The organism is Arthrobacter sp. MDB1-55, from assembly GCF_059092925.1.
Genome location: NZ_JBNHID010000003.1, coordinates 455254 through 564660, shown reverse-complemented (window position 1 = coordinate 564660; position 109407 = coordinate 455254). Strand labels below are relative to the sequence as shown.

The window sequence follows — 109407 nt, the reverse complement described above, 5'->3', positions numbered from 1 at the left end:
TGATGAAGGCCGCGCGCCGCTTCGACCCGGAGCTTGGCATCGAGTTCGCCGCGTACGCCGTCCCCACCATTCGAGGCGAAGTGAAGCGCTACCTGCGGGACTGCTGTTGGATGATACGGCCGCCGCGCGAGCTCCAGGACCTGAAGTCGGCGGCCGTCAAGGCGGGTTCCGAACTGGCTCAGCGACTCGGTCGGGAGCCCTCCCTCGACGAGCTCTCCGAACACCTCCAGAAGGATTCGGCAACGGTCGCGGAAGCTTTGAACTGCGGCGGAAGCCAGCGGCCCGAATCGCTCGATACAACGACGGAGGGCCCGGGTTGGGCCGAGGTCCTGACAGCCGGCGACGACCAGTACGCCCGGAGCGATGAAGTGCTCGCCCTGCGCGCCGCAGTGCGTGAGCTGTCAGAACGCGAGCGGGAACTGCTGTATCGGCGCTACTTCCACGAGGAGACCCAGGACCGCATCGCCCGACGGCTCGGCATGACCCAGATGCAGGTTTCGCGACTCCTCGCGCGGACACTCGTGAAACTCCAGAAACGCTTACTGGGCACCGAAACAATCGGCCTGGCAGCAACGGGTGCGGCAGCGCGCATCGCCTGAAGGGGTCAGCGCGAGATACCCAGTTCCGCAGCCGCGCGCAGCACATCCTCGGGCGTTACTGCGAGAATCGCTGGATCCGGTTCACTGGCGAAGGTTTCGCCACGGCGTACCGATTCGTCCGTCAGCACAAGATGCGGTCCGGGCGGCGGCCCCCATTCCGCCACGGGGGCCGGCCCGAACAGCACCACTGACGGCCGGGAGTATGCCGAGGCCAGATGGGCGGCGCCGGTATCAGCCGAGATGACCAGCGACGCCGAAGAGATCAGGGCCGCGAACTCCAGCAACCCAAGGCGTCCCGCCACGACATGGGTCTCATCGAGCCCGGCGGCCTGGGCAACTGCTTCCGCACGGGGACGCTCGCCGGTGCTGCCGGTAAGCAGCACCTGCTGGCCGGCGTCGGAAAGCGCCCGGGCGACTTCGGCGAACCGCTTCACCGGCCAGAGCCTGCTTCCGTAGGCGGCGCCCACGTGAATAACGACGGCGCCGGGCGCGGGGCTTTGAACCGGCGGCGGCAGCAGGTGGTAGTCCAACGGATCGGCGTCGATGCCGTGGGATTGGACGAGGTGCGCCCAGCGGTACCTCTCGTGGACTCCGTCTTCCCACTCCGGGCCGGACCAGCCCGGCGCATGGTGCCCAATCCGCCGGGAGGCATCCAAAGCTTCAAGCCGCCCGCGGCTCTCGGGCCCGTTGCCGTGCAGGTTCACGGCAACGTCCACCCTGCCCGGACGGAGGGCGAGCGGTACATCGAGCCCGTGGGTGGGCAGCAAGTCGTCCACGGCGCCGGTCAGCTGCACGATCGGTTCGAGCCAGGACTGCGCGGCGTACAGGATGCGGTGTTCAGGGAAGGCGCGGCGCAGGCCCCTCAGGGCTGGGACCGCGACCAGGAGATCTCCGAGCTTGAGGGCACGCAATGCCAGTACTTCAGGGCGTCCGTCCGGCTCGAGGGCTTCCACGGCAGTGTCAGGCAGCATGAAAGTATCCTGCCAGAAAGGAGCGCCTGCGCGGTGCGGCCGTCCACCTCCGGCGGGCCTGAGGAGAACTTCTCCGCGAAGAAGTGTTTAGGTTCCCACTTCTCAGGGAACAGTGCCTGTATGAGAAGCGAGCCGAAAGCTGTTCTCCTCGATCGGGACGGCACCATTGTGGTCGACGTGCCGTACAACGGCGACCCGGACCGCGTGGTCGCCATGCCCGGTGCTCTCGAAACGCTGAACATCCTGCGCGCGGACGGAGTGCCGCTGGGTGTGCTCACCAACCAGTCCGGGATCGCGCGCGGACTGATCACCGAGCATCAGGTTGCAGCAGTGAACCAGCGCGTTGACGCCGTGCTGGGTCCCTTCGACGTGTGGGAGATCTGCCCCCACGGGCCCGACGACGGCTGCACCTGCCGCAAACCGGCGCCGGGCATGATTCTGCGCGCCTGCGAGAAGCTGGGGCTGCATCCCTCCGAGGTCGCCTTCATCGGGGACATCGGAGCGGACGTCGAGGCCGCCGCCGCTGCAGGGGCGACGGGCGTACTTGTTCCCACCCCGATCACCCGCCAGGAGGAGATCGATGCCGCGCCGTTGAAGGCAGACACGCTCGCAGAAGCAGTCGCGTTGCTGCGGGGCGCCGCCTGATGGGCCGGGTGCTGGTGGCGCGCCTGGACAGCGTCGGTGACGTTCTCCTGTGCGGTCCCGCGGTCCGGGCCGTCGCCGCAAGCGATCCTGCCGGCGTCGTCATGTTGTGCGGTCCGCAAGGGGCACCGGGGGCGGAACTGCTTCCCGGGGTGTCGGAGGTCATCGTCTGGAACTCTCCGTGGATCGCGTCGCCGGCACCCGAGGTGACCGCTGGGCACCTGGATACCCTGCGGGATGCCGTGGCGGACGCCGGTATCACGGAAGCCGTTATCCTCACTTCCTTCCACCAGTCCCCGCTGCCCTTGGCGCTGGTACTGCGGCTGGCCGGCGTCGGGCGCATCACCGGTGCATCGGTGGACTACGCCGGGAGTCTCCTTGACGTACGGCTCAAACCCGGCGAGGACTTCCCGGAGGATCAGCCGGAGCCGGAGCGCGCACTGCAGATTGCCGCCGCCGGAGGTTACCTCCTGCCGGACGACGACGACGGACGGCTTCGCGTGCACGGCATCCCCGACGTGACGCACCTGGTGGGCGAAGGTCCCTACATCGTCCTGCACCCGGGCGCAGCTGTCCCCGCCCGCGCCTGGCCGGCTTTGCATCACGCCGCGCTCGCGGAACTGCTGACCGGTGCGGGCTACCGCGTGGTGGTGACCGGCGGAAACGGCGAGCCGGAACTGACAGCCACGGTCGCGGGCCCTGACGGCATCGACCTCGGCGGCCAGACCGATCTGCGCACGATGGCCGGGGTGCTGGCGGGGGCGGACGCTGTCGTCGTCGGCAATACCGGTCCAGCGCACCTCGCTGCTGCGGTGGGCACGCCCGTCGTCAGTCTGTTCTCACCGGTGGTGCCGGCCGTCCGGTGGGCACCATACCGCGTGCCGGTTGAGTTGCTCGGGGATCAGAACGCGCCCTGCAAGCTCACCCGGGCCCGTGACTGTCCGGTGGCCGGTCACCCCTGTCTCGCAGATGTCAGCCCGGAAGATGCCTACGCCGCTGTGCAGCGGCTGATCTCCGGAATCCCGTCCCTGGCCAGCAGAAGAGAAACGAGGAACGCATGAGGATACTGCTCTGGCACGTGCACGGCGGATGGACCGATGCGTTTGTCCGTGGTGCGCACGAGTACCTGCTGCCCACCACGCCCGAAGGGGGTCCGTGGGGCCTCGGCCGTGCCGGCCGGGACTGGCCGGCTTCGGTGCGCGAGGTGCCGCCGGTGCAGCTGCGCGAGGAGAATCCCGACGTCGTCGTCCTGCAGCGGCTGGAGGAACTGGAGGAGGTTGAGCGTCTGCTGGGACGCCGCCCCGGGCGCGATATTCCCGCAGTCTTCCTCGAACACAACACCCCCAAGGGCGACATCCCGACGACGCTGCATCCGCTTGGCGGCCAGAGCGAGATTCCGATCGTCCACGTCACCCACTTCAACCGGCTCTTCTGGGACAACGGCATGGCGCCCACGGCCGTGGTCGAGCACGGCATCGTGGACCCCGGTCCGCTCTACACCGGGGAGCTGCCGCATGCCGCCGTCGTCGTGAATGAGCCGGTGCGGCGGGGACGGGTCACCGGCACCGACCTGCTTCCGCTGTTCAGCCGGGAAGCTCATCTCGATGTCTTCGGCATGGGAACCGCCGAGCTGCCGAACGCGCTCGGTCTGGGCGCGGAGGAGCTGACGGTCTGCGGTGACCTGCCGACGCCGAAGCTCCACGCGGAACTCGCCCGCCGCCGGGTCTATGTCCACCCGCTGCGCTGGACGTCGCTTGGCCTTGCGCTGCTGGAATCGATGCACCTCGGAATGCCGGTGGTCGCCCTGGCGACGACCGAGGCGGCCCGCGCGGTGCCGCCGGAAGCGGGTGCCATTTCGACCAACACCGATGAACTGCGCGCCGCAGTACGCCTGCTCATCGATGACCCTGCAGAAGCACAATCACGTGGCCAGGTGGCGCGGCAGGTGGCGCTGGAGCGCTATGGCCTGCAGGCGTTCCTGGAAGCGTGGGACGAAGTCCTGGGGGATACCACTGAGCGTTCGCGCGTCCTGGCAGTTTCGGAAAGGAGACCACAATGAGGATTTCCATGGTGTCCGAGCACGCGAGTCCACTCGCTGCGCTCGGCGGGGTGGACGCCGGGGGCCAGAATGTGCACGTCGCTGCGCTGTCACTGGCGCTCGCACGGCGCGGGCACAGCATCACGGTCTACACCCGCAGGGACAGCACGGACCTTCCCGAACGGGTCCAGGCTGCGCCAGGAGTCGAAGTGGTTCACGTCGACGCCGGTCCGCCGACCACCATCCCCAAGGATGACCTCCTGCCGTTCATGGGCCAGCTCGCCGACGGCATCGCTGCTGACTGGGGTTCCTGCCCGCCGGACCTGGTGCACGGGCACTTCTGGATGTCCGGGATCGCGGCACTCGACGCCGCCCGGAGGGACGACGCCGGTTACGCCGTCCCCGTGGTGCAGACCTTCCACGCGCTGGGAACAGTGAAGCGGCGGCACCAGGGCAAGGAGGACACCAGTCCGCTGGAACGTGCCTGGCTGGAACCTTCCGTGGGCCGGCAAGCGGACCGGGTGATCGCAACCTGCTCCGACGAGGTGTTCGAGCTGAAGGCCATGGGCGTGGAGGGCACACGGGTGTCGGTGGCGCCCTGCGGAGTGGACCTGACACTGTTCGGGGCCGAGGGGCCGGCCGCTCCCCGACGGCGCGCACACCGGATCATGACCGTGGGACGCCTGGTGCCGCGTAAGGGCGTCGACCTGGTGATCCGTGCACTGCGGAGGTTGGCAGACAGCGGGATTGACGACGTCGAACTCGTGATCGCGGGCGGCAGCGGAGACGCCAAGCGCCTCGAAGAAGATCCAGAAGCCCGGCGCCTGATGAATCTTGCCACGGATTTGGGCGTCGCAGACCGCGTTGTGCTTGAGGGGCAGGTGCCCCGTGAGCGGATGCCCGAGCTGCTGCGCAGCGCCGACGCCGTGGTGTGCGCACCCTGGTATGAACCGTTCGGGATAGTCCCGCTCGAGGCGATGGCCTGCGGAGTCCCGGTCATCGCTGCCGCCGTGGGCGGGCTGATCGACACGGTCGTGGACGGCCAGACCGGGCTGCACGTACCCCCGCGCGATGTCGAGGCGCTCGCCGAAGCCATCCGCCAGGTCATCGAGAATCCCGAGGCAGCGAAGGAACTCGGCAGCGCAGGACTGGCCAGGGTGCATGCGCGCTATTCCTGGGACCGCATCGCCGCCGACACCGAGAAGGCGTACCAGCTGACGCTGAACCAGGCCAGTGGGCGGACACCGGCCCGACGCAGGACATCGCGGTTGGCGCCGGCGTCACCCCTTGCCTCCAACTCACATCTGCAGAGCACCGGAAGGAGCGCCCGATGAGCGCCGAATACCTAGCCACTGTCCGGCCCGGGCGGAGGCAACCGCTGATCGCCGTTCCGCCGCGTCCTGAGCCGGCGCCGCTCAGCGCTCCCGGATCCGGTGCTTACGACGCCGTCATGGGTCATCTTCAGCACGTACTGCCGGCGGTCGAATCCCTGATGGCCTCCGCCGCCCATCTTGCAGACTGGGGGGTCGATCTCGCCGGACGCCTCATGGCCGGCCAGCGCCTGCTCGCCGCAGGCAACGGGGGGTCAGCGGCCGAAGCTCAACACCTGACGGCGGAGTTGGTGGGCAGGTTCGACGGCGAGAGAGAGGCGTTCTCCGCCATCTCCCTGCACGCTGAGTCCTCCTCAGTGACAGCAATCGCGAATGACTACGGCTACGACAACGTCTTCGCCCGCCAGGTGCAGGGCCACGGCCGCGAGGGAGACGTACTGCTGCTCCTTAGCACGAGCGGCAAGAGCCCCAACCTCCTGCGCGCGGCTGAAGCGGCCCGGAAGATCGGAATCACAAGCTGGGCTCTCACCGGCCCTGGCCCCAACCCGTTGACGGCGGCCTGCGATGACCATGTGGCCGTGGACGCCCGGTCGGCCAATGCGCAGGAGGGGCACCTCATAGCGCTGCACGCCATCTGCCGGGCGTTCGATGCAGAAGTGGCGCGCTGCCGGACTATGGAGGCGGGATCATGAGGATCGTCGTAGTCGGGGATGTCCTCCTCGATGTGGATTTGTCCGGAGACGCCGGCCGGTTGAGCCCGGACGCTCCGGTGCCCGTGGTGGATGTGGCTGCCGTCAGGCGGCGTGCCGGCGGCGCCGGCCTGACCGCGCGGATGCTCCAGCAGGATGCGCAGGACAACAGGTCCGGTGTCAGTCTCGAGCTCGTCACGGTGCTCTCCGACGACGACGCCGCCTCCGCCCTCCGCGCGGAACTCGCCGGCATCCGGCTCGTCACTGGCCCGTCCGGTGCACCTACCCCGGTGAAGACGCGGGTGCGCGCGGGGAACCACGCCGTCGTGCGTTTCGATGAAGGCTGCGGCGCCGCACCGGTGCCGTCCGTCACCGAGGAAATGCTGCAGGCAGTGGAAGGGGCCGACGTCATACTGGTTTCCGACTACGGGCGCGGGCTTGCAGCGAACGAACAGCTGCGGGAAGTGCTGGAGCGGGTCGCGGGACGTGTCCCGGTTGTTTGGGACCCGCATCCGTCGGGGCCGGAACCGGTGCCCGGAGTTGCCGCCGTTACCCCGAACTTCAGTGAAGCACTGAAGGCATCGGGTACAACGCAGGGGAGCGCCTCCGACGTCATTCGCGCTGCTGCTGACGCTGCAGCAGCGCTGGAACGGACGTGGAAGAGCAAGGCCGTCGTCGTGACGCTGGGGGAGCGGGGCGCGCTGATCCACCATCAGGGAACAAGCGCGGAACTGCCGCATCTGGTGCCGGCGCCCGCGATTGGTGCCAATGATCCGTGTGGAGCCGGTGACAGGTTCTGCTCCGCCCTCGCGCTTGCACTCGGCGGCGGGACGACGCTCGGCGAGGCTGTCGAGACCGCGGTCCAGCGGGCGGCGGAGTTCCTCGGCCGGGGCGGTGTGTCAGCGCTCGGGGAGGACCCTGAACCGACACAGCTGCACGGACCGGCGGTCGACGCGCTCCGGGTTGCCCGTGAAACCCGCGAGGCGGGCGGCACCGTCGTGGCCACCGGCGGATGCTTCGATCTGCTGCACGCCGGCCACGCCCGAACCCTGTCCGCGGCGCGAAGGCTCGGAGAATGCCTGATCGTCTGCCTCAACTCGGATGAGTCGGTCCGCAGGCTCAAGGGCCCGCAGCGCCCGATCATGGGCGAGGACGACCGCGCGGAACTCCTCTCCGCGCTCGAGTGCGTCGATGCCGTATTCGTCTTTGGAGAGGACACACCCGAGGAGGCCCTGGCTGCCCTGCGTCCCGACATCTGGGTCAAGGGCGGCGACTACTCCGCAACCGAGCTTCCAGAGTCCGCACTCCTGCGATCGTGGGGCGGGCAGACCGTGACCGTCCCCTACATCCCAGCCCGTTCAACCACCTCCCTGGCCGCGGCGCTCGCCGAGGTCGGGTAACCAGCAAGAGACACCGAGAGGATCACATGTCTGTTTCTACTGACAACAGCACCTTCAACCCCGGCCGCGTACTGGTCACAGGCGGCGCGTCCGGACTGGGGGCAGCGGTCGTGGCCCGCGTGCTCGACGCCGGCGGCACCCCTGTGGTGCTCGACCGGGACATCAGCGGGGCGTCGGGCGTGAAAGCCCTGGAAGTCGACGTCGCGGACCGGGAGGCTGTGACACAAGCCGTACAACAGGCGGCCGAAACGCTGGGCGGGCTCGACGCCGTCGTGACTGCAGCCGGCATCGACCGCTGCGGCCGGCTCGAAGACGTAGCGGCAGCTGAGTGGGAGAAGGTTCTGGCCGTCAACCTCACCGGCACCGTTTCCACCGTGCGCGCCGCGCTGCCGTATCTGAAGACGAGCCATGGCCGGGTGATTACCATCGCCTCGACCCTGGGCATCCGGGCAGTCGCCGACGCCACCGCCTACTGCGCCTCCAAGTTCGGCGTCGTGGGCTTCAGTCATGCGCTGGCAGCCGAGATGGCCGGTGAAGTGGGCGTGACCACCATGATTCCCGGCGGCATGGAGACGAAGTTCTTCGATGACCGGGACGAGAAGTACAAGCCCCAGGACAACTCGCGGCTCAATGACCCCAGGCGAGTGGCTGACGCGATCCTTTTCGCGCTGTCACAACCACGCGGCTGTGAGATCCGGCAGATGCTTATCTGCCACGAAGAAGAGGGGTCGTGGCCGTAAGGTCCCGAACGTCGTCGTACACCGCATCGGGCTGGATCTGCTGAACGTGTGAATCATCGTGTTCGCACCGTTCAGCGGTCCAGCCCACCTGCGTTACATCCACGCCGCACGTGGCGCACTGAGTGGTCCACGCCAGGTGCACGCGGTGGAATGTCCGGCCCAGGGCACCAGCGTTGATGACATTGCCCACCCAGTAGACACCCACCGTGGGGGTGCCGACCGCCTGCGCCAGGTGGCGGGGTCCGCTGTCATTACCGACGACGACGGTCGCCACCGACAGCACTCCCGTCAGCTCGCTGAGCGACAGCCGGCCGGCAAGAGAGCGGATGCGCGCCCCCTCTGATGCTGCTTCCGCCTGCGCCATCCGGACGATTTTCGCGGCCAGCGGTGCGTCGCCGTCGTCCCCGACCAGCACCACGTCGCTGCCGTCCCGTGCCGCCCGCGCCGCGACCACAGCAAACGACGACGCCGGCCAGCGCCTGCGGGGATCCGTTGCGCCGGGATGGATCACCAGAAGAGGGCGCGTTCCCGCGCCGGTGAGGTGAAGCCCGGCCGCCGTCTCCTCCGGGGTGACGATCAACCGGGGTTCGAGCGACACCGGTGCAGCGCCGGCAAGGCCCACCACCTCAAGCGAACGCAGGAATTCATTTTGGTAGTAGATGTAGGGAAGGGTGCGTTCCAACGCCACCGCATCCGGGGTCCTCGTGCCGACAGTGTGTCTCGCCCCGAGTTTGAGGAGGAAGGGGTTGGAATTGCGCCCGCCGCCGTGGATCTGCACTGCAAGATCAAAGTGCCGGGACCGCATGTCAGCGAAGAAGTTTGCCGTCGCCGTTCCGTCCTCCGGGCCCGGGCGCACTCCGGAGGCGAACGGCAGCACTTCCACTTCCGCCACAGGCCCGGGCCGGTCGCGGAGGAGTTCGGCGTGCAACGGGAGCCCGAGCAGGGTGATGGATGCGTCGGGATACGCCGCTGCGAGTGCGCTCAGCGCCGGGTAGGCGAAGAGCAGATCGCCGAGACCGCCACCGCGGAGGATCGCAATGCGCTCGACGTCCTGGAACCTTTCCAGGACCGGGCCAATGCCCGTTCCCATCGCTGCGGCCTGCAGGTTGGCTGTGGGGCTGTTGGACATCGTCACCTCGCGCTCACTCGTAGTTATTCGGTGTCTTGGCCGTCAGTCAGGTCCTTGATCAGCGCAGTGGAGGCGCAGTCGCGGATGCCGTTGATTCCGGAGACGGCGGTGGGCTTGTCATCGTACGACTCGCTGGTCATCAGGGTGGCGCCGTCGTCGCCGGTCAACCGGAAGCGGTAGCGCTTGTCGTCGTCGAAATAGAGCTCGAATTTGCCCGCCATGTCAGGACTCCTTCGTCACGGTTGTCTGGATTTGTACTCATCGTAGATTATCAGCGTGCTTATAAAATCGCGTGCTCTAATCGTCGACAAGACGAAGATAGTAAGCATACTGTTTATTGATAAGGGTGGAACCGCCCGAAGGTGTGAGCAGAAAGGGACTGATCATGGCGAAGCACAAATTGTGGGCAATGGCAGCTGCTGCGGGCATCAGCGCCGTGCTGCTGACCGGGTGTGACGATCCAGGTGGCGGAGAGTCACCTGATGAAGTCGAACAGTTCGACGACAACAACGGCATTGACACCGATCTGGAGGACAACTCCCGAGGTGAAGACGAGCTCGAGGACGACACGAGCGGAGAAGAAGGACCAACCGACGTAGCGACCGAACCATCGGAGTGATATCTCATGGCACAGAATGAATCACCACGACACGACGACCTTCCCCTACCGGACTATGACCACCTTCCGCTGGGAACCTTGCCGACCCGCATCAACGGCCTTGATGAAACCGGAGTGGGACAGCTTTTGGCCTATGAACGGGCGCACGGCGACCGGCTCCCTGTTGTGCAGGTGCTCGAGCAGAGGCTGGAGGCGCTACGCAATGGTGCCGAACCCAGCGGATCCACCAATCCAGCGACACCGGAGAAATCCCAGAGCCAGGGCGGATCACCGGTAAGTCCGGCAACGTCAGGCCCACCCGTGAACCCGCCATCGCAGGGTGATCCCACCAACCCGGCCCAGCCCCGCTGAACAAGAAGGGAGATCCTGCCATGGCACAACAACCGGGAAATCAGACCCCCAACACACCGGGCGTCAACGAAAGTGACCTCCGGGAGATGAAGGTCGATGAATTGCGTGAGGAAGCAAAGGCCGCTGGCGTCGATGCTGTCTCTGGGTTGAAGAAAGAGGAGCTTGTCGAGGCCATCGTGGAGGCACGCAGCGGCGACGGCTCCGGCGGTGCTGACTCCGATGCCGATTCTGACGGTGACCTCGGCGCAGGGCCTGACGGTGGGAAGATACGCCGCGGGCCTGAGTCGTCGAAATCGTTGAAGTACTCCCAGGAAGTGACTTCGCCCGACGAAGAGCCCGAGCGGGAGGGGCGAAGCCTCGTCACCACCCATCACGAGGTGATCAAGGAGTGGGCAGAGGAACGCGGAGGGGTACCCGCGACTGTCGACGGCACCGAACACGGTGACCACCTTGGTGTTCTCCGGTTCGACTTCGGCGGAGATGACGACAACCTTCGCCATGTCAGCTGGGAAGAGTGGTTCAAGACGTTTGACGAGCGCCAGCTGAACTTCATCTACCAGGAGAACCGAAGCGACGGGAACCAGTCGACGTTCTTCCGGCTCGAGAATCCGGGGAGGGAGGACGCATGACCGCCGACGCCAACCAGGAACCGCTGAGCATAGACCCTGAGGCTCAGGAGGAACTGGTCGAGGAAATTGCTGAGGACGTTCGGTCCGAAATACGGCTCGGCCATGTGGAGGATGATGTCACGCACGTCCTCGAGGAGCGACTCGACGAAGCTGGAGTGCACCTGCGCCCGGAGAAGGTGGACGATCTTGCCGAAGACATTGAGAATGACGTCTCCACGTAGGTCCTGCGACCGGCTTGGCATGGGAGGGCACGGCACATGAAGCTGGAAGACCATTACGACGTCGTCGTCATCGGGGGCGGCGCAGCCGGCCTAAGTGCCGCCCTCCTTCTGGGGCGGGCACGGCGGCGCGTCGCCGTCGTCGACGCCGGGGAACCGCGCAACATTCGCGCGGGCCACATCCACGGGTACCTCACGCGTGACGGAATCCCGCCGGCGAAGTTCGTGGAGCTGGCACGCGAAGAAGTCCAGAGTTACGGCGTAGAAATTATTAGTGCCACCGCAGAGGAAGTTCATCCGGATCGTCGGGTCTGTCTGGAGGGCGGACGTACTCTCACCGCCAGGCAGGTGATTCTGGCAACGGGCTTGCGGGACGTCCTGCCCGATGTAGAGGGGGCAGAAGCACGGTGGGGCAGAGGGTTGTTCCAGTGTCCGTACTGCCATGGATGGGAGCACCAGGACCAGACGCTTGCCGTGCTGGGGACAGGCGAGTGCTCGGTCCAGCAAGCCCTCCTGCTTCGGCAGTTCTCCAGCGATGTCACGCTCTTCACACACGAGATGAGCTCTGTTGGTGTCGAAGCGCAAGCATCGCTGGGCTCCCGTGGGGTGCGCGTCGTTAACGAGCGGGTGCAGGCGCTGGTTGCCGGTCCAGAATCCCTGACCGGCGTCCGGTTGGAAAGTGGAGAGCTATATCCGTGCGATGCCCTGTTCTATGAACCGGGAGCAACGGTCGATACCTCGATCGTGAAGGCGCCGGACTGCCAGACGTTGGAGAACGGCTGTGTCAGCACGGATGAGTTCGGACGCACCAGTGTCGAGGGAGTGTGGGCGGTGGGAAATGCAGCGGATCCGGCGGCCCAGGTGATCGTTGCCGCCGGGGATGCGTACCGCTTGGCAGTGGCGGTAAACGCGGAACTGATCGATGACGACGTTGACGAGGCACGGAAGGTGCCGGCAGGGAGCGCGGGAGATTAGGAAGCCGCTCGCCGGGAGGCGGCACGTCTGCGTCAACCGACCTTCAGGTATCCGTCCGTGACCCCGTATAGGAATTAAGGATTGAGGGGCTCAAAGTCAAGCTCATGAACGTGCTGTGCGGGTCTGGCGCGTAGGTACCGAAGGGTGCGCACTCCTCGAAGCCATGTCGCTGGTATAGGCCGCGTGCGGCGGCGAAGTAGTCCTCCGTACCCGTTTCCAGCGACAGGCGCTCATAGCCCTTGGCCCCGGCTTCGGCGATGATCCGGGTGAGAAGGAGATTGGCCACACCACGTCGTCGTGCCGGCGTAGCAGTGCGCATCGACTTGATTTCCGCCTCGTGGCGGGAGAGGTGCTTCAGCGCACCGCATCCGAGCAGGAGCCCGTGTTCTCTGGCGGTGTAGAAGGCGATTCCCGCGGCGGCCAGCGCGGAGTGATCAAGGGCGTGCACGCTGTCGGCAGGCGAAGTCGCGTACATGTCGCTCAGATGTTCGGCTAGAAGCAGTTGGACGTCGGCCCGCATTGGACTGTCTGTCTGTACGGAGATCATTTGCAGGTTTCCTCACTCAGTTTCTGCACGAGATCCTAAGATGCCGGTGTTTCGATCATGTGAAGCGACCTCGAAGTGAACGGGCAGCAATTCGTTGGGCACCTGGTCGGGGCCGCATCCGCGAAGTGCATCGCAGAAGATTCGGCTTATGCGGCCTTTTGGCGGCGTGTTGTTGTCATGACCGGCGAAGTCACTTTCTGGACTCAGTCACTGAAGAGTGCCTCGAGAGGGGCAAGGGGGACGACACCCTCCGCCCCAACCAGCAATTCCGGACTGACGGTCACGAGGGCGTCGGCCTGCAGTTTTGCTACAGCCAGACATTCGGCGTCATAGGTTGATTCCCAGCGCTGCTCGCGGGTGATCCTCCAAGCCGTACGGCGGGATACTCTGTCGCCTAGCAATCGCATCTTCATTTCAGTCATTTGCTTCGCAGCCGTCCCAGCACAAGACCTTGGAGTAAGTTGCATGGAAGGGGCTGCGGGCGGTCACCCAGATTAGATCCTCGATGCGTCAGACCAGGAGAAGTTACTCTCGATAATCCTTCCGTAGCTGGCTCTCGCTGGCTTGATGGATTGCCGTACTCACAGTAGCCTCGTGGGCATTGCACGCGTCAGCTTGCACGAGGAGTTCAACGTTGAGGATCTCCCTCGCCCGTTACAGCCGCCCAAGAGATGGCACGGTGTAGGATCCCTCACCGCATCACAGCAGGATTGGCCGTCGGCAGTTGGCTATCTCGGATTGGGTTAGGGTGTCGTGCATGGGGGCTGGTTCGTAGTGGCGCAGGTTGTGTTGCCACTCTTTGTTAGGGCCGCGGTGGCGGGCGCATTGCTGGGTGCCTTTGTAGGCGCCGCAATAACTCTGTTAAGCCTCGTCACTCAACCCCACGGCTCCATATGGCGGGGCTTCACGCAAATGGTCGTCCTCGGCATGATCGGCCTCTTCGTCGGGGCGTTGGCAGGTTTAGTTACGTGTGTCGGCGCACTGATCGGATTGCGCCTGAACCCTCGTATATCGTCCCCTGGAAAGTCTCCCGGTACTCGCGCGGGGGCTCTAGGTGCAGGCATCATGACCACCATTTATGTCGGGTTCGGACTTACCCTCGTCGGAAACCTGCCATTACCCTCGTTCGTCATAGCGACCGGATTTGGTATGGTTGCCGCTTCACTCGCAGCGTTTCAGATTCGGCGGCTGACGGATCAGAGAACGCTGGCGTAGCTTGCCTTCTGCAGTTCCTGGTCGATCGGTAACTGGACCCAGCGAGCTGCCCGTGGCGCCCGCGCTGAGCCGGGCCTGGCCCGCGGCTGTCCGATTCATGGCACGGGTATGCTGGCAGGCATGGGAATGGTCCCGATGAAGCTCTGGTGTGCCACCTCGGTGGTCCCACGGCAGGCGTCTCGGTGAGGGCCCTCGTGCGGGCTGGTCTTCTTGCCGTACTGCTGCTGATGACCGGCTGCACCGACAACGGCGAAGTGACCGGTCCGACGCAACAGACTCCTTCCGCGTCCGCGCGCGCGTCAAGCACCCCTAGCCCGTCGAGCACACCCAGCCCGTCGCCGCTGGCCTTGGAGTCTGCTCCAGTTGTGTCGCCGAGCAGCCCACCAGCTACTTCTAAGTCGCTCGCCCCCGGTGAACTAATCGCGCTGAATAGGAACCTGATCGCGGCGGCCTGGGGAAACAATGTCGCCGAAGCTCGCCGGCTCATCGACGCCGGTGCTGACGTGAACTACGAGGACGAGACCCAACAAAGCGCTTTCCTCATCGCGGCGAGTGAGGGCTACATCGAGCTGCTGGATCTGACCCTGCGCAGGGGTGCGGACGTTCACGCGCGCGACAGTTACAACGGCACCGCCCTGATCCGCGCCGCGGAGCGTGGCCACGCGGAGGTGGTGCGAAGGCTGCTGGAGACGGACGTGGACGTTAATCACGTCAACAACCCGGGCTGGACCGCACTGCACGAGGCGATCATCTTTGGCGATGGTTCGCCCCGGTACGTTGAGACGGTGCAGCTGCTCGTCGACGGCGGGGCCGACGTGATGCTCTCCTCCCAAAGCGATGGTCTGACGCCATTGCAGCAGGCCACGTCCCTGGGCTTCCCGGAGATCGCTACTATCCTGCGCAAAGCGACGGAACAGTAGACGGTGACAGCGAGGCGACCCAGTTGTTCTCAAAACATCCAGGACTATCTCGACTCGGTGACTAGCAACGGCTCTATTCGAGCGGCGCACGATCTGTGTCGTCGCACCAATCAACGTCGTGTGGATACGCTTCCACGGCCGCCTTCCCCAGGAGTGGTGTTGGTTGGTAGTTGAAATGAGTACTTGAAACCGCCGGCATCGTTCATCGGTGCGGTTGTACTGATGATCTTCTTACCGGCCGCATCTGTGACCGTCACATTGACTTCAGCGTTCTCGCCATAACGGAGACCGCAATCGGAGTCCTGCGCTTCGATGATTACGGTGTCCCCGACTGCAGCACTCGAAGGACTGACGGAATAGGGCGGCGGCATGCACGGTGGCGCTCCAAAGATGGACGTACTGCAGCCAGCAAGTACAACAATTCCTCCGAGTGCACCAAGTGTGGTGGGCTAAGCTGGGCGCAAGGTTAAGCAGACGGCCGAAAATTAGCTACGCCATCATGGATGCTTGTTTTTGTTCCTCGCGTAGCTGGTGATGCTCCGGGCACGGAACAACTTTCTGATGCCGTTCTGCATGGACAGACCCGGAGCCCACTGCGATGAGCAGCGATCTCACCGATCCGCATACCAACGACAATCACCACCTTCACGACGCCGTCCTTAATTCTTCCGATGTACGTCAGTTCCTCGACGAGCTCTGTCAGCATGCGGTGCGCTCGCTGAGCTTCGGAGAGCGAATGCTCTGCGGCATCACACTGCTACGCGATCGTAAAGCCGCAACCGTTGGAAGTAGCAGCGAATACGCCCAGAACATGGATGAGATTCGATACAGCTTCAATGATGGTCCGTGCCTGAGGGCCGCCCGTGAGCAAGTCATTGTCAAAGTCCCGGACGTACGCCGGGAAGAGCGCTGGCCGCAGTATACCGAGATCATCTCGAAGCACGGCCTGCGCTCAATTCTCGCAGTCCCTTTCGATCTGGCAGGGGAAGCGAGAGCCGCGCTGAACCTGTACTCGGATGCGGTGAACAAGTTCACTGACGAAGCAATAGAAAGCGCAAGGACGTACGCGAATGAAGCCTCCCGCTCGCTACGCCTTGCCGTGCGCATCGCCCAACACAGCGAGCATGCCGGAAACTTGGAAGCGGCACTGGAATCACGCACGGCGATCGATATTGCGGTGGGAATCATCATGAGTCAGAGCCAGTGCAGCCAAACCGAGGCGTTCACTTTCCTGGTCAAAGCGTCCTCACACCGCAACATCAAACTACGAGACCTTGCCGGGCAAATCGTCGGCGGCGCCAACGCGAACTCGAAACCCGCAACACACTTCGATTACTGACGGCATTCATGGGTCAAGCCTGAAGTGCCGAGGAAAATATGAGCAATATAAGGTTCTCAGCCAGTCTGTCCGAATGACGGACGCGGTTCGTCCTGCGGTATGGGACCTCAGAAACGGGTGAACCGCCGTTAAACGAGTAGCATGGCCGGACTGGCCTTATATCAGCAAGAGATCGAGTTGGAACCCGAAGGGTTCTCCGACTGACGTTCGGGCATCTGGAACGCGAGGTGATGCCATGTCCGGCCGGATTCTTCACGTGAGCCGGCGGGTTGGCGCCGTCCTGGGGCATGTGTGTGTCTACGCCCTGATCTGGGCGGGGCTCACGCTGCTCATCGCCGCTGTCGGCATCCGCTTCTACTGGGGCAAGATCTCGGTGGGTCAGATGGTCCTGAACCTCGTCTCCGTAGAAACCAACGGCGGAGGCGGAGCCATCGTCTGGACCGGCATCCTCGGGATCGGCGTACTGCCTCTGCTCATCACCGCGGGTGTTGCCCTCTGGCAATACTTCCGACGCCGCAAGCGTCGGAAGTACGGCGTGGTCCTTCCGCAGCGACTGCAATGGATCACGCACACCGCCTTCATCGCTCTGGTGGCCGCGTTGGTGATCGCCGGCACCACTTCCTTCGCCAGCACAGTCAGCCTGTGGGACTACATCAAGGCGGCAAATTCCTCGTATGACATCGGCAACTACTATGTGGAGCCGACCATCACCAGCGATGTGCACAAGCGGAACCTGGTGTTGATCTATCTCGAGTCAGGTGAGGGAACCATCGCGGATGATCAACTCTTTGAAAAAGACGCCTTTGCTTCACTCAAGGAGGCCACCCGGGCTTCAGATGGTTGGCAATCCGTCGAGAGCCTGCGCGAGTACAAAGGTGGTGGCTGGACAATGGCCGGGCTCGTTTCCACCCAATGCGGCATCCCCTTGAAAGGCACAAGTTCCGCTATGGGAACCGGCGCGTTCAACAGTCTCGGCGGCGAAGTCGATACCTATTTGGGTGGAGTCACTTGCCTGGGCGACGTTCTGGACGCGCACGGCTACACCAACGTCTTTCTGGGCGGTGCGAATGCCTCCTTCGCAGCGAAGGATGTCTTCCTGAGCAGTCACGGCTACTCCGAGATCAGGGACCTCTCCGATTGGCGCGCAGCCGGTGAAACGGCGGAGAGCTTTCGCAGCGACTGGGGCCTGAGCGATGAACGCCTCATGGCGAACGCCAAGGAAGAGGTCGACGTGCTGCACGCCGAGGCGGAAAAGTCCGGTGAGCCGTTCAACCTCACATTGTTGACCCTGGACACACACGCGCCGCTGCACATTTTCGACTACTGCGACGTGGACACGGAGGACGCGACCACCTCGGTGTTCTCCTGCTCCATGACCCAAGTGGCTGGATTTGTGAACCACATGAAGGAAAAGGGCTACCTTGACGACACCGCGGTCGTGATTATGGGCGACCACCTCAAGCAGTTGAGCACCGGCGACCCCTTCGAAGAACAGTTGAGCGGCAACCACAACCGCACCATCTTCAACCGAATCTGGACTCCAGGCGCGGACAGCAGCGCCACATGGCTCGCTGACGTGGATCAACTGAACATGTATCCGTCCATATTGGAGGTGGCCGGCCTGACCCTCCAGGACCAGGAGGCAGGCCTGGGTGTGTCCGGTCTCGCCTCGACTGTTCCCACTGACTCCGCGCAGGCTATGAACCCTGATTCCTATGCTGAGCTGTTGAACTCGGCTTCGCCGCGGTTCTATGAGGAGGCCTGGGACGGCGAGAGTGCCATCGAGTAGCGCTGTCCGTTGGTGCGCGCCTGCCGCAGCCTTAATCTGATCCAGATAGCTCGGCGCCGGACCCCTCACCGCGAGGCTTTAAGCGCACTGCGCCTTTATTCCCCGACCTGAAATCGATTGCCGGAAGTTCCTCGAAAGCGGGCTTGGCAAACCAATAACTCTGGAACAAGCGGATGCCGCCAGCCTGCAGGAACAGGAACTCGGCTTCGGTTTCGATGCCCTCCGCGAGAACCGTGATGCCGAGCTTGTCAGCGATACCGGCGACGCCGGTTGCGACCGCCTGGCCGCAGGGCTGCTATCAATCCCTCGAACGAGCTTCATATCAATCTTGATAAGGTCTGGTTGGAACGCAACCAAAAGCCCCAGTCCCGCCATGGCCGGCACCGAAGTCATCGATGGCCGTGTAGAAACCATGTCTTCGATACTCGTTAATGATGTTGCTGAGGTGTTCTGTGTTAGCAACCTCCTCATTCTCCGTGAACTCGAACATGATTGAGAATGTCGGAAGGTTGCATCGCCTGGCTGCAACTAGTGTCGCCCGGAGACAGGCGGCCGGTTCGTAGACTGAACTTTCCAGTGAATACGAGGCGTTGGTCAAGCAATGTTTGGACAACATCAGACAGCTAATCTCCGCCCTCTCGATGACATCGCTAAGGCTTACGGAGAGATGACGAAGGCAGCAATGAGGTCATCGCTGAAGGGTGAACAGTTACCTGAGAAATACCATCCTGAGAACTTCAAGCCCAGGTCGAAGAAGTGGAAGCTGGAACCGCCAATGCTGAAACTGCCAAGTAGTAGTTTCCAAGTCCGGCGAACCTTGAGGCATGGCTTGCCCTCATGGGATGGAATGTGCAGAGCTTGCGGGAGTGTTCAACGAATGTGGCGTCGTGCTTGCCTCCACAGTTAAGCCCACTCCGTCACCTACAACACCCACACAGGGTGAGGAAGATAGCTCATATAAGACTGGGGAGTTATCCTCGGTGCCATCCTTGGCATTGCTGGAACACTGATCTCTCAAGTCGCTTCAGGACGCAATGAGGCTAAAAGACTGGAAGTTCAACACAAGCGAGAAGATGAGAGCAGGCAACGCGAAGTACGTAAGCTCCTCTACTCCGAGCTACTGAAGTATCTAGACGAGTACGTGTTATTTATCAGCAGGTACAAGCACAGTAAGACCGTCGTCAAAGTCCTCAAGAGCGTAGGGATGGTAGGTGTCAGCAATAACGATGTTGCGAAGACAGAAGCACAATCTGAGAGAGGAGCCGCTCTAACAGGCAGTAAGACTTCGGCTATTGGTGTCATTGATCTTGTGGGCGACAAGGAAGTGTGCGAGTCCGCCAACGCCTCCTGCGAAGAGATTCTGGACATTGACCCAAACGATAAGGAAGCCACGGACAGAGCCCACCAACTCGATACCCAGGTGAAACCGCAATGAGAGCTTCACTTCAGGGAGAACCCATTCCAGCGGTCATTGACTCCCAGAGCATGAAGACACAAAAGCACGTTAAGGACACCCTGGCTCGTTGGGCTAATCCTGAGCAGGATAAGAAGCAGTAGATCGCACTTCCCTCACTAATCATGACGGCATGGCTTACTGTCAGGTATGGAAGTTCTCCAGCTTCTCGATGATGCGATGTATTCATGGGTTTCGTATGTAGCGGTGATAACGCCCGAGCCCGAACCGGAAGCTTCGACCAGCACGTTTAACTGGGTTCCACTCTTCACTGCGTTCCTTGGAGCGTTGGCTGGTATTAGCGGTGTCGTCGTCGGTCAAATAATCTCAGCACGCAATGAAGCGAGACGCCTCATGCTTCAGCATGAGAGAGAAGACAAGCTTCGGAGGCGTGAAGAACTTAGAACCTCTTTCGCTGACTTCTTACGAGAACTGAACTCCCTCAGCATCGCCCATACAATCGTCGTGACCACAAAGGATGAGCTCGACTCCGTTCCTTCGGATTCTCCAGAAGAGCCAGTGTTATCAGCTAAGTACGAGGTGGATGTTCGGAAGTATGGAGACCACATTTCTCGGACAGAATCATCCCTCGCCGTTATTGAGCTCCTCGGTGTGGAAGAGGTTTCCGACCTCGGGCAAGCATGCATCGACTGGTTAACACGGAACACCACCACAAGGGAGAGGTGGGAGGCCCTTCGAAAGGTGCTAGTGCTGTCAATGAGAGTGATGATTGATGGCACTCCAGAGGACAAGGAATACCTACGACCCAATATCAACGAGCTGATTCACGAACCGCACGAACCCAGCAACGGTGCTGAGAGCGGTGAGCAGCCCTCCACCGCCGATTCCACCCCTCAGCATTCAGGTGAAGCGGGCACGGAGAAATCTAGTGAACCCACGAAGCGGTGATTCGTTGACTATCCCGCCCGAGCCGTTCCTAATCCCTAGGATGGCGAAGTCAAGGCAGTCCTACAGCGGTTCCTATGGCTTGAATCCCCTGGCTGAACGTCCTTGCTGTCATCGCCCTTACTGATGTGGTAATGAGCTGCCGACGTACTGTACAGGGAGTTATGGAGCAGTGATCACGTGTGTGTGTTCCCCTAATCGGAGAGTCTGGCGAGGACGATCGTTCACGCCTTGGTGATGCTCAATGTCACCTTGGCGCACTTATCGGCCCACTTGATCAGGGCGGCCTTCTCGGCCTTATCGACTGTCATTCCCCACCGAGCCTTCACAACTGTCCACTGAGCGATGTAGGCGCATTGGTTCGCCGGAGGCATCCACTGCTCAGGCCCGGACGCCTGCTTGGAGGCGTTCAGGCTACTGGTCTGGGCGTTGAGTGATCCGGCGTACCCAAGGTCGTTGTAGAACGCCACCCTTCGTGCCTGGGTCCAGCTCCGGGCTCCTGAACCCCAGGCCTCGTGGACGGGCACCATGTGGTCGATCTGGACGGTGCCGGCCGACGTATGAGTCTTGTTATCGAACGTGGTCACCCATTTGCCGGTTGCAACAGTGCAAGGCTTGACGGTTGTGTATTTCGGGGCAACCTTGCTCTCCGATATAAGGACCTCGTGACGGGTGTTCTGGCAATCCTTATTCTGGTCAATCCACTGCCCGAAGTAGCGGTTCCGGTCGTACCCAACGTTATTCTCCACGGCAACGGGGAGGGCACGGACGGCGGTCCTTAGATCGGTTGTATAGGTCGTCGCGGCCTGGGCCGGAGCGGAGAGGCCGGTGAGCAGCAGCCCTGCCGTGAGCGCAGCAACGAGCGCAGATTTCATTCGCATGGTGTTCCCCCAAAATCGAAGCACCCACCGTGGGCGCTGAGCTGATCTTGGCACCCGGAATCGGCCATTCAGCTCAACTTGAGGGAAAACTCGGCAAGACTTTAGGTTCACGTGGTCGACGGAGGTCCGCGGTTGCTGCCTCAGCGCGGGCTCAAGGAACCGCCGTGCTTGGATAGGGGCATGAGTAGTGATCCGGTAGTTGCCGTCTGTGGCCCTGCTTCATGGAACCACCTGATACTCCTCGACCGCCTTCCGGAGCCTGTTCCCCACATGCAGTTCGCACGGCGTTCCTGGCAGACGGTCGGCGGAACCTCTGCGGGGAAAGCCCTGCACCTGGCGGGTCTCAGCATTGACGTACGTCTGTGCTCACCTCTTGCCGCGGACGACGACGGCGAGCTTGTCTGTGATCTGCTCACCGCGGCCGGCGTCACGGTGCAGCCGATAGCGTCCGATCGCACTGAGCGCCACGTCAACCTCATGGATGATCACGGCGGGCGGGTTTCGCTCTATGTTTCAGTCCCGTCCACGCCATCTCCGAGTGCGCTTCAATCCACTGGCGCCACGGTCGCGGCAGCTGATGTTGCTGTGATTGACCTGAGCGAACTTGGCGTTCTACTGCTGGAAAGCGGGATTGTCGGACAAACTCCGCTGTGGGTGGATCTGCATGATTACGACGGCTCGTCTGCTTTCCATGAGCCATTCGTGCGTGCCTCCGATGTGCTGTTCATGAACGATGATCGAACCGACGATCCTTGGGAGCTGATGCGCTCCTGCATCGAACGGGGTCCTCGCTTGGCGGTGTGCACACGGGGAGCGGATGGTGCGATCGCCTTGGAGGCGAATGGCGCCAGGCATGAGATCTCCGCGCTTCCGGCCGACGTCGTCGACACGAACGGTGCAGGAGATGCTTTCATGGCCGGTTTCCTCGCTGCCACCGTCGGTGGTGCAGCGGTGGCTGATGCTCTCGAGGCGGCGGCCGCGCAGGCCCGTATCGCCATTGAGACTGAGCACCTACACCCGGTGCTCTTGGAACACCGATGTCAGGGGTGATCCAGACATCGTGAGTTCGCTGGGTGGACTATCAATTAATCCCTGGTAGGCCGCCTAGCGCCTGGTCAGGTACCTGCTCAGGAGTACGCCGTGGGGGAACGTCCGGGTCTCCACGAGCTTTAGGTTCACCCAGTTGTCGAGGGCTGTGAAGAACGGGGTGCCACCGCCCACCAGGACCGGATGGGAAACAATCACGTACTCGTCGATCAGCCCCGCCCGCATCGCCGCCGCGGCGAGTGTGGCACCGCCGATGTCCATAGGGCCGCCGTCGTCGGCTTTCAGCCGGGTGATCTCGGCAACCGCGTCACCGGTGGCAAGCCGGGCGTTCCAGTCGACCGTGCTGGTTGTGGAGGAGAACACCACCTTCGGCATGTCGCGCCAGCGCTGGGCGAACTTGATCCGGGCAGGGGTGGCGTCGGGCTGCTGGTCGGCGGTCGGCCAATCGGAGCTCATCATCTCCCATAGTTTGCGCCCGTACAACGCAAGGCCCGTTGCAGCGACCCGGTCTGACCACCATTGGAACAGCTCCTCGCTCGTTGCGCTCCAGCCGAGGTCGTTCCCAGGCGCGGCAATATAGCCGTCCAGGCTCGCGTTCATGGCGAAAGTCAGGTTGCGCATGCGTCACTACCGGCTAGGGCGCGCATACTTTTCCAGCCTCTGCGGGTCGACCAACAGGCCGCTGTCCCAGGCGCCCAGGTCTGCCGCTGCCTGGTAGGTGGCCCGTAGGAACTGGAGCAGTGCGGCGTCCGGATCCTCAGCAGTTCGAACGGCCTCATACGGCAACAGGAACTGCCGGAATTCTGCGCTGTAGTACGCGCCCTCGACGTCGATCAGTACGTCGCGGTAACCCTCGGGTTCCGGATAGGCGTAGGAGTAGAAAGCGCCCTCCTCGCCGCCGCCGGGCCAAAACCCACAGCTGGAGAGTTCATGCGAATAACCCTCCTCCATGACCCAGTCGGCACAGTTTGGTGCGCCTCCGGGATGAGTCGGGGCGGTGCGCCCCGAGAAGCGCGTGCAAGCCAAATCCATGGCTCCCCAAAAGAAGTGGACAGGGCTCACCTTGCCGAGGAACTCTGAGCGGAAACGGGTGATGACACGATCGGCCTGGAGCAGCTGCCGCCAGAAGGCAGTGACCGAAGCCGCATCGTAGGACGCGTGATGATGGTCTTCCGCGAAGGGAACAGCAGGGTCCACCTCGGTTGGCACCGGCCGGATTGGTGCTTCGATCCCGAGTTCGGCCAGCGCCTCCATCGTCCGGGCGTGGAATTGGGCCACAGACTGCGGCTCAAGTGCGACGCTCCGTTCCCCACCAGCACTGCTGCGCACCTGAAGGCGGTGGTTAACGACGTCGAACTCCATGTCGAAGACCCCGTTACCGTATGGGATCGAGGACGTACCCAAACCGCGTGGTGTTACATAAAAGGGGATCTGCCACCAGTGATTAATCAGAGGCGCGTGCGCCATCCGGACCTTACCCACCACCTGGAACCACATGTGCAGGGTGGCTTGCGTGTCCTGCCAGTCGTCAACCCTTAGCTCGGGCCACATATTCGCCGTCGCGTTTACTTGCTTCGTCGCCTGCTCGTTCACTGCTACCTCCGTCGCAATCATGGCCACCTCCAACAAGGCGCCGGGTCTCCCATCCGCAATCAAGCACACCGGTCACAGCCCGTAGAGAAGGAAGGATGCTCACATCCTATGAAGATGCGGGCGATATAGGGCACAGGGCGCCCTTTTGCTGGTCAGGGAGGAGCGCCGCAGGGGTCCCCTTGATGTGACCGACACGGAGTCGAAAATTGCGCAGCAAGCCGTGTCGCAGTCGCACTATAGGAACATGAGCGCGTGGAAATCGTACCGGCGCCAGCCGCCGGTTATCGCAGCGGGGGCGGCCCTGCTGGCCTGCGTTGTGTTCTGGGTCATCGGGCTGTCCGGTGGGCTCGCCTTTCTTCAACGTTCGACGGATCCGATGATTGCGCTTCTTGGCCTCTACGGCATGCTGGGCGCGGTAGCCGTGTCGATCATCGTGGCCGGAGGCGCGGCCTCCTACATCGCCAGAACCATGCCACGGCGGATCAGAAGGTAAGCAAAGGGAGACTCACCAGGGTGATTAGTTCATTCCTCCGGTGAGGAGTCGTCGTCGTCTTCGTGCTGGTTGGCTATCTGGCCGTCATGGATCCTTTTCAGTGAGACCCCCTCAAGGTAAGACGGTACGGGCGGGTCCTTCTCTTCATCAGCTGTCATGGGCAAAGTCTAGGGGCCTGGGTCCACCAAGTCGGCGCACGCAGGCCACAAACTCACACGCCACTGACGATCACAATCTCGTTGCCTTCAGGGTCGGCGACCCGCCATCGATCCTCCGACTCGCCAAGGACGCGGCCACCGGCTGAAACGGCCTCAGCGATGCGCTGTTGCGCGAGGTCCACCGGCACAGCGAGCTCGAAGTGGATACGGTTGCGCTGCCGACGCCGGTCCGTCTCAGAAGCGTCCAGCTCCTGGAAGACCATCACCGGATTCAGTCGACGCGGATCGTAGATGTCGCTGACCCCGACCCGTGTATCGGGGGTGTATCCGAGTGCAGCGGCCCAGAACGCGCGGACCGCCCCGACATCGGCTGCGTCCAGAAAGAGCTGAGTGAAGCGCGGGAGCGCGGGATCCGCTGACGCCCCGAGTTCGCGTGCAGCCGTCTGAAGATCCGCGGCGAGATCGGTGAAGTTGAGGCCGAGCCCGTGGGCGTCGTCTTCCCATTGATCCTTACCGCTGTCGAGGATGACCAGCCCTGGCCGCAGGTCGACCAACAGTGGGAAGCCCGTGCCGTCGGCTAACGCCGAGGCTGCGGTGGCCAGGGCATGCTGCTGTGCGGGCGAGGTGACGCGGTAGCACGCCATCGCGCTGAATACCGCCTGCCAATCAGCTGTCTCCGTTTCCTCGTCGAGCTCCGCGCCCGGTACAAGGTCAACCTCGTTGCCGTCGGGGTCGCTGTGGCGGACTCCGAACGGTCCCGACGCCTCACCAAGATTCGCTTGCTGCACTGCCCTGGCCGGACGCACCACGTCGACATGGATGCGATTGCGCAGGGGCCGCAGCTCGGTCGACTGCCGGATCCGCAGGCCGGGGTCGCGCCAGAGAGGATCCGCCAATGCGCCGTCCTCAGCAGGCGCATAGTCGAGCACGCCCTGCCAGAACCGGCTCAGGGCAGAGGGGTTCGCCGATGCGAATACGACACTGACCTGCTGCAGGCCGACGGGGTTCGCGGCAAGCCCGAGCTCTCCTGCGGCTGCCGATACCGCCTCGGCGTCCCCGCTCGTTGAAAGCCGCACGCGCACACCTGTCGGGCGTAAGTCGACCGAAATGTCAGGCGACACCTCGAGAATCCGCCCTGCCAGCGCAGCGCCCTCGGTCAGCGAACGTGCATCGAACCACGCCATTGCGATTCCGTCGAGGAAACGCCAATCCGATCCGACCTCGCTCATACCCGGCACTGTACCGCCGATTACGGCCGATCTGCTCCGCAAGTACTACCGATTCCCAGTACTACCGATTCGTAGGCTCAGCGGAGGACCAACGCAAGGGCAAGCGTGGCGGCTGCGAGTAGAGGGAACAACCAGTTCGTGACGTGAATCATCGCTTGGGCGCCTGGTCCGTTGCCTTCCCCCGCTGTGGAGAGTGGATCGGTGATCCGCTCGTCGTCCCTCGAGCGGGATGACCTGATGGTGTTCAGGATCGAAAGTGCCACCATGGCAAGGGTGCTGCCGATAAGCCAGGGCAGCGGTTGAAGCGCCAGCCATGCGTCCACCCGGTCTGTCGGAGCTGCAAACGCAGAGAGCAGGCCGGCCAGTGCGCAGATCGCGCTGATCCCCACGCAGACCCAGATGCGTCGGATGACAGCTTCAAGGTAGAGCGGCAGCAATGCTATGAGCAGGACCGGCGTGGCGAGGAGTGCTAGCTGTGCAGGTGAGACAAGCAGCACTTCGGATCGAGTCCAGGAAACCACCGCCAGGTTGAAGACAAGAAAGGCCAGGAGCGCTAGTAGCGATGGCCAGAGTGCCTTCTTGATCCAGTCATTCCTCGGCGCAGACGGGAGGTCGAGCGCGGCAGCGTAATCCCGGGCTGAACCGAACGCTTCTTCGGCGTCTTGCCCAGTGTCACTGAGGAGCTCGCGGGCGCTCGCAATGGTGTCACCGATGGCACTCCCATGCACTTGGCGCATACGAAGCTCCATGACGAGCTCGTCGAACCATTTCTTGTCGCTGGTGTGCTGCATCATGCGGGGGTCTCCTTTGTGAGGCGCTGGTGGTCGAGGTAGCGGGTACTGGTCTCGGTAAAACGGAGCCAGTCGGCACTCAGGCGAGCGAGTTCCGCGCGCCCCCGCTCCGTCAGTGCGAAGTATTTGCGGCCGGGGCCGGCGTCGCCGGCACGCCATTCCGTAGTGAGTAAGCCGGCAGATTCGTACCGGGAAAGAAGGGGATACAGAGTCCCGCCTTTGATGGTGCCGAACCCATTGCGCTCAAGATCGCTGATGATGGCGTAGCCATACGAGGGCCCGGCGGCGAGCGCCCTGAGGGCAAGGAGGCCCAGGGTGGCACGCAGCCAGTCGCTTGGCCAGTCCACGCTTTCCTGGGATTGGGAATCAACGCTCGGAACGTTCATGACTAAATTGTCTGTCTAAGTAGTAAGCGTGTAAAGCTGCTGCCCCCGGAGACAGCACTCCCTTCCCCTTCCGGGCCGCCTGGGCTAGCGTCGAAGTCATCTGCTGACCCGCCGTCCGGAAGGAGTGGTAGTCATGGACATGGCCACCATCAATGCTGCGCTCGAGAACGTCATAGGCCGTGTAGAACGGGCGGAGGTGCTCGATGCACCGGCCAATGCAGTCGCCGACATTGTGGGCAAATACTTGAAGCCCGGGCTCATCAAGGACGTGCTGAGCGGGACGGGAACCGGACACCCGGCCCATCCGATCCTCATCCTCCTTCCCCTGGGCTCGTGGGCGTCCGCGTTCTTCCTCGACCTCGTTGGCTCGAAGGATGAGGGAACCGCGGTCGCTGCACGTCGGCTGATCGTCATCGGGAATCTCGCCGCGCTGCCGACCGCACTGACCGGCCTCAGCGACTGGGCTGACACCCAGGGCGCAGAACGCCGGGTCGGGCTCGTTCATGCGGGTCTCAACGTCACGGCCCTCGGCCTCTTCACCGCAAGTGCTGTTGCGCGTCAAACGCATGCCCGCCGGGTGGGCGTTCTCACCGCAGCCCTTGGGATGGGACTGGTGTCGGTGTCCGGTTGGCTAGGCGGACACCTCGCCTACGCCCGAGGCGTGGGAACCGACACCACCGCCTTTGAGGTGGCGCCATCGAACTGGACCGATGTGGCGGCCGTGGAGGACGTCACTGACAAGCCCATGCGCGTCGACGCCGGGGGAGTGGCAGTGCTACTCGTCCGCCATGCCGGTGAATTGCGTGCAATGTCGGATCGCTGCACCCACCGCGGAGGGCCCCTGCACGAAGGAACCATTGAGGATGGCTGCGTAGAGTGCCCCTGGCACGGCAGCCGTTTCCGCCTGACCGACGGACAAATCGCCCGCGGTCCCGCCACGCGGCCCCAGCGCGCCTTCGAAGTGCGCATTCTCGATGGAAGGGTGGAGGTTCGCCCAGCGCCCGATCCCGGGTCCCTCCGGACCGAGCCAGTTACCGCAGGTGGGGGAGCTTTCTAAAACGACACCAGACAACTGTGTCAAACGCCGTCGTAATGGGTACTCCTCTGGCACGAAGCAACAGCTGCGAGACAGAAGGAGCGCAATGACGAGCGAGCCCCAAACGATGACCCGTGGAAGCGCTGCCGAGCAGGGCGCAACCCTGACCATCCATGACCCCCGGGACGGCACTGAAGTGGGAACGGTTGAGTCCGCGGGCAGGGAACAGGTGGCGCTCGCCGTCCAGTTGGCTAGGGCGGTTCAACCCGAATGGGCTGCGGTGGCGCCCGCCGAGCGGGCGGGGATGCTGAGGTCGGCCGCCGGTGCCCTGCGCGACGGCGCCGATCACCTCGCAGACCTGAACAGCCGTGAGACCGGCCGCCCCCGGGATGAGGCGCTCGCCGGGATTGAGGCCGGAGCCGCAACGCTCGAGCAGTATGCCGAGCTGGGCCCGCTGCACCGCGGACACAGCCTCCGCGGTTCAGCTCTGGCTTCCGACTACACGGTGACCGTGCCGCGTGGAGTCGCTGCGCTCCTGACGCCGTGGAACGACCCGGTAGCCGTCGCCGCCGGTTTGATCGGTGCCGCGTTGGTGACCGGCAACACGGTTGTGCACAAGCCCAGTGAACGTTGTCCCCACGTCGGTCAGCGGCTGGGGGAACTGCTCTCGCCCTGCTTTCCTGCAGGAGTGCTGACCACTCTCTCCGGCGGACCCGACGTCGGGGCTATGCTCACCGCCGAGGACGGCATCGACGTCTACGCACATGTGGGATCGAGCGCCACCGGTGCCCGGATCGCCCGCGCTGCAGTGCTCACCGGGGCCCACGTGATCCGCGAGAACGGCGGGAATGACCCGCTCCTGATTGACGACGACGTCGACCCCGCCTGGGCAGCCGAACAAGCCGCTATCGGAGCGTTCAGCAACCGCGGACAGATTTGCACCGCCGTCGAGCGGATCTACGTCCACGACGCCATCGCCGATGAGTTCTGCGCCGCCCTCGCCGCTGAAGCACGCCGTCGGAACGAGCCCGGTGTCCTTGCGCCGCTCGTCGATCGCCGCATGCGGGAAGCGGTGGACAGCCAGGTACAGGCCGCTCGTGAGATGGGCGCCGAAGTGCTCGAAGGCGGGGAACTCCCGGAAGGACCGGGAGCCCACTACCCGGCAACCGTCCTGCTCAACTGCACGGAGCAGATGGACATCATGGCTGAGGAGACCTTCGGCCCCGTCGCCCCGGTAACACGCGTGGGCAGCTTCGACGAGGGGCTCAAACTCGCGGCAGCCGGGCGGTATGGGCTGGCAGCCAACGTCCTGACCGGGCGCATCGCCAACGCGCAGAAAGCAATCGCAGCGTTCACGGTAGGAACGGTCAAAGTCAATGCCGTCTTCGGCGGTGCTCCCGGCGGTTCTGCGCAGCCCCGCGGTGAAAGCGGTGAGGGCTTCGGCTACGGACCCGAACTGCTGAATGAGTTCTGCACCGTCAAGGTGGTGCACATTGAGGCACCAGGGAAGGTCTCCGGATCATGACCGCGCTGTCTGAAACGCGCGGGCTCGCCGAATGGGTGCCCGTCGAGTTGGCCCGCGTCGCCCCGCTGATCACTGTGGTCGGAGATGTGATTCTGGATGGCTGGTGGACCGGGAGCATTGACCGGTTCTGCAGGGAAGCCCCCGCGCCGGTGGTCGACGTGCAGCGCCGCGAGTACGCACCGGGCGGGGCAGCGAACACAGCCATGAACCTCGCCGCGCTCGGTGCGCGGGTGCGCCTGGTCGGCCTCGTGGGCACAGACGACGCCGGTATCCGCCTGAGTGCCCTGCTCGACGACGCCGGCGTGGACACTTCCGGCCTCGTCGCCGTTCCCGGGATCAGGACCACGACGAAGAACCGGATCATCGGCGGTGACCAGGTGATGCTGCGCCTGGACGACCAGGACGGGGAACCACCGGCGGAAGCCGTAGCAGCCCTCGCCGAAGCGGTTCCGGCCTCCGTGAGCGGGAGTGCCGCCGTCGTGGTCTGTGACTACGGCACAGGAGCGCTCGGCTCGGCCGTACGGGCGGCGCTGCGGGGAAGCATCGGAGAGGCCCTGACTGTGGTCGACGCACATGATCCGCGTCCCTGGGCGGAGCTGGCCCCTGCCATCGTGACGCCGAATGCGCTGGAAGCGGCACGCCTGCTTGATACGGGTTTCCCGCCCAAACCCGCCGAGGACCGCGCGGCGCTGGTGACCGACCGCCGCGCCGAACTGTTCGCAGCGACGGGAGCGAGCGCCGTCGTCGTCACCCTGGACCGGGACGGTACCGTGCTTCTCACCGCGGAAGGGCAGGCTCACCGGACGTGGGCCCGCCCGGCGTCGGAGAAGCAGGCGTCCGGGGCGGGGGACACCTTTGTTGCGTGCCTGACCGCAGCGCGGGCGGCGGGAATGCCCATGACAGCGTCACTGGACCTGGCACAGGCGGCAGCTGATGTGGTCGTCAATCGACCGGGTACATCGGTGTGCTCGACGGCTGATCTTGCGCACTACTTGGGCGGGCTGTCCTCGGCGGTCCTTCCGCTCGACGAGCTGCTCGAGCGCGTCGCGGGTGAACGTGAGCAGGGTCGCCGGATCGTGCTTACGAACGGGTGCTTCGACGTGCTGCACCGCGGCCACACCCGCTACCTCACCCAGGCGAAACAGTTGGGAGACGTGCTGGTCGTGGCCCTGAACGGTGATGACTCAGTGCGGCGTCTGAAAGGACCGGACCGGCCGATCAACGGCGTAGCTGACCGCGCAGGCGTCATTGCGGCGCTGAGCTGCGTCGACTACGTCGCCGTCTTCGATACTGACACCCCGGTGCCCCTGATTGAGGCGCTGCGCCCGGACATCTACGCGAAGGGCGGTGACTACTCGTCGCAGATGCTTGAGGAAGCACCGGTCGTGGAGCGCTGCGGCGGAGTTGTGCGCATTCTTGACTACGTCCCCGAGCAGTCGACGACGGCGATGGTCGAGAAGATCCGGACGCCTCCATGGGCCCCTCCCGCTGCTTCGACTCCTATGCCGTGAACCGACGCGGGCCGGGGGAGTGGCCGCCATGGGCCCTCTACCGCCGGCGTCGTGCCGTGTGCGCCTGCGCTCATCGCTGCCCTCTGAACACCATGTGAGGCTTTCTGCTGTACCGTGAGAGGGGAGGGGGTCCGAGTTGCCCCCAGTTCTGCTTCCACAAAGACCGTCTGACCGCATGGCGAAACCCGCAAAGGCGCCCCGTGATGTTCCGACCACATGATTCAGCGAATCTTCAGCCAACAGGATCCGCTGCATGCGCACTCCACTGACAACGGTGAACTGCCCACCCGATCCAGCTCAGGACGCCGCCCGGCGACTGATTCTCCTGAATCATCCCGTCACTTTTGATGCCTTCCGTCCGGGACGGTGCTGTGCACCGCTCCAGATGAGCAGACAAGGAATAAGATATGAATTTCGACAGCACTATGAACCCCACCGCGCAGTTCCCGGAGGACTTGCGCAAACTGGATGACTCCACGCTGCATGTACTCAACAGCAAGGTGCTCCGCGAGCTGAACGTCGAATATCTGAACGGTGGTCCCGAACCGGAAACCGAGTTCAGGCGGGAAGAGCTCACCGAAGAGCTGAATCGTCGGGATGGCACCGGACGCATTCCCGCATCCTCCTACATCTCCACCGTGACTCACATCGTGTGACTGCCGGTCATTGCCGTCGGCACCGGCCGACTCTATGTCCGTTCACACTGAAAGCACAATGAATTACCCACAGATTCCGCAACAGCGTCCGAATATCGATGATGGTCCTCACGACGGCCTGTCGTGTCGGGTGTACCGATCCCCGCAATCCATCGAGCCAGGGACGGAAACACCAGTTTTTGTCATGGTTCACGGGATCGGGATGTCCCACCGCTACTTCGACAGGCTGCAGCTGGCGCTGATTGAGCACGGCGACACACTCGTCCTCGATCTGCCGGGCTTCGGGGGGACACCCAAGCCTGATCGTCAACTCAGCGTTGAGGATTACGCAGTCCTCATCGCACGCACGCTCGATGAGGAAGGTGTGCAGGAGTGCGTTCTCATCGGTCACTCGATGGGTGCTCAATTCGTGACCGAGCTTGCCATCATCCGCCCCAACCTGGTGTCTCACGTGGTGTTGATCGGTCCTGTCACTGATGTCGCGCACCGTTCCCCGGTCAAACACGCCCTCATGCTTGCTGCGGACACGTTCATCGAAAGACCCATCACGAACATCATGGTTGCCACGGCGTACGCCCAGTGCGGGCTCTCCTGGTACTCGAAGGAACTGCCCGTCATGCTGAGTTACCGACTCGATGAGCGGCTGCCTCTGGCTGCATGCCCGGTTCTGGTTATCCGTGGAACGCGCGACATCATTGCTCGGCACGAGTGGTGCGAGTTGCTCAGCAGCCGGGCGCAGCACGGGAGCCTGGCTGAGGTACCGAATCAACCGCATGCCGCGCACCGGGGAGGTGCCGCTTCGATCACGACAGCAGTTCTTGAGTTCATGCGCGGCTCTCGGGCCCCCCTCGCGGATCACCTCCACCCCAGCGACGCTTAAGCCGGCAGCCTCAGTGCGTCCCGGCGCCATGACCGAGGAATAATAAGCCTGCTTTGCTTTTGATCCCGTGTGCGGGTAGTGTCGAGACTGCAGAGGTTACCCGCGGAGCAAACCGCGGCCGATCTGAACCTCCCCGCCGGAGCGCATCTCTAGCGCCGGCTCTCGGCATCAAGCCAACCCCATCACAGGAGACACATGTCTACGAATACTTCCACTAACGCTGCAACCACCGAAGACCACTCTGTCAGGCGCAGCACCGAAACCAAGCTCTCCACGAAGACCACAGAGTTCTTCGTCTACATCGCCGCTGTCCTGGCTGTCATCATCACGGCTGCTGTCGTCGGCGACGGCACCGAGGGTTCCGATGCGGGCGATCTGTTCGACGCCAATCAGGCCATGCAGTACATCACCTACCTGACCATTGGTTACATGATCGCCCGCGGTTTGGCGAAGTCCGGAAGTCGTGAGCACTACAACGCTTCAAACTAGAACTACGCGTACCGTACACATGGTGCAGGAGCAATGCTCCTGCGCCATGTGGTTTTAAGGCGGCCGGACAATCAGTGCTCCGGAGCTACAAGGCTCGGGAGCCAAGGATCGGCCTGCTCATCGTGGCGAAGTAAGCTAGCTTCAATCACCTTTGAGGTAGCAGCGTGACACTGCACCTGATCCGGGGAGCGGGCATGATCGCTCGCGCGCCGCTCCTTACCCGCGACTCCTCCACGAGAACCCTGAGCAGCCAGTAGACACGAGTAGCGATCCTGAAAGGTCCAGCCCATGAATTCACCGCGGCGGTTTGACGCGATAACCATCATCTACAACCCCAACAGCACCGGCGACGCCCCGGCGCTGGCTGAGGCCCTCAAGGACGAACTCCTCGGACTCCTGCCGGACTCTCCTGATGTGCGCCTGCAACCGACGCAACGAGCAGGACATGCGGTGGAGCTTGCCCGCGAAGCTGCCTCGGACGGTCATGCGCTCGTTGTATCGGTGAGCGGAGACGGCGGGTACAACGAGGTGGTCAACGGCGTCATGTCCGCCGATAATGCGGATGCGGTCTGCGCTGTGCTCGCTGCCGGTAATGCAAACGATCACAGTCGGGTGACCGCCAGGCAACCGCTCGCTGAGGCAATCGCCGAAGGAGCCGTCCGACGCATCGATCTGTTGCGCATCACAGCGGGATCCGACGCCGAGTCCGTGTACGCGCACTCCTACATCGGCTTCGGCCTGACTCCTATCATGGCCATTGATCTCGAGAAGGGCAGCAAGGGAGCAATCAAGGAGATGTTCTCTGTGGTGAGAACCTTCCGCAAGTTCAAGCCCTTCGAGATCCGGCAGAACGACGGCGTGCGACGTAAGTTCGACAGCCTGGTTTTCGCGAACATCTCGCAGATGGCGAAGTACGCAACCCTCAGTGAGGCCGATGACCACCCGGCAGACGGAAAATTCGAGGTCATCACCTTCCCTCACATGGCCAAGTGGCGCATCCTCCTCAGGGCTGTTCGCGCGACGACGAAGGGACTGGGAGATCAGCCCAGCACAGACCGATACGAGTTCTCAACGCTCAAGCCGATCCCGTACCAGATCGATGGGGAAGTGAAGTCGGCGGCTGCAGGAACGTCAGTCACGATCGAGAGTGTTCCCCGCGCCTTGCCTATCATTGGCTGAGCATAATCAGGCTCCAGGACCGCGGGGACGGTTTACATGCTCCCGTCGGGCGTGCTCGAATTGTTGACGAGCAGTGGACGAGGTTAAGCAGCTAGCCCGCTCCGCTGTTTGCTGCGGACCGGGCTAGTGCTTTGGGCGATCCCAACGACGTCTTGCCGACTAGGGACAGCCCTTTGATATGCAGGAGAGCGCTAGGTTCGGTTCCACAGTGCGGGGGATTGGATGGCAGTGTCCCAACACGTTGTCCTATCCCCTGCACACCCCTCAACTGCGTGCTTCCTCCCCTGCTTCGGAGACAGTCGCTCTTTGGATTGCTGCCCGCAGGCGATCGAGCCCATCGGAGGGATCGCAGAACCGACGGCGCACGCTAGGCAACCGAGACGCCGAACGCCAGCCCGAGCGCGTAGGTCGCCGCGGCGGCCCCCAGCCCGATGGCCAACTGACGCAGGGCCCGCTTGAGCGGAGAGGCCCCCGACAGCAACCCGACGACGGCGCCCGTCGCCAACAGCGCCAGCCCAACGAGGACACACGCTGTCACCACCGCGGCAAGTCCGGTCAGCCCGAAGATGTACGGCAGGACGGGGATGATCGCGCCGGAAGCGAAGAAGCAGAAGCTGGACGCCGATGCTCCCACGGCACTCCCGACGCTCTCATGATCGTCCTGCGGTTCCTGGCGCTCCGGCTGCAGGGACAGGCTCGGGTCGCAGTCACAGCTGAACTGGCCCATCCGCTCTGCCGCACGGTGCTCCGCGGCCTCCGGTGACATCCCGCGGGCACGGTAAACCAGCACGAGTTCGTTCGCGTCGATGTCGAGTTCCTTGGCCACCGTCAGGGTGACCTGCGTGGGGCGCGACGCCGTGAGCAGTTCACGCTGCGAACGCACCGACACGTACTCGCCGGCACCCATCGACAGTGCGCCGGCGAGGAGACCAGCGAGCCCGCTGAACAGCACGAAGGCACTGGAAACGCCCGTGGCGCCGATACCCATCACGAGCGCGAGGTTACTCACCAGACCGTCGTTCGCCCCGAAGACGGCCGCACGGAAGTTGCCGGAAAGCCGGTTGCGCCCGCGCGTCGCGAGGCCGCGGACCACCTCCTCATGGATCTGCTCGTCGGCGGCCATCGCACTCGTTGCGGAGGGATCTGCCGCATAGGGGGAGCGGCCCTCCGCACGTTGGGCGAGGGCGAGGACGAAGACCGACCCGAAACGCCGGGCGAGGAAGCCGAGGATCTGGTTCCGCAGCGACGGGCGGAGGGGCTTGCCGACGTCGTCCCCCAGGAGCGTGAGCCAGTGCTGCTCGTGCCGGCCTTCCGCCTGGGCGAGGGCCAGAAGGATTTCCTTCTCCTCACCACCGCGCTTACGCGCCAGGTAGCGGTAGGTTGCGGCTTCTGCCCGTTCGTCGGCCAGATACTGCCGCCATCGCTTCACATCGGCGGGTGTTCGCGTTACCTGGGGGGTCAAAGCCGGCTCCTGATCTCAGACGGCCGGGCTGATGGGAAGCTCCGACCATTAACTCATGCATGGCCGAAGGTCTCGTTCGCCGCTGTTGCGGTGGACTGCCGGGCATCATCAATGATTGCCAGTATGTCGACAGGCCGCGGAGCCGAACGCCCCGGAACTACTCCCCTTCGCAGACATCAATCCTACCTGCTCCCGATGCGGGCGCGGTCACTGGCTAGGATGAAGCGGTGCATACAACTCGCGAAAACGACGATGACGCCGGCCGGCGCGGTCTCGCCGGCCGACTCCTTCGCGGCGGCAGCGAACCAGACCCCAGGTTCACCCTGGCCAATGAGCGCACGTTCCTCGCCTGGATCCGCACATCGCTTGCCCTCATGGCCGGCGGCATCGCCGTCGAGGCCTTCACCGCCGACATCTTCAATCCCGAGCTGCGGACCACGTTGGCGGTCCTGCTCCTGCTGCTGGCGATGATCATTTCCTCGGTGGCCTGCTTCCGGTGGCTCAACGTCGAGCGCGCAATGCGCCACGGAACACCCTTGCCGCTTCCGTTCCTGGCGCCGCTCCTGGCCCTGGGCGGCGCGGCAGTGGCCGCCGTCGTCGTCGTGTTTGTCCTCATGCGGGGCAGCTGAGATGACCGTCCTGGGCCGGGATCCCGGTCTGCAACCGGAGCGGACCTCCCTCGCGTGGGGCAGAACCATGATGGCGCTGGTCGGCGCCAGCCTCCTCTTCCTGCGATGGGTTCCCGTCCACGGCTGGTATGCGGGAACCCTCGTGCTCTCGGCGTTGATGGCCGCGCTCGGGATTTACGTGAGCCAACGGCACCGGTACGCCAGGAGCGTCGCCGGGGTCTCCCGGGGCCGGGTGCATGCCGACGTAGTCGCGGTCCTATGCACGTCCGCTGTGGTGCTCGCGATGGGCGGCCTGGGCATCTACACCGTGCTGTTCATCCCGCTGTAAAGCGCTGCACGTAGGGTAGAAGCAAAACTGCCGCTTTCGGCATGCCCTCCCACCCAAGGAAGAAGCGCCCGTGGAATACAGACGCGACACCACTGCAGCATCGAACCGGTCAAACCCCTGGAAAGACGGACTCGGTCGGACGAGCATCCGCGGTGCACAGTTCCTGCTGCTGCTCACGGTGCTGGTGGTGTCCATCTACGGGCTCATCCAAATCCGCCTGGTGGTCATTCCGCTGCTTCTGGCCCTGATCCTCGCGGCAGCAATCAGTCCTCTGGTCAACATGCTCCGGCGCAAAGGCTGGCCGAGTGCAGCGGCGACCGCATTTTCCTTCTTCCTCCTGCTGGCGGTCCTCGGCGGGGTGGTCACCGCGATCGTGTTTGCCGTGCGCAGCCAACTCGACGAACTCGTAGCAAGCGCCTCGGAGGGCTTCGACCAGATCTATGACTTCATCCGGACAGGGCCGCTGCCCATCGATGAATCACAGATCGAGGATGCCCGCCAGGCGTTGATCGATTTCGCCACCAGCGCGACGGTCGGTTCCACCGCCCTTTCGGGGATCACGGCGGCGGGCGAGTTCCTCGCCGGTGCGGTGCTGCTGTTGGTCATCCTCTTCTTCTTCCTGAAGGACGGGGACAGGATCTGGGCGTTCCTGCTGCGGCCTTTCCGCGGGGAGCGGCTTCACAAAGCGCAGCGGGTAGGCTTCCGAAGTCTTGAGGTTCTGGGCGGGTACGTCCGGGGAACGGCCATCATCGCGCTGGTCGATTCAGTCTTCATCGGTATCGCGCTGCTCATTCTGGGCGTTCCGCTGGCGCTGCCGCTCGCCGTCATCGTGTTCGTCGGTTCCTTCGTGCCGCTGGTGGGCGCCACGGCGGCCGGTGCTCTGGCCGCGCTCGTGGCACTGGTGGCCAACGGACCGTTCGTGGCGCTGATGGTGATCCTCGCCGTCGTCGTGGTGAACCAGCTGGAGGGAAACTTCCTGCAGCCGGTGGTCATGGGGCGTTCGCTCAGCATCCATCCCCTCGTAATCCTGCTGGCACTCACGGCGGGCACCATCCTTGCCGGCATCGTGGGCGCAATCCTCTCCGTGCCCGTCGCCGCTGTCGCCTGGGCCGCAATCAAGGTGTGGACCGGAGAGGACGAACCGGATGCGGAACCGGAGGAGCTCTCGGCTCCCGCCGACTCCGCACCCGCAGCCTCCAGCGAAGAGCCAGCCGCCCCTACGGAGTAGTCTCAGCGCACCGGGGTTGTGGGTCCCTCGAGAGGGACTTCCTCCTGGATCTCGCCTGAGACGCGCTTGTTCCATGCCGCCATGACCGCGGGTTCGGTTGGCTTCGTGGCGAGCGACACCGCCACGTAACACATAGCGGAGGCGAGCAGGCCGAAGTAGATCGGTTCGTTCGCGTACAGTCCGTCGCCGATGGCGAGGCCCGCGTAGACGGCGAGCGTGCCGAGCGTGACAACGGACCCGGCGATCATCGACACCGCAGCGCCGGGACCGGTTCCGCGCTTCCACACCAGGCCGCCGAGGATGGCGACCAGCAGACCGCCGACCAGGATGTCGTAGGCGATGGTCAGCGCAACGACGACGTCGTTGAGGAGGATTGCGATCAGCACTGCCAGCACTCCAAGCGTGAGCACCCACAGGCGGTTACCGGCGACGTCGTGCTCCGGGTTGGACTCCTTGCGTCCCTCGGCCGCAACCGCTGCTCCGCCGCGCAAGCCGTGACGCCGCCAGCTGCGGACGAAAGGCACGACGTCGGAACTCGCCACGGTGGCCGCCGCAATGAGGGCGCCGGACGCAGTGGACATCATGGCTGCGACTGCGGCCGCCAGGACAAGACCGCCGACCCCGATCGGAAGAACGTCAATGGCCACCTGGGCATAGACGTCGTCTGTGTTCTCGAGGACCGGAAGCAGCACACTGGCGGCCATACCGATCATCGCTCCCGCGACGCCGTACAGGATGCAGTAGATGCCTGCCGTTGTACCGCCCCACCGGGCAACACCCGGCGTCCTGGAGGTGAAGACGCGCTGCCAGATGTCCTGCCCAATGAGGAGCCCGAGTGTGTAGACCACGAAGTAGGTGATGATGGACTGCGCACCGATGCCGGTGATGTTGAAGAACTCTTCTCCCGCCCGTTCGCGGATGCCCTCGAAACCGCCCGCAGCGGAGAGCGAGAAGGGGAGCATGAGGGCGAAAACGCCGATGGTCTTGATGATGAACTGCGCCATATCAGCCAGGGTGATGGACCACATCCCGCCGACGGTCGCGTAGATCAGAACGATGATTCCGCCAAGTGCGATGGCAAGCCAGCGCTCGAGGCCGAACAGCACGACGAAGATGGTGGCGTAAGCGCCGGTGGACGTAGCGCAGAGCACGACCGTGTAAGCGAGCATGACGAAACCGGCGATCTTCGTGGCTTCGTGGCCGTACCGCAAGGTCAGCATCTGCGAGACCGTGTAGATCTTCAGCTTCTGGATAGTCGGAGCGAAGAGAAGGCTGAGCACCAGTACGCCGGTGCCGATGGCGACGACAAGCCACATGCCGGAGATACCGAACTGGTAGCCCAGTCCCACTCCGCCGACGGTGGAGGCTCCGCCAAGGACCACCGCCGCCATCGTGCCGGTGTAGAGCACTGGTCCCAGGCGACGCCCGGCGACGAGGTAGTCGCTGGTGTTCTTGGTGCGGGACTTGCCCCACCAGCCGAACGCGAGCATCGAGATCAAGTACAGCACCACGATGGCAACATTGAGGAATTCCATGGTTCTCCTGCAGTGAGCTATTTCACCTATAGGCAACAGATGTTTTCCCGTAGGCTAGTTGTGACCCATCTAACAGGTCAAGTGTGACGCCGCTTGAAGCATCTGTATGCTCGTGAATCAGCGGTGGGAAGGAACCATATGAAGGCTTTGCCAGTAGAACCCAGCAATGCGCCGGTGGCGATCGGTTCCCGGATCCGGTCCGCGCGGCAGGCGCAGAGGATGACGATCGAGCAGGTCGCCGACTCCACGGGTTTGACCAAGGGTTTCCTGAGCAGGGTGGAACGGGATCTGACCTCGCCGTCCGTCGCCTCCCTGGTTACCCTGTGCCAGGTGCTGTCCATCTCGATCGGTGACCTCTTTACGGTTCCGGAAACGCACCTCACGCGACTTCAGGAGGCGCCCAAAATCAGCCTGGGCGGCGAGGGGATCAATGAGCGTCTCGTGACAGCGCGCTCCGAGCGGCGCCTGCAGATGATCAGGGCCGTCATCGAACCGTTAGGCAAGGGCGAGTCGGACCTCTATTCGGTGGACTGCGAAGTGGAGACCCTGCACATCATCGCCGGTCGCTTTGAGCTGATTTTCTCCAACGCCCGCTATGACCTTGAAGCCGGTGACACCATCACCTTCCCCGGCCGGGAGCCGCACACCTGGGTCAATCCCTCCGATGAAGAAGCGGTTGTCCTATGGACGCTGGTTCCGGCAGCTTCAAGAAGCTGACGACGGCGCCCCGATCGGCTGGGCCAATCGTTACCGAGATACCAAGTCGGCTTATGGAATACTGATCGAACGACGCCGGTCCGGACTTGACCGGTGTCTGTTGTGGTCAAATTTGCAGCCAGCCGGCCCGCGCCGGTTGTTTGCCTCGATGCCTCGACGATCCGCCCGCGCCAGTGCTGGCGCGCTAGCTTGTGAAGGGACTGGAGCAATGAAGACTTCTAGGACAGCAGCAGGATTCGCGGTGGTTTCGGCCATCGCGTTAGCGGCCACCGCCTGTGGCGGCGGTGGCGGCGGGGAAGCGGACTCGGGCGAGGCTGCGGACTACGGGGCCGAACTTTCGGGAACCATGACCACGGGCGGATTTACCCTCGGCGACGAAGTGGCAACCTCGCGTGCAGACTTCGCCACCGCAGCCCTTGAAGAGGACGGCGTGACCGTCGAGATCAACGAGAGCAACTTTGACCCGCAGCGGTTCGCGGCGCAGGCCGCGAGTGGAACCCTTCCCGACCTCGTGGTCATGGACCGCCAGTATGTGGCCACCTATGCTGCGAAGGGCCTGATTGAACCGGTCGATGAGTGCTTCACCACCCACGACGTCAGCGCCGAGGAACACTACTATCCGGCCGTGCTGCAGGACGTGACGTACAACGATCAGGTGTACGGCATCCCGCAGTTCTGGCAGCCGTGGGCAATCATCGCCAACACCCGGGTCATGGGGGAGGCAGGCGTGACGCCCGAGGATCTCGATACCTCCAACCCCGATGCCGTCCTCAGCGCCGCCGAGGAAATGTACGAGTCGGAGGGCGACGCACCTTCCCGCCTCGGCTTCGACCCGCAGATGCCGTCACAGGCTCCGGTCTGGTTCGCGGCCTTCGGCGGGGGCATCATGGATGAGACCGGCAAGCCGACCCTGGATGATCCGGCGAACGTCGAGGCCCTGACGTGGCTGAAGGAAATCTATGACGCTCAGGGCGGCTACGAAACGGCGTACAGCTTCAGCCAGACGTGGGACTTCTTCGGCGAAAACAACCAGTTCGTGGCGGATCAGGTAGGTGCCGGGCTGTACGCGCAGTGGTACCCCAACGTGCTCTCGGACTTCGCTGACCAGCTCGAGGTTTCGGGCGTGCCGCTCCGCAATCAGGACGGCGATCCCATCGCCGTGGCCGGCGGACAGTCCTACGTGATCCCGACCGGAGCCAAGAACAAGGCAGCCGCCTGCAAGTGGGCTGTCCAGAACACTTCGGATGATGCCTGGATGGCAGCGGCTGAGGCTCGTGTCTCCGGTATGGAAGAAGGCGGCATGTTCACCGGCATCTTCACCGGTTCACCTACTGCCGACCAGAAGATCCGCGACGAATACCTTGAGGCAACGGGCAACGAGGGCTTCGACCAGTTGATCGAGTCCTACTACCAGGCTCTCGAAAACGGCGTCCCGCTCGGCTCTTCGCCGGCAGGTCTGGAGATCCAGACCGAACTGCAGAACGCCATGGCGCCCGCGATGTCCGGTGACAAGACCATCGAGGAAGCGCTCGGGGATGCCCAGGCCGCTGCGATGCTGGTGTACGAGCAGGCGACTGCCGGCGCCCAGTAACGTGCGCCGTCGTCAGTAGATCATCACGCAAAGAGGGTGGGAGCCGGCTCCCACCCTCTTTGCATGCCAACCCAACGCTTGGGTCAGCCCTTGCGGCCCTGGCCCGCCAGGCCCTCGATGAAGTAGCGCTGGCCGAAGGCAAACAGGATCAGCATGGGTAAGGTCACCAGCAGCGCGGCCGTCATCACGTACTGGTAATCTGCCTGGCCGCCGGAGGTGGGGCTGAACAGCGACATCGCGTAGGAGATGCCCAGCGGTACCGTGAATTCCTCCGGGCCGCCGAAGTTCAGGTAGATCAACGGAGCCTGCAGGTTGTTCCAGCTGGCCTGGAACTCGAAGATGAAGACGATGATGAAGGACGGGATGGACAGCGGCATCGCGATGCGCCAGAACAGTCCGAAGTAGCTGCAACCGTCGATGCGCGCTGCTTCGAAGATGTCGCGGGGGAGTCCGAGGAAGAACTGGCGCTGCAGGAAGATGTAGAACGCAGACCCGAAGAGGTTGGCTCCCCAGAGTGGGACGGTTGTCCCGAGGAAGCCGAGTTCCTTCCAGATCAGGTACGTCGGGATCATGGTGACAGCTCCCGGCAACATCATGGTTCCCAGCACCAGCCCGAAGAGCAGGTTGCGGAAAGGGAAGCGGAAGTAGGCAAAGCCGAACGCCACCAGGGAACTCGAGACCGTGACCAGGCCAGCGGCCAGGAGCGCAATGATCAGGCTGTTCGAGATCCAGGCGAGCAGCGGCAGCTGGTCCCACACCTCGACGTAGTTCGAAAAGACCCAGGTCTCGGGAATGAGGCGATTGTCGAAGACGTCCTGGCGCGGTTTGAACGTTGCCGCCAGCAGCCACACGAACGGATAAAGGAACAGCGCGGAAAATCCCAGCAGGAGGAACCACAGAATGGCGCGCCCAATGATGCTGCGTGGCTTGTACCAGGGGAAACGCTGGTTGGGTGCGGCGGCTGACTTCGCCCGCGGATCCGATTCAACGGCTGCCTGCGGCTGTGAGTTGATTACTGAAGCCATGGCCTACCTGCCCCCTTCGTAGTAGACGAACTTGTTCCCGAAACGCACCTGGAAGATCGTGATCAGGAGGATTATGACGAAGAGCAGCCAGGCGATTGCAGCGGCGAAGCCCATGTTGAACTGCTGGAACGCCTGCTGGAAAAGGTAGACGCCGACAAACAGTGCGGCGTCCGGTGACCCGCTCTGCGTGTCGCGATAGAACAGCAGGAACGCCTGGTCGAAGACCTGAAGCGCGGCGATCGTCAGGACGATGGTGCAGAAGAAGAGCGCATTGGAAATCATCGGCAGCGTCACCGAGAAGAACTGGCGGATCGCCCCCGCACCGTCCAGCGCGGCCGCTTCATACAGATCCTGGGGAACATTTTTCAGCGCGGCGAGGAGGATCAGCATGGTGCCGCTGACGCTCCAGAGACCGATGATGATGATCGAGGGTTTCATCCAGTTGGGATCGATCAGCCATTGCGGCCCGTCAATGCCGAAGATACCGAGGAAGCCGTTGATAGCGCCGGAGTTGCCGTTCAGGAGCAGAAGGAAGATGGACGCGGCGGCAACCGACGGCGTCATCTTCGGCAGGTAGTAGATGATGCGGAAGATTCCCGCTCCGCGATCGGGAATCCGGTGCAGCAGGTATGCCAACAGCAGCGCGAAGCAGATCTCGAGCGGCACGGACAAGATTGCGTAGTACAACGTGTTGCCCAGCGATGTCATGACCTTCGGGTCCTTGAACAGCAATTCGTAGTTGCTGAACCCGACCGGTGAGGCGGTGTCCGTGGAGAGGTCGTAGTTGGTGAAGGAGATGACCAGGCTGTAGATCATGGCGCCGAGAGTGAAAACCAGGAACCCGATCACCCAGGGAAGGATGAACAGATAGCCCGCCCTCGCCTCGCTGTTGAACGGTTCCTTGATCCAGCGGGGACGCCTGATTCGTCTTTCCCGTTGGGAGTCAATCGCTGTGGCCATGCTGCACCTCCTTGCTGTCGGCAGGGTCGCTTCTGACAAGAGTAAGCCATAAGCCTGCTTTGTTTAGGGCAGAAATCTTCCCATCGGAGAAGCGATTTGCTATACGCGGTGAGGACGGTCGCGGTAGCGTAAATGCCACCCCTTCAAGGTCAGGAGCAGTGCATGGACTGGACGCTGGAAGTTGTCGTTGTGCCGGTTTCAGACATGGCCCGGTCGATTGAGTTCTACCGGGACAAACTCGGTTTCAACCAGGATCACGAGACCGACGTCGGAGGCATGCACTTCACTCAGCTCACACCTCCGGGCTCAGGGTGTTCCATTGTTTTCGGGAATGGCCCGGGTATGCGCTCAATGGAGCCGGGCACGCTGAAGGGTTTGCAGCTCGTTGTCTCGGATATCAACGCGGCGCGCGAGGAACTGATGAGCCGCGGCGTCGACGTCGGTGACATTACCGTCTTCGACGAGCGCGACGGCGGCACCTTCTTCGGCTTCGACGATCCCGACGGTAATTCCTGGGCTGTGCAGCAAATCAAGGCCCGCGCCGATAAGCCGTTGATTCCGCGTTCCTAGCGCCGCTGCCTAGCTTCCCTGCTTCAGCTTGCGCCAGCCGCCCGCCCGGTTGTTGGCGATGATCTGCCTGAACATCGCCAGCAGTGCCGGCGCATTGACCGTGTCGCCTTCGTAGAACGCAACAGTTCGCGCGGTTTTGTTCTGCTGTCCCGCTGTGATGATGCCTTCCGGGTCGGGGACGATTGCGCCGTCGTACAGGAACACGTTCAGGTGGTCCTTCGTGGTGAGGAAGGCGCAGATATTGCCCTTCAGTACGAAGTAGGGCTGAACGGTACGCTTGATCGTTTCCTCGACTTCGGGATCGGCGGAGTGGATGAGGTCCCGTACCTCACGGCAAATCTCCTGCTGCCAGTTGGGGAGTCCGTCAATGTAGGCATCGACGCGCGGATCCGGTGAGTAGTGCATGATTCTCCTGCTGTGATTCTTCTGCTGTGATTCGGTTGCGGTGCGCGCCGGTTTGCCCACTTTCGACTGCTTCGTAGCGATCATTGTGGTGTGGGTTGGCCGCCATGTCGAGGGCAGTGCGCAGGGTCGCGCGAAGAAGGTGGGCAATCCGTTTCGCAGCGGACCTGCGACATTGACTGAGACCCGCTTCACAATTAGCCTTACTGGAAACAGTTGATGCCTATTAGGCAACTCACCGCGCCGCACGGCGGAGAACAGAGGGAGTCACATCCATGGAAGAGCTGCGCGTTACAGCCGGTGGCCGTCTCGGGCCGATCGATTCAGCCCGCATACCCCGCTATGCCGGAGCGGCTACCTTCGCGCGGCTTCCGCGGATCGACCAGGTGGAGAAGGCAGACATCGCCGTCGTCGGCGTGCCGTTCGATTCCGGGGTTTCCTACCGGCCGGGCGCGCGGTTCGGCGCAAACCACGTCCGCGAGGCGTCCCGCCTGCTGCGGCCCTACAACCCGGCCATGGACATCTCGCCCTTCGAGCGCGTACAGGTCGCCGACGCCGGCGACATGGCGGTCAACCCCTTCAACATCCACGAGGCCATTGAGACGGTTCAGCAGAACGCGCTGGATCTCACGCACGACGGCGCCCGGCTGGTGACACTCGGCGGTGACCACACCATCGCACTCCCGCTGCTCCGCGCGGCGTCCGAGCGCGCCGGAGAGCCGGTTGCGCTGCTGCACTTCGATGCCCACCTTGACACCTGGGACACCTATTTCGGCGCCGAGTACACGCACGGCACCCCCTTCCGCCGTGCTGTCGAGGAAGGGATCCTGGACACCGAAGCCATCTCACACGTCGGAACGCGCGGGCCGCTGTACGGCGTGAAGGACCTCGAGGACGACCGGCGCTTCGGCTTCGGCATCGTCACCTCCTCCGACGTCTTCCGGCAGGGAGTCGATGAGATTGTCGCCAAGCTCCGCGACCGCATCGGCAACCGCCCGCTCTACGTCTCCATCGATATCGATGTGCTCGATCCTGCCCACGCGCCGGGGACCGGTACGCCGGAAGCCGGCGGCATCACCAGCCGTGAACTGCTCGAGATCCTGCGCGGTCTGCGCGGGATGAACCTGGTCGGTGCCGACGTCGTCGAGGTTGCTCCCGCCTACGACCATGCGGAGCTCACCGGCGTGGCGGCGTCGCATGTGGCCTACGATCTGGTGAGTCTGATGGCCGACAACATCTCCACCCGAAAGGACGGCTAATGCAGTCCGTTGAAAGCGACGCCACAGTTCCCCCGCAGCCGGTCACCGGCCAGCGCAACGGCGGTGACCTTGTTGTCGAGACGCTGAGTGCGCTCGGCGCGACCACGGTCTTCGGCATTCCGGGCCAGCACGCGCTCGGCCTGTTCGATGCCCTGTCACGATCTGACCTCCAATTCGTCTCATCACGCGTCGAAAACAATTCAGCGTTCGCGGCCGATGGGTTTTCCCGCGCTACCGGCGAAGTGGGCGTGCTGTTCCTTTCCACGGGTCCCGGCGCGCTGACGTCGCTGGCAGGGCTGCAGGAGGCATACGCCACCGGTGTGCCGATGGTCGTCATTGCGAGCCAGATTCCGCTGGAGGGTCTCGGCGCCCGCCGCAAAGGCATGCTGCACCAGCTCGATGACCAGAAGGCGTCCGCCGCGAACGTCACCAAGAGCCAGCGGCTGATCCAGCATGCTTCCGGCATACCGTCCGCCATCCAGGACGCGTGGACCGAGGCCGTCTCCTCCCCGCAGGGACCAGTATGGGTTGAGGTGCCGCAGAATGTGCTGCTGGATCCCGTCGTCGTGCCCAGAGTGGAGGACGCCCTGGCGGAGCCGTTCGACAACCCGCCCCGCGTGGAACTTGTCCGCGAGGCAGTGAAGTGGTTGTCGGAAGCGAAGCGCCCGGCGATCGTGGCAGGCGGTGGCACGCGACGAGGCAAGGCCGAAAAGTGGCTGCTGTCGCTGGCGGAAAAGCTCGACGCCCCGGTGCTCTGCTCGCCCGGCGGTAACGGCGCGTTTCCCTGGAACCATGAACTTTCGCTGCAGTCCTGGGCTGAGGACCGCTACATCACGGAGGTGCTCGAGGACGCCGATGTCCTGCTGGTGATCGGATCCTCGCTCGGCGAAGTGACGTCCAACTACTTCACGCTCGAGCCGCGCGGACGCATCATCCAGATCGACGCCGAGCCGCGGGTCCTGGAGTCGAACAGGCCGGCTTTGGGCATCCGGGCCGATGCAGGCCAGGCGCTTGCCGCACTGGACGACGTTCTTGAACCTGTCGAACGCCGGACCGGCGACTACGACCCCCGCCGGCTCGTTGCCGAAACGCTCGCCAAGGTTCAGGCGCGCCTCGATTCACAGGACCTGGCCAAGGAACGTACGTTCATGGCCGACATCCGCGCCGCCGCGCCGGATGACATGCAGACCTTCTGGGACATGACTATTTCTGCGTACTGGGCCTGGAGCTGCTGGGATTCCCGTGACGGTGAGTTCCACTCCGCGCAGGGCGCCGGCGGCCTCGGATTCGGTTTTCCCAGTGCCATCGGCGGTTCGGTGGGGCTCGCCTCGAAAGGACTGCCGGCGCGGGTACTCGCTGTCTCCGGCGACGGGTCGGCCATGTACTCGATTGCCGAGCTCGCCACCGCCCGCCAGCACGACCTGCCGGTCACGTGGCTGATTGTCGACGACGGCGGGTACGGAATCCTCCGCGAGTACATGGAGGGCGCTTTCGGAAAGGCCACCGCAACCGAGCTCACCCGACCTGATTTTGTGAAGCTGGCCGAGTCCTTCGGCGTTCCCGCGGTCCGAGTCGCACCGGAGAACGTGCGGGAGGTGCTGGAGGCGAGCTTCGCGGCGGAGGGGCCCAACGTCGTCGTGGTGGAGACGCTGCTGAGGTTGTTCGCTCCGACTCACCTGTAGGTTGGGAAACACCCCTTCCAACATGCAAAGGACCCGCCGTGTTCGACCTGCGCGATCTTGACAAGCCGATCGTCGGAGCGCCCATGGCGGGCGGGCCGACGACGCCGGAGCTCGCCGCCGCGGTGACCAACGCCGGTGGCCTGGGGTTCCTCGCCGCCGGCTACCGCGCGCCGGAGGACGTCGAGGCGCAGCTGCGCAGCGTCGCTGGCCTGACCGGAGGGCCCGTGGGTGTGAACCTCTTCGTGCCGGATTCGTTTCAGCCTGAGCCGGGGCTGCTCGATGCCTACGTGGAGTCGCTGCGTCCGGAGGCTGCTGCGCTGGGCGTCGAGGTAGGCAACCCCCGGAACGACGACGACGGCTGGGACGCCAAACTCGCAATCGTTCTGGAGGCCAGACCGGCGGCGGTGTCCTTCACTTTCGGATGTCCGGAGGCCTCAGTCCTCGCGCGGATGGCCGGTGCCGGGATCCTCTCCATAGTCACGGTGACGACGGCGGCCGAGGCGCAATGTGCGGTAGCAGCGGGGGCCCGGGCGCTCGCGGTGCAGGGGCCGAACGCCGGCGGTCACCGCGGAACATTCAGCCAGCAGGAACTGCCTACCGATCAACTCCTTGAGCAGACGCTGGCCAGCATCCGGTCGGTAACCGGGCTCCCGCTTGCGGCGGGTGGGGGAGTGGCCGGTCCCGACGACGTCGGACGGTTGCGTGCGCAGGGGGCCGACGCCGTGCAGGTGGGCACGGCGCTCCTCCTCGCCGACGAGGCGGGGACGAATCCAGTGCACCGGGCAGCGCTCAGTAACGGACAGTTCACGGGAACCTCCCTCACCCGGGCCTACACCGGACGCTATGCGCGCGGACTCACGAACCGATTCATCCGTGAACATCTAGACGCTCCCGCGGGCTACCCCCACCTGCACCACGCGACGGCTCCGTTGCGGAAGGCTGCCGTCGCCCAGGGCAACCCTGACGTGGCGCACCTGTGGGCGGGAACAGGGTTCGCCTCGGCTGCGGCCGCACCGGCGGCAAGCATCATCGGGTCGCTGGCTTAGAGCGCCCGGCGCAGGAAGCGCCGGCGTAAACCGCCTGCAGTCAGACGGCGGTGGACTCCCGGGCCATCACCTGGAACTGCGTGAGGATTTCGCGCGGCGCGGGTCCGGCCGGGTTCTTGATGCGTTCCAGGAGCACCCGAATGGCCGTCTCTGCGATCTCCTGGCGCCCAGGATTGACGCTGCTCAACGTGGGGATGGAGTAGCGGGTCTCGTCCAGGTCATCGAAGCCGATCACGGCAACATCAGTCGGCACGCGGCGCCCGGCCTCCTGAAGCACACGCATGGCGCCTTGCGCCAGGGTGTCGTTGAAGCCGAACACGGCATCGAACTCCACCCCGCGGTCGAGGAGATCGTGCATGGCTTCGGCACCGTTGGCGCGGTGCCAGGTACCGACGTAGGCGACGAGGTCGTCGTCGTACGCTATGCCGCGGGCTTCCAGCGCTTCGCGGTAGCCCCTTAGGCGGAGACCTGCGGACCCGATGACTTCACCCTCATGGGCACCGACGACGGCGATGCGCCGCCGCCCGGTGTCCAGCAGGTGTTCGGTGGCGGCACGTGCGCCCTCGACGTTCTGCATGGTCACGTGGTCGCAGTTCCCCGAGAAGATCCGCTCACCGAGCAGCACGATGGGCACCTCGGCGGTGACGAGCGCCGCGTCCTCTTCACCGAGGCCGAGCGGGCTGAAAATCAGCCCATCCGACATGCGCAGACGGGGGCTCTTCAGCACCTCGAGCTCGCGGTCGCGTTCGCCGCTGGTTTGTTCCACGAGCACCACCAGGCCGCGGGCCTCAGCCGCACCGATGACGGCGTCGGCCAGTTCCGCGAAGTAGGGGAGGCGCAGCTGGGGGACGGCGAGGGTGATCGCCCCGGTATGGCCGGAGCGCAGGCTGCGGGCGGTGAGGTTCGGACGGTATCCCAGCTGCGCAATCGCCTTGTTGACGCGCTCCCGCGTGGCCGGCCGGACGTTGGGGTGGTCGTTGATGACGTTGGACACCGTCTTGAACGACACCCCGGCCACCTGGGCCACGTCATGCAGGGTTGCCGCCATGGGAAGTGTCCTTTTGTAGTGTTGGTGCCGGTGGGGTCCGCACATGCGTGCCCCACCGGCAATATATCGTGTTGTAGCGTTTCGGGTCTCTGACCCGCGAATCAGGTCATCGCTTGCCTGCGCCCGGTGCCCGAACCTCCAGTGCGACGGGTTCGGTGGGCGTGACACCGTGCGCGTTCGAGAAGACCGCCCGCACCAGGAGCCCATCCTGATCGGCGCTCAGGTGCTTCAGCGTCAGTTGTGAGCGGCGAAGACCCTCGCCCGCATTGATCGTGCGGGGCTGCTCGGTCAAGCGCTGCCACGTGGCACCGTTGTCTGCCGAGGTTTCCCACTGCGCCACCGGGGCCGGGGTGCCGGATGCCTCCGCGCGGAAGGTCGCCTTACTTCCGACGACGCCGGACGCCGGCTTGGGCGCCTGCGTCACCGCGGGCAGGTCAACGGTCTGGTCAAACTCGGGCCAGCCGTCCACCCAGTTGATCTTCTGAAGTCCGAGGGTGGGGAAGTAGGGAATGTCCTTGTTGACGCCGTCGTAGTAGTGGAAGGCAAGGTAGTCACCGAAGACCGACTGTCCGCCCGGTCCGGTCACGGCACCGTGAGCGTCCAGCACTACCGTGCCGCCGCCACCGAACATGTCCCGGCCGTCCTTGTCGAGGTACGGTCCCGTGACGGACGTGGACCGTCCCACCGCGATCTTGTAGGTGGAGTCGCCGCCGCGGCAGCAGGAGTCGAAGGAAACGAAGAGGTAGTAGTAGTCACCGTTCTTGGTGATGTACGGGGCCTCGATCGGGTTGCCCCACATGAACCTGTCGGCGATGTTTACGGTTTGGGACTGCCAGTTCTCGACCGGCTTTCCGCTGGGCCACTCGATGGGGATCAGGAAGATCCCGTACCAGAAGGATCCGATGGCCATGTAGGGTTTGCCGTCCTCACCCTCCACGATGCCGGCGTCAATTGCGTTGAACGTCTTGTTGGGGTTGTTGGGGTCGAGGCCGGCTGCCGGTGAGGAGACCACGAGGCCCTGGTCGACCCACTCGTAGTCAGGGTCCTCGGGATCAAGCGTGGTGTTGGTGGCCAGAGCGGTGAGTGAGTTGCTGGTCCCGAACTGGGAAGCCGAGTAGTACAGGTAGTACGTACCGTCGTTCTCGTAGATCTCAGGTGCCCAGAGGTTGTCCGGCAGGGTGCCGCCGGCGAAGTGATCGTCGATCCAGCTCGGGATCTGGTCCCACACTGCACCCGTGTACTCCCACGTGGTGCCTTCGTCGTGCGAGGACCAGATCTGGATGGTTCCGCCGTTCTCGCGATTGATCCGGCCGGTCGAGTACACGTACCAGGTGCCGTCATCGTCGATGATCAGGGCAGGGTCGTGAATGGGGGAGGTTTCACCGACGACGGACTTGCCGCCGGGAAGGTCCTGGGTGAACGGGGTTCCCTGGCCGGTCCAGGTTTCGGACGCCTTCAGTACGTTGCCCGTTTGGGTGGTGTCGGTCTGCACAGCCGGTGCGGGTGCGATGCCGGTGAGGATGAGGCCTGCGCTCATGCCGAGGGCGGCTGTTGCTGTGGTGATGCGCTTGCGGAGCTGGCTTTGCGGTGATCGTGACGTCATTATCACGGTCCTTTCGGTCAGGAGTGCGCTGGTGTTTACAACGTTGAAAATATCGCATGCGAATAGTGGGCGGTCAAGGTTTAGTAAGTTGTTCCCTGACGATTGGCGGGTGGAGCCGGTCGGGTCCGAGGAGTGCAGCCGGGAATTTCCGCAACACTGTTGACGCCCGAATGTGATCTATGCCATTCTCTTTTTCAACGTTGTAATCAACGTTGTAAATCCGGCTCAGCAACCAGAACGAACTGGTGTGCCACATCAACCTCTAACCGGAAGGACCACGTGATGATGAAGTCACGTACCATCACCAAGACCATCGCGGCAGCAGCAGCTGCAAGCTTCCTGCTCAGCGGGTGCGCTGCGGCCGCCGGCGGCGGCGGCGATGATGGCGAAAAGACCCTCACCTTCATGTACCGCGGTGGGCCCGATGACAAGAAGGCGTACGAACAGGCAGTCGCGCAGTTCGAGAAGGACAACGGCGTCGACGTCAAAATGGTCCAGACAACTGCTGACCAGTACACCACCAAACTCAAAGCAGCCATTTCCGGGCGCCAGATCCCGGACGTCTTCTACATCAGCCCGGGCGAAGTCCAGGCTTACGTGCAGAACGGCATCATCAAGGACATCACAGAGCACGTCGAGGGCTCCGGGAACATCGATCTGGACAACATCTGGGATTACGGCGTGGACAGCTACCGCTTCGACGGTGAGCTCAGTGGCCAGGGTGCGATTTACGCGCTGCCCAAGGACGTCGGCCCGTTCTCCTTCGGCTACAACAAGACCATGTTCGAGGAAGCCGGCATTCCGCTTCCCGACCCTGAAAAGCCCTACACCATGGACGAGTTCGTCGAGGTAGCCAAGCAGCTCACGAAGGACACCAACGGTGACGGCAAGCTGGACCAGTGGGGCACCGGCCTCAATGCCACATGGAACCTTCCGGCATTCGTCTGGTCAAACGGCGGTGACTGGCTGAACGAGGACCGAACCAAGGTCACCATCGACACTCCTGAGTTCACGGAGGCTCTGCAGTGGTTCGCGGACCTGCAGAACGAGCACAAGGTCACCCCGTCCGCTGGTGAGGCACAGACCCTCGACACCTACCAGCGGTGGATGAAGGGCGAGATCGGCTTCTTCCCCGTAGGCCCTTGGGACCTTTCCACCTACGAAAAGCTTCCCTTTGAGTACGACCTGATCCCCTACCCGGTCGGTGCGACCGGTGAGCCTGCCACCTATACCGGGACCCTCGGCATCGCGGTGTCCAACGCGTCCAAGCACCCGGAGGAAGCAGCGAAACTAGCCACCTACCTCTCCGCCAACGAGGAAGCCCAGCAGACTCTCACCGACGCCGGGGTGCAGATCCCGAACCTGGAAGACATGGCTGAGGAATGGGCCAGCGACGAGTCCACCAAGCCGGCCAACAAGGGCGAGTTCCTTCAGGTGGTCCGTGAGTACGGACGGCCCCTGCCGTCCGAGCTCACCTACAACGCTGAGTGGTATGACGAGTTCTTCACCAACATCCAGCCCGTGCTGGACGGCAAGAAAACTGCCGCCGAGTATGCGAAGGAAGCGCAGCCGAAGATGCAGCAGTTCCTCGACGCGGCAAACCAGCAGGCAGGAATCGGTGGCTAGTCTCCGGACAGGCCGGACGAACCGCTGAACAGACCAGGTGCCGTGGCCGCGCGAAGGCCGGCCACGGCACCGCTCCAGCCGGCACCTGCCGGGCAAAGCCACCCGTTTTTGAATCAACGAGGATTTCAGATGTCCACCACCACGCGCCGATCCCGGCTCCACCGGCAGGAACACAGGACTGCGCTGGCGTTCGTTGCCCTGCCGGTCATCGGATTCCTGCTGTTCACCCTCTATCCGATGATTTTCTCCGTCTACGCGTCGTTCACCAGCTGGAACGGGCTCACCCCGCCCGTCTTCAACGGGCTGGACAACTATCTCACCATGGTCAAGGACCCGTACTTCCTGAAGGCCATGTACAACACGTTCTTCCTGATGCTGGGCATTCCGGTCGGCCTCGTGATTTCCCTGGCCCTGGCCCTGGCCATGAACCGGAAGATGCGCGGTTCTACTTTCTTCCGGACCGTGTACTACGTGCCGGTGATCTCTTCCATCGCCGCCGTCGCTATTTTGTGGCAATGGGCATTCAACGGTGACTTCGGCCTGATCAATCAGGTCCTCGCCGTTGTGGGAATCGACGGTCCCAACTGGCTCCAGGACACAGCAACGGTGAAGCCTGCACTGATCATCATGGCCATCTGGAAGGGCCTCGGGTTCTCCATGCTGCTGTACTTGGCCGCGCTGCAGTCGGTACCGCGTCACCTTTACGAAGCGGCCGCCCTGGACGGGGCCGGTGCCTGGCAGCAGTTCCGCAATATCACTGTCCCGATGGTGCGCCCGGTCACCTTCTTCCTGGTGGTCACGAGCGTTATCGGCGGTTCCCAGGTCTTCGTTGAAATCAACATCATGACACCGACAGGCGGCCCAGAGTTCTCCTCCGCAACCATCGTCTGGTACATCTGGCAAAAGGCCTTCGACAACCTGCAGATGGGCTATGCGTCTGCCATGTCCATCGTGCTCGGTCTCATGGTGTTCCTAATCACCTTCATCCAGTTCCGGCTCAACCGCCGCAACCAGTTCTCGATTGACTGAGGCAGGTCACCATGTCCTCCCAACGCGTCCTCCCATCCCCGCCGCCCCTGCAGCCCGAGCAGGGCATTCCGGACCATAAGTCCAGGCGTGCAAACGGCGGCTCTCCTACAGTTCGCACGAAGCTGACCGAATCCGAGCGGAAGCGTCGCCTCGGCAATATCATCGTGACGATCGTTCTCTCCCTGGGCGCAGTCGTGATGGTCGCTCCGCTGCTGTGGACGTTCTCTACGTCGCTCAAAACCCGCGACGGTGTGTTCGCCCTGCCACCGCAGTGGATCCCCGACCCGTTCGTCTGGGAAAACTACCTGCGCATCTGGTCCGCCGGACCGTTGCTCAGCGGTATTCAGAACAGCCTGATCGTGGCCTGCACCGTCACCATCGTCGGAACGCTCTTTTCCGCCCTGGCGGCTTTCGCCTTCGCGAAGATGCGGATGCCTTTCAAGAACGTCCTTTTCCTGAGCCTGCTCGCGGCGCTCATGGTTCCGTTCCCCACCCTGATGATTCCGCAGTTCACCATGTTCGCCTCGATCGGCTGGGTGGACACACTGCTGCCGCTGATTGTGCCCTTCATCTTCGGCAACATCATCATGATCTTCTTCCTGCGCCAGTACCTTTCCTCGGTGCCGGACTCGATCATCGAGGCCGCCAGGATCGACGGCGCGTCCTACCTCCAGATCTTCTTCAAGCTGATCTTCCCGATCATCAAGCCGGCTATCGCTGCACAGTTCATTCTCTGGTTCATGGCTGTCTGGAACGACTACCTGGCCCCGATCATCTACCTGAACTCGCCCCAGGTGCAGACCCTGCAGCTGGTCATTGCGAACTTCAACGCGCAGTACGCCATCCAGACTGACTACCCGCTCATCATGGCGGCCTCCTTCGTGGCGCTGCTTCCGGTGCTGATCGTGTTCATCGTGTTCCAGCGCCAAATCATCGAATCCATCGCACTCACCGGATCCAAGGGCTGACCGATGTCACTTAGGGGAAACCTGCAGCCTGCATCCACCGACCGGCCTGAGAGCTGGGGTGCGAGCCATGCGCACGATCCAACAGTGGTGAGGGACGACGACGGCACCTACTACATGTTCTCGACGGACGCGGTTGCCAACTCAACCGAGATCCCATCGGGAGTTCATGTGCGGTCCTCAACCGACCTGATCGAATGGACCTACCGCGGCACTGCCCTGAACGGTGTGCCCGAGGCTGCGGCCGAGTGGACCGGCGCGAAGGGTCTCTGGGCTCCGGACGTCGTCCGCTGGCCGGCCGCGGCAGGGGAGCCGGTCTGGCACATGTACTACTCGGCGTCCACGTTCGGATCCCGCACCTCGGCCATCGGGTTGGCGGTCGCGGCGAGCCCGGCCGGGCCATGGCAGGACCGCGGACTCGTGGTCCGGACGCTCACCGGCCGCGACCCGCAAAACGCGATCGACGCCGCGGTCACGTTCGACCGCAACGGCGATCCCTGGCTGACCTACGGCTCCTTCTTCGGCGGTATCCACACACTGCGCCTGGACGCGGAAACCGGGACGGCGCTTGTGGAGGGCGACCTCGGCACGTGCATCGCCCGGCGGCACACGGACGTCGACCGCGCCATCGAGGGAGCCTTCGTCCAGTACCGGCAGGAGGATGACCGCTATGTCCTCTTCGTCTCCTATGACTCCCTGTTCAACACCTACAACGTGCGGGTTGCGGTGGCCGACGAGATCACCGGCCCGTACCGTGATGCGAACGGTACGGACATGACCGATGTTGAGGCCGTTCCGCACGCCGTGGGCACCAAAATTCTGGGCAGCTACCAGTTCGACGGTGACACCGCCTGGCTCGCGCCGGGCCACAACTCGGTGCTCGTGGTCCCCGATGGGGAACACAAAGGCCAGTTCATGGTGCACCATGTCCGCTTGGCGGAGGACCCAACGCAGCACCGGGTCCAGCTCCGGCGGATCTTCACGACGGCGAACGGCTGGCCCGTTGTATCTCCTCAGCCCTATGCCGGGCAGGACGGCGAAACCCTGCCCGAGGAGGCACCGATCAGCGGCGACTGGCGGGTAATTCGTTTCACTCCGGATTCCACCGACGTGGTGAGAGCCCAGCCCATGACAGTGCATCCCATGACAGTGCATCCCATGACAGTGCATCCCATGACAATGCACGACGACGGCGAGGCCCGCTCCGGTGGGGAGGCCCGGCAGGTGCGCCTCACCATCACGAACGAAGGAGCCGACACTGAGGTGGACGCCGTGGTATTCGGTTCCTGGGACGCCTCCCGCAACCGTCCGGCGCTGTCCTTCAGCGGTGTTGACCGGCACGGGGTTGTCTACTCAGGAACCCAGGGAGCGTGAGCATGGACGGGAGTCTGAAGACGGGCGCAATCGCCGAAACGGGAAGTGACACGCCGGGCTGGGCCGGCCGACTGATGGAGTGGCTCCGGTTCGTCATGCAGCTGGTGCTCCTGAACCTGCTGTTCCTGGCCGGAACGCTGGCCGGATTCATTGTCTTCGGCGTCTTCCCGAGCGCCGTCGCCACCACGGTGCTGCTCGCCCGACTCCGCGCCGGAGATCCCGGGGACCGGCTCATCAGCGACTTCGTCACCGCCTACCGCGGGTCCTTCGTGCACGCGAACAAGGTCGGAAGCCTGTTCGCCGTAGCCGGCCTGCTCGCGATCCTCAACGTGGCAGCCCTTCCCACGGCGGCAGCGGGCCCGCAGCTCGCGCTGAGTGCGCTCGCCGTCGTCGTCTCCGGGGTGCTGGCCGTGTCGGCGGGCGCCGCCGTCGTTATTTGTTCCCGGCACCGGGATACGGTACTGCGGACCTGGCGCTATGCGCTGGTGCTTCCGCTGGCCTCACCGGGGATGACGATCGCCTGGGTGGTATCGATGACCGCCGTCGCTATCCTCCTCGGCGGCATCAATGCGCTCCTTCCGCTGGTGGGCGCCTCCCTTCCACTGCTGGTGTCGGGAATCCTCGTCGGTCACCGGCTCGACCGCCTCACGCAGGCCGGCGCGACGGATGACGAGGCAAGAGACCGGACGCCCTCCGGGAGGCCGCAGCACCTCACCGCGTGACACCGACTAAACCGCCCCTAATAACTTCGAACGTTCAGAACCACCCATAGATAAGGAATCACCGTGACCACCACCACCTCGCCCGACTCGACGGCGGCCACGACACGCGCCGAAGGCAGCGACCTCCCCGTGGAAGCACCGACCACCATCCGCATCGACCGTTCCGCCGTCGTTGCACCGATCAGCCGCCGGATCTTCGGCTCCTTCGTCGAGCACCTGGGCCGCTGCGTCTATGACGGCATCTACGAGCCCGGCCACCCGACCGCAAACGAGGACGGCTTCCGCATGGACGTCGTCGAGCTTGTCCGCGAACTCGGCTCCACCACCATCCGGTACCCCGGCGGTAACTTCGTCTCCGGCTACCGCTGGGAAGACGGCGTCGGTCCCCGCGACCAGCGCCCCGTGCGCCGCGACCTCGCCTGGCACTCGATCGAAACCAACCAGGTGGGCCTTGAAGAGTTTGCCCGCTGGTGCAAGCTGACCGACTCCGAGTTGATGATGGCCGTCAACCTCGGCACCCGCGGCATTGAAGCGGCACTCGACCTGCTCGAGTACGCCAACCACCCCTCCGGCACGGCCCTGAGTGACCAGCGCATCGCCAACGGCGCCAAGGACCCGTACAACATCCGGATGTGGTGCCTCGGCAACGAGATGGACGGACCCTGGCAGATCGGTCACATGTCGGCCGAGGACTACGGCAAGCTCGCGGCCCGGACCGCATCCGCCATGAAGACGGCGGACAAGGACCTCGAGTTGGTGGTGTGCGGCTCCTCAGGCTCATCCATGCCGACCTTCGGCGAGTGGGAGCGCGTCGTCCTCGAGCAGAGCTACGACTACGTGGACTACATCTCGTGCCATGCCTACTACCAGGAGCGCAACGGCGACCTCGGCTCCTACCTCGCCTCCTCGCTCGACATGCAGTACTTCATCGAGACCGTGGTGGCCACCGCGGACCACGTGAAGCACAAGTTGAAGAAGCAGAAGACCATCAAGCTCTCCTTCGACGAGTGGAACATCTGGTACCTCGAAGAGCACCAGGCATCAGACGAGGTCAATGACGAATGGCGCGTTGCGCCCCGGCAGCTGGAGGACACCTACTCAGTCGCTGACGCGGTGGTCTTCGGCAACCTGCTGATCACGCTGCTCAAGAACCACGACCGCGTCGCCTCGGCCTCACTCGCGCAGCTGGTCAACGTCATCGCACCGATCATGACCGAGCCGGGCGGAGACACCTGGCGCCAGACCACGTTCTTCCCCTTCTCCGTGACCTCACGGCTTGCAAAGGGCGAGGTCCTGCGCCCGCAGATCATTTCCGGCACCTACGCCACGAAGGTCTACGGCGACGCGCCCCTGGTCGACGCCGTGGCCACGGTTGACGCCGGCAACGCGGCCCTCTTCCTCGTCAACCGCAGCCAGACTGACTCGATCGACGTGTCGATCGACGTGAAGGATCTTGGGGCGAACGTCATCACGGAAGCGGTCACGCTGCATGACGAGGACGTCTACGCCAAGAACACCCTTGAGAACCAGACCCGCGTGGGCCTGAAGGATCTGCAGGGCGCCGTGCTCGACGACGGTGTTCTCACCGTCACCCTGCCTCCCGTTTCCTGGTCCGCGATCGCGCTCGGCTAGTGAAACTCCCTGCAGCGGCGTGGTCCGCCGTCCTGATCACCCTGGTGCTCGGGACGGCGGGCTGCGGCGCTCAACCCGCGGGGGAGAAGGAACTCAGCGGCGACTACTTCACCCATGATCCGGCGCTTGTGGCGGGGTCGGGTGCAGATGGCCGGGAGGGCGACTGGTTCGTCTACTCCACCGGGGACGGACAGGTCGCGGACGGCAACATCCAGGTTCGCCGCTCCGAGGACGGCGAGCAGTGGGACTACGCGGGCGAGGTGTGGCAGGAGAAGCCGGCATGGCTCGCCGAGGTGGTTCCCGGCGTCGTCAATCTGTGGGCTCCCGAGCTCTACGAGCATGACGGCACGTGGTACCTGTACTACTCGGCGTCAACGTTCGGGAGTAATGACTCCGTGATCGGGCTGGCGACGAACACCACCCTCGACCCGGAGGACCCGAGCTACGAGTGGGTCGATCGTGGGGAGGTGCTGTCCTCGGAGCAGAAGAACTTCAACGCCATTGATCCTGGGATCGTCGAGGACGAGCACGGCACGCCGTGGATGAGCTTCGGCTCTTTCTGGGGAGGCCTGCAGTTGGTTCAACTTGAATGGCCATCGGGTCTCCGCGCTGATCCCGACGCAAACCCGGTCACCATTGCCGACAGGCAAGTGCCGCCCAATGCCATCGAGGCGCCCTACCTGCTCGCACGCGACGGCTACTACTACCTCTTCGTGTCGAAGGACTTCTGCTGCAAGGGCCTCGAGAGTACCTACAACATGGCTGTGGGCAGGTCCGCCACCATCGAAGGGCCCTACGTGGACCGCGACGGCGTATCCATGCTCGACGACGGCGGCACTCCCTTGCTGGCGGGCAAGGGCCCTCGCGTGGGGCCGGGCGGGCAGTCCGTCTCCGGAGACGTGCTGGCCTTCCACTACTACGATGAAGCACTCGACGGCGCGTTCCGGCTCGGGCTGGTCCCTCTCACCTGGGACGACGGATGGCCGACAGCGCGCTGGGACTAGGAGCCGTTCATGGGATCCACAACCGCTACCGTTACACCGGCCTCACCGCGGTCCGCCGACCGGCTGAGGTACCACCCGCTGGGACTCGACGCTGTCCGTTTCGCACCGGACGGCATGCTCGGTGCATGGCAGCAGGCGAACCGCAGCGGCAGCCTCCGGCACTGCATCGAACAGTTGGAGGCCTCGGGCGCGCTGCCGAACATGCGGGCGGCAGCGGAAGGTCGTGCCGGAACCTTCAAGGGTTTCCACTTCGCCGACTCAGACATCTATAAGGTGCTGGAGGCCCTCGGGTGGGAAGCCGGCCGCAGCGACGTTTCGGAATTCCTCCCGTTCGTGGACGAGACCGTAGCACTGCTTGCCCGGGCGCAGCAGGAGAACGGCTACCTCAACTCCTTTTACGCTGAGACACCGGACCGGCAGTTCAGTGACCTCCGCTGGGGGCATGAGCTGTACTGCCTCGGGCACCTGTTACAGGCGGGCATAGCCTGGGCGCGGACGTCGGGACGCACCGACCTGCTGGAGATCGGTGTCCGGTTCGCCGAGCTCGTGGAGGATTCGTTTCCACCGAGTGGGCGTCCGCCTGTCTGTGGGCACCCGGAAATCGAGACGGCACTCATCGAGCTCTACCGCCATACCGGAGACACCCGCTGGCTCGAACTGGCCCGCCGCATGGTGGACGCGCGCGGGCACCGAAGCGTCGGCGAGGACCGCTTCGGCTACCAGTACTTCCAGGATCATCTGCCGGTGCGCGATGTTCCGGGGGCCACCGGACACGTGGTGCGCCAGCTCTACCTGGCTGCCGGCGCGGCCGACCTGTACACGGAGGGCGGTGACGACGACCTTCTCGCTGCCCTGGAGCGTATCTGGTCCGACGTGCACTTCCGCAAGATGTACATCACCGGCGGCCTCGGCTCCCGGCACCGGGACGAAGCCTTCGGAGACCCCTTCGAGCTGCCGCCTGACCGTGCGTACTCGGAAACGTGTGCCGCAATCTCAAGCGTGCAGTTCACCTGGCGGATGCTCCTCGTGACCGGTGAAGTGAAGTACGCCGACGAGCTGGAGCGCGCCCTCTACAACGCCGTTGCCGGTTCCACGTCGCCGGCCGGAACCGAGTACTTCTACTCCAATCCGCTGCAGGTCCGGACCGAGCGCGACGGCGAGCACGAGCAGGCACCGGCCCGCCGCGCACCCTGGTACGACTGCGCCTGCTGCCCGCCGAATCTCGCCCGACTCCTGTCGTCGCTGCACGCCTACGCAGCAACCACGGACGACGACGGCGGCCTCCACCTCCACCTCTACGAGCCCGCCGGCATCCGACTTCCGGACGCGTCCGTTGTGGTCACCACGGGATATCCGTTCGATGGCCGGATTTGTCTGGAGGTTACCGGTCACCTCCCGGTACTGTCCCTGCGGCTGCCCGGTTGGGCGAGGAGTTACAGGCTGCTGGTTGACGGCGCGGAACAGCAGGAGGAGCCGGTTGACGGTTATCTCCGTATCACCGACGTCGGGCAGGGGAGCGTCGAACTGATTCTCGATATGCCCGCCGAATTTCGTGCTCCACACCCGCATATCGACGCCGTCCGCGGATGCCTGGCGGTGACGAGGGGGCCGCTGGTGTATGCGCTGGAGCAGGCCGACCTGCCCGCCGGCGTCGTGCTGGAGGACGTGCTGCTGGATTCCTCGGGCGAGCCGGAAGCAGGTCCTGGCAAGGCACTGGTGCCCGGCGACATCAGCGTGCCGAAGGTACGGGTGGCAGCGGTGGTGCGGACGCCGGCGTCGTCGGCGATCTATCCCGTGGCAGGAGCGGAGACATCCGGTGCATCGCAGCGGATCTCCGTTGATCTTGTCCCGTACTTCCGGTGGGGCAACCGCGGACCGGGAGGGATGCGGGTGTGGATCCCGGCGGCCCAGTAAGGGGTGGTGCGGGCTGCACAGGGATGGCAGGCTGGACTGATGGCATACAGCAAGGGAACCAAGGTCAGTTGGAATACATCGCAGGGTAAAACCTCCGGCAAGGTTGTTGAGAAAAGGGAGAAGGAGTTCACCTTCGACGGCCAGAAGTTCAACGCATCGAAGGACGAGCCCTACTACATCGTCGAGAGCGAGAAGTCGGGCAAACAGGCCGCCCATAAGGAAAGCGCGCTCGACAAGCACTAGCGGGAATGTTTCCCGGTCCACCATGGTTCAACTAGATGCAAAAGCATGAAGGCAGTGAAACTGGAGGACCGGCCATGGAAACGCGCCGAGTAGTAGTAGTGTCCGGCGGCATGGGAATGCCGTCATCAAGCCGTATGCTGGCAGACCAGCTCGGCAGGGCAGCGCAACGCGAGTTCGAGCGCGCCGACGTCCTCACCGAGATCACCACCATCGAACTGCGTGAGCTCGCCGTCGACATTGCCAACAACATGGTCACCGGCTTCGCTCCGCCAGCGCTCGCCGCCGCCCTCAAGTCAGTTTCGGATGCCGATGCGCTCATTGTCGTCACCCCGGTCTTCTCCGGCTCCTACAGCGGGCTTCTGAAGTCCTTCTTCGACGTCCTCGACAACACTGCACTGGACGGAATGCCCGTGCTCATCGCCGCCACCGGCGGAAGCGTGCGGCATTCCCTCATGCTCGACCACGCCATGCGGCCCCTCTTCACCTATCTCCGGGCGCGCGTGGTCTCGACCGGCGTGTATGCCGGACCTGAGGATTGGGGCGCCGGTTCCAACGGCGCACCCGCCCTGGACCAGCGCATCAGCCGCGCCGCCAGCGAACTCGCGGGCATGGTCGAAGGCACGACGACGGCGCGCCGCCCCCAAGGCATCCAGCCTTCCGCCCCGTTTGAGGAACTCCTCGCGCAGGTGCAGGGCCGCTAAGCGTCCACTGCCCTTCCCGGTAGTCACGCTTCACTACGCGGACCCGGCATCCGGATCTGCCCAGCGGATCGCCCGTTTCAGTGGGATAGTCCGGACATTCCCACTCAACGTTCCGGTTCGGTGGGATCTCCCGTCGGGGCGGGTCCCGTCACCTCAGTGCATCGTGAAGGTGCGGGCGACGGCGTCGTGCACGGTCGGTAGCCCCGCGACCCTGCCCATGATGCGATTGCGCGCCGTCAACAGCGCTGACGGCAGGGGACGTCCCAGCATCATGTTGATGTGCGCCTGCCGTGACGCGGCCAGCGCAGCGCGGCGCCGTTCCTCGTTGAACCGGCGCAGGCCCAGCCCGACGTCGGTCCCCGCCAGCGAGTCGACCACCAGCGGAACCAGCTGGGCGGCATCGAGCCACCCCAAATTCATGCCCTGGCCGCCGATGGGGGACACCTCATGCGCGGCGTCGCCGACCAGGGCGATGCGTCCCTCAACGAACCGATCCGCGATTCTCCGGCGCACGGCGAAGGAACTGAGCATGGTGTTGTTCCGGGTGTCGACGGCGACGCCCGTCCGCTCAGCCACCAGACCCGCGACGGTCCCCGCGGTCGGGTTTTCCACCAGCGACGGCATCCGCACCACCCAGCGCCGCACCCCGCCGGGGAGCGGAAAGGATTCCACAATCCCGTCGGACTCCAGGTAGAGGGCGGCTGTGCTCCCGTCGCCGGTGGTGTCGGGGAAGTCGCCCATGACATATGCGTCGGGGTAGGGCCGTACCTTCGCCCGGATTCCCGCCGCGCTGCGCACGGTGCTCCGGGCTCCGTCTGCGCCGATGAGCAGCGCCGAGCGGTAGGTGCGGTGGTCGGTGACCGTCACCACCCCGGTCCCGACGTCGTGAACGGCCTCGACCGTTTCTCCCCGCCGGAGCGCGTTGGGGGCCAATTCCGTCAACCGTTCGGACAGGATGCGCTCGGTTTGCTCCTGGGGGATCGCCAGCACATATCGGTGCGGTCCGGGCAGGCAGGCGAAGGACAATTCGGCCACCGTGCGCCCGCGGCTGCGTGCTATGCCGCCCGGAATCTGCACGCCCGCCGCGATGAGGGCCTCCGCAACCCCCGCTTGTTCCAGGGCTGCTAGCGCCGGCGGATGAATGCCGATGGCGCGGGAGTGCGAGCTGCGCACGCTGCGGCGCTCGAGTACCTCCACCTCTATGCCGGACTGCGCCAGCAGGATCGCGGTATACAACCCCACCGGTCCTCCGCCGACAATCAGGACATCAGGCACGGTAAACCAGCAGGTTCCGGAACGGGACCTGGCCCTCCACCCGCCAGCCTTCGGGTACGACGGCGCGTAGTTCCTTTGCGAGGTAGCACCGCCGGATCGAAGTCAGCCCGTCCTCACGAATGAACGAGCCGCGCAGGGGAAGGGTGGCCACGGAAAACAGGGCAAACCCGATCCGGGTCCGCTCGATGTCACTGTGCAGGGCGAGGCGCTTGCTGAGTAGCTCCGAGTCGCGCAGCAATCCTCCCAGTTCCTGCGGCGAGAGGTGGTGGAGGACATGGTTGGACGTGACGACGTCGAACCGTTCTCCCTCCGCAACGAGCTCGGAACTGAAGGCCCGGCGGAAGGTGAGTGCCGGCGTCGTCGGCTGGCTACTGGCGAAGGCGTAGGCGCGTTCATCGGGGTCGATCGCCGTGATGCGCAGTTCGAAACCGTCACGGGCGGCCCAACGGGCGAGCGCGCGCGGGACGTCACCGCCGCCGGAGCCGATGTCCAGGAGCGTGTTCACCCGGGATGTCGACAGCACCGGACGGATGTACCGAGCCCAGGTCCGATGCCAGCCCGCGACCGCGCGGTTGACGAGCGGGAACTGGGCGTAGGTGTGGTCGAGCTTCGCCGGGTCGCAGTCGGGCTTGTCCATCTCTTCGACTGCGGTGAGGTCGCGGTGGGCGAGGAAGGCCATTCAGACCGCTGTCTTGGTGAGGAGCGCCGTCTCGACCGTGAGGCCGGGGCCGAAAGCCATGGAACAGATGCGTTCATCGTTCTCGGCTGCGGGCTGGTCCAGGATGTGCTTGAGGACGAACATCACGGTGGCGCTGCTCATGTTTCCGTAGTTTCGCAGGGTCTCACGGGCAGGAACCAACTGCTCATCGCTAAGCTTCAGCTTGGCCTGCACCTTGTCCAGAATGCTGCGCCCACCCGGGTGGATCCCCCAGTGCTCGATGTCCCGGTACTCCAGGCCGATCAGGGACTCATCCCGTTCGATCAGGGGAGTGAGGGCACCGACAATGTGCTCGTCGATGATGTGGGGAACGTAGGTACCGAGGACCATCTCGAAGCCTTCATCACCGATGTTCCACGCCATCGACTCCTCACCAACCGGGGTGAGCGTCGTTTCGAAGAAGTCGAGGCTGAGCATACTTCCGGCGGGGCGGGGGAGGTCAGTGCGGGCGCTGATGACGGCGGCTGCGGCGCCATCGGCGAAGAGGGACGTTCCCACGATGGTGTCGGGGTTGTTGGAGGAACGAACGTGCAGCGAGCACAGTTCGGCACTGACCACGAGGACCGCCGCCTTGGGGTCCGCCTCGCAGAAGGACTTGGCGGCACGCAGCGCCGGGAATGCCGCGTAACACCCCATGAACCCGAGGTGGTAGCGCTGTGCCGATGGGTCGAGGCCCAGTGCGCGGACGATCTTGTAGTCAGGTCCCGGGTTGAAGAACCCGGTGCAGGAGACGGTGATGACGTGGGTAATGTCGCCCGGCTCGACGCCTTCGGCAGCGTCCAGGGCTTTTTGTGCGGCTTCGACGAACAGCTTCGTACCCGCCTCGGCGTAGACCTCGTTGCGGGCTTTGGTCCCCGGACTGAGGATCGTCATGGTCGCCGAATCGAAGAACACTGGAGACTCGCTGTGCCGCTCCAGCGTGAGCTCCTCCACAGCGGTATAGCGCGTGTCGATGCCCGAGGAATCAAATGCGGCGGTCACCAGTCGCTGGCCCAATCGGTTGAGTCCGGGCTGCGCGGCGAAAACATCCCTCACCTGGGACTGCACCATGACGGTAGTCGGTACGGCGGTTTCGAGGGACCTTATGAGGACTGTCATAGTTCATTGTTAGGTGAGCGGATAAGCGAACACAATACGAAGCAGGCTGACGATATGCTGACAGTCTGCTGCCCGATGCTCCCCCCGGGTCGGGGTAGCGTGAAGGTATGGCACTGCACCAGAGCGCACGACGACGCCCTCCCATCCACACACGCACGCTGCGTACCGGCGCTGTCTGGGCTATCTCGGTCGGAATGCTGGCCGGCTGCAGTTCCTCCCCAACCGGCGGCGGGACGGTATCCGCTGAGCCTTCCGAATCGTCCGCGGCTGCGGCTCCGTCGTCCACCGCGTCAACGACTCCGTCAACCTCACCCAGCCCTTCGCCGAGTCCTTCACCCACCGCTGAGCCCACACCCGAGCAGCAGGAGCTGCCCCGCGGCGGTGTCGAGCTGTTCCCGGACTACCGGCTCGTGGGATTCAGCGGCCACCCCTTCTCACCGGGGCTGGGCCGGCTGGGAATCGGCGCGATCGACGAGCGGGCCGCCGAGATCGAGGCCCTCGGCACGGAACTGGCGGGCGGCAGGAAGGTCTTGCCGGTGCTGGAACTGATTGCCGTCGTCGTGCAGGCAGACCCGGGCGCCGACGGTGCCTACCGAACGCGGACTTCCGACGAGATCATCGGCGAGTACCTTGAGGCCGCGCGCAGGCATGACGGGCTGCTGCTGCTGAATGTGCAGCCCGGGCGGGCAAGCATGGCCGACGAGGTCCGTGCGCTCGAGAAGTGGTTGGCGGAACCCGACGTCGGCGTTGCCATCGATCCCGAGTGGGACATCACCGCGGAGCAGCTTCCCGGCCAGGCCTACGGTCACACCTCGGGGGAGGAGATCAACGAGATCGCAGCGTACGTCGACACCCTGGTGAAAGAGAAGAACCTCCCGCAAAAGCCGCTGGTGTTCCATCAGGTGGCTCCCGGCGTCGTCTCGAATGTAGGTGCCATCCAGGAATACGAGGGCGTCGAGGTCATCCGGAGTGTTGACGGTATCGGTTCGGCCAGCATGAAGATCGAAACCTACAATCTCCTGATGGAGGACCTGCCGCCGACCGTGCACGCCGGCTTCAAGCTCTTTTTCGAGGAAGACGTAGTGCTCGGGCCCCTCATGACGCCGCCCGAGGTACTCGCGCTGACGCCGCAGCCGGAGTACGTCCTGTACGAGTAAAACCGCTTTAGAGAACCCGATCTCCTAAGCTTGGGTTATGTTGCGCTACACGTTGCGGCAGCTTCAACACTTCGTCGCCGTCGCCGACAGCGGCTCGATCAGCAGGGCAGCCGAACTGAACCACGTCTCGCAGGCCGGTATGTCGCTGGCCGTGACCGAGCTGGAGAAAGCGCTGGGCACGCGATTGCTCGTGCGGCACAAGGCCAAGGGAGTCACGCTCACGAGCGCGGGCCGCCGGTTTCTGATTGATGCGCGCGCCCTGCTGAGTCACGCCGAGGAACTGGAAGCCTCCGTCACCGAATCGGCCGGCACGCTGGCCGGACCCCTCGCCGTCGGCTGCTACACCAACCTCTCTGCGTTCTGGGTGCCGCTGATCACCGCAGGATTCGCTGCACCCAATCCCAAGCTCAGGCTGACCATCGTCGAGGGATCCCCCGCCGAGCTGCAGGATCAACTGGGGGAGGGCCGTCTGGATGCAGTGCTTACCCATACCCTGCACGTTCGCCCAGGGCTGCGCACTCGCGTGATCAAGGAAGGCAGGCCGTACATTCTGCTCGCTGCCGATCACCCGCTCGCGGGCCGGCAGGCGATCTCACTGCCGGAGCTGGCCGACGAGGACATGGTGCTGCTGGACATCCCGTCGGTCCGTGACAACCAGCTGCCCAACCTGCGCAATTCGGGGCTGGAACCTAAGATTGCCTGGAGGTCGACGAGCTTCGAAGCGGTTAGGGGCATGGTGGCCCGCGGTCTCGGATACACGGTACTTGTCCAACGACCGGCCCAGGACGTGAGCTACGACGGGCTGCCACTGGTCTGCGTGCCGATCGACGGCAGTATCCGCCACAGCGACATCTGTTTCGCCTTCCCTGACTCGCCCCAGGTCAGTAGACGGCTGGATGCGCTGATGGACTACTGCGCGGACAACGCCTAGCGAAGTACCCGGCGCACGAAGTACGACGACGGCGCTCAGGGAGTGCCGTCGTCGTACTTCGCGCGAGGGGGACTACTTCATTTCGCCGGAGAGATCGGCGTCCTTGCCTTCCTTCGTCATGAGGATGCACACGGCTGCAACAACGAAGGAGAGAACCCAGACCAGGCCCACCAGCCACAGCTCACCGCCGGCGACGAGAACCAGTCCCGAGGCGATCATCGGGGTGAAGCCTGCGCCCAGCGTCGAAGCGCTCTGGTAGGTGAGGGACGCTCCGGTGTAGCGCATGCGGGTCGGGAAGAGCTCCGCGACGAAGGCTCCGAACGGTCCGAAGATGGTGCCCTGGATGATGCCGTTGGCAAGGAACAGTCCGATCGCGAACCCCCACAGGGTATCGGTCTGCAGCAGCCACAGGATGGGATAGGCCAGCACGGCGCCCGCCACCATTCCCACGAGCATGACCGGCCGCCTGCCGAACCGGTCGCTGGCCTTCGCCGCGAACCAGATGGCAATGATGGTGAGTGTTGCTCCGATCGCCTTGATGTTCAGCACATGGGTGGTGTCTACGCCGGCATCGATGATGTAGGAGACTGCCCAGACGGTCATGAGACCCTGCACAGTGTAGGAGCTCATTCCCGCGAGCGTACCCAGGACCAGGTTGCGGGGGTAGGTGCGGAAGACCTCCACGAACGGAAGTTTCTTCTTCTCCGCTTTCTTTTCCAGTTCGAGGAACAGCGGCGTCTCTGCGACCTTCAGGCGGATGGTCAGGCCAACCCCGATCAGGACAACGCTCAGCAGGAACGGGACCCGCCAGCCCCAGGACATGAACGCGTCCTCGGGCAACAGGGAGAACGCGGAAATGGTCAGCGTGGCGAGCACTGCGCCGGCCGGGCCGCCCATATTTGCGAAGCTCGCCGCAAAGCCTCGGCGTTTGGCCGGCGAATGCTCCAGGGCAACCAGCATGGCGCCACCCCATTCACCGCCGACAGCTATGCCCTGCAGGATTCGCAGGGCCACCAGCAGGATGGGGGCGGCCATACCGATCTGCGCCGTCGTGGGGAGCAGCCCGATCATGGTGGTCCCGACACCCATCAGGGTCATCGAGATGATGAGGACGGTCTTTCGGCCCACCCGGTCCCCGAAGTGACCGAAGATGAGCCCACCCAGCGGCCGTGCCACATACCCGACAGCCAAGGTGCCGAAGGAGGCGAACAAGCCGACGGCGGGGTCAAGGTTGGAGAAGAACACCTGGTTGAAGACAATCGACGCCGCCATCGCGTACAGGATGAAGTCGTAAAACTCTATAGCGCTGCCGATGAAGCTGGACGCCAGGATCCGGCGCATGTGTTTCGTATTGAGGCTGTCTTCGTTGACAGCCTGCGTTTGTGTCATGGTGCTGGTCATCGTACTGCTCCCGCTTCTTCGAGGGTATGGGCTGTTGGGGAGTTGCCAAAGGGAATGGAGTCAAGGTCGTCGGGGATGAGGAAGGTTCCGTTGAACTGTGCGCCGGCGCGTTCCCAGACGGACCGGGGTGTTGTGCCGGGCACCAGGTGATGCAGCGCGAGCGTCCGTGCGCCGGCCCGGTTGGCGAGGTCGACGGCGTCTTCCGGGCTCGTGTGCGACTTGCGGTGGTGGTCGATGGATGCCTGGCCCACTTCGCTGCCGCTGCTCGCGTAAGTACGGTGAACCCAGTCGAAATCGATTGCCTCGTGCAGAAGCAGGTCGGTGCCGCGGGCAAGCCGGACGAGGTTTTCACAGGGAGCTGTGTCGCCGGAAACGGTCACGGAGCCGGCGGCGGTGTCGAACCGGAAAGCAAAGGCTGGGGCCACCGGGGGATGCTGCACAAGAGTGGCAGTCACGGTGACCAGCTCATCTTCATACACGGTGAACGGCAACATGCCGGCGGGAGTCGGATTCGAGTTGGGGTGGTACGCGGGGTCCGGAATCGAGATGTCCTCCGGGATGAAGTAGTCGAACGGAGACGGGCGCAGGGCGTCGAGGATCCGGTCATTGAGGTCCGTGGCGTGGGCCCGCATCAGGTTCGTGAACATCTCGGTGATTCCCGGCGTCGGGCTCAGAGGGAAGACCGGGGTAGGGGGCACCGCTGCCCGCGGCGATACCGGGGGCAAGGCTCCCCGGTCGCCTGGGCCGACAAGCCGCACGGGACGCTGTCCGTCCTGGAAGGTGAAGAGGCCAAAGATGGCAAGCGAGCCGAGATCGATGGTGTGGTCCGAGTGCATGTGCGTGACGAAGACTCCGCGCAGAGAATTGATGGGTAGCCCGGCCAGCATGAGCTGCCTGCCGACACCGTGGCCGGCGTCCACCAGGTACGTGGAACCGCCGACGACCACGGCGGTCGCAATGCCCGCGCGTTGGCCGGCGTTTTCTCCTGTCCACCAGCGTGGACCGCCGGCCGTTCCGAGGGTGACTACCCGCGGTGCCAGGTCTTCGTGAGGGGAAAGGGCCATGATGCGTAACTCCTTTGAGGGTCTTTCCATCAATGATCCGGGTCACACTTCCGCTGGTAAAACGGTTTTAAGCGGGTTGTAAAACTGGTTCTGCTTAGGTTTAGGACCCATCCGGGCGGGCTGTGTCGCCGAACACAGGTAAACGCATCTACAGGAAATGGTTGGAACATGGCGGTTCGATCGGCAGCACTCGCAGCAGGAGCACTCCTCGCTGCGCTCCTGACCAGCGGCTGCATGCCTGTCGAGGAGAACCCGCTTGACGTCAACTCGCCGCGCTCGCAGGACTCAGTGAGCGCCGTGCAGCAGCCTGTCGCGGCGGAGGTCGGCGATGACCCACTGAACCTTGCGGAGAACGGCGCGACCCTCTGCTACACCCAGCCCGACATCGGCTTTCAGGAGTTCACCGTCCTTGTGCACAACGAGGCGCTGCAAACCTTCACCCTCGACGACGTCTCCCTGCAGGACCCTGAGAACCTCGCCCTTGTCAGCGCAGAGGTGTCTACGGCCAACAGGGACGGTCACCATAACGCCCACGACGACGACGGCGGCGGAGGTCACGGTACACACAGCGCCGAGCCGGCGCCCGCCACCGTAGCGCCCGCACCTGCCGGTCCCGTTGAACCGGTGCCGGCCGAGGGTTACAACATCACCACGCATGAGTACGTGAACCTTGTGGTTGCCGTCTCGATCGCTGACGGTGCTGATGCGGGCTCGGCACAGGGCATAACGGTCGATTACTCGACCGGCGGACAGACATTCACGGGCACCCATCCGCTGATCGTGGAGCTGGACCGTGAGGGCTGCGTCTAGTCCTAGAGACAGCATTCAACCGCTCGGTCAGGAGTACGACGCCCGCGCCCTGCAGCTCCCGCAGGCCCTCCGGCCGTCCGGAGGCCGCCAGGAGAAGTGAAAGGGCCGGCCCCCGCACGCTCTCGCCCGAACCGATTGTGAATCCCTCATCCGTTGCAGAGATTTCAAGCCCCGCCAAGCGTTTCCTGCCTCCGTCAAGTCGATCTCCGGCGACATAGTGCAGGGCATCCTCCAGCTTTGGCAGTCCCGGTCTGGTGATGCCCAAGGGTTGCCGGATGTCTTCTCCGTGCACGACTATCTCGATGAGGCGGGTGATGAAAGGACCCGGAGGCGTGTTCGTGCTGGTGATTGTTGCCCGGAAACGGGCGAGGGTTTCTACGGGTGTGGTAGCTCGCTCGGTAGCCACTTCGCGCGCGTTTGCCCTGTCGAAACTGAAGCCGGACCGGATCAACGAGATCCAGAAGCTGCGCCGCGTGGTCTTCGCAGACCCTGTCAGGTGAGCAACGACGTCGTGAATGTCCCAGCCCTCGCACAGGGAAGCGGTAGCCCACTGTTGTTCGGACAGTAGAGCCAAATCCTCAGCGAGCATGCGGCGTTCACGGTGGACTGTGTCCCAGCTGCTTGTCATCCCTCATCCTTCACCCTGTGTGTGCTGCTTCCGTCGCTTGTCCCGCCTTCATAGAGCAGACGCAGCTGACTCCGGGAAATCATCGGTGGTTTGCTACGCCCATCTCAACGGCTGCAGCCGCATTCCCTCGTTGTCGGCGGTCGATGCCACAATGGCAGGCGTGAGTGCACCAATGAGTACCCCTACAACCATCTTCGAACAACTCGCTGCCGAGCTCGGCGTTCAGCAGTGGCAGGTCAAGGCCGCCGTCGAACTGCTCGACGGCGGATCGACAGTCCCGTTCATCGCTCGCTACCGCAAGGAAGTCACCGGGACGCTCGACGACGCTCAGCTGCGCGAGCTGGAGGAACGGTTGCGCTACCTGCGTGAGTTGGAGGACCGACGCGCGGCCGTGCTCGAATCGATCGAAGCCCAGGGCAAGCTCACCGATGAACTACGCGCCGCCGTCGTCAGCGCCACCACCAAAGCTCGGCTGGAGGACATCTATCTGCCGTTCAAGACCAAGCGGCGCACCAAAGCGCAGATCGCACGCGAAGCGGGGCTGGAACCGCTCGCCGACGCGCTGCTGGCTGATCCCTCCCTCGACCCGGTAGCCGAGGCAGGCCGCTACCTGAATGAGGCCGTGCCCACCGCCGACGACGCCCTCGCGGGAGCCCGCGCACTGCTCGTCGAACGTGCCGGGCAGGACGCAGATCTGTTGGCCGACCTGCGGGAGCGCCTCTGGAAGCAGGGACGGCTGACCTCACGGGTTGTTCCGGGCAAGGAGGCCGAGGGCCAGAAGTTCGCCGACTACTTCGACTTCACGCAGGCGCCGTCCGCGATGCCGTCGCACCGCGTGTTGGCGCTCCTGCGCGGTGAGAAGGAGGGTGTTCTGCAGCTCACGCTTACCGAGGCGGACACCACGGATGCAGAGGCGGCACTGCGTGCCCGTCGTCGTTTCGAGAACTCCGTGGCGGCCTTCCTCGGTGTCGCCGACCAGGGTCGGCCGGCTGACGCCTGGCTGATGGCCACTGTTCAACAGGCGTGGCGCCGCCTTCTCGCGAAATTGTCGATCGACCTGCGCGTCAGGCTCTTCGTCGAGGCCGAGACCGAGGCAGTACGCGTTTTTGCCGCCAACCTCCGGGACGTGCTGCTCGCGGCGCCCGCGGGCAGCCGCACCACGATCGGGCTCGATCCAGGCTTGCGGACCGGCGTCAAGGTGGCCGTCGTCGACGGAACCGGCAAGGTTCTGGAGACCGCAACGATCTACCCGCATGCACCGGCGAAAAAGTGGGACGACGCACTTGCCACGTTGTCGCGCATGGTGACCGGGCACGACGTCGAACTCATCGCAATCGGCAACGGCACCGCCTCGCGGGAGACGGACAAGCTCGCGTCGGAACTGATCTCGCTCCTGCCGGGGCGAACCCTGCACAAGCTCGTGGTGTCCGAAGCCGGGGCATCCGTGTACTCGGCGTCAGCGCTGGCTTCAGCGGAGCTGCCGGGCCTCGACGTGTCCCTGCGCGGGGCTGTGTCCATTGCCCGGCGGTTGCAGGATCCCCTGGCCGAACTGGTGAAGATCGACCCGAAGTCCATCGGTGTCGGCCAGTACCAACACGACGTCAGCCCTGCAAAGCTGGAGCGCTCACTCGATGCCGTCATCGAGGACTGCGTGAATGCGGTCGGCGTGGACGTCAATACAGCGTCACCGTCGTTGCTCACCCGGGTGGCCGGCGTCGGAACCCTGCTCAGCGAGAATATTGTTGCCCACCGGGACGCCAATGGACCTTTCGCCCGCCGGGCCGACCTTCTGAAGGTGCCGAGGCTCGGCGCGAAGGCTTTCGAGCAGTGCGCCGGCTTCCTTCGCATCCCTAACGGCGATGAGCCGCTGGATGCCTCCAGCGTGCACCCGGAAGCGTATCCCGTGGCACGGCGGATGGTGCACGACGCCGGCGGCTCACTCCGGTCGCTGAACCTCGCCCAGTACGTCGATGACACCGTTGGCCTGCCCACCCTGCAGGACATTCTTTCTGAACTGGAGAAGCCGGGCAGGGATCCGCGGCCGGCGTTCGTCACGGCGTCCTTCGCTGACGTCGAGAAGATCTCGGACTTGCGTCCGGGCATGATCATCGACGGCGTGGTGACCAACGTGGCAGCCTTCGGCGCCTTTGTCGACGTCGGAGTGCACCAGGACGGGTTGGTACACGTATCGGCCATGGCCGACCGCTTCGTCAGCGATCCCCACGAGGTCGTGAAGTCCGGCCAGGTCGTGAAGGTGAAAGTGTTGGAAGCGGATCCTGACCGGAAGCGGATCTCGCTCAGCCTGAAACTGAACGACGACGCCACGCCTCGTGGACCCAAGCCCGCGCGGGAGGCACGAACCCGGGGAGGGGAGGACCGCCGTCGTCGTTCGTCCGGCGGTCAAGGCGGAAGCCCCACGCCGGGAGGAAGTTCCAAGCCGGGTGCCCAGAGGCCGGGTGCCCAAAAGCAGGGTGCCCAGAAGCAGGGCGGAAAGGCTGCTCCGGCTCCTGCGAACAGCGCAATGGCGGAGGCACTGCGTGCTGCAGGACTGGTCCCGCCGCGCTAGACCGGTCACAAGTCCCCCAAGGGGACCCACAGACGCAAAAGAACCCCGCAACAACGTGTTGCGGGGTTCTTGAGCGTTAGCTGTTGCCTTAGGCAGGCAGCTGCAGAACGTCGCCGGTGAAGATGAGGTCGGCGTGGATGAGGGTGTCAGCGTTGGCCTGGTACAGGGCCTGCCAGCCGCCCTCGATGCCGAGTTTCTCAGCAATGGTGCTGAGGGTGTCGCCGGACTGGATGGTGTAGGTGTCGCCCGAGAGCGCAACAGCAGGAGCAGCGGGAGCCGCAGGGGCCTCCACAACGGGCGCCTCAACGACGGGCGCCTCAACGACGGGTGCCTCAACAACGGGTGCCTGGACCTGAACCGGAGCCTGCACCTCAACCTGCTGGGACTGGACCTGCACCGGGGCCGGTGCGGGAGCAGCCGGGATCGGAGTAGGGTTGGCGCCGGCGGTCAGGCCGAGCTTGGCCGAGCATGCGGGCCATGCGCCCCAACCCTGGCCGGCAAGAACGCGCTCAGCAACGGCGATCTGCTCTGCACGGCTGGCATCCTGCGGGGCTCCCTGTCCACCGAAGCCGGCCCAGGTCTGCGGGGTGAACTGCAGGCCGCCGGAGAAGCCGTTACCGGTGTTGATGCCCCAGTTTCCGCCGCTTTCGCACTGTGCGAGGGCGTCCCAGGTGCCGGCCGGAGCAGCGTTGGCTGCACCAGCGGAGGCACCGAGACCGACACCAACAAGGGCTGCCGCTGCAAGGCCGCGACGCGCGTTAAGGCTGAGTTTCTGATTCTTCATGGGATTCGATGCTCCAAAAGGCCACCTGCACTCGTTCCGTCCCCGGACATCTTTGCGCCGTTGCTCACCCTTGACTGATCAGTGGTCTTGTCTGTGGTGTCTGCCGGACGAGCAACGTGCGGTGGAGGGGCAGCACCAGGGCATTATGTGGCAGCGGTAGAAACACCGTCTGCTTTGTGATTTCCCGAAAGGGGGTTCCCTCCCACCGTAGAGGGTTTTCGAATCGTTGCCAAATCGAGATGTTTCGGTGCTTGACGAAGGGCGCCCGTGCGCTTCTTGTTTTCGAGTGGCTGAAGCCCTGTCGACCACTGTAGAACATAGGGATGGACGCGCACCAGACGATCACCTGTGAGATCCCTATGAGATGGGGAGACATGGACGCCTATGGGCACATCAACAACGTCGAGGTGGTGCGGTTGCTTGAGGAGGCGCGCATTCATGCGTTCGGGCCGCCCGGAGGAACAGGAGCGCCGGGGGAAACCCCGCCCGTTGACCTGTTCTCCTCGGTGGCCACCGGGGTGCAGGCGCTTGTTGTGGAGCACCGCATCCGATACACGGCGACGCTCGACTACCGGAACGTGCCGCTGAAGGTTCAGGTGTGGATCGCCGGTATCAAAGCCGCCAGCCTGGACATCGCCTACCGCCTTCTTGACCCCGTTACGGACCGGGTGTGCGTGAAAGCCCACACCACGCTGGCCTTTGTTGACGGCGATTCAGGATCGCTGCTGCGGCTCTCTCCTGAGCAGAAGCAGCGGCTGGCCCCGTTCGAGGGCAAGGGCCTCTTCGGATAGACCCATGAGTCGGCAGGACACACCCTCTTGGGGGATGAGGGGCGTGTCCTGCCAACTCGACGGGGCGGCAACCTCAGGCGGCGATGTAGCCGTTCGGGTTCAGCACGTACTTGGTGGCAGCACCCTTGTCGAACTCCTCATAGCCCTGCGGCGCCTGATCCAGCGGAATCGGCTTGGCGTTCACAGCCTTTGCGATATGCGCCTTTTCATGCAGGATCGCCATCATCAGCTGACGGTTGTACCGCATGACCGGGCACTGTCCGGTGGTGAAGGACAGGGACTTGGCCCATCCGGTACCCAGGGAGATCGAGAGCGATCCGACCTTCGCCGCCTCGTCGATGCCGCCCGGGTCGCCGGTGACGTACAGTCCCGGAATGCCCAATGCGCCACCAGCAGCGGTGATGCCCATCAACGAGTTGAGTACCGTCGCGGGTGCCTCGTGCGAGGCGTCCTTGCCGTGACCGCGTGCCTCGAATCCGACCGCGTCTACGCCGCAGTCCACTTCCGGTACTCCGAGAATCTGCTCGATCTGGTCCTTGGGGTCACCTTTGGAGACGTCCACCGTCTCGCAGCCAAAGGTGCGTGCCTGCGCCAACCGCTCCTCATTGAGATCACCTACGATGACGACGGCAGCACCCAGCAGATGCGCGGACAGCGCCGCGGCCAGCCCAACCGGCCCAGCACCGGCAATGTAGACGGTTGAGCCGGTGGTGACTCCGGCCGTGTACACGCCGTGGTAGCCGGTCGGGAAGATGTCGGAGAGCATGGTCAGGTCCAAGATCTTCTCCAGCGCCTGATCCCGATCCGGGAACTTCAGCAGATTCCAGTCGGCATAGGGGACGAGCACGTACTCGGCCTGGCCACCCACCCAGCCGCCCATGTCCACATAGCCATAGGCGCTGCCGGGCCGGTCGGGGTTGACGTTGAGGCAGATGCCGGTCTTGCGCTCCTTGCAGTTCCGGCAGCGGCCGCACGAGATGTTGAACGGAACCGAGCAGATGTCGCCCTTCTTGATGAACTCGACATCGCTTCCGACCTCGACCACCTCGCCGGTGATTTCGTGTCCGAGGACAAGGTCCGACGGCGCTGTGGTGCGTCCGCGGACCATGTGCTGGTCCGACCCGCAGATGTTGGTGGCCACAGTCTTGAGGATGACTCCGTGATTGACTTTCCGGCCGACATTGGCTGGATTGACTCCCGGTCCGTCTTGCAGCTCGAACGTCGGGTAGTCGGTATCGATGACTTCAACCTTGCCGGGGCCCTTATAGGCCACAGCCCTGTTTCCTGACATGGTGCTCCCTCTCAGATTGGTGGACGTTCGTCGTCGAACGTCCCTTCACAAGGCCGTGACCGACCCGAGCGTCAGCAGTGTGGCCTCGCGGTCAGTCTAGGGCGGGCAGGCCGGCGATGATACCGGGTTGATAAATATTCCACTCGTACAAAATCATGCCCCACCGGTCTCCCGGCGGGGCATGATCCATGGAGCTAGATTGCTAGATTGCTAGATGGCCCGGCTTCCGCGGTGCCGCATCGAATAGGCTGCACCCAGACCGACGGCGATGATGCCGAGGATTAGATTCAGCCAGTTCGTTGAGGCATTCGTGGACAGGACGTTGGCTGCAGAATCGCCGACAATCAGTCCGTACAGCCACATGATGAGCAGGACGACGCCGCTCCCGATCAGGAAGTTGCGAGCCGATAGCACTCCGCGGCTCATCCAGACTCCGGCACCTCCCATGGCCAGGTACACCAGATTGAGCAGGACGGACACCTGGAACGCGCCCAGGAGCATCGCCTCGGAACCGGATGCGAAAGCCATGGAATCGTATTGTGCGGTGATTCCCGGGATGAGCCCGAGGATCCCCATCAGCAGGAAAACTACTCCCATCCCCATCGAGGCGCTGCGAACGTGGTCGCGCGTCACATGGAAATCATGTGCGTGGTGTGATGCGGTAGTCATCTCCCCTCCTAGTGTGTGAATATGACTCTTCGCTGTGCCGCGAGACGTCAGGAGAGGCGCACCGCATGCACCGCCGTTGGAGGAGCGCAAACCGCGCTCAACCAGCACTCTCATTTTACTGCTCGAATACCCACCTGATAAGGGAAAACGATGGCTGACAGGGTGATGATCACGGGTGCGACGGCCGGACTCGGGGCCGAGTTCGCGGAGCAGTTCGCGGCGCGGGGTGCGGGGGTGGTCCTGGTGGCGAGGAATTCCTCCCGGCTGGAGGAGAAAGCAGCAGCGCTGCGCTCACGCTTCGGTGTCCCGGTTGAGGTGCTGGTGGCTGACCTGCACGACGACGACGGCCTGCGCCGCGTTCTCGACAGACTGCGGGACGATGCGGAGCCAGTTTCCACCCTGGTGAACAATGCCGGCTATGGGCTGGCCAAATCCTTCGAGGAAAACCGGCTTGAGGACGAATTGAATCATGCCGCCATCCACCTCACCGTTCCGCTGGCTCTCAGCCACGCCGCCCTTCAGGGCATGCTGGCACGCGGATCCGGACGGATTATCAACGTGGCGAGCGTCGCCGGGTTCACGCCGAGGGGCACCTACAGTGCGCTGAAGGCAGCCATGATCAACTTCAGCAGGTGGGCGAACTTCGCGTACCGCAAGCGGGGCATTACGGTAATGGCACTGTGTCCAGGATTTGTTCATACGGAGTTTCACGACCGGATGGGGATGGACAAGGCGTCCGTACCGTCGTGGATGTGGCTGCAGGCGAAGGACGTTGTCCGGGAAGCGCTGAAGGACCTTGCGGCAGGGAAGGCGGTGTCCATCCCCAGCAAGCGCTACAAGGTGCTGGCGTTCGTGGCGACGAATGCGCCGTCGTCGTTGGTGGCGGCCCTTGCCTCCCGCGGCAGGTGACCTGACGTGTGGGTAGGGACTGTCGAGTTCGATCTCCTGTTGGGGGACGTGCACTCCCTGAAAGGGAAGCGCTCACTGGTCCGGCCGCTGGTGGCGGAGGTGCGGCGGCGCTTCGATGTGTCGGTCGCAGAGGTGGATTCGCAGGACCTGCATCGCCGCGCGACGGTGGGAGTGGGGCTGGTTTCCGGCGACCGCAGGCACGTGGTCGACGTGCTCGATGCCGTAGAGCGGTTTGTCGCAGGCAGGCCGGAGCTTGAACTGTTGAGTGCCCGTCGCCGAATTGTGACCGGTGATGACTAACCAGATCGCAAGCGGGCTTACTACCATGGGAATGTTGAGGCGTACTTACAGGGAGGTAAGAGCGTGTCTGGATTCTTCAAGCTGGTTGACGCCCATGATCATGGGTACCGGCTCAAGCTGATGGCCGAGGACGGCACCCTTGTCGCGGTCTCTGCTTATTTTCCGACGAAGCAGGCGGCTATCGAGGGCATCGACGTTATTCGCGAAATCGCCGGGACCGGTCCCGTGATGGACCATACGCGCAAGGATGAGTCGCGCAAGCAGCAGGCCCGCAAGGAGCATCCTGTCCATCCCGTTGCAAAAGGCCGGCTGTCTGCCTGACTTCACGCGAGGCATCGAATCCTACATCATGTAGGATTTTGCCCGGCTCGGGTAGACTCGGAGGTATGAAGGCCCAAAGTAGCGTCTCGTCCCACTCACCGTTGTCCCGCAGGGCACTCCGTGACGGGGTCTATGACATCTTGCTCGAGATGCTGTTGGCCGGTGAATTCGAACCCGGTGCTCCACTCGGCATCGACTCCCTTTCCCGCCGTCTCGAGGTTTCTCCCACCCCTATCCGGGAAGCTCTCGTTCAGCTCGAACACACGGGGTTGGTCAGTCGCGCCGCACTCAAGGGCTATCGCGTAGCGCCCCCACTCAGTGTCCAGCAGATGAGGGAGCTGTTCGATGCCCGACTCGTCGTCGAGGTGGCGGCGGCGACACGGGCGGCGTCTGCCCATCATGAACTGGTGGCTGAGCTCCGTGAGGCGCATGATCAGCACCAGAGCGCGGCGGAGGGGTTTCGCAACGCTGACGGCCAATCCCGGCTGGGGGAGTACCGCCGCTATTTTGAGGCGGACTGGAATTTTCACGAGACCATCCTGCGCCACTGCGGTAACCGCTTCCTTCAGCAGATGGCCCAGATGGCAAGTACCCACACGCACAGGTTGAGGCAGTCCGCCCGTCACGGGTCGGATGACATGAGCCTGGCTATTGCCGAGCACGCGGAGATCCTCCAGGCCTTCGAACGCGGGGATGGATCGGCTGCTTCCGAAGCGATGGACCGGCACATTCGGGGCGCCCAGAAGCGGGCGCTCGCCGAGGAGAACTAGGCACACTCGCCGCCGCCGCGTCATCAATTTCACCTTCCATTGCATGTAGCTGTTCCATATGTCACACTCTTCGTAGATCCAATAGGATTTTTTATCTACGATTCGATCGGGCCCACGCGAAAACGACTCGTAAGCCGTCCGAGGCGCACATTTATCAAAGGAGATAACGGATGTTCAACAGGAAGCTCCAGCTCACAGGCCTTCTCGCCACGGGAGCCCTTGCCCTGTCGGCCTGCGGTTCAGCAAGCCAGGCGGGCGAAGCAGCCGATGGCAGCTTCGAACCCACGGGCGATGTGACCATGACAGTGCCGTTCGGTGCAGGCGGCGGAAGCGACCTCTCCGGTCGCGCCATCGCCAGTGGCCTTGAAGAAATCACCGGCGTCAACATCAACACCGTTAACCGCGAAGGCGGATCCGGCGCTGTGGGCTACTCGCAGTTCCTGGCTGAACAGGGTAACGGTAACCACCTGCTGGCCACAGAAACCGCGATGCTCGCGCTGCCCATCACGCAGGACGTCGAATTCACGTACGAGAGCTTCACACCCATCATGAAGCTCGGCGACGACTACACCGTCGTCACTGTGGCCCCGGACTCACCGTTCGAAAGCTGCTCCGATGTTGTGGAAGCAGCAAAAGACGGCCGCGTGATCGCCGCCGTCTCCGGAGCTACCAGCCTCGACGAAATCGTCTTCACGCTCATCGAGCAGGAGACCGGCGTCGAGTTCGACCGCGTCCCCTTTGAATCAGGCAGTGAAGTGGTGACCGGCCTCCTGGGCGGTCAGGTCGACGTCATCTCCGTCAACCCGGGCGAGGTCCTGGGACAGCTCGAGGCCGGCAGCCTGAAGCCCCTCTGCGCTGTTGCCGAGGAACGCTACGAGTATGAGGCACTCGCCGACATCCCGACCGCTGCAGAGCAGGGCATCGATGTTGCCTTCGCGCAGTTCCGCGGCCTTATTGCACCCGGAGGGATTTCCGAGGAGGCCAAGCAGTACTGGATCGATGCGGCCAAGGAATTCGAGAAGTCCGAGGCCTACACGACCTACATCGAGGAGAACCTCATGCAGGCCAATGCCTCCTACGGCGACGACTTCGTCACCTACCTCGAAGGCAACAACGCCGACCTGACGGCAGTGCTGGGCGAGTAATGACTTCCACCATCACCGGCGCCAACCTCCGCAAGGCGGTGGCGAGCCTGATCATTGCGTTCATCGGCATCGCCGCCGTCATCGGTGGCTTCGGCTACGGCTTCATCGAGGACGGGCGGATCGCCGCGGGCTTCCTGCCCGTCCTCGTTGGAGGTGCCATGGCCCTCTTCGCACTGCTCGACGTCGTTGGCTCCCTTCGGAACTCGGAGAAGGAATCGACGCTGCTCGAGACCGTCCACATCGAAGCCGCCGAAACTCTTGAACCGGTTGCGGAACCGGAGAGCGATCTCGATATCTACGGGCGCTCCGGCAAGCAGCGCGACCGCATGCTGCTCATGGTTATCGGGATCATCCTGGCCACCGTGCTGCTGGTACCGGTTCTCGGATTCGTCATCGCCTTCGCCCTCATGCTCGTTGTCATCGCCGTAGTCGTCGAACGGCGCCGGCTCCTGCCATCCATCCTTGTGAGCGCCATAGCCCTGGCTGCTGCGTACGGAATCTTCGTCTTGTTCCTGCGCGTGCCGCTGCCTACCGGCATCCTCGGAATCTAGGAGGAACGCTATGTGGGAAAACCTCATGCTGGGCTTTTCAACAGCCCTCACAGTCGAAAACCTCCTCTGGTGCTTCGTCGGCGTTCTCGTCGGCACCGTGATCGGGCTCATGCCCGGGCTCGGATCCACCACGGGTGTTGCCATCCTCATTCCGCTTACCCTCGGAATGGAGCCGGTAACGGCGCTGATCATGCTGGCCGGCATCTACTACGGTGCGCAGTATGGCGGAACCATCACGTCTGTCCTGATCTCCACACCGGGTGAAGCCGCGAGCGTTGTCACAACGCTGGACGGCTATCAGATGGCGAGGAACGGACGAGCCGGCGCAGCCCTCGCTATCGCCGCAATCGGTTCCTTCATTGCAGCGATCATCTCGCTGGCGCTGCTGATGGCCCTCGCTCCGCCATTCGCACAGTTCGCGCTCAACTTCGGTCCGGTCGAGAACCTGGCCATCATGATCCTCGGTTTGATCACCGTGGTGAGCTTCGCCGGTGGATCCATGCGCAAGGGCCTCATGATGGCCGCCGCTGGATTGCTGATCTCCACCGTCGGTGTGGCTTCGGGCTTCAGCGACGCACGCTTCACGTTCGGGAACGTCAACCTGCTGGGCGGAATCCCCTTCGTTGAAGTGATGATCGGTCTCTTCGCACTGGGCGAAGTACTGCACCAGATCCGTGTCGGAGCCGCAGCGCCTATCAAGGCGCGGTTCAAGGACATGGTCATCAGCCGCAAAGAACTGACAAAGTCAGGACCCTCGATCATCCGCGGCAGCTTCATCGGCTTCCTGCTCGGCTGCCTGCCGGGTGCCGGATCGACCCTCGCCTCCTTCATGTCCTACGGCATCGAGAAGCGTCTCTCCAAAAACAAGGAGAACTTCGGCAAGGGAGCCATCGAAGGCGTCGCTTCCCCGGAAAGCGCCAACAATGCGGCAGCCAACGCCAACTTCGTGCCCACGCTCGCCCTGGGCATCCCCGGCGGCGGTACCACCGCCGTCCTGCTTGGTGCGTTCACGATCTACGGACTCCAGCCCGGCCCGCTGCTCTTCGAACAGCAGCCCACGCTCGTGTGGGGCCTGTTGGTCTCGTTCTTCATCGGCAACGTCATGCTGCTGGTCCTGAACCTGCCGTTGGCTCCGGTGTTCGCACAGATGCTGCGGATCCCCTACGCCTACCTGTACCCGATCATCGTTCTGACCAGCCTCATTGGCGCCTACTCGGTGAGCAACAACATGTTCAGCGTGTGGCTCGTGGTGATCTTCGGCATTATCGGCTTCTTCATGAAGGAACTGGACCTTCCCATCGCTCCACTGGTGCTGGGCCTTGTGCTCGGCCCGCTGTTCGAGAAGTCACTCGTCCAGACCTCGGCCCTCGGCCAGGGTAACTTCGGCATCCTCCTCCAGAGCCCGATCGCCGTCTCCATCCTCATCTTCGCGCTGCTGCTCGCGGTCGGCCCCACCATCATCGGCGGCATCCGGCGCTCCCAGCGCAACAAGAGCAAAGGGCTCACCCATGTATGAAAATAACGGGTACACGCGATCGGACTGGCCGATCGCCGCTGCCCTGCTGCAGTTTCCCGGAACCCTCCCTGACGGAACCTCCGTCCAGGACGCGTCGGCAGACGTCTGGCTGGACACCCTTCGGCAGGTGCGCGAGGTCGGATTCGACTGCGTGGACCTCACCGACAGCTGGCTCAAGCCGGGAAACCTCAGCGCCCGTCGTCTGACCGAGTTCCGCGACACGCTCACCGAAGCGGACCTCAGTGCCCCTGCGCTGTCCATCGTTCGCACGAGCGTCATCGATCCGCAGTCCGGCGAAGCAAACCTTGAGTATGTGCACAGGAGCATCGAGTCCGCCGTCGCACTGGGAACCGGAACCCTGTCACTGGGACTGCACCAGCCCCTGACGCAGGAGCAGCGTGAGCGCCTCTGGTTCTGGACCGCGAAGGGCGCCGCCGACCCACTGGAAGACCGTGAGGTCTGGAACCTCGCCGTCGAACGTTTCCGGGAGATCGGCCGGCACGCTGCCGAATACGGGATGGTTGTCTCGCTCGAGCTGTACGAGGACACGTTCCTCGGAACCGCGGACAGCGCCGTTCAACTCATCGAGGACATCGGGCTGGACAACGTTGGTCTCAACCCGGACATCGGGAACCTCGTCAGGCTGCACCGTCCCATCGAGGACTGGCAGGAGATGCTCCGCAAGACCCTCCCGTACACCAACTACTGGCAGGTCAAGAACTATTTCCGGGACGAGAATCCGGAGACCGGCCTCGTCACTTCGGCCCCGGCGCCGCTCGAATACGGATTCATCAACTACCGCACCGCAATCCGCGAGGCGCTGGCCCTCGGCTTCAACGGCGTCTTCTGCTGTGAGCACTACGGCGGCGACGGACTCGGCGTGAGCGCCACCAACCGGCGCTACCTGCAGAGCCTGCTCCCGGAGGTTCGCACACCAGCCACCGCCTCGGACCGATCCAAGCGCACTATCCAGGAGGTCGCATCATGACCGCGTTACGTTCGGACGCAGCAACCTTCGCCGAGGACATGCTCACCGGCTTCGTTGCGGCGAACCGCCAGTACGTCCGGCGTGTTGACGGCGGAGTTGTCCGCGCCACGGCCATGAAGGATGGACAGGTATCGCTCGTCGTGGGCGGCGGATCCGGCCACTATCCCGCATTCGCCGGCTTGGTAGGTCCCGGCCTGGCCAGCGGCTCAGTGTGCGGAAACATCTTTGCCTCTCCCTCGGCGTCGCAGATCCGCCGGGTATCCCGCGCCACTCACCGCGGCGGCGGCGTCCTCCTGAGTTACGGCAACTATGCAGGCGACGTGCTGCACTTCGGCCTCGCCCAGGAGCAGCTTCGGTCCGAGGGGATCGATGTGCGCACCGTCGTCGTGACCGATGACATCGCGAGCGCACCGCAGGATGAGATGACGAAGCGGCGCGGTATTGCCGGTGATCTCACGGTCTTCAAGGTCGCCGGAGCGGCCGCTGAGGCAGGACTCACCCTGGATGAGGTCGAGGAACTTGCACAGCGGACCAACGCCCGAACCCGTTCGTTGGGCATTGCATTCGCGGGCTGCACGTTGCCCGGCGCGGACGAGCCGCTGTTCACCGTGGCTGAAGGAACCATGTCCATTGGGCTGGGCATCCACGGCGAACCCGGCATTTCCGAGGCGGAACTGCCGACGGCGGATGAACTCGCCGAGCTGCTGGTCACCCGCCTGCTGGCGGACAAGCCGCACGACGCCGGCACCCGCCTGAGCATCATCCTGAACGGTCTGGGGACGGTCAAGTACGAGGAGCTGTTCGTTCTCTTCGGGAAGGTTTCCAGTTTGCTGGAGCGCGAAGGGCTCACCATCGTCGAACCGGAGTGTGGAGAGCTCGTCACGAGCCTGGACATGTCCGGCCTCTCGCTGACCTTCTTCTGGCTCGACGACGAACTGGAACGCTGGTGGGCCGCTCCGGCCAATACGCCCGCCTACCGCAAGGGTGCCATCAGCGCGGAACTGGACACCAACGACGTCGCGAATCTCGACGAGGAGGAGCTCTTCGCCGACGAGGGGCAGTGGCAGCACGAGGCGGCGCCGGCTGCCGCGCGCGTGCTCGGGCTGGTCAGCACCATGCTCACCGAAGCCGAGCACGACCTCGGGCGGTTGGACGCCATCGCCGGTGACGGAGACCATGGCATCGGCATGGCACGCGGGGCTGAGGGAGCGGCGGCTGCCGCAGCGGTCTCGCAGGATGCCGGGCACGGCATGGGCAGGCTGCTCCGCGAAGCCGGTGCCGCCTGGGCCGAGAAAGCAGGCGGCACGTCCGGAGCCCTCTGGGGTGCGGCCATCACGGCAGTCGGACGGGTGCTGCAGGACGAGGAATCCCTCACTCCGCAGGCAGTCGCTGCCGCGGTTGATGCCGCGCTCGAGGCGATGGTTTCGCTCGGAAAGGCTCAACTGGGCGACAAGACCATGCTCGACGCGCTCATTCCCTTCGCCGAAACACTGCGGAACGCGGTCGACGCCGGCACCGACCTTGGCGAGGCCTGGGATACCGCGGCTTCCCGCGCCGAAGCAGCGGCAGCGGAGACAGCCAATCTCCGCCCCCGAATGGGCAGGGCACGGCCTCTTGCTGAAAAGAGCCTCGGGCACCCAGATGCGGGGGCGGTGTCCCTCGCGATGGTGGTGGCCACGGTCGGGGCAGCACATAAGGATTCTGCAAGGAAGGAAGACGTACTCTCATGAGCGAGAAACTACGGATCGTCGTCGGATGCGACAGCGCCGGACTCGAATACAAGGACGCCCTCAAGGCGGATCTCCAGGCGGACGAGCGCGTCGGTGAGGTGATCGACGTCGGTATCACCGGCAGTGAAAATACCGATTACCCGCACATTGCCGTCGACGCCGCACGCAAGATCCAGTCGGGCGACGCTGACCGCGCCCTGTTGATCTGCGGCACCGGACTGGGCGTCGCTATTGCCGCCAACAAGGTCAAGGGCGTACGTGCCGGCACTGCACACGACAGCTTCTCCGTCGAGCGCCTGGTGCTGAGTAACAACGCGCAGATCCTCACCATGGGCCAGCGGGTCATCGGCCTTGAGCTTGCCCGCAGGCTCGCCCGTGAATGGGTTGGCTATACATTTGATCCCCAGTCCGCGTCAGCCGGCAAGGTCGACGCCATCTGCTCCTACGAGAAAGACTGATCCCCATGACTGCAGAAGTTCAGAACCGCCCCCGTATTGCCCTCACCCTCGGTGATCCGGCCGGCGTCGGCCCGGAACTGGCCGTCAAGCTGCTCGCAAAGCCCGAGACCACGCAGGTCGCTGAGGTCTATGTGCTGGCTGATCGTGCCGAGGTTGAAGCCGCAGCCGCAGCAGCCGGCGTCACCGTACCCCTTGCTGATGAGCCCGCTCCCGGGTTCGCCGTGCTGCTCGATGACAACTCGGCTCCCGCCGAGCCCATCACGGTCCGCGAGGTGTCCCAGGCGGCAGGGGAGCGCACCATGCATCAGCTGCGCCGCGCCGTCGCACTCGCCAACGAGGGCAAGGTGGAGGCCATCCTCTTCACGCCGCTGAACAAGACCAGCCTCAAGCTGGGCGGCATGAATGAAGAGGACGAACTGCGCTGGTTCGCCAAGGAGCTCAACTACACCGGCACCACCAGCGAACTCAATGTCCTTCCCGGGCTGTGGACCGCCCGGGTTACCTCGCATATCCCGATCAGCGAGGTAGCCGAGCGCATCACCCCGGAGAACGTCACTGCCGCCATCCGCCTGTTGCACGGCGTTCTGTCCGACTCCGGCCTCGAATCCCCACGGGTGGCAGTCTGCGCGCTGAATCCGCACGCCGGTGAGAACGGCAACTTCGGCCGGGAAGAGATTGACCAGATCGCTCCGGGTATCGCCGACGCGGTAGCGGAGGGAATCAACGCCCAGGGCCCGTTCCCGTCCGACACCGTGTTCCTTGCGGCCAAGCGGGGCGACTTCGACGGCGTCGTCACCATGTACCACGACCAGGGCCAGATCGCGATGAAGCTCATTGGCTTCGACCGCGGCGTCACCATCCAGGGCGGCCTGCCGATTGTGATTGCGACGCCGGCGCACGGCACCGCATTCGACATCGTGGGGAAGAACATCGCAAACCTCGGAGCGACTGAGCACGCGTTCGAGCTGGCAGCGGCGATCGGTTCGCGTTTACGGGCGTCGAAGACCCTTGTCTGAACCCTTGTCTGAGGATCTGTCGGCGCGGTCGGGACGGCCGGTCACTATCGGCATCAGTACCAAGATGTACCTCGGCTACGCCGCGTCCTGTGCCTGGGTTGGAGAGGTGGTGCGCATTGCCCAGATGAGCCCCGCGGTACAGGCCGGGCGGGTGGAACTGTTCGTGGCGCCGTCGTTCCCCGTGCTTGAAACTGCGCTCCGGCTGACGCGGGGTACTCCCGTGAAGGTCGGAGCGCAGAACGCCAGCGACCAGGACTCCGGCGCCCTGACCGGTGAGGTCAGCCCGGCTTTCCTCGCAGAGATGGGTGTGGAGCTCGTCGAGTTCGGACACGCAGAACGACGCCGGTACTTTGGTGAGGATGACGGCGTGACCGCCGCGAAGGTGGCAGCGGCGCAGCGGAACGGCATCACGCCGCTGTTATGCGTCGGCGAGCTTGAGCGTACGTCCGTCGAGGATGCCGCGCAGTTCTGCCTTGAGCAGGTTGCAACGGCGGGCGTCAGCGCCACCGGTCCGGTTCCGGTCCTCGCCTACGAACCGGTGTGGGCCATCGGTGCAGCCGAGCCGGCCGGTGCCGAACACGTGCGGGGAGTGGTGGCCCGGATTAAGGCGGAGCTGCCCGAAGGGATCACCGTCATCTACGGCGGAAGCGCCGGTCCGGGTCTGCTGCCGCGCCTCCAGCCCGAGGTGGACGGCCTCTTCCTGGGCCGCTTCGCCCATGATCCGCGAAACCTCGAGCTCATCCTCGCTGAGGCGGGACAGTAAGCCCACTTCCATTGACGGCCGAATATTAGTACAGTTGTTATGCTCCGGTTTCCCCCAAACCGGTGCGCAAGTGCCGGCACCCGCACGCATCCCCCATTCGTGCGGCTGCCGGCACCATACTTCAAGGGTCCGGACACTTTGAGGGTCCGGACATCCAAGAGTCCGTGGCGTTTAAGCGTGCGTGTTTGCGTTGCTACCGTGAAGGCATGACTGCCCACCCCACGCGTCTCCTCCTCGATGTAGACACCGGGATCGACGACGCCGTCGCCCTCCTTTACCTGCTGGGCGTGCCGGACGTGCGGATTGAGGGGATTACCTGCACGGCGGGTAATGTCTCCGCGCAGCAGGTTGCCGCGAACACCCTCGCTTTGCTGGAGCTGGCAGGGGTTCACAATGTAGAGGTCGCGATCGCACGGGAAGTCCCGCTGGAGATTCCGCTGGTCACCACCGAGGAAACCCATGGCGATCAAGGGCTTGGTTATGCAGTGTTGCCTCCTGCTCGACGGTCAGTTCCCAGCCGCTCGGGCGTCGATCTCTGGGTGGAGGCGGCGCGGGCTTATCCCGGCGAGCTCACCGGGTTGGTCACTGGCCCTCTCACCAACCTGGCCCTCGCGATCCGGCAGGAACCTGAACTTCCTCGCCTGTTGAAGGGTCTCGTAATCATGGGAGGTTCTTTCAACTACCAGGGAAACACCACGCCCGTCGCGGAGTGGAACACCCACGTCGATCCTCATGCGGCCCGAGAGGTCTATGCGGCGTACGGAGGCGTGCCGGTGGAGAAGCTGCCCATCGTCTGCGCGCTTGAAACCACAGAGCGCATCGAGTGCCGCCCTGAACACCTCGACAGATTGGCGGCCGCCGCGGGAGTTCCTGCCGAGCTGCTGTCCACCAACGACGACGACGGGTTGAGGAGCGCGTCGCCGAACCCGGTGATCGCGTTTCTTTCCGATGCGCTCCGCTTCTACATGGAGTTTCACCGGCTCTACAACCAGGGCTACATCGCCCACCTGCATGATCTCTTCGCCGCAATGGTCGCAACCGGAGAAGCCCGCTTCACCGCACGGGAGGCCCATGTCGACGTCGAAACCGAGTCGGCGTTGACGTTCGCCCAGACCGTGGGCGACTTCGCGGGCTTCCGTAAACTACCGCCGAACGCCCGTGTGGTCACCGGAAATCACCCGGCCGAGGTCTTTGACCTCATGATCTCGCGGATCGCCGCTGTTGCCCGGAGGGCGAGCGCCGCCTGATCCCGGTACACTGGTGAGCTGCCGGCGGATACGCAGGCCTGCGCCGAGGTGACATGAGGTGCGCTCCTTGAGTCAATGCTCCCTCGTGCGTAAGGACCGCCATGATTTCTTCCCTGACGCTTTCCTCCCACTCCGCGGCGCCGTCGTCGCGCTGGATGCTCCTGACGATCGGTGCCGTCCTCATCGCGGCCACCTACCTCTACCTGGTTCTGGTCCAGCCCGCTGAAGTTGTCGGGGGAGCGGGCTCGCCTGCCGGGCTGATCACTCTCCTCGGCTTCCTTGGCGGCGGTGCGCTGCTGGTGGCCGGGATCCTGCCCGGGTTGAGCACGCAGGCCGTTGTGCTGATGCCGCTCGGAATCGCCCTCAATATCTCGTTCGGGCAGCTCGCAGGCAGTCTCGGACTACCGATCTACCTCGACGCCCTCGGCACTGTTCTGGTCGCGGTACTCGCCGGCCCCGCTGCGGGCGCGGCAACAGGTGTCCTGAGCAACGCGATCTGGGGTCTGTTCAATCCCTTCGCACTGCCGTTCGCCGCGGGTTCCGCCGCAATCGGCGTGCTGGCAGGCCTGGCCGCCCGCTGGGGCATGTTTCGCCGCATCTACCTGGTGCCGGTCGCAGGGTTGCTGACCGGCGTCGTCGGCGGATTGCTTGCTGCTCCTGTTGCCGCGTTCATGTTCGGTGCAGCCGGGACCATGGGTACCAACGCCATTGTGGCGGCGTTCCGCGCGATGGGGGACACGCTGCTGGTCGCGGCGACCAAACAGGGGTTGACCTCCGACACGATCGACAAACTCATCATCTTCTCGGTGGTGGCGCTGATTGTGTACGCGTTGCCCCGCCGGACCCGGGATGCTTTCGGCTTTGTGCGCCGCCACCGGGTGCTGCTCGGCCGGCCTACGCCCATCGCCTCACCCGACCTGGCCGGCGTTCCGAACGAGAGCCCTGCTGGAAGGAATTAGCAGGTGCGGTGTCGCCGCCGAATCTGGAACCCCCTCACCGAACTGACCATCGCGGGACTGCTGGTTGTTCTGGTTCTGGTGGTCGATGACTGGCGTTTTTCACTCGCAGTGCTTCTCCTGGTGGTTGTGCCCGTTGCGGCGACGTCCGGGCGGGCAGGGCGGATCATCGTCGCGTTCGGAGTGGTGGTGGGGCCGATGCTGCTCTTTCTTTTGCTCCTCCACGGGCTTGTGTATCCCGAGGGGGAGACAGCGCTGCTGTCTCTTGGCCCTGCTGAGGTCACCATGGAGGGTCTGCAGTACGCCCTGTCGATGGGTCTTCGTGTGGCCGCCTTCGCTGGGCTGCTCCTCACGGCAGCGTTATCGCTGGATGTCTCCGAGTTGCTGAGCACCCTGACCCATCGCGGGTGGAACCGGAAGCTCGTGTTCGTGCTCGGCGCCGCCCTCGGACTTGCTCCGCTGGTGTCGGAGCGCGCATCCCACATCACCAGGGCTCAACAAGCGCGCGGGCTTGTGGTAACGCGCAACCCGGTTTCCAAGTTTCAGGCCCTGGTGATGGTGGGGCGGCCGCTCATTGCCGGACTGTTGATGGATGCCGCCGACCGGTCGCGCGCCCTGGAAGCGCGCGGCTTCGCTGGGACCGGGCGACGCACCAGTTACCGCGCGGATACCGACACTGCCGCCCAACGCACCGTGCGCTGGGTGCTGCTGGCCGCCGTCGTCATCTTCACCCTGTGGTGGTACGTGGGGAGGCCTGCGTGATTTCCGTTGAGGTGCGCACTTTCACGTACGACGACGGCGCTGGGCTCGCTGACATTTCTCTCACCCTTGCAGCGGGGGAGAGGGTGCTGGTTGTGGGTGCGTCCGGTTCCGGGAAGAGCACGCTCGCGCGGCTGGTCGCGGGGCAGTTCGATGCCGGCCAGGGGCAACGCTTCGTCGGCTCCCTGACGCTGGCCGGGGAACGTTTGGTGTTTGAGGGTTCGGACGCGGACCCCCGGGTAGATCCTGCGGCGTGGGCTTCCCACGTCGGGTTCGTGGGGCAGCGGGCACACGCCCAGCTGTCCATGGTCTGCTCGACGGTGGCCGAGGAAATTGCCTTCGGGCTTGCAAACCGGGGTGTGCCGGCGGAGCAGATGCACCTGCTCGTGGCCTTGACGGCGGAGCGCCTCGGATTGACGGGCCTGCTCGATCGGGATCCACGGCGGCTGTCGGGAGGCGAGCTGCAGCGGGTGTGTATTGCGGCCGCCGTCGTAGGCGAACCGGGGCTTCTGGTGCTTGACGAGCCGTTCAAGGGGCTCGACGCAGCTGGCCGGCAGAGCCTTGAGCGGTTGCTGGAGGAGTTGACGCAGAGCGGAACAACCGTCCTGCAGTTCGAGCCGACGTGCCCGCGTGAGATAGCTTCCGGGGTCCGGGTCATGGTGCTGGCGGGCGGGACTGTCCTGGCTGAAGGTTCTGACACTGAGGGGGAGCACGCGAATAACGTCGAAGCCTTGGCGTCACGTCTGAAGCCCGTGGGCGAGCTTTCCGGAATCGGCGGGACGCCGGCCGTCCAGCTCCGCGACCTCTCTTTCAGCTATGGCGGGGAAACGGTTCTCTCGAGAGAGAACCTCGCGGTTCGCCGTGGCGAGGCGGTAGCAGTGCTTGGCCCCAACGGATCGGGGAAGTCCACGCTGCTCCAGCACCTGAATGGGTTATTGAGGCCCTCCGCCGGCACAGTCCGCGTGCAGGGAGAAGACATACGCGGTCGGACAACCGGAGCCCTCGCCGCCAGCGTCGGTTACCTTTTCCAGGACACCGACCAACAGCTGTTCGAGCGCACGGTGCTGCGGGAGGTGTCCTACGGTGCGCGTGCAGCCGGCAAGCCAGCGAAGGAGTGCAGACAGGCCGCGATGAAAGCACTCGACGACGTCGGACTAGGGAACCAATCGGACGCGCATCCGCACGATCTGTGTTTCCGGGACCGGCGGCTTCTTGCGTTGGCGTCGCTGATCGTTGCGGCACCGGACATCTGGGTGCTCGATGAACCGACGGTGGGGTTGGACATGCGCGGGCTCGAGGTCCTGGCCCGGCTCATTCGACGTCACACCGGCAACGGAGGCACCCTCCTGATGGCAACCCATGACGAGGCCTTCGCTCGCGCAGTCTGTCATCGCATGATCACGCGTGGTTCAGGTTCGGATTACACAAGGAGCCAATTCACTGCACGTTCGAGAAGTTGCCGGCGTTCGGGCGACTTGTAAGATGCGGCGTCGTGACCGAGGGCGTCATAGAAACTCCTTGCCGTGCCCGAATCCACCTTCCGTTCCAGAGACCACATCAGCGGATGGAGGTGGCTTTCGTGTTTGTGGCGGGCATGAACCACGACGTCCGGTGAGGTTCGCAGCCAGGAGTAACGTTCGTCGTCGACGGTGAAATTGGGGACACCCACGGGGAAGGACCCCTCGAGGAGAATGTGTGCCGATCCGTACGCCGGATGCATGGAAACGCCCCGAACCCACCGGCCTCCAAGGGCCTGTTCCCAGGAATCGCAGTCCACGAAGCTGGTCGAGCTGGAATGCAGAGCGAGCAACGGCCGTCCGCCGGAAACCCATGCCTCCAGGCCCGCCTGTGCCGCGTCGGTTCCAGGCGATGCAGCACCGTCCCGGGGGAGGCCCACATTGACCACCAGCAGGTCAGGCCAGGCTGCCTCGTCCTGAAGCGACTCGAGCGCTGCGTCCACATCTGCCGCCAGTTCAACGGAGATCTCTAAAGAACGCAGAAAATCGGCGACTGCGTCGGAGGTCTCGGTGAACGGGTGCCAGGGGTCGGAATACCGGCCGGTGCCGCTGAGTAACAATGCGGTTGTCATGGGATCGCTTCCGTCGAGAGCAGGTGTGTGCGTCGGGAAATGACAAACAGCCTATCGGGAAGCGGCGAGGGGTGTGGCCAGTCTCACGTCAGGATCGGGATGCTCTGCCAAGTACTTGTAGTTGCAACTGAAGAAGCACACAGCACTCCCGGCAGAACGGGAATGAAGCGAGAGGTACGCCGATATGACCATTGCATACGAAGAAGCAGTTATCGATCCGGCCGCGGTCGACGCCATTTTCACCAAGGCCCGCACGGCCAACTCTTTCACGGGAGAAGTAACCGAGGAGCAGGCCCAGGCCATCTACGAGCTCACCAAATTCGGTCCTACCGCCTTCAACTCACAGCCGTTACGCGTAACCTATGTTCGCTCGGCTGATGCTCGAGCCAAGCTCGTCGACGCGCTGATGCCGGGCAACCGTGCCAAGACTGCCGGTGCACCCCTGGTGGCTATCCTCAGTTATGACACGGATTGGGCCGGGCACTGGGACAGCTTCCTCCCCGGCTACAACGCTCCGAAGGCCATGTACGATGCCAATCCCGAATTGGCAGCCGCCACCGGCAATAACAATGCGCACCTTCAGGCCGGTTACTTCATCCTCGCCGTTCGTTCACTTGGATTTGCTGCCGGACCCATGACCGGCGCAGACTTTGGCGCAATCGACGAGGCCTTCTTCCCGGCCGGAGACCAGAAGAGCTTCCTTGTGGTGAATATCGGTCAGCCGGGGGACGAAGCATGGGGTGACGCGAAGCCGAAGTTCTCCTATGACGAGGTCGTTCGTACAGTCTGATTCAGGCGATTACTGGTCAGGGGATCGAGCTCGCGGGGTTCCGTGCACGCTATCCCGCGAGCAACTCCTTGATGTCATCCGCGGTGAGTGCTGAGCTGAAGACGGCGTCGTCGTCCATCACTGAGCTGAACAGCTTGGCCTTCTGCTCCTTCAGCTTCATCACCTTCTCCTCTATTGTGTCGGTGGAGACCATCCGGTAGACCATCACGTTCTTCGTCTGGCCGATGCGGTGCGTCCGGTCAACCGCCTGCGATTCGCTGGCCGGATTCCACCACGGATCAAGCAGGAAGCAGTAGTCAGCCTCGGTCAGGTTGAGTCCGAATCCACCGGCCTTGAGGCTGATCAGGAACACAGGCGCAGAACCGTTCTTGAAGGAATCAATGACCTCGCCCCGCTTCCGGGTGGAACCGTCGAGGTATGCGAACTCGACGCCCTGCTGCTCCAGCCGTGCGGCCGCGAGCTTGAGGTAGGACGTGAACTGGCTGAACACCAGGGCGCGGTGGCCCTCTGCGAGAACGTCCTCCAACTGCTCGAACAGGACGTCCAGCTTCGCCGACGGAACGCCCTCATACTCGGGCTCAACCAGTGACGCATCGAGGCTGAGCATCCTCAACAGCGTGAGCGAGCGGAACACGATCATCCGGTTCCGGTCGAGGTCCTCGATCAGGCCGAGCAGCTTCTGACGCTCCCGCTGCAGATGTGTCTGGTAAATCTTTCGGTGCCGTGGATGCAGTTCCACCGCCAGGACCTGCTCCTGCTTGGCCGGGAGGTCCGACGCCACGGCTTCCTTGGTCCGCCGCATCATCAGGGGACGAATGCGGCGTCGCAGCCGCTGCAGGCGTTCGGTGCTGCCCTGTTTCTCGATGGGCGTCCGGTACTCCTCAGTGAACGCACGAGACGACGGGAACAACCCCGGAGCGGTGATATTGAACATCGCCCACAGCTCCATCAGGTTGTTCTCCATTGGAGTGCCAGTGATTGCGAGCTTGAACGGTGCATCCAGGTCTTTGGCACATCGATGGACCTTCGCCGTGTGATTCTTCACGAACTGCGCCTCATCCAGGATGAGACCTGCCCATTCCTCCTTGCCGTAGGCATCATTGTCCAGTCGAAACAGTGCGTAGGAGGTAATGACGACGTCGGCGCCCTCCACCTGCTCGGCGATCGGCGTGCCGCTCTTTGCCTGCGTGTCCGCGATACCGCGGACGGCGAGGCCGGGGGCGAAGCGCTGCGCCTCCGCGATCCAGTTGGGCACGACGGAAGTCGGTGCAACCACCAGGAAGGGGCGCTGCTCGCCGTGCTCCTTGGCGTGGGTCAGTAAGGCCAGAGTCTGCAGGGTCTTGCCGAGACCCATGTCATCGGCAAGTACACCGCCGAGGCCATGGTTCCAGAGGAAAGCCAACCAGTTGAAGCCGTCCACCTGGTACGGCCGCAGGGTTGCGTGGAGCCCGTCGGGAAGCGGGGTCTGCTGCACCTCAGTCAGTTCCAGCAGGCCGTTAACAGCCGCGCGCCATGCCTGTGCCTGCTCGGTCTCCTCCGCGAGATCCTCGAACTCAGCCCACAACCCGGCCTGGTAGCGGCTGATCCGCAGGCCCGTTTCCCACTCGTTGAGCATCCGCGCTTCGTCGATGAGCTCCCGGAGCTGATCGAAGATGGGCTGGTTCAGGGAAAGGTAGCTGTTGTCCACCAGCTTGATCCGGTTGGAACCCTTGGCTAGTGCTGTGAAGATGTGATCGAACGGGATTTTCCGGCCCTGCACGGTGACCAGTACGCCGAGATCGAACCAGTCCCGGTCTTCGGTATCCACGGTGGTGATAAGGAGCTGCGGCGTTTCGGTCAGTTCCTCGAACGTCGGCTTGTTCCCTACAACGTCCACGCGGACGGCATCAAGGCGCTCGAGGCGAGGAAGGACAGTTTCCGTGAAATCCACCATCTCCATGCCGGTGTAGACGCGGTCCTTCACCATGCGCCCACCAAGGGCTTCCCGTGCCGCCTGCAGTGCGGTGGTTTCTGCACCGGCATCGCGGTAGCCGTCGTCCTCTTTTCCGGCTTTCAGCGGCTTACGGGTCTCTGTGCTACCCGTCTGGTACGCCCAGTCCCAGCGGAGATCGAGCTCATCCTCGCCGAAGGTGGCGGTGAGCACGAGCACCGGCGGGATGATCTCCGGGAAGGTGACCGAGCCATCGCTGCTCACTACGTCGATCGACTGGATGAGCCGCGGATAGAAGCCGGCGAGAAACTCCTGCTTCTCTGCCTCCGGAATGCGGACGGGTCGGGTGCGTTCGAGGAGCTCCCGGTTATGGTCGGTGAGTTTCCGCGTGGTCGGCGCCAAGGTGATGACGCCGTCCTCGGACGCGGTGTAGACGCCGTGGTTGGCGATGACGTGCGCCGAATCCGGCGGGTGATTCTCACCGTCGATGTTGATGGCAGGGCACAACTGGATGGCGTTGTCGACGGTGGTGGCGTCCAGCAGCAGCACCGCCTGGGAGGCAAGCTGCACAGTGACGCTCTTCTTCGTCCCAACGAAGGCGATGCCCAACCGCTGTGCTTCCTGCAGCAGCTGCCACAACAGCGGGTTGCTGAAATCATCAAGGTAGAGCCACGAGTCGTTGTTGCCGAAGTACGTGACTCCGGTACCACGATGCAGCGCCGGGAACTGGGCGAACCAGCGGTGCTGATCAGGATCGAGTTTCAGCCCGTACGTCTGGTAGCTGATGTTGCCCCACGCCAGATTGTTCTTGACCCAGTTCCCCTTCGCATTCTGAATCACGGGACGCACGCCTAGCTTGTAACCGCGGTAGCCACGCCGGTGGTTCCCGGTGGGGCCGGTGGTGGGGCGGAGTTCGAACTGCAGACCCATGGCGGCGGGCGGGACCGCGGCCAACGCGACGTCGTCGTCTTCGCGGGCGGAGAGCAGGCCCGAGAGGGACTCCTGCCAGCCTGCGGGACGGGATGACGACGGCGGTGCCGTCAGCTCTTGATTGGCGCGCAGATTTTCCATGTTGGATCGAAGCGCGACGGCTGCAACATGTTTGCAGTCCAGTCCCACCGGGCAGGAGCACACACTGTCGCGCAGGTGGTACCGGCCGTCGCCCTTCAGCGCCAGATACAGCTGCGTGCGATAAGGCGCGGGAGAACCTCCCATCACCCGAGCCTGAAGGATTTTGGAATCGGGTTCGAAAGTCAGCCCCTGAACGAGCGAGTCCTTGGCATACCCTTGGCCGCGCTGGAATGCGGCTCCTCCCACCATGCGAATGATGTCGGTGACATCGATCATGGGGAAAGGGGTTGCGGGCATGAATTCATGCTCTCACGCGCTACTGACAGACTGGATTCATGCGACTGATGACCGTCGGACATGGGACAGCGAACCGGGACGAATTCAGCGCGTTACTCAAGGGCGCAGGGGTGAAGACACTGGCGGATGTCCGACGTTTCCCCGGTAGCCGCCGGAACCTCGATACGAGCAAGGAAGCGTTGGAGGCGTGGTTGCCGTCAGGCGGGATCGACTACAGGTGGTTCGAGGACCTGGGCGGACGGCGTCGCCAGGCTGCGGGCGAACCGGAGACGGATTCATGGTGGCGCGTAGCGCAGTTTCGCGCCTACGCTGCCTACACCCGCACGTCTGAGTTCGAGGCAGCGCTGACGGAGTTGCGGGCGGTTGCAGCTGAGAATCCCACTGCGATGATGTGCAGCGAAAGCGTGTGGTGGCGCTGTCACCGGCGTATCGTCGCGGATGTACTGGTCCTGTTGCATGGATTCGAGGTCCACCATCTGATGCACGACGGCCGCTTGACACGGCACGAACCGTCCGATGGCGCCCGAATCCTCGGCTCCCGCGTGTTCTGGGATGTGCAGAACTAGGCGCCGACCCCTGTTCCGAGCTTTTTGAGCAGCGTCGCCAGCGTGTGGAGCTCGTTCGCGGTGAGACCGGCAAGCAGTTCGTGCTCGGTTGCCAGATGTGCGGGGAGGGTGGCGTCGACCGTCTCCCGACCCTTGGCGGTCAGTGTCACTTCCGTTCCGCGTCCGTCCACGCTGCTTTTTGCACGGCTGATCAGCCCTCGTTCCTCCAACCGGTTCAGGCGCTGCGCGACGGCGCTCGAGGTGATCATTGCGCTTGCCGCGAGCTCTTTCGGGCTCAGCCTGAAAGGGGCACCGTTCCGCCGGAGCGTGGCAAGGACGTCGAAGGACCCCGCATCGAGCCCGTGTCTCGCGAAGTTCTCCTCAAGCCGGCGGTCCACCTGCTGGGTGACCCGCGATAGCCGCCCCACGACGTGCATGGGCGATACGTCGAGATCCGGCCTTTCGGTCCGCCACTGTTGCACGATCTCATCGACGTGGTCATTCATGTGACCACTCTAGACAGATCACTAAGCACTTAGCTATATTAGCTAAGTGCTTAGCAAAATGAGCTGGACCCTTCTGATCACCGCAATGGCGCCCGCAGTGTGGGGGAGCACCTATCTGGTCACGGTTGCTCTCCTTCCCTCCGGCCTGCCCCTGACCGCAGCAGTCCTGAGGGCAGTGCCCGCTGGGCTCCTGCTCCTGCTCGTGGTGCGGCGCCTGCCGCGCGGATCCTGGTGGTGGAAATCGCTGGTACTCGGAGGGCTCAATATCGGGGTGTTTTTCGCCCTGCTCTTCGTCGCTGCCTACCGGTTGCCCGGCGGCGTGGCCGCCACGGTGGGGGCGGTGCAGCCGCTCATCGTGGCAGGTCTTGCAACGTGGATTCTCAGAGACCGGTTGTCGCTGGCCGTTATCCTCTCCGGCATTGCAGGCGCAGCCGGTGTCGCCCTCCTGGTACTCCAATCACAGGCACGGCTCGACCCCGTCGGCGTGCTCGCAGCACTCGGTGGCGCAGTGTCCATGGCTGCAGGGGTTGTGCTCGCCAAGAAATGGGGACAGGCGGAGAGACCGCTCACCATGACGGCATGGCAGCTGCTCGGGGGCGGTATCGTCCTGATTCCGGTGATGCTGGCGGTGGAAGGTCCACCGCCGGTGCTGTCCGCCGCGAACCTCATTGGCTACGCCTATCTCGCGGTTATGGGTACGGCCGTTGCCTACGCCCTGTGGTTCCGCGGCATCCAGCGACTGCCCGTTACGGCGCCGTCCTTTCTGGGGCTGCTGAGCCCAGTGGTTGCCACGCTTTTGGGTGGATTGGTAATGGGGGAGCGGCTTTCACCATTGCAGGGCCTGGGCGGGCTGCTGGTCATCGGATCAATCCTGGTGGTCGCGGTGGGCTCGCGACGCCCAAGCAGTGCCCGGGATGCCTCGGCGGCCGGCGTCGATCAATCGGCAGGGGCCCGGGTGTTGCCGGCACTGCGATAGATTTGAAGGACCGCCCCCGATTGACCAGGAGATACCCATGAGCCCTCGTTCCCTCTTCCGCAGTGTTGCTGTCGCGGAGGCGATCACCTGGGCCCTTCTCCTCGCAGGCATGTTCCTGAAGTACGTGTCAGAGACAACCGATGTGTTGGTTTCCATCGGCGGAGCGCTGCACGGTTTCGTCTTCCTGGCGTACCTGGTGAGCACCGCGTTCGTGTGGGTCAACCAGCGGTGGAGCGCAGGCACGGGAATCCTGGGGCTGGTTGCCGGCGTGGTCCCGTTCGCGACAGTGCTTTTTGACTGGCAGCTGGAACGCCGCGGAAAGCTCGACGGCGGTTGGCGCCTTGCGGCCGGAAAGGAGCAGCCGACCGGCCCCGTGGAGAACGTACAGGCGTGGGTGCTGCGGAATCCGCTGGCTGCGGTTCTGGTTGCCGTTGTTGGCGTCAGTGTGGTCTTCACGGCGCTGCTCATCGTTGGCCCGCCCGTGCAGGTTGGCTGACGGGATCGAAGTCAACGGAATGGCGGTTTGCCCGCAGATAGCAAGCGTGCTTACCATTCTTGTGTGCTTCAATCTTCAATCACTCCCCACCCTGCAGTCCGGTACGACGGTTCATTCGGCATCGCCGACGAGCTGAGGGAATCGTCCCGCCGGATCCGCGAGCTTGAGCGGGTTCGTGTTGAGCTGGCTCGTACCCTGCTTGACGTACAGCAGGCCTGCGAGACGATCAGGGATCCAAACCACGCGCAGCGTCTTATCTCTGCTGCTGTCCGGGACCTGGAGGAGCTGGACGCGAGGTTGTTTGAGGCTCGCACCTTCGACGCCACCGCGGGTGGCCGCCAGGGCCTGCTCGCGGGCTGACTACGACTGGTCGCTTGAGATCATTCGCAGGTTCGGACGCTCCTCGGAGGAGTGCGGAAATCCGCCCAGTTCCCTGATGTGCGCGATGAGTTCCTCACGGAGAATGGAGTCCGATCGTCCCGTCGCCTGTGCCTGTTCCTCCTCCATGTCCTCAGCCCGCTGCAGTATGGCCTCGCCTTCAGCGGTGAGGTTTACGTAGAAGACCCGGCGGTCGTCGTCGCTTCTGGTCCGGAGGATCAGTCCTCGGTTTTCCAGCCGCTCAAGGAGCTTGCCGATGGTCTGCGCCTGTACTCGGAGTTCACGCGCCAGCTCCACCTGGGTGATGGATCTGGTTCTGCCGAGCACGCGAAGTGTCAGTAGCCCAGCGTGCGTTGTCCCGAGTCTGCGCAACTGTTCATTTTCGCGATTGGCGCTGAGTCGGGCGGCCGTGTTGAGGAGCCGGTTCGTAGGCCACTGCGCGATATCCATGGTGTTTGTCTCTTTCGGTTGCTGAGCAACGAATCCTTGTGTGAGCGGGTAAAACGGAAAACCGGGCTTCCACACTCGGTGTGAGTTGGTCTGGAGTGGCGGCGGGACCTAATGATGCGGGCTGTCGTCTTGTTCGACAGCCCATGTCATGCGCTGGAGGAACCGCGTGACATGCAATGCCTCCTCGGGGTTGAGTGATTCGGCGACTTCAAGCATCCGCTTGTGCATGTCTCCCAGGGTTTGACGAACCTCGCTGTCCGCACTGTCGGTCGGCACAATTTCGACGGACCGGCGGTCTGTGGGGTGCGGCCGACGGAGGAGATGCCCGCTCGCAACGAGGCGGTCAATCAAGCCGGTGGTGGACGCCGTCGAAATGTTGAGCATGCGTGACAGATCCTTCGGGCTGATGCAGTGCCCGGCTTTATGTGCCCGCATTGCGTACCGGATGGCCAGAAGATCGGTCTCGTTCATTTTCATGGAGTCACGTGTCCGACGGCGCATCTCGGCTTCCGCAGCCCGGTATACGCGCAGTGCGTTCAGCACGTCCACGCTTCCGGGTTTTTCCTGATCGACGTACCAATAGCCTGCGCCGTCCGGACTTGTTGCGGTTTCCATAGTCTCTTAGTTTATCGCTCGCCTACATGCTAGGCCACCTAGACAAACTCAAGGCCGTCTGAGCTTTTCGGCAGCATCTCAAGATGAGGCGAATATTTCCGGTTTCTCATCGTGGACAGCTCAAGCTAAGGTCATATATAACTAGTTGAACTAGCTACTATCTTGCCTACCGATATGGAGCAGCCGATGTCTACAGTCGCCCGCAAATCGCCCGTGACCCTATCCTCGGTTCCGCCGGCCGCGCCGTCGGCGCTGGTCGATGACCTGTGGAGTATCGGAGGAATGAATGGTCCGCTGCTCGACGACGGAGCGACCGATACAGAGCGACTGGTAGCTGCTGCCGGAGCCGTTGAAAGCCTCGAGTGGGAGTTGGATCGCGCCCGGTCCGTGCTCGCGGATGCTGTCGAACGTGCGGCGTCGGACGGTTGCTCCGTCGAGGTGATCGCTGAGTCGGCAGGGATGACAAAAGAAGACGTCGCCACGCTGCTATGGGCGGCTAGATCTGAGCGCAGCTGGAAGTGAGCACGCTCAAGAGCTCTTCTCCCTTCGATAAACAAGTACTGGCCGGACGCTGGCAACTCAGGCAGCGGATCGGTTCGGGCGCAACCGGCACGTTGTGGTCGGCAACTGATCTCGAGACCTTCTCCAACGTAGCAGTCAAACTTGCGCGGAATCCCGGGCACTCCTTCACCTCAGAAGCCGACTTCCAGGGATCCGTGGATTCCCCGTATATCGCGCGGGTGCTGGATTCCGGAGTGGCACACCAGGGAAAGCCCGACCAGGTTGCCTACCTTGTGCAGGAGCTGATTCCCGGGCTGAACCTCCGTGACATTCTCAGCCGCACAACCCCCCACAACGTCGACGTGACCGCCTGGGCGTACGGAATGTTTCGTGCGCTGCAAACGCTGCATTCCGCCGGAATCGTGCACCGGGACATCAAGCCGTCAAACATCATGATTGCGCTCACCGCCGGCGGATCGCCGTCTCCTCAGCCGAAGCTTGTGGACTTCGGGACAGCGGCGCGCGGCAGACAGTGCGACGACGATGCTTCCTCGCAGGGCACCGTCCTCTACATGAGCCCGGAGCAGGCGCGCGGCAGCGGTGTCGGCAGTGCGAGCGATATGTATTCCCTCGGCCTAGTCCTGCTCGAATGCCTTAGTGGCTCGCGGGCATTCAGCCTCCCGACAATCGAGTCCCTGGTGGCCAGGACCCTACGCAATCCCGTCATTCCCGATCACGTTCCGGCTTCCTGGAAGGACCTGATCAGGGCCCTGACGGCGATGGACCCTGCGCTCCGTCCCACACCGGCTGAAGCACTGGAGATGTTGACCGCTCCCGGTCAGTATGTACCCGTAAGGCGCAACGGAAACGCGCTGGCCCTGGCGGTCTAACCTTCGGTTCGCCGCCCGCCGGTCAGAACGCGTAGCGGATGCGGCAGTACGGCGTGATCCGCTCGATCAGCGCGGTCAGCTCCCGTACATAACGGCCTTTCGTGCCGGAACGGTACCGGACGTTGGTGAAACCGTTTGACGACACCTTCGCTTCCTGGAGATCCGGCCGCCACAGCACTTTCTCAGCCTGCGGGTGCCAACCCAGGTTGACCTCGTGCAGCCGTTCGTTGTGGGTCAGGAAGATGACCTCGGCGGCGAGCTGGGCTTTCGCCGCCGGGGTCAGCGTTGCGTCGAGCTGGTGCAGCAGTTGCTCCCAGTCTTCGAGCCAGGTGTCAGTGACGATGACGGGGGAGAAGTTCACGTGCACCTCGTACCCGGCAGCGACAAAATCGTTGATCGCTGCCATACGCTCGGCCACCGGAGACGTACGGACGTCGATCGACTTCGCAAGGTCCGCAGGCATGAGGGAGAACCGCACCCGGGTGTGCCCGCCGTGATCCCACCCAAGCATTGCGGGATTCACGTACTTGGTCGCAAAGGACAGCTTGGCCGTGGGGAGGTCCCGGAAGAGCGTCACCAGGTCCTCGACGTTGTCGCTGATCAAGGCGTCGACGGAGCAGTCGCTGTTCTCGCCGATGTCGTACACCCAGAGCTCCGGGTCACACTGGTTCGGTTCCAGCTTCATTCCCTGCCGGGTGGCGTGCCGCTCGAGCGTCCCGGCGATCTGATCGATGTTGGCGAACACCGTCACAGGATTGCTGTATCCCTTGTGCCTGGGCACATAACAGTAGGCGCACGCCATGGCGCAACCGTTGGCGGTTGAGGGTGCGATGAAGTCGGCGGACCTGCCGTTCGGCTTGACGGTCAGGGCCTTCTTCACCCCGAGAACCAGTGCCTCGGTCTTGATCCGCGACCAGCGGGGTACGTTGGTTTCGTCGCCGTGGACTTCCGGGATGTTCCAGTGGTTATCAACCAGCACGACGTCGGCGTCCGGCCACCGCTCCACGATCTGCTTGCCGCGGGGCAGCTCCAGGGCTGCAGGCTGGGCATAGATGCGGTTGATCTGCAGCAGCCGGTTGAATTCCATGTACCAATTCTTCCAAAACGCGGAAGATGCCGTGGGCAGTTATGCCCACGGCATCTTCGCTTGAGGCGCAACCGGTTCTACAGGATGGGCCGGCCGCCGGTGACGGCAATTCGCGCGCCTGACATGTAGCTGCCGTCGTCGGACGCCAGCAGGACGTAGGCGGGGGCTAGCTCCGCCGGCTGGCCGGCGCGGCCCAGGGGAGTGTCGTCGCCGAATTGCTCCACTTTCTCCGGCGGCATGGTCGCTGGGATGAGCGGAGTCCAGATGGGTCCGGGCGCCACACTGTTGACACGGATTCCCTTGTCGCCGAGCATCTGGGCAAGACTCGCGGAGAAGTTCGCGATTGCTGCCTTCGTTGCGGCATAGGGGGCCAGCTGCGGGCTCGGCATGTCCGAGTTGACCGACGAGCTGCCGATGATTGAGGACCCCGGCGCCATGTGCGGCAGTGCTGCTTTGACCAGGTGGAACATGGCTGACACGTTCACCTTGAAGGTGTACTCCCACTCTTCGTCGCTGATCTCATCGAGGCTCTCATGGCTCATCTGGTATGCGGCATTGCTGACGAGAACGTCTACCTTGCCGAACTCCTGGACAGCCAGAGCGATGATGTCCCGGCAATGCTGCGGATCTGACAGGTCTCCGCGAACAGTGACGGCCCTGCGGCCTGCGTCTTCGATGTATCGGGCGGTTTCTTCGGCGTCGTCGTCTTCGCTGAGGTAGGAAATAAGGACGTCGGCGCCCTCCCGTGCGAAGGCGATGGCGACGGCGCGGCCAATGCCGCTGTCACCGCCAGTGATGACTGCTGCCCTGCCCGTCAGTTTGCCGCTGCCCTTGTAGCTTTCCTCACCGCAGTCGGGCGTCGGGTCCATCTCCGACTGAACACCGGGTACGTCTTGCTGCTGTGCTGGCTGGCCCATGATTTCCTCTACTCCTACCGTTGCTTTTCCTGTCCTGTGTTAACCGAAGAGGCCCGTCGTTCTGGGGGAAACGACGGGCCCAACTCCTGGATGCTTAGCGGTTGAAGAGTCCGCTGAGCACGTTCTTGGGACGCTGCTGCTCGCCCTGCTGAGCGCCAAGCACAATCACTGCGCCGCTGAGGGCCGGCAGAATCCACTGGAGGGTCTTCAGCTGCTTCTGCGCCTTCGCCAGTTCCTCCGGTGCACCCGGCTTGGGCTCAGTTGCGCCAACGGCACCGTGCTGGCTCAACTCGCCGACCTTCTTGCCGAGCATGCCGGAGTACAGGGAAGCGGTCATGCCGATAACCGTGATGGCAGACTTGATCACGGTGTTCGCTACTGCACCGGGCTGCCCGGCCAGGCGGCCCTTGTTTGCAGCGATGAGTCCAATGCCGCCGACCGCGTGGGCGCCGAACGCTGCGATCTGCACCGGAGTCCAGCGTGCCCAGCCAACGGTGGAAAGCCGAGTGCGTTCCGTGGGGTCCTTCGCTTCGGCTGCTGCCCCGTTCAGGCCGACGGCGCCCATGAGCGACCCGCCGAACCAAGCCGCAGCACTGAGATCGTGAAGGGATCGTACAAGCGTGTTTCCTGCCATGATGCTCTCCTTAGACTTGGGTGTTGCCGTGATCATCGAAAAAAGCAATTCTGTAACGGCTCCTCTTAATTTCTATCAGCATGCTTAGCATTTTGCGAGTGGTCGGTGGAAAAATCTGCTGGGCAGTACGATCGGTGGGTGCTACCGTTCCTGCTTTTGGGCACCCGCGCCGAGGACGAGGCGGCTGAGGGCGAATACCGCAGCTTCCTCCGTTTCACCGGCCTGGCGCCGTCGGACCTCTATCGGCTCAGGGTGGAACAGGAGCCGTTGCCCGAGCTGCGGCTGGAGGACTACTCCGGGATTCTCGTGGGCGGAAGCCCGTTCAACTCCTCCGACCCGGAGGACACGAAGTCGCCCGTCCAACATCGCGTTGAGAGGGAGCTCCGTGAGCTGCTCGACCGCGTGGTTGACGCGGATTTCCCCTTCTTCGGTGCCTGTTACGGCGTCGGGACCCTTGGCCGCCATCAGGGCGCGGTGATCGACCGCACCTTCGCAGAACCCATTGGGCCGGTGGAGATCACAGTCACTGACGACGGCGCAGCGGACCCGTTGCTGGCCGGCCTCCCGCCGCGCTTCGATGCGTTCGTTGGACACAAGGAGGCGTGTACGACGCTCCCTGGGCATGCGGTCCTGCTGGCGTCGTCGGCGTCGTGCCCCGTGCAGATGTTCCGGGTTAGGCAGAATCTGTACGCCACGCAGTTTCACCCCGAACTGGACGTGGAAGGCCTCGTGCAGCGTATCCGCATCTACCGCCATGCCGGGTATTTCCCGCCGGATCAGGCCGACACCGTTATCGTACGTGCGAGGTCGTCGCAGGTGAGTTTGCCGCCGCTGATCCTCAACAATTTCGTCCGGCGTTACGCCCGCCACTAACCCTTTGAGTCGGCAGGTGTCGCTTTCACTCGGAGTTCACCCGGCGTTGACCGGACGGTTTCCAGCGCCATGAAGCATCGGGTGGGGGATTTACTCACTCATCCGAAAGGGACCTGAACCTTATGGCTTCTCGCCTGACCAGAACCATCGCCACCGCAGTTGCGGGACTGGCGCTCGTCACCGCACCCACCGCCGTCGCGCACGCTGTGCCCGCCCAGCAGGACAGCGACGCTCCGATCCTCATCGGGCACCGCGGAGCCGCCGGCACGGCGCCTGAGAACACCGTCGCGGCGTTCAAGGACGGGCGTGCGTCCGGTGCCGACTTCTTCGAAATTGACGTGCAGCTCAGCGCCGACGGCGTTCCGTTCCTCTTCCACGACAACACCCCTGCGCGCACCACGAACGTCGAAGAGGTGTTCCCCGGCCGTGAGAACGACCCGATCACCTCGTTCACATGGGCTGAACTGCAGCAGCTCGACGCCGGCTCCTACTTCGGTGAGAAGTATGTGGGGGAGCGCATCCCTCACCTGGATGCGGCGGCTGAGGTGGCGACCGTGAAGACCGGCGTCTATATCGAGATCAAGTCACCGGTGAACTCGCCCGGCATCGAACAGGTCGTTGCCGATGAGCTCCGCACCGATCGGAAGTGGGCCCAGCTGGTCGCGGCGGACAAGATCCAGGTCATCGGATTCGACGAGGCATCCAACCGGCGCTTCGCGGAGATTGCTCCGGAGATCGAGCTGCAGCAGCTCACCAGCGTGGTGCCTGCCCGGTCGGTTGTGGAGTCCTGGGCAACCTTCGCGGACTCGGTTGGCACCAACTATCGGACGCTGACGGAGCAGAATGTCGCGGACGTGAAGGGCGCCGGCCTGATCCTCGGCGTGTACACGGTGAACTCGCCGGAGGCTGTGCAGTACTCACTGGACCTGGGCGTGGACGCCGTCACCACCGACTTTCCTATCCAGAACGAACGCTTCCTCAAGGGACAGGCGGTCTTCCCGGGAGCAGGCGTCGAGATTGCCGATTCCATCAACAACCCCGCCGGAGACGACGTCCAGCCCGAGAACGGCGAGTACGTGTTGCTGCGCAATACCTCAACGGCAAGCGTCGACGTGAGCGGCGCCATCATCCGGGATGCGGCGAACAACATCCTCTCCGTCGGCGACGGCTACGTACTGGCACCGGGTGCCGAGCTTCGTGTCTACACGGGGCCGGGTACCAACTCGCCCGAGGCCTACTACAACGGGGGTACCGCTTCGGTCCTGAACAACGGCGGAGACTCGGTTGCCCTCTGGATCGGCCCGCGCCTGCAGGACGTTCTCGCGAACTAACGCGTTCTTCTACTGGCGCCCGCCTATCGGAATAGTTCGCGCACAGCGCCTGGTCCCCGGGACTCCCGGAGATCAGGCGCTGTGTGCTTCCTCAATGAGTGAGCAGGGCTGTCCTGCGGAAGAGCCTCCTGAGATGGTTGCACCATGATCAACCGACCTCGAACCATCATCTTCGACGTGAACGAGACCTTATCCGACCTGAGCTTGCTCGCTGACGCGTTCGAGGCAGAAGGATTACCGGCGCTGAGTGCGCGCGTCTGGTTCGGCGGAATACTGCGTGACGGTTTCGCCCTTACCGTCACAGGTGAAAATCCCGGTTTCGCTGACCTCGCCAAGGACAGCCTTCAACGTATGTGTGGCGATGCACTGGGCGCCGGGGACCACACTGCCGCAGTGGAAAACATCATGGGCGCGCTCACGTCGCTGTCCGTTCACGACGACGTCGTCCCCGGCGTAGAAGCCCTCGCAGAGCTTGCCGAGTTGGTCACCCTGAGCAATGGTGCGAGGTCGGTGGCGGATCGGCTTTTTCAGCAAGCTGGAATTCGCGGTCACTTCGCCCGCCTTCTGACCGTCGCGGATGCCGCCCGGTGGAAGCCGGCACTCGAGGCTTACGAGTATGCAGCTGCTGAACTCGGCCGGCAGCCGCAGGAGTTGCTGTTGGTGGCGGTACATCCTTGGGACATTCACGGCGCACATCGTGCTGGGTTGCGGACGGCGTGGATCAATCGGTCCGGTGCTGACTACCCTGGGTACTTCGACAAACCCGATATCGAGGCGAGGACTCTTGCCGAGCTCGCGAAGCGGCTGAGCGAGATGTAGGTGCGTCCGGGCGGACCCGGATTGTCGCCGAATGAATAGCATGGTTCAGGAACCCTCGAACGAAAGGCACCCGCATGATTTTCATCGTCGTCAAATTCAACGTGAAGCCTGACTGGAGCGACCGTTGGATAGACCTCACGCGCGAGTTCACCGAGGCCACCCGCGCGGAGCCGGGCAACCTCTGGTTCGACTGGTCACGCAGCGTCGACAACCCGAACGAGTTTGTTCTGGTGGAGGCGTTCGAGGATGACGCCGCCGGTGACCACGTGAACAGTGAACACTTCAAGCAGGCAATACAGGACATGCCGCAAGCTCTCGTTGAAACTCCGCAGATCATCAGCGAGAAGATTTCAGCCAATGGCTGGAACCGCATGGGAGAGATGACCGTCGACTGATCCCTCGCCCGCGGAGCAATGCCGGTAGGGTCGAACCAGTGCAGCACCATCTCGACCAAGGAGCCTCATGGCGCAGAGCAAGCACGACACGCAGGGAGAGCCAGCTTCGCATCACGCGGTGCTCATCATCGGGGGCGGAAACGCGGGCATTTCCCTTGCGGCGCGGCTGAAGCGCTACAAGGTCAAGGGGATCGCCGTCGTCGACCCTACCGAACAGCACCAGTACCAGCCCTTTTTTTCCCATATCGCAGGGGGCACGGGGAAGGCGGAGCTGGCTGTCCGCTCGCAGGAGTCCGTGATGCCGAAGGGAATTACCTGGCACCGTGATGCTGCGACGTCCATCGACCCCGCGGGGAAGACGGTCGTCCTCGCTTCCGGGCGTACTCTCACCTACGAACACCTCGTGGTCTGCCCTGGTATTCAGAAGAACTGGGACGGGATCCCGGGGCTGCAGGCAGCCTACGATTCGCCCTACGGTGCGACCAACTACAGCCTCGATCTCGCTGTGAAGGCCTGGCGGCTGCTGAGCGGGATGCGCTCCGGCACAGCTGTCTTC

At 63.8% G+C, this 109407-nt stretch carries 115 protein-coding genes and 1 pseudogene (2 of these 116 cut by a window edge); 78 read left to right on the top strand and 38 right to left on the bottom strand.

Annotation, left to right across the window (positions count from 1 at the left end; translation table 11 throughout):
* Positions 1-599: the 3' portion of a sigma-70 family RNA polymerase sigma factor gene (locus AC5RU3_RS14255; RefSeq protein WP_309124131.1), read on the top strand. It extends 196 nt beyond the left edge of the window; the window shows 599 of its 795 coding nt (coding positions 197-795); its start codon lies beyond the left edge, outside the window; it ends in the stop codon at positions 597-599.
* A gap of 5 nt (positions 600-604) precedes the next feature.
* Here the strand turns inward: AC5RU3_RS14255 and AC5RU3_RS14250 are convergent, their stop codons facing one another.
* Positions 605-1570 carry a glycosyltransferase family 9 protein gene (locus tag AC5RU3_RS14250; protein ID WP_493965984.1) on the bottom strand — a complete coding sequence of 322 codons (966 nt, stop codon included), beginning with the start codon at positions 1568-1570 and terminating at the stop codon, positions 605-607.
* A 120-nt stretch (positions 1571-1690) separates the two neighbouring features.
* On the opposite strand from AC5RU3_RS14250, the gene AC5RU3_RS14245 reads away from it, so the two are divergent.
* Genes AC5RU3_RS14245 through AC5RU3_RS14215 form a run of 7 tightly spaced genes read left to right on the top strand, consistent with a single transcriptional unit; the run spans position 1691 to position 8410 of the window.
* On the top strand, positions 1691-2215 hold the full coding sequence (locus AC5RU3_RS14245; RefSeq protein ID WP_493965983.1) for a D-glycero-alpha-D-manno-heptose-1,7-bisphosphate 7-phosphatase: 525 nt from the start codon (positions 1691-1693) through the stop codon (positions 2213-2215).
* The gene (locus tag AC5RU3_RS14240; protein WP_493965982.1) at positions 2215-3273 is read left to right on the top strand and encodes a glycosyltransferase family 9 protein; all 1059 of its coding nucleotides are present in this window, start codon (positions 2215-2217) and stop codon (positions 3271-3273) included. The genes AC5RU3_RS14245 and AC5RU3_RS14240 overlap by 1 nt, the downstream gene beginning before the upstream one ends.
* A complete protein-coding gene (locus tag AC5RU3_RS14235; RefSeq protein ID WP_493965981.1) occupies positions 3270-4271 on the top strand; it encodes a glycosyltransferase in 1002 nt (333 codons plus the stop codon). The genes AC5RU3_RS14240 and AC5RU3_RS14235 overlap by 4 nt, the downstream gene beginning before the upstream one ends.
* Positions 4268-5584, top strand: coding sequence for a glycosyltransferase (locus AC5RU3_RS14230; RefSeq protein WP_309071527.1), 1317 nt, complete (start codon positions 4268-4270; stop codon positions 5582-5584). The genes AC5RU3_RS14235 and AC5RU3_RS14230 overlap by 4 nt, the downstream gene beginning before the upstream one ends.
* A complete protein-coding gene (locus tag AC5RU3_RS14225) occupies positions 5581-6273 on the top strand; it encodes a D-sedoheptulose-7-phosphate isomerase (protein WP_493965980.1) in 693 nt (230 codons plus the stop codon). Before AC5RU3_RS14230 ends, AC5RU3_RS14225 begins: the two co-directional genes overlap by 4 nt.
* Positions 6270-7670: a PfkB family carbohydrate kinase gene (locus tag AC5RU3_RS14220; RefSeq protein WP_493965979.1), complete on the top strand. Its 1401-nt coding sequence runs from the start codon at positions 6270-6272 to the stop codon at positions 7668-7670. Before AC5RU3_RS14225 ends, AC5RU3_RS14220 begins: the two co-directional genes overlap by 4 nt.
* A gap of 26 nt (positions 7671-7696) precedes the next feature.
* Entirely contained in the window at positions 7697-8410 is a 714-nt protein-coding gene (locus AC5RU3_RS14215; protein ID WP_309071525.1) for an SDR family oxidoreductase, read from the top strand.
* Here AC5RU3_RS14215 and AC5RU3_RS14210 read toward each other — a convergent pair.
* Positions 8376-9539, bottom strand: coding sequence for a glycosyltransferase family 9 protein (locus AC5RU3_RS14210; protein ID WP_493965978.1), 1164 nt, complete (start codon positions 9537-9539; stop codon positions 8376-8378). The genes AC5RU3_RS14215 and AC5RU3_RS14210 overlap by 35 nt on opposite strands.
* A gap of 23 nt (positions 9540-9562) precedes the next feature.
* On the bottom strand, positions 9563-9760 hold the full coding sequence (locus AC5RU3_RS14205) for a YegP family protein (RefSeq protein ID WP_493965977.1): 198 nt from the start codon (positions 9758-9760) through the stop codon (positions 9563-9565).
* Positions 9761-9924: 164 nt separating this feature from the next.
* On the opposite strand from AC5RU3_RS14205, the gene AC5RU3_RS14200 reads away from it, so the two are divergent.
* From AC5RU3_RS14200 to AC5RU3_RS14180, 5 genes are read left to right on the top strand one after another with little or no spacing between them, the layout of a single operon-like run.
* On the top strand, positions 9925-10158 hold the full coding sequence (locus AC5RU3_RS14200; protein ID WP_309071522.1) for a hypothetical protein: 234 nt from the start codon (positions 9925-9927) through the stop codon (positions 10156-10158).
* Between the two features lie 6 nt (positions 10159-10164).
* Positions 10165-10509: a DUF8129 domain-containing protein gene (locus tag AC5RU3_RS14195; RefSeq protein WP_493965976.1), complete on the top strand. Its 345-nt coding sequence runs from the start codon at positions 10165-10167 to the stop codon at positions 10507-10509.
* Positions 10510-10529: 20 nt separating this feature from the next.
* Positions 10530-11138 carry a Rho termination factor N-terminal domain-containing protein gene (locus AC5RU3_RS14190; RefSeq protein ID WP_493965975.1) on the top strand — a complete coding sequence of 203 codons (609 nt, stop codon included), beginning with the start codon at positions 10530-10532 and terminating at the stop codon, positions 11136-11138.
* The gene (locus tag AC5RU3_RS14185) at positions 11135-11359 is read left to right on the top strand and encodes a hypothetical protein (RefSeq protein ID WP_309071519.1); all 225 of its coding nucleotides are present in this window, start codon (positions 11135-11137) and stop codon (positions 11357-11359) included. Before AC5RU3_RS14190 ends, AC5RU3_RS14185 begins: the two co-directional genes overlap by 4 nt.
* A 36-nt stretch (positions 11360-11395) precedes the next feature.
* Positions 11396-12331, top strand: a complete 936-nt coding sequence (locus tag AC5RU3_RS14180; protein WP_493965974.1) for an NAD(P)/FAD-dependent oxidoreductase — start codon at positions 11396-11398, stop codon at positions 12329-12331.
* A 43-nt stretch (positions 12332-12374) separates the two neighbouring features.
* On the opposite strand, the gene AC5RU3_RS14175 is transcribed toward AC5RU3_RS14180, so the two are convergent.
* A complete protein-coding gene (locus AC5RU3_RS14175) occupies positions 12375-12878 on the bottom strand; it encodes a GNAT family N-acetyltransferase (RefSeq protein WP_493965973.1) in 504 nt (167 codons plus the stop codon).
* Between the two features lie 203 nt (positions 12879-13081).
* On the bottom strand, positions 13082-13300 hold the full coding sequence (locus tag AC5RU3_RS14170; RefSeq protein ID WP_493965972.1) for a hypothetical protein: 219 nt from the start codon (positions 13298-13300) through the stop codon (positions 13082-13084).
* Between the two features lie 975 nt (positions 13301-14275).
* On the opposite strand from AC5RU3_RS14170, the gene AC5RU3_RS14165 reads away from it, so the two are divergent.
* Positions 14276-15013: an ankyrin repeat domain-containing protein gene (locus AC5RU3_RS14165; RefSeq protein ID WP_493965971.1), complete on the top strand. Its 738-nt coding sequence runs from the start codon at positions 14276-14278 to the stop codon at positions 15011-15013.
* A gap of 110 nt (positions 15014-15123) precedes the next feature.
* On the opposite strand, the gene AC5RU3_RS14160 is transcribed toward AC5RU3_RS14165, so the two are convergent.
* The gene (locus AC5RU3_RS14160; RefSeq protein WP_493965970.1) at positions 15124-15384 is read right to left on the bottom strand and encodes a hypothetical protein; all 261 of its coding nucleotides are present in this window, start codon (positions 15382-15384) and stop codon (positions 15124-15126) included.
* Positions 15385-15611: 227 nt separating this feature from the next.
* On the opposite strand from AC5RU3_RS14160, the gene AC5RU3_RS14155 reads away from it, so the two are divergent.
* Both AC5RU3_RS14155 and AC5RU3_RS14150 read left to right on the top strand, forming a co-directional pair.
* Positions 15612-16352 carry an ANTAR domain-containing protein gene (locus tag AC5RU3_RS14155; protein ID WP_493965969.1) on the top strand — a complete coding sequence of 247 codons (741 nt, stop codon included), beginning with the start codon at positions 15612-15614 and terminating at the stop codon, positions 16350-16352.
* Between the two features lie 235 nt (positions 16353-16587).
* Positions 16588-18141 (top strand): LTA synthase family protein, encoded by a 1554-nt coding sequence (locus tag AC5RU3_RS14150; RefSeq protein WP_493965968.1) that lies wholly within the window; start codon positions 16588-16590, stop codon positions 18139-18141.
* A 31-nt stretch (positions 18142-18172) separates the two neighbouring features.
* On the opposite strand, the pseudogene AC5RU3_RS14145 reads toward AC5RU3_RS14150, so the two are convergent.
* A pseudogene (locus AC5RU3_RS14145) lies at positions 18173-18757 on the bottom strand (EAL domain-containing protein).
* Between the two features lie 987 nt (positions 18758-19744).
* Between AC5RU3_RS14145 and AC5RU3_RS14140 the strand changes: the two are divergent.
* Positions 19745-20503, top strand: coding sequence for a hypothetical protein (locus tag AC5RU3_RS14140; protein WP_493965967.1), 759 nt, complete (start codon positions 19745-19747; stop codon positions 20501-20503).
* 221 nt (positions 20504-20724) lie between these two features.
* Here the strand turns inward: AC5RU3_RS14140 and AC5RU3_RS14135 are convergent, their stop codons facing one another.
* A complete protein-coding gene (locus tag AC5RU3_RS14135) occupies positions 20725-21375 on the bottom strand; it encodes an HNH endonuclease family protein (RefSeq protein WP_458116431.1) in 651 nt (216 codons plus the stop codon).
* Positions 21376-21561: 186 nt separating this feature from the next.
* Here AC5RU3_RS14135 and AC5RU3_RS14130 point away from each other — a divergent pair, with 186 nt between their 5' ends.
* Positions 21562-22431: a carbohydrate kinase family protein gene (locus AC5RU3_RS14130; protein WP_493965966.1), complete on the top strand. Its 870-nt coding sequence runs from the start codon at positions 21562-21564 to the stop codon at positions 22429-22431.
* Positions 22432-22485: 54 nt separating this feature from the next.
* Here AC5RU3_RS14130 and AC5RU3_RS14125 read toward each other — a convergent pair whose 3' ends face one another.
* Together AC5RU3_RS14125 and AC5RU3_RS14120 are read right to left on the bottom strand one after the other, a co-directional pair.
* The gene (locus AC5RU3_RS14125; RefSeq protein ID WP_493965965.1) at positions 22486-23049 is read right to left on the bottom strand and encodes a dihydrofolate reductase family protein; all 564 of its coding nucleotides are present in this window, start codon (positions 23047-23049) and stop codon (positions 22486-22488) included.
* Between the two features lie 6 nt (positions 23050-23055).
* On the bottom strand, positions 23056-24042 hold the full coding sequence (locus AC5RU3_RS14120; protein ID WP_493965964.1) for a DUF5996 family protein: 987 nt from the start codon (positions 24040-24042) through the stop codon (positions 23056-23058).
* Between the two features lie 223 nt (positions 24043-24265).
* Here AC5RU3_RS14120 and AC5RU3_RS14115 point away from each other — a divergent pair, with 223 nt between their 5' ends.
* Positions 24266-24514 (top strand): hypothetical protein, encoded by a 249-nt coding sequence (locus tag AC5RU3_RS14115; RefSeq protein ID WP_309072245.1) that lies wholly within the window; start codon positions 24266-24268, stop codon positions 24512-24514.
* Between the two features lie 29 nt (positions 24515-24543).
* Here AC5RU3_RS14115 and AC5RU3_RS14110 read toward each other — a convergent pair whose 3' ends face one another.
* The 4 genes from AC5RU3_RS14110 to AC5RU3_RS14095 all read right to left on the bottom strand — a co-directional run bounded on the left by AC5RU3_RS14110 (position 24544) and on the right by AC5RU3_RS14095 (position 27078).
* The gene (locus AC5RU3_RS14110; RefSeq protein WP_458116435.1) at positions 24544-24672 is read right to left on the bottom strand and encodes a hypothetical protein; all 129 of its coding nucleotides are present in this window, start codon (positions 24670-24672) and stop codon (positions 24544-24546) included.
* A 53-nt stretch (positions 24673-24725) separates the two neighbouring features.
* Positions 24726-25901, bottom strand: a complete 1176-nt coding sequence (locus AC5RU3_RS14105) for a VOC family protein (RefSeq protein ID WP_493965963.1) — start codon at positions 25899-25901, stop codon at positions 24726-24728.
* Positions 25902-25978: 77 nt separating this feature from the next.
* Positions 25979-26695: a hypothetical protein gene (locus tag AC5RU3_RS14100; protein ID WP_493965962.1), complete on the bottom strand. Its 717-nt coding sequence runs from the start codon at positions 26693-26695 to the stop codon at positions 25979-25981.
* Positions 26692-27078, bottom strand: coding sequence for a PadR family transcriptional regulator (locus AC5RU3_RS14095; RefSeq protein WP_493965961.1), 387 nt, complete (start codon positions 27076-27078; stop codon positions 26692-26694). The genes AC5RU3_RS14100 and AC5RU3_RS14095 overlap by 4 nt, the downstream gene beginning before the upstream one ends.
* Positions 27079-27211: 133 nt before the next feature.
* Here AC5RU3_RS14095 and AC5RU3_RS14090 point away from each other — a divergent pair, with 133 nt between their 5' ends.
* The 7 genes from AC5RU3_RS14090 to AC5RU3_RS14060 all read left to right on the top strand — a co-directional run bounded on the left by AC5RU3_RS14090 (position 27212) and on the right by AC5RU3_RS14060 (position 34354).
* Positions 27212-28135, top strand: a complete 924-nt coding sequence (locus AC5RU3_RS14090; RefSeq protein WP_493965960.1) for a Rieske (2Fe-2S) protein — start codon at positions 27212-27214, stop codon at positions 28133-28135.
* Positions 28136-28220: 85 nt separating this feature from the next.
* A complete protein-coding gene (locus tag AC5RU3_RS14085; RefSeq protein ID WP_493965959.1) occupies positions 28221-29639 on the top strand; it encodes an aldehyde dehydrogenase family protein in 1419 nt (472 codons plus the stop codon).
* The gene (rfaE2, locus tag AC5RU3_RS14080) at positions 29636-31150 is read left to right on the top strand and encodes a D-glycero-beta-D-manno-heptose 1-phosphate adenylyltransferase (protein ID WP_493965958.1); all 1515 of its coding nucleotides are present in this window, start codon (positions 29636-29638) and stop codon (positions 31148-31150) included. Before AC5RU3_RS14085 ends, rfaE2 begins: the two co-directional genes overlap by 4 nt.
* Positions 31151-31557: 407 nt before the next feature.
* Positions 31558-31806 carry a hypothetical protein gene (locus AC5RU3_RS14075; RefSeq protein ID WP_493965957.1) on the top strand — a complete coding sequence of 83 codons (249 nt, stop codon included), beginning with the start codon at positions 31558-31560 and terminating at the stop codon, positions 31804-31806.
* A 184-nt stretch (positions 31807-31990) separates the two neighbouring features.
* On the top strand, positions 31991-32686 hold the full coding sequence (locus AC5RU3_RS14070) for an alpha/beta fold hydrolase (RefSeq protein ID WP_493965956.1): 696 nt from the start codon (positions 31991-31993) through the stop codon (positions 32684-32686).
* A 195-nt stretch (positions 32687-32881) separates the two neighbouring features.
* Positions 32882-33175 (top strand): hypothetical protein, encoded by a 294-nt coding sequence (locus AC5RU3_RS14065; protein WP_493965955.1) that lies wholly within the window; start codon positions 32882-32884, stop codon positions 33173-33175.
* 288 nt (positions 33176-33463) lie between these two features.
* On the top strand, positions 33464-34354 hold the full coding sequence (locus AC5RU3_RS14060; RefSeq protein ID WP_493965954.1) for a diacylglycerol/lipid kinase family protein: 891 nt from the start codon (positions 33464-33466) through the stop codon (positions 34352-34354).
* A 367-nt stretch (positions 34355-34721) separates the two neighbouring features.
* On the opposite strand, the gene AC5RU3_RS14055 is transcribed toward AC5RU3_RS14060, so the two are convergent.
* Positions 34722-35816 (bottom strand): VIT1/CCC1 transporter family protein, encoded by a 1095-nt coding sequence (locus tag AC5RU3_RS14055; RefSeq protein ID WP_493965953.1) that lies wholly within the window; start codon positions 35814-35816, stop codon positions 34722-34724.
* Between the two features lie 227 nt (positions 35817-36043).
* Here AC5RU3_RS14055 and AC5RU3_RS14050 point away from each other — a divergent pair, with 227 nt between their 5' ends.
* The 3 genes from AC5RU3_RS14050 to AC5RU3_RS14040 all read left to right on the top strand — a co-directional run bounded on the left by AC5RU3_RS14050 (position 36044) and on the right by AC5RU3_RS14040 (position 38001).
* Entirely contained in the window at positions 36044-36445 is a 402-nt protein-coding gene (locus AC5RU3_RS14050; RefSeq protein ID WP_493965952.1) for a YidH family protein, read from the top strand.
* Position 36446: 1 nt separating this feature from the next.
* On the top strand, positions 36447-36773 hold the full coding sequence (locus AC5RU3_RS14045) for a DUF202 domain-containing protein (RefSeq protein ID WP_493965951.1): 327 nt from the start codon (positions 36447-36449) through the stop codon (positions 36771-36773).
* A 70-nt stretch (positions 36774-36843) separates the two neighbouring features.
* Positions 36844-38001, top strand: coding sequence for an AI-2E family transporter (locus AC5RU3_RS14040; protein ID WP_493965950.1), 1158 nt, complete (start codon positions 36844-36846; stop codon positions 37999-38001).
* A gap of 2 nt (positions 38002-38003) precedes the next feature.
* Here AC5RU3_RS14040 and AC5RU3_RS14035 read toward each other — a convergent pair whose 3' ends face one another.
* Complete coding sequence (locus tag AC5RU3_RS14035) at positions 38004-39536, bottom strand: sodium:solute symporter family protein (protein ID WP_493965949.1); 1533 nt, start codon at positions 39534-39536, stop codon at positions 38004-38006.
* A 138-nt stretch (positions 39537-39674) separates the two neighbouring features.
* On the opposite strand from AC5RU3_RS14035, the gene AC5RU3_RS14030 reads away from it, so the two are divergent.
* Complete coding sequence (locus tag AC5RU3_RS14030) at positions 39675-40253, top strand: cupin domain-containing protein (protein WP_309071967.1); 579 nt, start codon at positions 39675-39677, stop codon at positions 40251-40253.
* Between the two features lie 208 nt (positions 40254-40461).
* Positions 40462-41844: an extracellular solute-binding protein gene (locus tag AC5RU3_RS14025; protein ID WP_458116446.1), complete on the top strand. Its 1383-nt coding sequence runs from the start codon at positions 40462-40464 to the stop codon at positions 41842-41844.
* 83 nt (positions 41845-41927) lie between these two features.
* Here AC5RU3_RS14025 and AC5RU3_RS14020 read toward each other — a convergent pair whose 3' ends face one another.
* Both AC5RU3_RS14020 and AC5RU3_RS14015 read right to left on the bottom strand, forming a co-directional pair.
* The gene (locus tag AC5RU3_RS14020) at positions 41928-42869 is read right to left on the bottom strand and encodes a carbohydrate ABC transporter permease (protein WP_493965948.1); all 942 of its coding nucleotides are present in this window, start codon (positions 42867-42869) and stop codon (positions 41928-41930) included.
* A 3-nt stretch (positions 42870-42872) separates the two neighbouring features.
* On the bottom strand, positions 42873-43829 hold the full coding sequence (locus AC5RU3_RS14015; protein WP_309071964.1) for a carbohydrate ABC transporter permease: 957 nt from the start codon (positions 43827-43829) through the stop codon (positions 42873-42875).
* A gap of 162 nt (positions 43830-43991) precedes the next feature.
* On the opposite strand from AC5RU3_RS14015, the gene AC5RU3_RS14010 reads away from it, so the two are divergent.
* Positions 43992-44399, top strand: a complete 408-nt coding sequence (locus AC5RU3_RS14010; protein ID WP_493965947.1) for a VOC family protein — start codon at positions 43992-43994, stop codon at positions 44397-44399.
* A gap of 9 nt (positions 44400-44408) precedes the next feature.
* Here AC5RU3_RS14010 and AC5RU3_RS14005 read toward each other — a convergent pair whose 3' ends face one another.
* Positions 44409-44804 carry a DUF1801 domain-containing protein gene (locus tag AC5RU3_RS14005; protein WP_309071962.1) on the bottom strand — a complete coding sequence of 132 codons (396 nt, stop codon included), beginning with the start codon at positions 44802-44804 and terminating at the stop codon, positions 44409-44411.
* A gap of 272 nt (positions 44805-45076) precedes the next feature.
* Here AC5RU3_RS14005 and speB point away from each other — a divergent pair, with 272 nt between their 5' ends.
* The 3 genes from speB to AC5RU3_RS13990 are packed head-to-tail and all read left to right on the top strand — an operon-like array spanning position 45077 to position 48788.
* The gene (gene speB, locus AC5RU3_RS14000) at positions 45077-46060 is read left to right on the top strand and encodes an agmatinase (protein ID WP_493965946.1); all 984 of its coding nucleotides are present in this window, start codon (positions 45077-45079) and stop codon (positions 46058-46060) included.
* Entirely contained in the window at positions 46060-47742 is a 1683-nt protein-coding gene (locus tag AC5RU3_RS13995; protein WP_493965945.1) for a thiamine pyrophosphate-binding protein, read from the top strand. The genes speB and AC5RU3_RS13995 overlap by 1 nt, the downstream gene beginning before the upstream one ends.
* A 38-nt stretch (positions 47743-47780) precedes the next feature.
* Positions 47781-48788 carry a nitronate monooxygenase gene (locus AC5RU3_RS13990; RefSeq protein ID WP_493965944.1) on the top strand — a complete coding sequence of 336 codons (1008 nt, stop codon included), beginning with the start codon at positions 47781-47783 and terminating at the stop codon, positions 48786-48788.
* A 40-nt stretch (positions 48789-48828) separates the two neighbouring features.
* On the opposite strand, the gene AC5RU3_RS13985 is transcribed toward AC5RU3_RS13990, so the two are convergent.
* Positions 48829-49836 (bottom strand): LacI family DNA-binding transcriptional regulator, encoded by a 1008-nt coding sequence (locus AC5RU3_RS13985; RefSeq protein WP_309072549.1) that lies wholly within the window; start codon positions 49834-49836, stop codon positions 48829-48831.
* 106 nt (positions 49837-49942) lie between these two features.
* A complete protein-coding gene (locus AC5RU3_RS13980; RefSeq protein WP_493965943.1) occupies positions 49943-51439 on the bottom strand; it encodes a glycoside hydrolase family 43 protein in 1497 nt (498 codons plus the stop codon).
* A gap of 282 nt (positions 51440-51721) precedes the next feature.
* On the opposite strand from AC5RU3_RS13980, the gene AC5RU3_RS13975 reads away from it, so the two are divergent.
* The 10 genes from AC5RU3_RS13975 to AC5RU3_RS13930 all read left to right on the top strand — a co-directional run bounded on the left by AC5RU3_RS13975 (position 51722) and on the right by AC5RU3_RS13930 (position 62649).
* Positions 51722-53065, top strand: a complete 1344-nt coding sequence (locus AC5RU3_RS13975) for an ABC transporter substrate-binding protein (protein ID WP_309072630.1) — start codon at positions 51722-51724, stop codon at positions 53063-53065.
* Between the two features lie 129 nt (positions 53066-53194).
* Positions 53195-54094 carry a carbohydrate ABC transporter permease gene (locus AC5RU3_RS13970; RefSeq protein WP_309072629.1) on the top strand — a complete coding sequence of 300 codons (900 nt, stop codon included), beginning with the start codon at positions 53195-53197 and terminating at the stop codon, positions 54092-54094.
* Positions 54095-54105: 11 nt separating this feature from the next.
* Entirely contained in the window at positions 54106-55062 is a 957-nt protein-coding gene (locus AC5RU3_RS13965) for a carbohydrate ABC transporter permease (RefSeq protein ID WP_309072628.1), read from the top strand.
* Between the two features lie 3 nt (positions 55063-55065).
* Complete coding sequence (locus tag AC5RU3_RS13960) at positions 55066-56433, top strand: arabinan endo-1,5-alpha-L-arabinosidase (protein ID WP_493965942.1); 1368 nt, start codon at positions 55066-55068, stop codon at positions 56431-56433.
* Positions 56434-56435: 2 nt separating this feature from the next.
* Complete coding sequence (locus AC5RU3_RS13955; protein ID WP_493965941.1) at positions 56436-57155, top strand: YesL family protein; 720 nt, start codon at positions 56436-56438, stop codon at positions 57153-57155.
* Between the two features lie 129 nt (positions 57156-57284).
* Positions 57285-58787: an arabinosylfuranosidase ArfA gene (gene arfA / locus AC5RU3_RS13950; RefSeq protein WP_493966041.1), complete on the top strand. Its 1503-nt coding sequence runs from the start codon at positions 57285-57287 to the stop codon at positions 58785-58787.
* Positions 58787-59791, top strand: coding sequence for an arabinan endo-1,5-alpha-L-arabinosidase (locus AC5RU3_RS13945; protein WP_493965940.1), 1005 nt, complete (start codon positions 58787-58789; stop codon positions 59789-59791). The genes arfA and AC5RU3_RS13945 overlap by 1 nt, the downstream gene beginning before the upstream one ends.
* Before the next feature lie 9 nt (positions 59792-59800).
* Positions 59801-61705, top strand: coding sequence for a glycoside hydrolase family 127 protein (locus AC5RU3_RS13940; protein WP_493965939.1), 1905 nt, complete (start codon positions 59801-59803; stop codon positions 61703-61705).
* A gap of 39 nt (positions 61706-61744) precedes the next feature.
* Entirely contained in the window at positions 61745-61948 is a 204-nt protein-coding gene (locus AC5RU3_RS13935) for a hypervirulence associated TUDOR domain-containing protein (protein ID WP_493965938.1), read from the top strand.
* Positions 61949-62022: 74 nt separating this feature from the next.
* Positions 62023-62649 carry an FMN reductase gene (locus AC5RU3_RS13930; RefSeq protein ID WP_309071003.1) on the top strand — a complete coding sequence of 209 codons (627 nt, stop codon included), beginning with the start codon at positions 62023-62025 and terminating at the stop codon, positions 62647-62649.
* Between the two features lie 153 nt (positions 62650-62802).
* On the opposite strand, the gene AC5RU3_RS13925 is transcribed toward AC5RU3_RS13930, so the two are convergent.
* Genes AC5RU3_RS13925 through AC5RU3_RS13915 form a run of 3 tightly spaced genes read right to left on the bottom strand, consistent with a single transcriptional unit; the run spans position 62803 to position 65740 of the window.
* The gene (locus tag AC5RU3_RS13925) at positions 62803-63891 is read right to left on the bottom strand and encodes an FAD-dependent oxidoreductase (protein ID WP_309124630.1); all 1089 of its coding nucleotides are present in this window, start codon (positions 63889-63891) and stop codon (positions 62803-62805) included.
* Between the two features lie 25 nt (positions 63892-63916).
* Positions 63917-64603, bottom strand: coding sequence for a class I SAM-dependent methyltransferase (locus tag AC5RU3_RS13920; protein ID WP_309071001.1), 687 nt, complete (start codon positions 64601-64603; stop codon positions 63917-63919).
* Positions 64604-65740, bottom strand: a complete 1137-nt coding sequence (locus AC5RU3_RS13915) for a type III polyketide synthase (protein WP_309071000.1) — start codon at positions 65738-65740, stop codon at positions 64604-64606. It abuts the gene before it with no gap.
* A gap of 107 nt (positions 65741-65847) precedes the next feature.
* Here AC5RU3_RS13915 and AC5RU3_RS13910 point away from each other — a divergent pair, with 107 nt between their 5' ends.
* Both AC5RU3_RS13910 and AC5RU3_RS13905 read left to right on the top strand, forming a co-directional pair.
* Complete coding sequence (locus AC5RU3_RS13910; protein ID WP_309070999.1) at positions 65848-66897, top strand: hypothetical protein; 1050 nt, start codon at positions 65848-65850, stop codon at positions 66895-66897.
* 37 nt (positions 66898-66934) lie between these two features.
* Entirely contained in the window at positions 66935-67828 is an 894-nt protein-coding gene (locus AC5RU3_RS13905; protein WP_309070998.1) for a LysR family transcriptional regulator, read from the top strand.
* Between the two features lie 72 nt (positions 67829-67900).
* Here AC5RU3_RS13905 and AC5RU3_RS13900 read toward each other — a convergent pair whose 3' ends face one another.
* Both AC5RU3_RS13900 and AC5RU3_RS13895 read right to left on the bottom strand, forming a co-directional pair.
* Positions 67901-69217 carry an MFS transporter gene (locus tag AC5RU3_RS13900; RefSeq protein ID WP_309070997.1) on the bottom strand — a complete coding sequence of 439 codons (1317 nt, stop codon included), beginning with the start codon at positions 69215-69217 and terminating at the stop codon, positions 67901-67903.
* 8 nt (positions 69218-69225) lie between these two features.
* Entirely contained in the window at positions 69226-70293 is a 1068-nt protein-coding gene (locus AC5RU3_RS13895; protein WP_493965937.1) for an MBL fold metallo-hydrolase, read from the bottom strand.
* 168 nt (positions 70294-70461) lie between these two features.
* Here AC5RU3_RS13895 and AC5RU3_RS13890 point away from each other — a divergent pair, with 168 nt between their 5' ends.
* Positions 70462-71103 carry a hypothetical protein gene (locus AC5RU3_RS13890; RefSeq protein ID WP_493965936.1) on the top strand — a complete coding sequence of 214 codons (642 nt, stop codon included), beginning with the start codon at positions 70462-70464 and terminating at the stop codon, positions 71101-71103.
* Here AC5RU3_RS13890 and AC5RU3_RS13885 read toward each other — a convergent pair.
* Positions 71051-71731: a maleylpyruvate isomerase family mycothiol-dependent enzyme gene (locus tag AC5RU3_RS13885; RefSeq protein ID WP_493965935.1), complete on the bottom strand. Its 681-nt coding sequence runs from the start codon at positions 71729-71731 to the stop codon at positions 71051-71053. The two genes, AC5RU3_RS13890 and AC5RU3_RS13885, sit on opposite strands and share 53 nt — an antisense overlap.
* Positions 71732-71903: 172 nt before the next feature.
* On the opposite strand from AC5RU3_RS13885, the gene AC5RU3_RS13880 reads away from it, so the two are divergent.
* On the top strand, positions 71904-74297 hold the full coding sequence (locus AC5RU3_RS13880; protein WP_493965934.1) for a Tex family protein: 2394 nt from the start codon (positions 71904-71906) through the stop codon (positions 74295-74297).
* Positions 74298-74385: 88 nt separating this feature from the next.
* On the opposite strand, the gene AC5RU3_RS13875 is transcribed toward AC5RU3_RS13880, so the two are convergent.
* Positions 74386-75081, bottom strand: a complete 696-nt coding sequence (locus tag AC5RU3_RS13875; RefSeq protein WP_493965933.1) for a transglycosylase family protein — start codon at positions 75079-75081, stop codon at positions 74386-74388.
* Positions 75082-75404: 323 nt separating this feature from the next.
* Here AC5RU3_RS13875 and AC5RU3_RS13870 point away from each other — a divergent pair, with 323 nt between their 5' ends.
* Positions 75405-75872, top strand: coding sequence for an acyl-CoA thioesterase (locus AC5RU3_RS13870; RefSeq protein WP_309070992.1), 468 nt, complete (start codon positions 75405-75407; stop codon positions 75870-75872).
* Positions 75873-75945: 73 nt separating this feature from the next.
* Here AC5RU3_RS13870 and fdhA read toward each other — a convergent pair whose 3' ends face one another.
* Positions 75946-77163 carry a formaldehyde dehydrogenase, glutathione-independent gene (gene fdhA / locus AC5RU3_RS13865; protein ID WP_493965932.1) on the bottom strand — a complete coding sequence of 406 codons (1218 nt, stop codon included), beginning with the start codon at positions 77161-77163 and terminating at the stop codon, positions 75946-75948.
* A 210-nt stretch (positions 77164-77373) separates the two neighbouring features.
* A complete protein-coding gene (locus AC5RU3_RS13860) occupies positions 77374-77832 on the bottom strand; it encodes a DUF4383 domain-containing protein (protein ID WP_493965931.1) in 459 nt (152 codons plus the stop codon).
* A gap of 150 nt (positions 77833-77982) precedes the next feature.
* On the opposite strand from AC5RU3_RS13860, the gene AC5RU3_RS13855 reads away from it, so the two are divergent.
* The 16 genes from AC5RU3_RS13855 to AC5RU3_RS13780 all read left to right on the top strand — a co-directional run bounded on the left by AC5RU3_RS13855 (position 77983) and on the right by AC5RU3_RS13780 (position 92742).
* Positions 77983-78741 carry an SDR family NAD(P)-dependent oxidoreductase gene (locus AC5RU3_RS13855; RefSeq protein ID WP_493965930.1) on the top strand — a complete coding sequence of 253 codons (759 nt, stop codon included), beginning with the start codon at positions 77983-77985 and terminating at the stop codon, positions 78739-78741.
* Positions 78742-78747: 6 nt separating this feature from the next.
* The gene (locus tag AC5RU3_RS13850) at positions 78748-79041 is read left to right on the top strand and encodes a DUF503 domain-containing protein (protein WP_309070988.1); all 294 of its coding nucleotides are present in this window, start codon (positions 78748-78750) and stop codon (positions 79039-79041) included.
* A gap of 63 nt (positions 79042-79104) precedes the next feature.
* Positions 79105-79362 carry a DUF1508 domain-containing protein gene (locus tag AC5RU3_RS13845; RefSeq protein ID WP_309070987.1) on the top strand — a complete coding sequence of 86 codons (258 nt, stop codon included), beginning with the start codon at positions 79105-79107 and terminating at the stop codon, positions 79360-79362.
* A 65-nt stretch (positions 79363-79427) separates the two neighbouring features.
* Complete coding sequence (locus AC5RU3_RS13840) at positions 79428-80132, top strand: GntR family transcriptional regulator (protein WP_493965929.1); 705 nt, start codon at positions 79428-79430, stop codon at positions 80130-80132.
* 170 nt (positions 80133-80302) lie between these two features.
* Positions 80303-81277 carry a tripartite tricarboxylate transporter substrate binding protein gene (locus tag AC5RU3_RS13835; RefSeq protein ID WP_309070985.1) on the top strand — a complete coding sequence of 325 codons (975 nt, stop codon included), beginning with the start codon at positions 80303-80305 and terminating at the stop codon, positions 81275-81277.
* Positions 81277-81828, top strand: a complete 552-nt coding sequence (locus tag AC5RU3_RS13830; RefSeq protein WP_493965928.1) for a tripartite tricarboxylate transporter TctB family protein — start codon at positions 81277-81279, stop codon at positions 81826-81828. The genes AC5RU3_RS13835 and AC5RU3_RS13830 overlap by 1 nt, the downstream gene beginning before the upstream one ends.
* A gap of 10 nt (positions 81829-81838) precedes the next feature.
* Complete coding sequence (locus AC5RU3_RS13825) at positions 81839-83344, top strand: tripartite tricarboxylate transporter permease (protein ID WP_493965927.1); 1506 nt, start codon at positions 81839-81841, stop codon at positions 83342-83344.
* Entirely contained in the window at positions 83337-84332 is a 996-nt protein-coding gene (locus tag AC5RU3_RS13820; protein WP_493965926.1) for a sugar phosphate isomerase/epimerase family protein, read from the top strand. Before AC5RU3_RS13825 ends, AC5RU3_RS13820 begins: the two co-directional genes overlap by 8 nt.
* The gene (locus AC5RU3_RS13815) at positions 84329-86062 is read left to right on the top strand and encodes a dihydroxyacetone kinase family protein (protein ID WP_493965925.1); all 1734 of its coding nucleotides are present in this window, start codon (positions 84329-84331) and stop codon (positions 86060-86062) included. The genes AC5RU3_RS13820 and AC5RU3_RS13815 overlap by 4 nt, the downstream gene beginning before the upstream one ends.
* On the top strand, positions 86059-86520 hold the full coding sequence (locus tag AC5RU3_RS13810; RefSeq protein WP_309070980.1) for a ribose-5-phosphate isomerase: 462 nt from the start codon (positions 86059-86061) through the stop codon (positions 86518-86520). The genes AC5RU3_RS13815 and AC5RU3_RS13810 overlap by 4 nt, the downstream gene beginning before the upstream one ends.
* 5 nt (positions 86521-86525) lie before the next feature.
* Complete coding sequence (locus tag AC5RU3_RS13805) at positions 86526-87536, top strand: 4-hydroxythreonine-4-phosphate dehydrogenase PdxA (protein WP_309070979.1); 1011 nt, start codon at positions 86526-86528, stop codon at positions 87534-87536.
* A 4-nt stretch (positions 87537-87540) separates the two neighbouring features.
* Positions 87541-88299, top strand: a complete 759-nt coding sequence (locus tag AC5RU3_RS13800) for a triose-phosphate isomerase family protein (RefSeq protein WP_493965924.1) — start codon at positions 87541-87543, stop codon at positions 88297-88299.
* Between the two features lie 206 nt (positions 88300-88505).
* Complete coding sequence (locus AC5RU3_RS13795) at positions 88506-89546, top strand: nucleoside hydrolase (RefSeq protein ID WP_493965923.1); 1041 nt, start codon at positions 88506-88508, stop codon at positions 89544-89546.
* A gap of 101 nt (positions 89547-89647) precedes the next feature.
* Positions 89648-90505, top strand: coding sequence for an ECF transporter S component (locus AC5RU3_RS13790; protein ID WP_493965922.1), 858 nt, complete (start codon positions 89648-89650; stop codon positions 90503-90505).
* 3 nt (positions 90506-90508) lie between these two features.
* Positions 90509-91264 (top strand): energy-coupling factor transporter transmembrane component T, encoded by a 756-nt coding sequence (locus tag AC5RU3_RS13785; protein WP_493965921.1) that lies wholly within the window; start codon positions 90509-90511, stop codon positions 91262-91264.
* Positions 91261-92742, top strand: coding sequence for an ABC transporter ATP-binding protein (locus AC5RU3_RS13780; RefSeq protein WP_493965920.1), 1482 nt, complete (start codon positions 91261-91263; stop codon positions 92740-92742). Before AC5RU3_RS13785 ends, AC5RU3_RS13780 begins: the two co-directional genes overlap by 4 nt.
* On the opposite strand, the gene AC5RU3_RS13775 is transcribed toward AC5RU3_RS13780, so the two are convergent.
* Entirely contained in the window at positions 92682-93350 is a 669-nt protein-coding gene (locus AC5RU3_RS13775) for a ThuA domain-containing protein (protein ID WP_493965919.1), read from the bottom strand. The two genes, AC5RU3_RS13780 and AC5RU3_RS13775, sit on opposite strands and share 61 nt — an antisense overlap.
* Positions 93351-93534: 184 nt before the next feature.
* Here AC5RU3_RS13775 and AC5RU3_RS13770 point away from each other — a divergent pair, with 184 nt between their 5' ends.
* Positions 93535-94140, top strand: coding sequence for a malonic semialdehyde reductase (locus AC5RU3_RS13770; RefSeq protein WP_309072227.1), 606 nt, complete (start codon positions 93535-93537; stop codon positions 94138-94140).
* Between the two features lie 49 nt (positions 94141-94189).
* On the opposite strand, the gene AC5RU3_RS13765 is transcribed toward AC5RU3_RS13770, so the two are convergent.
* Positions 94190-97438, bottom strand: a complete 3249-nt coding sequence (locus tag AC5RU3_RS13765) for a DEAD/DEAH box helicase (RefSeq protein WP_493965918.1) — start codon at positions 97436-97438, stop codon at positions 94190-94192.
* Positions 97439-97476: 38 nt separating this feature from the next.
* Here AC5RU3_RS13765 and AC5RU3_RS13760 point away from each other — a divergent pair, with 38 nt between their 5' ends.
* Positions 97477-98004: a DUF488 domain-containing protein gene (locus tag AC5RU3_RS13760; protein WP_309072225.1), complete on the top strand. Its 528-nt coding sequence runs from the start codon at positions 97477-97479 to the stop codon at positions 98002-98004.
* On the opposite strand, the gene AC5RU3_RS13755 is transcribed toward AC5RU3_RS13760, so the two are convergent.
* Complete coding sequence (locus AC5RU3_RS13755) at positions 98001-98489, bottom strand: MarR family winged helix-turn-helix transcriptional regulator (protein ID WP_309072224.1); 489 nt, start codon at positions 98487-98489, stop codon at positions 98001-98003. The genes AC5RU3_RS13760 and AC5RU3_RS13755 overlap by 4 nt on opposite strands.
* 46 nt (positions 98490-98535) lie before the next feature.
* Between AC5RU3_RS13755 and AC5RU3_RS13750 the strand changes: the two genes are divergently transcribed.
* The 3 genes from AC5RU3_RS13750 (at position 98536) to AC5RU3_RS13740 (ending at position 100321) form a co-directional block, all read left to right on the top strand.
* On the top strand, positions 98536-99465 hold the full coding sequence (locus tag AC5RU3_RS13750) for an EamA family transporter (RefSeq protein WP_493965917.1): 930 nt from the start codon (positions 98536-98538) through the stop codon (positions 99463-99465).
* Positions 99466-99502: 37 nt separating this feature from the next.
* Positions 99503-99961 (top strand): DUF3817 domain-containing protein, encoded by a 459-nt coding sequence (locus AC5RU3_RS13745; RefSeq protein WP_309072222.1) that lies wholly within the window; start codon positions 99503-99505, stop codon positions 99959-99961.
* Between the two features lie 63 nt (positions 99962-100024).
* Complete coding sequence (locus tag AC5RU3_RS13740) at positions 100025-100321, top strand: hypothetical protein (RefSeq protein ID WP_309072221.1); 297 nt, start codon at positions 100025-100027, stop codon at positions 100319-100321.
* On the opposite strand, the gene AC5RU3_RS13735 is transcribed toward AC5RU3_RS13740, so the two are convergent.
* Complete coding sequence (locus AC5RU3_RS13735; RefSeq protein ID WP_309072220.1) at positions 100322-100789, bottom strand: MarR family winged helix-turn-helix transcriptional regulator; 468 nt, start codon at positions 100787-100789, stop codon at positions 100322-100324.
* 108 nt (positions 100790-100897) lie between these two features.
* Positions 100898-101404: a MarR family winged helix-turn-helix transcriptional regulator gene (locus tag AC5RU3_RS13730; protein ID WP_309072219.1), complete on the bottom strand. Its 507-nt coding sequence runs from the start codon at positions 101402-101404 to the stop codon at positions 100898-100900.
* Positions 101405-101590: 186 nt separating this feature from the next.
* On the opposite strand from AC5RU3_RS13730, the gene AC5RU3_RS13725 reads away from it, so the two are divergent.
* Both AC5RU3_RS13725 and AC5RU3_RS13720 read left to right on the top strand, forming a co-directional pair.
* Positions 101591-101926, top strand: coding sequence for a hypothetical protein (locus tag AC5RU3_RS13725; protein WP_309072218.1), 336 nt, complete (start codon positions 101591-101593; stop codon positions 101924-101926).
* The gene (locus AC5RU3_RS13720; protein ID WP_493965916.1) at positions 101923-102795 is read left to right on the top strand and encodes a serine/threonine-protein kinase; all 873 of its coding nucleotides are present in this window, start codon (positions 101923-101925) and stop codon (positions 102793-102795) included. Before AC5RU3_RS13725 ends, AC5RU3_RS13720 begins: the two co-directional genes overlap by 4 nt.
* A gap of 22 nt (positions 102796-102817) precedes the next feature.
* Here the strand turns inward: AC5RU3_RS13720 and AC5RU3_RS13715 are convergent, their stop codons facing one another.
* From AC5RU3_RS13715 to AC5RU3_RS13705, 3 genes are all read right to left on the bottom strand, one after another.
* Complete coding sequence (locus AC5RU3_RS13715) at positions 102818-103882, bottom strand: spore photoproduct lyase family protein (protein WP_458116501.1); 1065 nt, start codon at positions 103880-103882, stop codon at positions 102818-102820.
* A gap of 77 nt (positions 103883-103959) precedes the next feature.
* Entirely contained in the window at positions 103960-104799 is an 840-nt protein-coding gene (locus AC5RU3_RS13710) for an SDR family oxidoreductase (protein ID WP_493965915.1), read from the bottom strand.
* A gap of 94 nt (positions 104800-104893) precedes the next feature.
* Positions 104894-105433 carry a hypothetical protein gene (locus AC5RU3_RS13705; protein WP_309072493.1) on the bottom strand — a complete coding sequence of 180 codons (540 nt, stop codon included), beginning with the start codon at positions 105431-105433 and terminating at the stop codon, positions 104894-104896.
* A 138-nt stretch (positions 105434-105571) separates the two neighbouring features.
* Here AC5RU3_RS13705 and AC5RU3_RS13700 point away from each other — a divergent pair, with 138 nt between their 5' ends.
* From AC5RU3_RS13700 to AC5RU3_RS13680, 5 genes are all read left to right on the top strand, one after another.
* Positions 105572-106306 (top strand): glutamine amidotransferase, encoded by a 735-nt coding sequence (locus tag AC5RU3_RS13700; RefSeq protein WP_493965914.1) that lies wholly within the window; start codon positions 105572-105574, stop codon positions 106304-106306.
* Between the two features lie 122 nt (positions 106307-106428).
* The gene (locus AC5RU3_RS13695; protein ID WP_493965913.1) at positions 106429-107637 is read left to right on the top strand and encodes a glycerophosphodiester phosphodiesterase family protein; all 1209 of its coding nucleotides are present in this window, start codon (positions 106429-106431) and stop codon (positions 107635-107637) included.
* Positions 107638-107781: 144 nt separating this feature from the next.
* Complete coding sequence (locus tag AC5RU3_RS13690) at positions 107782-108456, top strand: haloacid dehalogenase type II (RefSeq protein ID WP_493965912.1); 675 nt, start codon at positions 107782-107784, stop codon at positions 108454-108456.
* 74 nt (positions 108457-108530) lie between these two features.
* The gene (locus AC5RU3_RS13685; RefSeq protein ID WP_309072490.1) at positions 108531-108851 is read left to right on the top strand and encodes a putative quinol monooxygenase; all 321 of its coding nucleotides are present in this window, start codon (positions 108531-108533) and stop codon (positions 108849-108851) included.
* Between the two features lie 67 nt (positions 108852-108918).
* Positions 108919-109407 carry the 5' portion of an NAD(P)/FAD-dependent oxidoreductase gene (locus AC5RU3_RS13680; RefSeq protein ID WP_493965911.1) on the top strand. It continues 735 nt past the right edge of the window, so only the first 489 of its 1224 coding nucleotides appear in the window; it begins with the start codon at positions 108919-108921; the stop codon falls past the right edge of the window.

Excerpts from the sequence above, each read along its gene's own strand:
- AC5RU3_RS14250 (WP_493965984.1), bottom strand. The coding sequence starts at position 1,570 with ATGCTGCCTGACACTGCCGTGGAAGCCCTCGAGCCGGACGGACGCCCT.
- AC5RU3_RS14245 (WP_493965983.1), top strand. The coding sequence starts at position 1,691 with ATGAGAAGCGAGCCGAAAGCTGTTCTCCTCGATCGGGACGGCACCATT.
- AC5RU3_RS14240 (WP_493965982.1), top strand. The coding sequence starts at position 2,215 with ATGGGCCGGGTGCTGGTGGCGCGCCTGGACAGCGTCGGTGACGTTCTC.
- AC5RU3_RS14235 (WP_493965981.1), top strand. The coding sequence starts at position 3,270 with ATGAGGATACTGCTCTGGCACGTGCACGGCGGATGGACCGATGCGTTT.
- AC5RU3_RS14230 (WP_309071527.1), top strand. The coding sequence starts at position 4,268 with ATGAGGATTTCCATGGTGTCCGAGCACGCGAGTCCACTCGCTGCGCTC.
- AC5RU3_RS14225 (WP_493965980.1), top strand. The coding sequence starts at position 5,581 with ATGAGCGCCGAATACCTAGCCACTGTCCGGCCCGGGCGGAGGCAACCG.
- AC5RU3_RS14220 (WP_493965979.1), top strand. The coding sequence starts at position 6,270 with ATGAGGATCGTCGTAGTCGGGGATGTCCTCCTCGATGTGGATTTGTCC.
- AC5RU3_RS14215 (WP_309071525.1), top strand. The coding sequence starts at position 7,697 with ATGTCTGTTTCTACTGACAACAGCACCTTCAACCCCGGCCGCGTACTG.
- AC5RU3_RS14210 (WP_493965978.1), bottom strand. The coding sequence starts at position 9,539 with ATGTCCAACAGCCCCACAGCCAACCTGCAGGCCGCAGCGATGGGAACG.
- AC5RU3_RS14205 (WP_493965977.1), bottom strand. The coding sequence starts at position 9,760 with ATGGCGGGCAAATTCGAGCTCTATTTCGACGACGACAAGCGCTACCGC.
- AC5RU3_RS14200 (WP_309071522.1), top strand. The coding sequence starts at position 9,925 with ATGGCGAAGCACAAATTGTGGGCAATGGCAGCTGCTGCGGGCATCAGC.
- AC5RU3_RS14195 (WP_493965976.1), top strand. The coding sequence starts at position 10,165 with ATGGCACAGAATGAATCACCACGACACGACGACCTTCCCCTACCGGAC.
- AC5RU3_RS14190 (WP_493965975.1), top strand. The coding sequence starts at position 10,530 with ATGGCACAACAACCGGGAAATCAGACCCCCAACACACCGGGCGTCAAC.
- AC5RU3_RS14185 (WP_309071519.1), top strand. The coding sequence starts at position 11,135 with ATGACCGCCGACGCCAACCAGGAACCGCTGAGCATAGACCCTGAGGCT.
- AC5RU3_RS14180 (WP_493965974.1), top strand. The coding sequence starts at position 11,396 with ATGAAGCTGGAAGACCATTACGACGTCGTCGTCATCGGGGGCGGCGCA.
- AC5RU3_RS14175 (WP_493965973.1), bottom strand. The coding sequence starts at position 12,878 with ATGATCTCCGTACAGACAGACAGTCCAATGCGGGCCGACGTCCAACTG.
- AC5RU3_RS14170 (WP_493965972.1), bottom strand. The coding sequence starts at position 13,300 with ATGACTGAAATGAAGATGCGATTGCTAGGCGACAGAGTATCCCGCCGT.
- AC5RU3_RS14160 (WP_493965970.1), bottom strand. The coding sequence starts at position 15,384 with ATGCCGCCGCCCTATTCCGTCAGTCCTTCGAGTGCTGCAGTCGGGGAC.
- AC5RU3_RS14155 (WP_493965969.1), top strand. The coding sequence starts at position 15,612 with ATGAGCAGCGATCTCACCGATCCGCATACCAACGACAATCACCACCTT.
- AC5RU3_RS14150 (WP_493965968.1), top strand. The coding sequence starts at position 16,588 with ATGTCCGGCCGGATTCTTCACGTGAGCCGGCGGGTTGGCGCCGTCCTG.
- AC5RU3_RS14140 (WP_493965967.1), top strand. The coding sequence starts at position 19,745 with ATGGAAGTTCTCCAGCTTCTCGATGATGCGATGTATTCATGGGTTTCG.
- AC5RU3_RS14135 (WP_458116431.1), bottom strand. The coding sequence starts at position 21,375 with ATGAAATCTGCGCTCGTTGCTGCGCTCACGGCAGGGCTGCTGCTCACC.
- AC5RU3_RS14130 (WP_493965966.1), top strand. The coding sequence starts at position 21,562 with ATGAGTAGTGATCCGGTAGTTGCCGTCTGTGGCCCTGCTTCATGGAAC.
- AC5RU3_RS14125 (WP_493965965.1), bottom strand. The coding sequence starts at position 23,049 with ATGCGCAACCTGACTTTCGCCATGAACGCGAGCCTGGACGGCTATATT.
- AC5RU3_RS14120 (WP_493965964.1), bottom strand. The coding sequence starts at position 24,042 with ATGATTGCGACGGAGGTAGCAGTGAACGAGCAGGCGACGAAGCAAGTA.
- AC5RU3_RS14115 (WP_309072245.1), top strand. The coding sequence starts at position 24,266 with ATGAGCGCGTGGAAATCGTACCGGCGCCAGCCGCCGGTTATCGCAGCG.
- AC5RU3_RS14110 (WP_458116435.1), bottom strand. The coding sequence starts at position 24,672 with ATGACAGCTGATGAAGAGAAGGACCCGCCCGTACCGTCTTACCTTGAG.
- AC5RU3_RS14105 (WP_493965963.1), bottom strand. The coding sequence starts at position 25,901 with ATGAGCGAGGTCGGATCGGATTGGCGTTTCCTCGACGGAATCGCAATG.
- AC5RU3_RS14100 (WP_493965962.1), bottom strand. The coding sequence starts at position 26,695 with ATGATGCAGCACACCAGCGACAAGAAATGGTTCGACGAGCTCGTCATG.
- AC5RU3_RS14095 (WP_493965961.1), bottom strand. The coding sequence starts at position 27,078 with ATGAACGTTCCGAGCGTTGATTCCCAATCCCAGGAAAGCGTGGACTGG.
- AC5RU3_RS14090 (WP_493965960.1), top strand. The coding sequence starts at position 27,212 with ATGGACATGGCCACCATCAATGCTGCGCTCGAGAACGTCATAGGCCGT.
- AC5RU3_RS14085 (WP_493965959.1), top strand. The coding sequence starts at position 28,221 with ATGACGAGCGAGCCCCAAACGATGACCCGTGGAAGCGCTGCCGAGCAG.
- rfaE2 (WP_493965958.1), top strand. The coding sequence starts at position 29,636 with ATGACCGCGCTGTCTGAAACGCGCGGGCTCGCCGAATGGGTGCCCGTC.
- AC5RU3_RS14075 (WP_493965957.1), top strand. The coding sequence starts at position 31,558 with ATGAATTTCGACAGCACTATGAACCCCACCGCGCAGTTCCCGGAGGAC.
- AC5RU3_RS14070 (WP_493965956.1), top strand. The coding sequence starts at position 31,991 with ATGGTTCACGGGATCGGGATGTCCCACCGCTACTTCGACAGGCTGCAG.
- AC5RU3_RS14065 (WP_493965955.1), top strand. The coding sequence starts at position 32,882 with ATGTCTACGAATACTTCCACTAACGCTGCAACCACCGAAGACCACTCT.
- AC5RU3_RS14060 (WP_493965954.1), top strand. The coding sequence starts at position 33,464 with ATGAATTCACCGCGGCGGTTTGACGCGATAACCATCATCTACAACCCC.
- AC5RU3_RS14045 (WP_493965951.1), top strand. The coding sequence starts at position 36,447 with ATGACCGTCCTGGGCCGGGATCCCGGTCTGCAACCGGAGCGGACCTCC.
- AC5RU3_RS14035 (WP_493965949.1), bottom strand. The coding sequence starts at position 39,536 with ATGGAATTCCTCAATGTTGCCATCGTGGTGCTGTACTTGATCTCGATG.
- AC5RU3_RS14030 (WP_309071967.1), top strand. The coding sequence starts at position 39,675 with ATGAAGGCTTTGCCAGTAGAACCCAGCAATGCGCCGGTGGCGATCGGT.
- AC5RU3_RS14025 (WP_458116446.1), top strand. The coding sequence starts at position 40,462 with ATGAAGACTTCTAGGACAGCAGCAGGATTCGCGGTGGTTTCGGCCATC.
- AC5RU3_RS14020 (WP_493965948.1), bottom strand. The coding sequence starts at position 42,869 with ATGGCTTCAGTAATCAACTCACAGCCGCAGGCAGCCGTTGAATCGGAT.
- AC5RU3_RS14015 (WP_309071964.1), bottom strand. The coding sequence starts at position 43,829 with ATGGCCACAGCGATTGACTCCCAACGGGAAAGACGAATCAGGCGTCCC.
- AC5RU3_RS14010 (WP_493965947.1), top strand. The coding sequence starts at position 43,992 with ATGGACTGGACGCTGGAAGTTGTCGTTGTGCCGGTTTCAGACATGGCC.
- AC5RU3_RS14005 (WP_309071962.1), bottom strand. The coding sequence starts at position 44,804 with ATGCACTACTCACCGGATCCGCGCGTCGATGCCTACATTGACGGACTC.
- speB (WP_493965946.1), top strand. The coding sequence starts at position 45,077 with ATGGAAGAGCTGCGCGTTACAGCCGGTGGCCGTCTCGGGCCGATCGAT.
- AC5RU3_RS13995 (WP_493965945.1), top strand. The coding sequence starts at position 46,060 with ATGCAGTCCGTTGAAAGCGACGCCACAGTTCCCCCGCAGCCGGTCACC.
- AC5RU3_RS13985 (WP_309072549.1), bottom strand. The coding sequence starts at position 49,836 with ATGGCGGCAACCCTGCATGACGTGGCCCAGGTGGCCGGGGTGTCGTTC.
- AC5RU3_RS13980 (WP_493965943.1), bottom strand. The coding sequence starts at position 51,439 with ATGACGTCACGATCACCGCAAAGCCAGCTCCGCAAGCGCATCACCACA.
- AC5RU3_RS13975 (WP_309072630.1), top strand. The coding sequence starts at position 51,722 with ATGATGAAGTCACGTACCATCACCAAGACCATCGCGGCAGCAGCAGCT.
- AC5RU3_RS13970 (WP_309072629.1), top strand. The coding sequence starts at position 53,195 with ATGTCCACCACCACGCGCCGATCCCGGCTCCACCGGCAGGAACACAGG.
- AC5RU3_RS13965 (WP_309072628.1), top strand. The coding sequence starts at position 54,106 with ATGTCCTCCCAACGCGTCCTCCCATCCCCGCCGCCCCTGCAGCCCGAG.
- AC5RU3_RS13960 (WP_493965942.1), top strand. The coding sequence starts at position 55,066 with ATGTCACTTAGGGGAAACCTGCAGCCTGCATCCACCGACCGGCCTGAG.
- AC5RU3_RS13955 (WP_493965941.1), top strand. The coding sequence starts at position 56,436 with ATGGACGGGAGTCTGAAGACGGGCGCAATCGCCGAAACGGGAAGTGAC.
- AC5RU3_RS13940 (WP_493965939.1), top strand. The coding sequence starts at position 59,801 with ATGGGATCCACAACCGCTACCGTTACACCGGCCTCACCGCGGTCCGCC.
- AC5RU3_RS13935 (WP_493965938.1), top strand. The coding sequence starts at position 61,745 with ATGGCATACAGCAAGGGAACCAAGGTCAGTTGGAATACATCGCAGGGT.
- AC5RU3_RS13930 (WP_309071003.1), top strand. The coding sequence starts at position 62,023 with ATGGAAACGCGCCGAGTAGTAGTAGTGTCCGGCGGCATGGGAATGCCG.
- AC5RU3_RS13920 (WP_309071001.1), bottom strand. The coding sequence starts at position 64,603 with ATGGCCTTCCTCGCCCACCGCGACCTCACCGCAGTCGAAGAGATGGAC.
- AC5RU3_RS13915 (WP_309071000.1), bottom strand. The coding sequence starts at position 65,740 with ATGACAGTCCTCATAAGGTCCCTCGAAACCGCCGTACCGACTACCGTC.
- AC5RU3_RS13910 (WP_309070999.1), top strand. The coding sequence starts at position 65,848 with ATGGCACTGCACCAGAGCGCACGACGACGCCCTCCCATCCACACACGC.
- AC5RU3_RS13905 (WP_309070998.1), top strand. The coding sequence starts at position 66,935 with ATGTTGCGCTACACGTTGCGGCAGCTTCAACACTTCGTCGCCGTCGCC.
- AC5RU3_RS13900 (WP_309070997.1), bottom strand. The coding sequence starts at position 69,217 with ATGACACAAACGCAGGCTGTCAACGAAGACAGCCTCAATACGAAACAC.
- AC5RU3_RS13895 (WP_493965937.1), bottom strand. The coding sequence starts at position 70,293 with ATGGCCCTTTCCCCTCACGAAGACCTGGCACCGCGGGTAGTCACCCTC.
- AC5RU3_RS13890 (WP_493965936.1), top strand. The coding sequence starts at position 70,462 with ATGGCGGTTCGATCGGCAGCACTCGCAGCAGGAGCACTCCTCGCTGCG.
- AC5RU3_RS13885 (WP_493965935.1), bottom strand. The coding sequence starts at position 71,731 with ATGACAAGCAGCTGGGACACAGTCCACCGTGAACGCCGCATGCTCGCT.
- AC5RU3_RS13880 (WP_493965934.1), top strand. The coding sequence starts at position 71,904 with ATGAGTACCCCTACAACCATCTTCGAACAACTCGCTGCCGAGCTCGGC.
- AC5RU3_RS13875 (WP_493965933.1), bottom strand. The coding sequence starts at position 75,081 with ATGAAGAATCAGAAACTCAGCCTTAACGCGCGTCGCGGCCTTGCAGCG.
- AC5RU3_RS13870 (WP_309070992.1), top strand. The coding sequence starts at position 75,405 with ATGGACGCGCACCAGACGATCACCTGTGAGATCCCTATGAGATGGGGA.
- fdhA (WP_493965932.1), bottom strand. The coding sequence starts at position 77,163 with ATGTCAGGAAACAGGGCTGTGGCCTATAAGGGCCCCGGCAAGGTTGAA.
- AC5RU3_RS13860 (WP_493965931.1), bottom strand. The coding sequence starts at position 77,832 with ATGACTACCGCATCACACCACGCACATGATTTCCATGTGACGCGCGAC.
- AC5RU3_RS13855 (WP_493965930.1), top strand. The coding sequence starts at position 77,983 with ATGGCTGACAGGGTGATGATCACGGGTGCGACGGCCGGACTCGGGGCC.
- AC5RU3_RS13840 (WP_493965929.1), top strand. The coding sequence starts at position 79,428 with ATGAAGGCCCAAAGTAGCGTCTCGTCCCACTCACCGTTGTCCCGCAGG.
- AC5RU3_RS13835 (WP_309070985.1), top strand. The coding sequence starts at position 80,303 with ATGTTCAACAGGAAGCTCCAGCTCACAGGCCTTCTCGCCACGGGAGCC.
- AC5RU3_RS13830 (WP_493965928.1), top strand. The coding sequence starts at position 81,277 with ATGACTTCCACCATCACCGGCGCCAACCTCCGCAAGGCGGTGGCGAGC.
- AC5RU3_RS13825 (WP_493965927.1), top strand. The coding sequence starts at position 81,839 with ATGTGGGAAAACCTCATGCTGGGCTTTTCAACAGCCCTCACAGTCGAA.
- AC5RU3_RS13820 (WP_493965926.1), top strand. The coding sequence starts at position 83,337 with ATGTATGAAAATAACGGGTACACGCGATCGGACTGGCCGATCGCCGCT.
- AC5RU3_RS13815 (WP_493965925.1), top strand. The coding sequence starts at position 84,329 with ATGACCGCGTTACGTTCGGACGCAGCAACCTTCGCCGAGGACATGCTC.
- AC5RU3_RS13810 (WP_309070980.1), top strand. The coding sequence starts at position 86,059 with ATGAGCGAGAAACTACGGATCGTCGTCGGATGCGACAGCGCCGGACTC.
- AC5RU3_RS13805 (WP_309070979.1), top strand. The coding sequence starts at position 86,526 with ATGACTGCAGAAGTTCAGAACCGCCCCCGTATTGCCCTCACCCTCGGT.
- AC5RU3_RS13795 (WP_493965923.1), top strand. The coding sequence starts at position 88,506 with ATGACTGCCCACCCCACGCGTCTCCTCCTCGATGTAGACACCGGGATC.
- AC5RU3_RS13790 (WP_493965922.1), top strand. The coding sequence starts at position 89,648 with ATGATTTCTTCCCTGACGCTTTCCTCCCACTCCGCGGCGCCGTCGTCG.
- AC5RU3_RS13775 (WP_493965919.1), bottom strand. The coding sequence starts at position 93,350 with ATGACAACCGCATTGTTACTCAGCGGCACCGGCCGGTATTCCGACCCC.
- AC5RU3_RS13770 (WP_309072227.1), top strand. The coding sequence starts at position 93,535 with ATGACCATTGCATACGAAGAAGCAGTTATCGATCCGGCCGCGGTCGAC.
- AC5RU3_RS13765 (WP_493965918.1), bottom strand. The coding sequence starts at position 97,438 with ATGCCCGCAACCCCTTTCCCCATGATCGATGTCACCGACATCATTCGC.
- AC5RU3_RS13760 (WP_309072225.1), top strand. The coding sequence starts at position 97,477 with ATGCGACTGATGACCGTCGGACATGGGACAGCGAACCGGGACGAATTC.
- AC5RU3_RS13755 (WP_309072224.1), bottom strand. The coding sequence starts at position 98,489 with ATGAATGACCACGTCGATGAGATCGTGCAACAGTGGCGGACCGAAAGG.
- AC5RU3_RS13745 (WP_309072222.1), top strand. The coding sequence starts at position 99,503 with ATGAGCCCTCGTTCCCTCTTCCGCAGTGTTGCTGTCGCGGAGGCGATC.
- AC5RU3_RS13735 (WP_309072220.1), bottom strand. The coding sequence starts at position 100,789 with ATGGATATCGCGCAGTGGCCTACGAACCGGCTCCTCAACACGGCCGCC.
- AC5RU3_RS13730 (WP_309072219.1), bottom strand. The coding sequence starts at position 101,404 with ATGGAAACCGCAACAAGTCCGGACGGCGCAGGCTATTGGTACGTCGAT.
- AC5RU3_RS13725 (WP_309072218.1), top strand. The coding sequence starts at position 101,591 with ATGTCTACAGTCGCCCGCAAATCGCCCGTGACCCTATCCTCGGTTCCG.
- AC5RU3_RS13715 (WP_458116501.1), bottom strand. The coding sequence starts at position 103,882 with ATGGAATTCAACCGGCTGCTGCAGATCAACCGCATCTATGCCCAGCCT.
- AC5RU3_RS13710 (WP_493965915.1), bottom strand. The coding sequence starts at position 104,799 with ATGGGCCAGCCAGCACAGCAGCAAGACGTACCCGGTGTTCAGTCGGAG.
- AC5RU3_RS13705 (WP_309072493.1), bottom strand. The coding sequence starts at position 105,433 with ATGGCAGGAAACACGCTTGTACGATCCCTTCACGATCTCAGTGCTGCG.
- AC5RU3_RS13695 (WP_493965913.1), top strand. The coding sequence starts at position 106,429 with ATGGCTTCTCGCCTGACCAGAACCATCGCCACCGCAGTTGCGGGACTG.
- AC5RU3_RS13690 (WP_493965912.1), top strand. The coding sequence starts at position 107,782 with ATGATCAACCGACCTCGAACCATCATCTTCGACGTGAACGAGACCTTA.
- AC5RU3_RS13685 (WP_309072490.1), top strand. The coding sequence starts at position 108,531 with ATGATTTTCATCGTCGTCAAATTCAACGTGAAGCCTGACTGGAGCGAC.